The following is a 115,343-nucleotide window of genomic DNA, read 5'->3' on the forward strand; positions in this document are numbered from 1 at the left end:
AAGTACGAAACAGAAGTGGTTTTTCTTTATTGAGCGGTTATATCCAAGTACATGGGATGTGGATCAACTGCCGCTTCCGCGTTCTTTGTTTTTTCTGTACTTTCCGTTACGTCCGTTTCTCTGGTTCTGGCGGCGAATTAAAAGGTATACGGTCACGGAGAGGGGTAAAGTATGATCTCGGAATTAGGGTATTTTATGCGAAAGCTGCATCATGTCACGGGGCCCATTTTATATTGGAATCTGCTAGGGATGATCTGTATCAGTCTCATGGAAGGGATCGGGATCTACATGCTTGTTCCGATGTTGAGTCTGATCGGTATATTTGAGATGGGCTCCGCTGGGTTGAACATTCCCTGGATTGGACAAATGTTGAATCGTTTTTCTGAGAATGGCCAATTATTACTCGTATTGTTCACCTTTGTATTGATTGTCTCCGGACAGGCCTGGATGCAGCGTCTTCAGACGATCCGTAATACTCGAATCCAGCAGCAATTTGTACGAACGCTGCGCATGGAAACCTATGGTGCCATTATTATGGCGCAGTGGTCATTTTTTCTCCAAAAACGAAAATCCGATTTTAACCATATATTAACGACTGAGCTTGCACGTGTCAGCCAAGGCACAGGCATTGTACTGCAAATGACAGCCTCCCTGATCTTTACGGGCATACAGATTGGTCTGGCTTTCTGGTTGTCTGCGAAATTGACAGCACTTGTATTGGTCTGTGGATTGCTGCTCTTTATGGTCTTGAGAAAATTCGTCAAGCGAGCCAAACAGATCGGGGATCAGACTTCTGAATTCTCGCAAAGTTATTATAATGGCATAACCGAGCATTTTAACGGAATTAAGGATATTAAGAGCAACATGCTTGAGCGATCACACATGAATTGGTTCGAGCGTATGTGCAGACAGATTGAACGCAATGTCATTCAATTTAGCCAATTGAATAGTGGAACACAGCTGATTCATCGGATGTCTGCGGCGATCATTATTGCGGCATTCATTTATCTTTCTCTTCGTGTAATGACGGTGCCACCTGCAAGTCTGCTGCTCATCATCCTTATTTTTTCCCGCTTATGGCCTAGATTTACAGCGATTCAGTCCAATCTGGAGTACATCAGCTCCATGCTGCCTGCGTTCCGAGTGGTAAGAGAAATGCAAGCTCAGACGGCGAAAAGTCGTGAGATTAGTGAAGAAGTGGCTTCAGCGGGAGAGACGGGGTCTCATGTGATTCAACCCATGGTATTTCAAGAATCGATCACATGTGAGGTTGTCTGTTATCGTTATGAGGGAAGTGATACGTACTCCTTGAGGAATGTGCAGGCTTCGATTCCCGCAAGTGGCATGACCGCGATTGTGGGTAAATCTGGAGCAGGCAAGAGCACACTAATCGATCTGATTATGGGTCTTGTAAGGCCAGAGAGCGGTCGTATTCTGATTGACGGTGTTCCTCTGTCAGAAGAGCGTTTATTGAGTTGGAGAAGTTCTATCGGATATGTCTCCCAGGACCCCTTCCTGTTTCATACCAGTATTCGTGAGAATCTGCGTCTGGTGGATCCCAATGCAAGTGAAGAACAGATGTGGCAGGCTTTGCAGTTTTCCTCCTCTGCGGCTTTTGTACGGAAGCTGCCTCAGGGTCTGGATACGATTATTGGTGATCGAGGTATTCGTCTATCCGGTGGCGAACGTCAGCGATTGGTGCTTGCCCGGGCCATGCTGAGGAATCCTTCGGTATTGGTACTGGATGAAGCAACAAGTGCGCTCGATAGTGAGAATGAACAGTATATTCATGAGGCGCTGGAACGACTGAAAGGACATGTGACCATTATCGTGATTGCACACCGATTGTCTACGATTCGGACAGCGGATCGTGTCATTGTGCTCGATGAAGGTCGGGTGATTCAAGAGGGCGGGTACCAGCAGTTATCTACTGATCCGGTAGGCACGTTCAGCAAACTTCTGAATATGCAAGCGGGTGTTGTAGGACAGTAAGTAAGTTTTTCTGTATATTCGTTTATCGAAGGATAACCAGCAATTATTATGTTAAAAGGCGCGCCACTGCGGGCGCGCCTTTCATGTAAGTGGGCTAGTATAATGACAAGGATTAATGAACAAGTGCTGTATTGGAAGGGATCGGAAGCTGAAGAGTGCCGATCTGCTTCAAATGTTGTACAATCTCTTGCACGGCTTCCTCAATGGACGATTGCTCTGTATCGATGATGAATGAAGGAGATTTTGGTACATCATAGGGGGCCGAAATGCCTGTGAAATGCGGGATATCACCGTTGCGTGCTTTTTTGTAAAGACCCTTGGGATCACGCCGCTCACATTCTTGAATTGAACAGCGCACATAGATTTCAATAAAATCATCGGGTTCAAATAACTGTCTGACCATCTCCCGATCCTGTGCATCTGGAGAGATAAAGGCTGAAAGGACAAACAACCCGGCATCTACCATTAACTTGGACACTTCGCCAATACGCCGCAAATTTTCTTGACGATCCCCTGTTGTAAAACCGAGATCACGGTTCAGTCCATGACGAACATTATCCCCGTCCAGAACATAACAGCGTACGCCTTGGTCATAGAGATATTGCTCCAGGGCAAATGCAAGGGATGACTTTCCTGCACCTGATAACCCGGTAAACCAGATGGCACGACTACGGTGCCCATGTTGTTTCTCCCGGTCTTGTCTGTTGATGTTGGATGATTGCCAGGTTATATTGCGCTCTTCCTTCGACATGTGTATCCCGCCTTTTCCCTACCATGATATGTATAATATTTTAACATATTTACAAGTTTATAGCACCTTACAGATTTCTTCAAAATAAGCGTGAATCGACAAAATATCGGGTATAGATGTAGTACATACATAAGCAATATGCATATATCCAAGGAGTATTTTGCATGAAATGATGTAGAATGCTCACATCGCAGGAGGAACAAGGCCATGAACGAAAACATACAAAACATACAAGTTGGATTCAAATGCCCGGATTGCCATCAGGATGTTCGAGTGGAATTTATAGATGAACAGGTCAGCACTGTTCGTTGCAAAGGTTGTGACAGAGCATATACCTTGTTGAAGCCAACCATTGGTGATGAGATTCTTCTGGATTGGGAACAGGAGGCATTGTATCACAAGCTGAGGGCAGAACGCTCTGAACTGGATAATCACAATATGTCCGCCTTAATTATCAAAGTTATCGAGCTGCTTACATGGCGTGATCGGGGAGATGGACAGACTCGTGCCATACAGACCGTGAGGGAATGGCTTGCTTCCAGTGGCAAACCCCAGACCTTGCTTGAATTGTTCTATCAATCTCCGCCACAACCTGAAAATAAACGTTTTGATCGTTGATAATTTACATACATTAGCCGTTCCTGTGGCATATTACCTGAAGGTGTTCGTGTATGCAAACGACTAACCGAATTTTCAGGAACAGGAGCGGATGGAATGAAGCGAATGGTTCTATATATATTGGTGGCACTGTTATCCATCAGTATGGTACCGGCACAGACTGAAGCATCACCGGTTACCGGAGCATATCACTTTGGCTTCAAAAAGAGTCAAAACGGTCAGCTGCCCTCCATTGATCAGGAAGGCTTCAAATCGATCTTACAACATAACGATGCCATTTTCCTGGGGGATACAAAGCAAAAGGAATTGTATCTCACGTTTGATAACGGGTATGAGAATGGATTCACGCCTGCCATACTGGATGTTTTGCGTACCAAGAAAGTGCCAGCTGCTTTCTTTGTAACAGGTCATTATCTGAAAGATCAGCCTGAGTTGGTCAAACGCATGGCGGCTGAAGGTCATATCGTCGGTAATCATTCATGGAGTCATCCGGATATGACCCGTATCTCCAATGAAAAGCTTAAAGTGGAACTGGAGAAGGTCAAATCAGAGGTGAATCGTCTGACAGGTCAACAAGCGACCTTTTTGCGCCCACCGCGCGGAATCTTTAACAATCGCACGCTTGCGGAGAGTCATGCTCAGGGTTATGTGAATGTGTTCTGGTCTGTTGCCTACAAAGATTGGGATACCAATGTGCAACGTGGTGCACAATATGCTCATCAAGAGGTATTGAAGCAACTTCATCCAGGGGCTGTCATTTTGCTTCACTCAGTATCCAAAGATAACACGGAAGCACTCGGCTCCATTATTGATGAGGCACGCAAGCAAGGATATGTATTTAAAAGTCTGGATGATTTGCGAACCAAAAGTTATTGATTCACGTCACATAAAGAACAATGGACCCCATGTGGGTCATTCAAATGTGTAGCAAAATATGAAAGGGCATCCTGAGCGATTAAGCTCGGAATGCCCTTTTTGGCTATATCGTATATATCGTATGCCCAGTCCAAGTAGTGGATGTAACCATATACAGATCCAGAAGAAAGGAGTGGATAATACGATACGATGGTGCGTGTAATACTATAAAACAGTGTTATAGATGATTCCAATTGTTTTCGGGCCGCAGTGACTGCATATTACACACCCAGCCGTGGTTAGTTCCACCCGGGCCCCCGTCTGTTCCTGCAAAGATTTCTGCAAGTCCAACGCATCCTCTTCGGCCATGGTGTGCACAACGATCAGCAGATCTGGATCGATCTGATCCTTCTGGCTAAGTGTATTATTTAGCATTTGTTCCAGCGCTTTCTCCCGTTTACCGCGCACTTTATAGGCAGGTGCCATCTTGCCATCCGTTACCCGGATGACAGGGCGAATCTTGAGCAGGCTGCCAATCAGGTTCTGCATGCCCGAACAGCGTCCGCCTTTATGCAGATACTCCAGGGTATCGATGACAAACTCGGTGCGTACATTTGGTTTCATCGCCTCAATCAGGTGTGTAATCTGATTCAGCGTTTGCCCTTTTTCGGCTGCATATACAGCTTTCATCACCATCAGCGCAATTCCTGATGAGAGATTTTGTGAGTCAATAACCGAAATTCGACCTTCGGGGAACTCGGAACTCGCTAGTCGTGCATTTTGATAGGTAGAGGAAAGTTCAGAAGATAAGCTGATATATAGAATCTCATCCCCTTGATCTATGTAAGGTTGAAATGCCGTCATGAAATCAGCGGGGGAAGGTGCAGCCGTTTTGGGAAGACGCCCATCTTGGCTGACACGTTCATATAGCTGTTCAGGCTTGATCTCAGCACCATCTTTCAGTGATTCATCACCGAACACCACATATAAGGGGATAATGCCGATATCGTGCTGCTGGATCCATTCTGGAGCCAGATCACTTGTGCTGTCCGCAAAAATTTTGATTCGTGACATGTCAATCTCCTTTGAAAAACAATGATTTTTAGAATGAAAAAGTGATTATACTTGTGTGCAAACCCATTCATTTTAATTATAAGGAAACAAGGCGCTGATGCAAACCGTTACATCATGTTCATGCCTATCACAATAAGTGCAACGAATAACAGAATCATCATTCCATTTAATATGGTTCCGATTATGGCAAAGACTTTCTTTCGATTCTTGAGGACAAGACCAATAATTCCAAGGATGCCTCCGGCGAGGTTGAGAATCAGACCGACCAAAATGGCTAATGAAGCCAGAACCACTGCTGGATGTAAGGCTATCTCTTCTGCCTGCAACGGGGTGAGCACTCCGATGGACTCGTTTATAGCCATGGTGGCAATAAAGAATATCAGAACGTAACCCAAAATCGCAACCAATCCTATGACAAAGCTGGCGATACCAGGTCCGGAATGTTTCAGTGGTACAATCGGTTGTCTCTCATGATCTGGTGGGTATGGATCATAACTGTTGTTATTGTATGGATCTGCATGGCCAGGGTTCTGATCCGTATTGTTATAACCTGAATTATAGGAATCGCGATTATCCATAATTGTGACTTGCCTCCCTTAAACATCTTATGAGTGTTATTAACCTAATTGATGAGTAATTACTAGCTTCATCCCATTTTCTAGGAACTGAAAACCAATCTTTTTGAACTGCACTTAAAATACAACGATGACATACCTGTTTACTTTTCCATAAATATCGATAAAAATCAAGGATTTACGCTTGTTTCCTACAATTTATAGGGCGGAGATAGAATTGTTAAGTATAAACAGACATATGATCTTTGAAGCCTCGTCCCGACTGGCAAAGGAGGAGTGGATTCGCTACAATGATAGGAGTGAAGAGTAGTTGAAATAAGGGAGAGAACTTACATGCAACGAAGATGGATGATGCTTGGAGCTGTAATGACCATGCTATCGGTGGCGATCGGCGCATTTGGTGCTCATATGCTTAAGGATACGATTGGGCCGGCGGCCATCGCTACATATGAGACGGGTGTGCAATATCACATGATTCATGCATTGGGCTTGCTCATTATTGGCTTGACGGCTGGTCAGCTTGGGGCATCGACGAAACTAAAGTGGGCAGCACGTTTGTTGTTTATCGGGATTATCGTGTTCTCGGGTAGTTTGTATGTGCTTAGCATTTCTGGTATCAAGATTCTAGGAGCCATCACACCGATTGGTGGGGTAGCCTTCATTGCTGGATGGTTGTTATTGGCATTAGATGTATGGCAGCGAGGTAAGGATCGCTCCTGATCGGGCCGAAGGAATCTCGGAGAGTTCAATCCTACATGAACCATCGAACTAAAAAAGCAACTTGCGTTAGAATGTCCCGTCATTCTAACGCAAGTTGCTTTTTGTTTATTCCGATGAAGTAGGTTACAGAAACTCATCGATTTCATTGGTTCGGAACGTATACACCTGTTTTTCATCGACATGGTATATGCTCACAATACTAGTATCCCGATCAAAATTCAAAATGCGGCATGGAATGCTCTGATGTTTACCGTTCTTATTATTGACCACAATACGGGTAAGTCGATTCTCTTTAATGAGCGTGTCAATCCACGCATCAAACGAATTTCCTTCGGAAATATTGGATGTTTGAGTAGAGGTCTTTTTCTCAATAGCAGGTGTTTCTTGCTTGTTCTGTGTTTTGGCTGGAGCAGTTGAGGTAGGTGTCTGCGTAGAACCGGACGCCTTCTGTGCCGCGCTCACTTGTGATTTTTTACGTTCATTGTGAAGTGTGACGAAAGAGTCCTTCTTGGACTGGAGTGTCGCTTCAATAATTTTGCCTAGCTCTATGCCGGATTGAATCCGAAAGTCCGCAATTTGTTCCTCTTTGTTTATGAACTCCAACAGGGACTGCAGTGCCAATGCATTTGAGCGGCTCTTAATAAGTATATCGACATTAAATAAAAAGCCGATTTCCTCTTGATTGGATAAGGTTTCTTTCATTCATCCCAGCCCCGTTAAAAGATATGTCAGCTTAAAAAAACGCTTCAATCCACTATATCATTAAAAATGAATTTATCATAGTGCTAGAGAAGGGGAAATATGCCGATTTGAAATGAATCAAGACCCGGATTGCCCTTTAATTTCTCCCCATAATAGAACTAATATTCTTCTTTTTTCATCCCCTGATCATCCTGTTCACCTGCGTCAGTCGCGCGGGTCTACTCTATAATTTATTTAATCAGGACAGGAAGCAACAGGGGGAATCGGGAATGGGCAATGCATATCAGGATCGATTGAGATACGTTTATAAAATTACATCTTCCAGAATTAGAAAAGCGGATTATGATCTGCATCTTACTTATCAAGAAGCGACAGTTAATGGAGAAGTGGCATCTATAGGAAATCATCAAGTGTTTCGTTTCATAGATCGTATTCGAGGCTACATGGAAAGGGAACAGAATCTGGCTAGAATCAAGCTGGATATAGAGCAATTAAAAGTTTTGAAAACCAATGCCGAGCATAAAAGAACAATGAAGAAACGACATGAAGAACTGAAAAATCTGAAATTTGTCGATGATTACCTGCTGGTGGTCATTGAAAATAATAAAGACTACGATCGGCTGAATTCATCGAAAGCTTTCTCCATCAACGGTAAGAAATACAAGCGGCTATTGGCGACAACAGGTGGGGCCAAAAGTTCGACGGTCATCTATGTGAGTGAGGATATTCATCCGCTTTTGGAGAAAAGATTGAATAATGGCAGAGATCCCAATAAAGAACTGGTTCCTGCCAAACTGGAGGCATACAAGGCCTTGGCTTGTAGTACAAGCACGCCTGTATCACATCCTGAACGTGTGTTGGTTGTTCATGATTGTATAACCGAATTTGGAGCGGACATTATTCAGATTGATGATACCGAGACAGAGTACCCTCGCATTGAGCGCAGGAAAAATGAGTCTATTCAAATGAACATGAGTGACGGATTCGGTCTTATCTCTCCTGCACTTAGTGAACGATGGGCAACCGAACTGGGGCATGCATATATCCCGAGTGGATTTTGTATTCGCAATAGCTTCTGTAAAGGAATGGTATTTACATTTGATTATCACGAATTTGCAGATCAAGTTGCAGGCAAGTATATGGTGGACGATGCCTGGGGTAATCCTGTGGATATCCGAGAAGTAGATCTGATCCTCACAACGTCGATGCTCAAACTATGGAGCTCGTATAACAGTATTGATGATTACCTGTTATGTTGCGGTTATTATGGCTACACGTTCAGCGTTACGAAAGTTACACCCGGAGAATTAGAGGATGAGCGTCATTTAAACTATCAGTTCATTCAGTCGCTTCAATTGGATGATAACGAGATTGGTGAACTCATTCGTCCCACTATTGACTCGATTACAGATGTACTGGGCGAGGACCATCGCAAGGCACTGTTATTTCTCAAAGGAATTCATATTCATGAGAATGACTACAGAAATAGTCCGGATGATTATATTAAAGGGCTGATGGTAGACCCGCGACTTATAGATGATCCTTTTGTACGGAGCAAAATCCATACCTTAATACGCAAACGAATGAATGAAGCCAAGATCGGTGTGCTGAGAGTCAAAGGCAATTTTAGCATTATATCTGGCGATCCCTATACATTGTGTCAGAGCATTTTTGGTATGCCTTTAACTGGACTGCTGAGTTCAGGTGAGTTTTACTCCAGCTATTGGAATGAGCGTCATGTTAATAGCGTGGCTTGCTTCAGAGCTCCAATGACTTGTCATAACAATATCAAGGTACTTCGTTTCCAAAATACAGATGAAATGCAGCATTGGTATCGCTATATGAGTACGGTCACGATCTTGAATTCATGGGATACGACGACGCATTCTCTGAATGGTGCAGATATGGATAGTGATCAAGTCTTGACTACGGATAACGCAACGATTCTTGGAGCAATTCAGGAGCTTGATGCGATTGTATGTGTGCAGAAAACTTCAGCCCAAAAAATTCCGGATGAGAAGGATCTAATCCAGGCCAACAAAGACAGCTTTGGAGATCTGATCGGTTTTACAACCAATAAAATCACGTCGATGTTCGATGTATTAGCCAATTATGAGGAGCATAGTGCAGAATATCAGGAAATGATGTACCGAATTCAATGTGGTCAGCATTATCAGCAAAATGCCATTGACCAAGCCAAAGGGATTGAATGTAAAAAGATGCCGAAACACTGGTATGATATTCGCGCTGCGGTAACGGATGAGTCAGCCTTGAAAATGGTAGCGCATAAGAAGCCTTATTTTTTCATATACAATGACCCGGAGCAGAAAAAAGAATATACCACCTATGTAGAAAAAACGAGTCAGAAGTGTTTGCAGTTATTTGGCTTGACTGTTGATGAATTGTATTCGAAGAAGGAACTATCACCGAATCAGGAACAGTTCCTGGCACAGTATGAACAGAGAATGCCTGTATCCAAGGCACCTTCCGTGATGAACCGGTTATGCCTTCAAGTGGAAGACGAGTTCAACAAGTTAAAGTTGAAACAGACCGCAAGGCCATTTGATCATACGATATTGATGAGTACCAAAAAATACTCCCAAGCTCGTTATAAAGAGATTCAACGATTATATCAGATGCATAACGAAGAACTACGTAGCTATATGACCAATTTACGCAAGAGCAAGGTGAGGAAGGAAGAAAGATCAGCCCGATGGCAGTTGTTTGTTTCCCGCTTTAAGGAGCAGGCGCTGGAGATCTGTAATAATGAAGAAGATCTGTGCAATATGATTGTGGACATGTGTTATCGAAATGCCGAGAAATCGAAGCAATTTGTATGGGATGTGTCGGGAGATCAGATTATTCGCAATCTGTTGCATAGCAATGATCACATCATCCATTATCCGGTGAGAGACCCGGACGGCGATATTGAATATGCCGGGAGAACCTTTAAAATGACACAAATGCATGTGAAGGAGCAGCGCCCTTGAAAATCATTCTGAATGAACGTCATCATGCCGAGCAGGCCATTGCACATGGGATCATGGATAAGAAGCCAACCAAAACGTTGATTTGTTTAGCTAAATATGGGCTTGAGAAGGGGAAGAACGTCGAAGATACGTACACGTTATTAAATCAGTTTATGACCCGATACTACCCAGACTACAATGCTGTCCAGTGGGATACATTCCTCAATCGCATCATTAAGCAGTCGCAGAAGTATATCAAGATAAGGGAGGATGCCAACAAGAGCACCCTAATCGAGATTGATCATGTACCAGTAATGCACGAAGAACTTCAAAAGATCAAACAACTCAAAAGTAAACGACTTGAGAGATTGGCCTTTGTTTTACTGGTATATAGCAAGATCAACAATCAAATCAATAAAAATGATACGTATTGGATTAATAATCAATGGAAAGAAATCTATGGCGATACCCAAATGGCAGTAAGCAAAAAAGATCAGGGGCTATTAGTGTACAAACTTATTCAGTTAGGGTATCTCAAAGAAAGTAATAGCGTAGATTCGACTAATGTACAGGTTTTGTTCGCTGTGGAGTATGGTGAGGTCGCCTTCCAGTTAGTTCGCTTCGATGACTTTGTGTTGGAGTACTCCCGCTGGAAAGGAGAGAATATTAAAAATTGTACCGTATGCGGAAAACGGATGCTGGCAAAATCGAACCGAATGAAATACTGCAAGGAATGTAAAAAAAACGGCATTAATCCCATTAGAAAACTTCTCTAAAGCTAGACACAGCAATGCTTCGCATGGTTGTTCAAGAATTTCTTTAATGATAAGCCAGAGACAGGTTTCCTAGTTAGGGGGAGGTATCAACTTGGAAACTGTCTTACAAAGAAAGCTACATAACGCTTAGGTAGGTGAATTATGTCAAATGGGATAACTTTAGCACACGTAGAGTCTTTAATTAGAGAAGCAGTGAAACATAGTAGCCCAGGGCAGCCTGGGGAATCTGGCGAAATTGAACTTGCTATCAGGCGGGCACTGGATGCTGCTAGCGAAGCCATGCAGGCTGCCGGAAAAGCAAAAGAGGCTTATCAAACGACTCGACTTGTTTATCAGAGTCCAGTTGCTAATTTTGAGGAGCTAAGTATGCAGTACCCTTCTCCTGAAATAGGCTGGACGGTACAAACGTACAAGGATGGCAAACGATATCGTTACGATGGAAAGACATGGGTAGAGATTGATGTATTTGGTCAAAACCTTCAGGTGGTTAATTCCGATTTGGATGGGCTCATGAGTACAGCTGAACATCTGAAATTAAATGAGATTCCGTTGGAAGTACAGGATCGCGTTATGGTCTTTTGCAAAGAATCACGGGTGTACCCGGAAGTACTGGGAATTTTAGCCCCCTTTCCATTCGATGGCGAGATTGTACATGTAAAGGGCTATTGTGGGGTTTCTGGAGATACCGCAACTGAGATCAGAATTGAACATTCCAAGGATCTCATTCACTGGCAGGATGTGATGGGAAGTTCACTGAAGTTTGAGGCACTTCAACATCAAGATGATGGTAAGGCTACATTTGAGATGAAAAAAGTGGAGGCTGGAGATATTTTCAGAATCAACATCATCGAAGCAGGTTCAAATATACAACATCTTACGATTCAATTAACAATCAGAACATAAATCAAAGGAGATGGATTATAATGACACAACCGATTATTTCATGGATGGATGCTACACATAGTAATGAGATTAGTGCACCGTTCGACTACAAGGTTATTGATGCAGATAGCAAAAGTGATATTTTTATCTTCAATGTATGGAACAATAAGAACGGTGCTTCGGACGTATCTAAAATGGAAGATTGCACGATTACTACGCGAGATATGACTGGTGGTACTGGTGACACAGAGGCTCATGATGTAGAAGTGGTGAAGAATAACTGGTTCCACGTTCAGGTTGACTCCTTGGGGGAGACAGACCTGGAAGAAGAAAGTTCACGAATTGGCAAGGATTTCTCTAAACCCATCGGAACAACAGGCAAGACAACTAAAGACCATACAGGAACCGCTTATGCAACACCATTTGCACCCGGGCCGAAAGAAATCTTGGGCGTGAGTAATAATGGAAATCCTCAAGATGCGGCTGGTAACTATGTGACCCTATCCATTCAATGTGTAGTACCGCTGAATGCAAAAAGTGGCAAGCAACAATTCAAAAAACGTATCTCTTATCGATACGTGTAAAAAAGAAACAATCATGAGGACAGGCTATTGCAGCCTGTCCTTTTTATTAAAAGGAGGAAGTCCTGTGATTCTAGGTAATACACAATTTACGCGCTCACCTGTATCTCAAGCTTATGTATGGATTGCAGATTATTATGATGGTACTTATTTAAGCGAATTTGATCTGCAGACTCAACAATCAAACAGTTTTTATAATATTAACAAAGAAAAGTTGGTCTCTTTCGGATTGATCGGGCAAGGATCTCACGTGTATCACAACGTTGCCAACGGTGTTTTTCATATTAATGCGGATCGGTACTCTGTATCTTACGTATGTGAAGAGCAAGAATACCCTTTAACGGGCAGGACCTTTCTATACAATGACATCATTCAATTCAAGAATGTTTCTTCAGATGTGAATATGAGTGGGCACTCAGGCCCTGGGAGTTCGGGGGCTTTCAATAATACGATTGAATGTTTTAACTTCGGATACAAAAAAACAATGAATTTGAATGATGTGCAGATTAACTTTCAATGTATTTGTTCCCTGCCTTTGAAAGAAACGGCCTTTCTCCAAATTAAAATTACCTCCAATCAGGACCTGCCTGGGCAATTGGTTATTCGTAAAAATGGATTTGTCATAGATCAAATCGTAGCTCCTCTGAAGGCAAATCATGCAGGGATCATAAACTGGGATATTCGTTGAGTTGGATTTTGACATGAGATAGGTGGTGATATTATGGCAATTCAAGAAATTGCACTAGAGATAGATCTATCGGTTGGTGTATTTCAAGATACCATATATGAGGATCAAAAGTTGAAACTAAGAGAGTTGAGCCAAGATGCGGACGGGAATTCAATCTATCCAGCTAATGGATCTTGGGAATCCACTCCCATTCGGATTCAGGATAAGATCGCTTCGTTTAAAGGTGTAGCTGCAAGTGTAGACGTAATGGGTGGAGCATCATACAAAATCTACTGGAGCACATCTGAGGATGGTTTTGAGTGGGGGGCGTATGAGGAGATCGTAACAGATGTAATTGCTCCTAAATCTCCAGCAAAGTATGCGAAGTTGAAAATTGAGATTGCAGCTGAGAGAGAATATTCGAATTTCTACATAGACGATTTCAAGGAGAAGGGAAAATACAGTAATCCTTTTATTGAAAGTGACACGGGTTCCCTAGGCTTAAAGAAGACATATCAATTGAACATGGAACGAGCCTCGGATACTCCAACAGGGACAGTATTACGTCAGAAGGTTGAAAATACGAAATTTAAAAAAGTGGATAGAATCAGACTAAGATAAGGGGGGATTTTATGTCAGTTCCAACGACGACGGGTTATTCAGAAATTCCACTAACAGGAAATCCATTAGCCAGTATGCTTTTGAAATATTTCTGCATGCCGTCAAAGTGGATAAAGGATTACTAATAGCAGAATAGAGTTACAAATAACGCATAACATGGGATTGGTTAAATTCAAATATATTCGTTGAAGGTTCGCCACGCATTATTAGTGGAACATCAGGTGTTATTCGTTGCCCAAGTGGTGGTGTTGCATATGCCAATGCAAGTGAAAATAAAGTTTTAACTTCAACTAATACAGGGTATGGGGCGTGGCCTAGTGGGCTTTCGTCCAGTATTTGAAAATTAGGAGGTGTAGTATATGGCAACTGTAGGAGATCAGCTAAAAGAACCGGAGGTAGGATGGAGGCGCTATGATGATACACATTCAGGTCTAACATACACAGGGAACTGGTACACTGCAACCAGCACAAATTATTATAAAGGTAGTGTAAGGGTGACAACCAAAGCCACCGATAGTAACTATGTTTCATTTAGGTTTTATGGGACAAAACTTAGGCTTATTGCAGACAGCAATTCAGATAGGCACTCTGACAATACTATCACTATAGATGGCATCACCGAATCTTTTTCTGAATATGGCGCTAGTGGCAACGTTCAACAGGCTATAGTTTATGAGAAAATTGGCCTACCTCCAGCATTTCACACAGTTACGATTACAGTAGGCCGTAATCGGATCAACTTTATCGTGGACGCTGTAGATATTGATGAGACAGGATATCTGAACGGATATGTTCTATTTGCACCAGAAGCAGGGTGGAAGAGGTATGATGATAATATATCCTCATTTAAATATGTTGGAAGTTTCACTAACGGTGTTGGTGCTGGTGCATACAATGGGTACTCTAATTACACTTCAACGATAGGTGACAAAATTGTTTTTGATTTTGAAGGAACCAAATTAAGATTAATTGGAGCGCGATATACCAATCGAAGTGACTTAATCGAAATTTACGTTGATGGAAAATTACTTGGAACTCATTCTCAACTAGGATCAGAACTTGCACAAGCACTTCAGGTTGAAATTGTGGGACTACCGAAAGCAAGGCATCGAGTAGAAGTGGTGAATAAATCCAGTGGACCAACGACCACTTTTATGGCTCTTGATGCAGTAGACATTGACTCCACCGGTCGTTTGCTTCATCCAGATGAAGTGACAGAAATAAAATTTTTAAAATTGGGAACAAGAATTAGAGCGAATTATATAACTGATTCCTCTGGCACTGTAGGAAGAATAAATAATTTAGGCAAAGAGACTAATGATTTCATTCCTGTAAATGGTAGTTCTTCTCCATATGGTGATTTTTACTTCATAATGGTTAATTTTGTTAATGGGAAAATTATACTAATAGCTGACCGTAATATTCAACATAGTTTGTCATGGAATACTTTGAATACATTTGGGTTTTCTAGCGTAGAGGGGATTACCCCTCCAAGTGGATTAGTAAGCTTTGTTCCTAAAATGAACTCAAACAACGCGCCTTATGGAGTGGCATCAGCAAGTTCTGTATATGAGGATACTGACTCATACAGAGCGTGGAGAGCTTTTGACAAAACAAGCACTGGATGGCTACATACTCGTAGTAGTGTGGTGGGTGCGTGGATTAGATATGGAATGGATATACCTAAAGTTTTAAAGGGATATTCTATACAAGTTGGAATAACTGCCTCTACGGACTCACCAACTGGATGGAGGGTTGAAGGTTCAAATAACAATGGGGCAACATGGGAGATTATCGACACTAAAACAGGGCAATCATGGTCGTCTAACCAAAAGAGAATTTATACAGTTCCGAATAATAATAAGGAGTTTAAAGACCATCGTGTTATTGTTACAACTAATGGCGGAGGTGCATACGCAAGAATTTCCGAAGTGGATTTCTTTGAAGATGGCGATCCTATATTAAACGCTAAGTTGCGCTTAATGTCAGGAGGAGAGAGTTCTACTGATGAAGATAATGAGTGGGATCGATATATAGTAAATTTTCAAATAGAAGGAAACATAATTGAAGGAAGTAATGATATATGGAATTGGAATAACATATCTTCTATAACTTCATCTGCCTACTCTGTTAATCCAGCAAATAGAGTTATTCGTGGGGGTTCCCATGTTGAGGATTTTGGAGATATAGCTGCGACTAATGTCACGGCTTTATCAACAGGATTTCGTCCCATATTAGAAATTGAAATAGAAGCGACAAATAAACATCTCATTAAACATAAAGGATCGTATAAGAAGTATCAAACTGAAAGTTCAGAATGGAATACAATTTCAGCTACTTTACCATCAGAAGATACTTTTATTAATGATGGGATGGACGATTTATCAGTTCTAGATAGGAAAAAAGAAGATTTCATTCAAAATATGACTGCCAATGGATCAATAGGATCAGGAAAGCTATTCAAAGGAAGTATCGATCTGAAAAAATATTTCGAAATAACAAATATAAATGTGAAGTAGAGTAAAATGCTCTATATCTTTTTGTTTATAGAATAATGATTTAATTAGAAAGGAGAGTTTAAAGATATGCATATATCGTGGAGAGCGTTTGACAATGTTTCTTTGAGTAACAATAATTTAACTGCCACATTACCTACGCATTTACAATCTACGATAGCAACAGGTAATGGAGTGTCTTCGGGGAAATGGTATTGGGAGGTGTTGGTTCAAAGTACAGGTGCAATTGTTGGAATAACTAGTACTACAGCAAGTGGACAGATATGGAATACTGTGAATCATAGAGGTTATTTTAGCGGAGCGGCAAAGTGGGGAGGAACTTCCGGTAGTTCTTATGGAACCACTTTTAGTATAGGAGATGTCATAAGTATACTATTAGATATGGATGCTGGAATAATAGAATTTTGGAAGAATGGTGTAACACAAGGTGTAGCTTTCACTAACGTTAAATCTCTTGGAACTGTGTATCCCTTTTACGGAAACCCAACAGGAACTGGTATACCGTCAACTGCAACTGCTAGATTTGAAAGAAAAGCATTCTCTTATCAAGTTCCAGATGGATATTTACACTATGATATTAAAGATAAAATCTTTCTTTCATCTGGTTATAAAAACTATTGCCTTGAATATGTAGTTAGCAGAGAAAATGCTGTGCCAGTTATGACATCGGCTTCAAATATTAATGCAAAAGTAACTGCAAGTGCTTACAACGCTTCTGACTATCCTTGGTATGCGTTTGATGGAATTGTAAACGCCACAGCTAGACCGTTTTGGTATACAAATTCAACCTCACCAGAAGGAGGACATTGGTTACAAGTTGAATTTGAAAACCCAAAGGTAGTTTCAGGAATATCTTTAGTATCACTACTTATAACTGGGAGTTCATACTCTATCAAAGAGTTTGAATTGTATGGATCTAATGATGGTGCTGTATATGAGAAGCTATATATGAACACACAACCTAATGGAGGAACGAAGATATATTACGATTTTGAGAATACTAAAGCATATTCATCTTATCGACTAAACATTTTGAGTTCTTATCATTTAGTCACTACAGTTGGGGTAAGTGAAATGGAAATATTTCAGAAGAATAATGAGATTATGTACGTATTGGATACAAGTGATGAAATTAGCTTTAACAAGTATGGCATGAAAAGTAATAAATCATTTAATGGTGCGGTTGATAAGATCAAAGATGTGATTAAAACGAATTTTTCCTTAGATTCAGGTAAAACCTTTGAACACATAATTGATATGTTAAAACGCCGAGTAGATAAAATCACCCTCGGTTAATCTAGAACACCTCTATACGATGTGTTTTATTTATTTTTGGGAAGGAGATGCTCCATTTATGGAAATAATCCCAGTTACATTAAACCCAAACGATATGGGTTCAGGGTTCACTCTATCTAATGGTAACCTTACCATAGTCACCTCAACTGATTATCGTGCTATTCGTGCTACACACGGTAAGTCAAATGGTAAATGGTATTGGGAGGTTAAAAATGATGCTGGAGTAAAAAACGTCCATATTGGGGTTTCCAACAAATCATTCTCTTTAACAGGGAATATTGTTGCAGATAGCTCAATGTGGAGAACTTATTATGGTAACAGCGGGAACAAGTATCCAGAAAATACAGTATACAGTACAGTATGGGATGTTGGGACAGTTGTAGGTGTCGCACTTGATCTTGACAATGGAACATTAGAGTTTTTTAAGAATGGTGTTAGTATGGGCATTAGTCACACTAATGTAAAGGAATTAGGAGAAGTTTATCCTACTCTAGGCTCATTTAGTTCAAACAGTAAAACAGTGACAATTAATTTTGGTGTAAGACCCTTTGTACATAATGTTCCTTCTGGATATAAAGCGTACAACGTAGTTTACTCTAATAAATTTTTAATTTCATCAGAGGGCAAGCACTATAGCATTACAAATAAATACAAAGATAATGCTATACCTGCAATGACATCTAACACTACTCCATCAGGTGTTGTTGATGCAAGTTCGACTTACACAACATTTTATCCATGGAAAGCATTTGATAGAATTGTTGATCCAAATGGATGGGTTGCCGCTAGTGGAACTTTGGTGGGATGGTTAAGCTATGAGTTTCCTCAGGCCAAAGTGATATCTGCATATTCTATTAAAGCTGGAACAACTCCAGTCAACAGACCTCCAAAAACGTGGACATTTGAGGGATGGAATGGTACGAAATGGGTTATCCTTGACACCCGAATAAATGAGCCTAACTTTACTGTAGAAGAGTTCCGTCTTTACGGGTTTAAAAATAAAGTTGGGTTCAAGAAATATAGAATTAATGTTACTGCCAACCAAGGGGCTGGAGACTTCTTGGCGATTGGTGATTTGGGTATGTATGAAGCTGAAAGGTACATATCTTTCGTGGGAAATTCGGAAGGAAGTATTCTTGAACATGGGATGAGTAAAGGAATGATTATTGAGTTGGAGGATGAATTCAACGAAAGAAGATCATTGGTTAAAGATAGTGAAAAAATCGGTTCAGGTAAAGTTTTTATACAAAAAATCGACACTAGCAAAATGCCATTGAAGAAAGTATCGATCACTTAAGTAAGTAAAATGAAATTGTTTTATTTATATTTAGAAAGGAGATGGTATTATGGCAAAGCTTGTGAATATCGTACCTCCTATGACATCTTACACTTCACCTTCAGGAGTAGTAAGCTACAATGGTCAAAATGGTGCATACTACGCTTATAAAGCATTTGATAGAAGTCAAGGTACGTTCTACGGAACCTATCGTGTCACTAATACATGGATTTCTTACAGGTTTCCAACCTCTGTAAAATTGGCAGGGTACTCCATGTATTGCTTGGAAAATAACTCACCACCCCGATCTTGGGTTCTAGAAGCAAGTAATGATGCAGTTACATGGGACCTAATTGACACAAGAAATGATTATGTAGTCGCATCATGGGCAAGCAGTAGAAAAGTCACTTTTAATATCGCTCCCGCTAAAGCCTATCTCAACTATAGAGTTCGGGTAACAAGAAATAACACTTCTGAGGTAATCAATATTCATGAGATTGAATTCATGGATTTGGTCTATGACCGTAAGTATTTAGTTCAAGACAGCTCAACCTACAAGTATTACGCAAGCGGACAATGGCAAGTAACTTCAGGATTACCCACCGAGCAGGATTATTTAAACTTTGGAATGGACGACATCTCCATCATACCTGAATCAGCATGGGCGCAACTTCAAGGCGAAGTGGAACTATGCTACTACACCGACGACCCAACCAAAACAGAAGTATCCTTCAACATCGAAACGGAACCCTTCACCCTAGCCGAAGAATGGGAAGACAAAGAGATCAAAATCATCGAATACACCGATGACCCGAATCAAACCGAATCAACGATTACAATTGAAACTGAACCTTTTACCATCTATGACGAATTGGGTGATAGTGTGGATGTTCTATACTACACAGACGATCCCTCTAAAACGTCAGCTGAACTAAATATCACGGCTAACTACTCCCCATTGGATGAACTTGAGGGAGATTTTGACGTGGTTACGTGGACGAATGATGAAGAGGTTATTGCCGGTAATCGGGACATGATGCTAACGTATGACGCGCTACCGTTTGAGCAATTAATTGTGCAACCAGCAGACATAGCGTTATATGGAGACGTGAAAAAGGTTGTAGCTATGAAAGTAACGGAGAACATTCCGGAAGGTATATTAAGAATGGCTGCTTCGTTCGATTCGGGGCTTACATGGAAGACATACCGTTTTAACAAATGGTTCGATATGGATATCAAGGATACAACCTTATTCAAAAGAAAAGGAATGAATCTGGACACACTCAACGCGATTCCTGAAAAGGATCTAATCGGTTTAACAAGAATCGCCTATTACTTCGATAGCAGCAAGCATTATGAAAACAGCTATTTGCTTGATGAAGTGAAGATGGTCGTTGATGCACCGCGACATGCAGTGGAGTTTAGAGATATGTCACTGCAACTGTTAAACACCACAGCCACAATTGACCTGACCTTCTCTGGTAACAAACTTACAGGTGTGCTGGATGATGCAGATCAAGGCAAGGTTAAGTACCGCGTGTTGTTGAACGGTAAAACGTATTATCCGGCGGATGGCAATTTTACACGACTAGCAGCTTCTCCATTCAATATCGAACTCAATATCGACGAGAGAAATGTACATTTTGGCGTAGAGAATACGCTGAAGGTTGAATTTCAGGATTATTGGGGTGCCGTAGACTCCTGGGAAACCAAGTTTATCGGATCGTATTCAGGATTAATGTTTATGGATGAGTCTGGAGACTTTCTGTCAGATACCTTTGGCGGAATTTTGAAACAACTCGATTATGGGGTGATTATTGCCGGACAGACGACGTTAACGAAGAAAGTCAGAATCAAAAACTTGCTTGGATACGCTGTGGATCATGTATACCTGGAGATGGATAAAAAATTCGAAACGGATGGGGTTGATGTCCAATTATCCAGACAGGCCGATCCGTTTCTTCCGATCGATTATCTGACCTATGGCCTGATCCAACCGGAGGATAGCATCGATTTTTATATTCGCATCGCAACGGATATTCATGCCAAGCCGAACCCGAATGGTAATTTTGAAATGAAGGTCACAGCAGACCGTGTATAGCTCTCAATACAATGAGACAGGAAGTGAGTGGAATTAATAACGAGGAGACTCTATTAGATAGTGTTATACATATTAAAAGTCCGGAAAATCGTTTTGCAGCAAAGTATATCCTATACAATCAAGTCGATGAAGAACTGTCTTCGACCCTAATAGCTGCTACAAGAAAAGTAAGCGAGGTTGTCTCTACTGTATCCGTACGTGTCAGACGTTCACAGGAATTAACCAATTCACTATATGTGATGTACAAGTCGCAAGGAGATCTGAACGCAACCATTCAAGCGGCATCCAAAGTTGATCTTGAAGGCATGCTATACGTTCGGCCACATAACCGTGCGCACGGCAAATACGAATTATTGGAAGCACCTCGTGTGACTGTTGACCTAAAGCCTGTTGCTGATGCAACCACACGAAGTCAAACTCACCTGCAGACAATCAACTTTGGTGATACACAGCGCATGATGATCGGCAGCGACGAGATGGAACAATTCGAATCATTCATACATTTCGGTGATTTGGATACCAGAATACCTGATCTGTTATATTTGGAAAAAGCTAAATTGAGGTTGTATTATACAGGAACCCTGGCACCTGGAGCACATATTGAGCTGCATCAGCCGGATACATTGTGGCGGGAGTACGGAATTACGTATGCAAACAGACCTCATTCCATTCAGCTCTTATCGTCCAGTTATGTTATTAATACGACTGAACGTTATGTTGAGTTTGATATGATGGCTTTACTTCAGATGTGGAGAGAAGGCATGCTTTCGAATGTTGGAATGATTATTCAGTCTAGAGGTAACACGCCGATATATTTCAACACTCGCGAGTCTTCCAAACCACCTGTTTTGCAAATTAAATATATCACTTCTCAGATCTATTCCATCGGTCGAACCGAAATCAGAAGTGAAATTTTTATTTATGGTGCAGGTCGCAAAGATATAGCTTCATCGTTAGTTGTACACAGTGATATTGGGCTGGATTGGCTCAAATCTCAGTTGTACATCCACCGCTATGAGGATCACATGCATCATGATATACCTCAAGTCATCGCGGTCAGCCGTCCGGAACTGGATGCAGACCTGACTATAGCTAAACGTATAGATGCAGAACTGGATTCGAACATTTCTATTGTTGAAAGTAGAACAGAAGAGAAGGAAACATGGATTGCTGTTTCTAAACCCGAGCTTCATTCGCAGTTCATTACTGCTATACGAACAACTAAGGATACAGACGGTAATCTTGCGGTTAGAACAGGTCTGGACGACGCAAAAATTGTAGAAATCGCAGTTTCTCATCCTGACTTACCTTCAGTTATTACAGTAGATAGACAAATGTCTCTGGTCAGCACGTTAACGATATCACAGTTGTTCGATGATGGACGGGATACGAGTTTAATTGTATCCATACCTGATCTACATGCTTCATTGGATGTCTCCAATTATACAAAAGCAACTTCAACGTTGGGGGCTTTGCTAACGGTCATGTACGACGGTGATTCGACTGTCATTTCGGAGATTAAGGTTAATAAACCTGATCTGAATAGTGTTCTTCAAGTCAGAGCATTAGATCATGATGAGAGGACAGCGAGTCTTGAGATTCCTTATTTGGAAGAACAGCCTGGGCAATTATATATCTCCAGACCTGATGTACTATCGAGCATTGAGGTCAAGTATATGGATGTAATGGATGGCCACATTAGTATCAAAGAAAGAGAATACTTGGATGGTTATCTTCAGGTGCGAGAGTGGAAGGATATGCAGTCTACGGTAGATGTGAGACAGATTGTGGATGTGGCTACTGAAATGACAATTTCCAAGCCTGATCTGGCCGCTTATGTCCTACCTAGAGTTATTGCGAATGAGGAGTTAGGTTCGATCACAAGTATCCGTAAACGGGATGCCAGTGATTTAGTGACCACAGTGATTGTGAAGAGTCCAGGGAATCAAGCGTATTTTTACATTTTATAAATGAGTTAACTATCAAAGAGGGCATTGGCCCTCTTTTTTTTTGCGTTTAGGATCATGTCCAACTCTAAGCATCTGTACTTTATTATGTAACAGTCCTCTTCTCGTTATGATACAATGTGTTTATCACATATTAAGGAATGAAGACCATGCGTCAAGAGGACAGTGTATTTGAACAAATTATGAAGCAGAAGAGATTGAGGACGATCAAGTCTGGAACTGATAATCTTCAAGTAGAGCCAATACATAAAAAGAAACTAGCTCAGGAGCAATTAAGTGCATTGGATATTAAGTTCAAAAATTCGGTAGCTGAATCAGTAGACCGCAGTGTACTTCATAGACGTGTACTGGGAATTAGAAGAGAGTTAACGGAGATAAGGAAATTAAAGAATGATGAGCATACGTTTTAAGGTAGGTCCACTTTGACCAGTTAAATTAACTCGTCTTCTTAACTCGAGAAGCTGATTAGATGTTATCAAACACTCCGAGATAAACTTTTAGACACTTAAAAATGATTATTATGAGAGCTGCCTTCCGAGGTGGCTTTTTTTATATTTTAAAGAAAACATACTTTTACATCTAAGTCTGCGAGAAGAATTACCAACAAAATATTCGAAAGATAAGTACCTACATTTTCTCAAACACGGCAGGTGTCCACACGACAATCCCGAATGAGGCATACAATTATCGTGACCTGTGGAAGAGGAGGTGGATCGGGAAATTATGGTGACGATGGAGCCCATTGTAGTTGGAGAGCATGTATTGGTTGGGGTAGAAGTCAAGCTGCCCAAAACAACGTTGTTGACCATTAATACATCCAAAGGATATATCATGTGTGGAGCACTCGATGTGGGATTACTTAATGAGAAGCTCGGGGATCGCAAAATTATTGCGGCTCGGGCGGTTGGTGTGCGTACACTGGAGCAGTTATTGCATGCACCTATGGAGTCGGTGACCACAGAAGCCGAGGCCATGGGCATTACGGTTGGCATGACGGGTGTAGAGGCTTTGTTGAAAATGATTTAATCACTAACAAAAGGGCTCCCCATAAGGGAAGCCCTTCTTTAGCATCGTAATATTGGCCTGGCACATCGTAGGCACCAACGCTATACACGACACTCTCTTCTTGAATACTCTTATTAAGTTAAGCTTCTTCCTTTGCGAACAAAGCAGCCAAATTTTCCTTGAAAGGTGCGCGAACCACGCCTTTTTCCGTGATAATAGCTGTTACATATTCGTTAGGCGTTACGTCGAACGCCGGATTAAATACTTTAACACCTTGCGGTGCGGTACGTTTGCCAAACCCTTCGGTGACTTCCTCGGCTGCTCGTTCCTCAATCGGAATAAGATCTCCGGATGGAGTAGACAAGTCGATCGTCGACAATGGGCTAGCTACATAGAACGGAATGTTGTGAGCCTTGGCAAGAACGGCCACACTGTAGGTTCCGATTTTGTTAGCTACGTCACCGTTCGCTGCAACCCGGTCTGTTCCGACGATAACGGCTTGAATCCAGCCTTTGGACATCACCATGCCTGCCATATTATCACAGAGCAACGTAACGTCAATGCCGGCTTGCTGAAGCTCAAATGCAGTCAGTCGTGCACCCTGAAGTACAGGACGAGTCTCGTCTGCAAATACTTTCAAATGGATACCGCGTTCCTGTGCGAGATACATTGGAGCGGTTGCCGTACCGTATTTCGCTGTAGCCAGTCCGCCTGCATTACAGTGAGTGAGCACACCCATACCATCCTCGAACAAAGGTAGTGCATTCTCGCCGATCATGCGGCATACTTCTTCATCTTCCTTCTGGATCAACAGAGCTTCAACTTCAAGGGCATCATTGCCCTCCTCCAGGCTCAAGCCGGATTCAACAACCACATTTGCTCTTTGCATCATGCGATCCAGCGCCCAGAACAGGTTCACTGCTGTTGGACGGGAAGTCGCCAGATGAGCACAGATGGATTTTACATGATCCAGCCAGCCTTGAATGGTTGTTCCATCGTATGATTTGGCACCTAATACAACACCAAATGCAGCAGCAATACCTATCGCTGGAGCACCGCGTACTTTCATGGAGTGGATCGATTCCCATACTTCCTCGGGTGTATAGAGTTTCAGCATAAGAATGGTTTCGGGCAATAGACGCTGGTCAAGCATTTCAAGTTTGTCCTTTTTCCAGATCAGAGAGGACAGAGGCTGATATTCAGGGGTTGTCATGGGTGGTTCCTCCGTTCCTTGTGTTAAGCCTTAGTCGTAGTAACCGCTGTAGATACAATATCCAGTACTTCACCGATGGTATTCAAACGGCGATTGTTTTTGATTAACGCTTTACCAATGGTCAATGATTTACGCTGAGCACGTTCACGTTCAGTTGCATTCGGAATGGTATCTATATCCGCCACGTGAGCGAGTCCCACGATACGACGAACCATTTTGGCACCTGCGAAGCCGATCGACTCTCTGAACAATTGCTGCACATACAGCTCCTGATACCCAGGCGTTTTTGCCATCGGATCCACCAGGTCGTTAGCCCAGAGGGCACGGAAACGGGATTCGAATTCAGTCCATACATCACGAACCATATTCAGCAAAAGCGTTTCACGCTCACGTAAAGCAGTCTCATCCTGAATCCATCCTGGCAGGGATGCGTAATTTAAGAGCAGGTTTGCAAGGACTGCACCGACATCGAATCCCATGGGGCCGTAAAATGCAAATTCGGGATCGATGACTTTGGTCGATTCAGGTGTAACAAAAATACTGCCTGTATGCAGATCTCCATGAAGCAATGCCTGTCCATGTGTCAGGAATTTTTCCCGCAGCAGGGCCACTTCAAGGTGGAGCTCCCCATCCGTGCGAAGGGCGTCAGCTTCATCTTCAATGGAAGCATCATAATTATTTTTTTCAGCGATCCGGTAGGGTTCATCAAAGATCAGATCTTCCGTTATTTTGCATTGGTCCGGGTTAATGAATCTGCCCTGTTGTTCCTTCTTCAATTGCTGATCCATACCCAAGTCGGATGTGAAGAACAGCGTTCTCGCCATGAATTCCCCAATATGCTGTGCAAAAAGAGGATAGGAAACACCTTCAATCAGACCCTTGCGCATGATCACATGATCACTCAGATCTTCCATAACGGTTAATGCGAGGTCATCATCGTAATGATACACTTTCGGTACCATCCCTGGACACAGACGGTACTCTTCTTGAAGAATCTCACGTTCAATTCGGGCACGTACAAGAGAGAGTGGCCATGATTCTCCAACCACTTTCGCATAAGGAAGCGCCTGTTTGATAATGATACTTTTATCGGAGTTCTGATCCGTGATGTGGAATACCAAATTCAGATTGCCGTCGCCGATCTCGTGACAATCCAGATTTGCATCTGCCGCAAATGGACCCGGTAATGTTTTGGCCAGTTCAATTGCATCCTGGGGGGTTAAAGGGCGATATTGGGACAAAGGTGCCACCTCCATATATATGAAGAAACAGGAAAACCCACTTCTTTGCTTGGTATATGTCAGTATATCGGAAATAGCGCGGTTTTTGAACTTTTTTTTGAGACAACCCAAGTTGATCCTGATTCGAACTTCCTGTTCAAGGGTAAAAACAAATAGGCCGGACAGTTGAGAAAAACGCTGATCATGAGCCTCTCCGCTACCAAGCGGTGACACATTATTAACTCTCTGTTATGCATTGCGGGACAACCTGCTTATCACGGCATGACAGGCTAATTTTAAATAAAAGGATGGGATTAATATGGCTACAAAAAACAAAACAGATCAAGCGAAATCGGTTGAACAAGTACTTAATCGTCAGGTAGCCAACCTGAACGTATTGTATGTCAAAATTCATAACTATCACTGGTACGTTAAAGGACCTAACTTCTTCACATTGCATGTGAAATTCGAAGAGTTCTACAACGAAGTTACCGTGCAAATGGATGAAATTGCAGAGCGTATTCTTACGCTCAAAGGTAGCCCGGCGGCTACAATGAAAGAGTATCTGGAGCTTTCCTCTATCCAGGAGGCAGCTGGTGGCGAAGATGCGAATACAATGGTGCAAAACCTGATTGAGGACTTTGCTACACTTTCGAACGAATATCAGGAAGGTATTGAAGTTGCAGAAGCAGCTGAAGATCAACCGACATCCGATATGCTGACAGGCTTCAAGGCTGACCTTGAGAAACACATGTGGATGCTTCGCTCTTTCCTGGGTTAATACAAGCAAGATTTAATCTAATACAAGTATGATTCTTTCGTAAGCTTTCTGATCCCCGATCATGTTGTCAGAAACGCCCTGAGCGTCTATACTGCTGACAAGAACGATGGGGGAGGAACAGCTTATGTTAGAACCAACGATACCGGCTTTAAAAGAATGGGCCTCAGCAATCAAAGCACTGGAAACGGGTCGCCAAATTATGGTGATGCGCAAAGGTGGGATTGTAGAGGAAACCCGACATTTTGAGCTAAAAAGTCCGGCGTTTTACCTGTATCCGACTTATGAACATCAGCGTAAAGAACTGATTAAGTCCTCGGATCAATCCTTTGTTGAAGAATCATTGGCCGAATGGGTGCCCGAAGCTTCGACAATCCGCATTACTGCTTATGCCGAAGTAACGCAGGATCTGGAGATACGAGATCAGGAGATGCTGGATCGACTTCTTGACTTTCATATGTGGACAGCGGATTTTGCCGAAGACCGTTTGAAATGGAAACGGAAAGATCCGCTCCATGTATTGATTTTACGTGTGTACCTTTTGAAAGAACCGATGGAAATCCCCGTATTGCCTGAATATAATGGCTGTCGCTCATGGATTTCTATTCCGAATGGTCCGGTGCCGCGCGAAATGACGCCAGTGGTGGACGTTGCGGATTTTGACGAACAGGTACAGAAGATTAACGAGATGCTCAAATTGTAATATTATTAATGAAGGGGCTTGTCCATAATATGGATAAGTCCTTTTTTGGATTAGTGTGCAGCAGATATGATAAAAGCTTGATTTTCTGTGATTTTTCTCACTGTCCATCTCGGCAGAAGATGTTTTCTCATTTGATTCAATCTGGTATTTATTATAGAATCAGAAAGAATAATGTTTCCTTCAAGGAATATACACTCTTAGGAAATAGCTTGATTATCATTGAGAATCAGTTTAGAATTATTCTAAAGTGTTCTTGCTTTGAAGATTCGAGTACAAGAGAAATTCAGGGGAAGCCCTGTTCAGATATAATAGGCGCTTTTTCGTTTTCGACAGCAAACATCAATTTAATCAATGGAGGGAAACAATACACATGGCTACGAATTTCGTCATTGAAGGTCTGAAAGCGACGATCGAAGGTAAGGAAATCCTGAAAGGCATCAACCTGGAAATGAAAGGTGGAGAAATCCACGCAATCATGGGTCCGAACGGAACAGGTAAATCAACTTTGGCTTCTGCATTGATGGGCCATCCGAAATATGAAGTAACTGACGGTACAATTACACTTGATGGTGAAGATGTATTGGATATGGCAGTAGATGAGCGTGCACGTGCAGGTCTCTTCCTGGCTATGCAATATCCAAGTGAGATTGCTGGTGTTACTAACTCCGACTTCTTGCGTAGTGCAATTAACGCACGTCGTGGCGAAGGTAACGAGATCTCCCTGATCAAGTTCATTCGTCAAATGGAAGGTAAAATGAAAGAACTCGACATGAACCCTGAGTTCGCTCACCGTTACCTGAATGAAGGTTTCTCCGGTGGTGAGAAAAAACGTAACGAGATTCTGCAGATGATGCTGCTTGATCCGAAAATCGTAGTACTTGATGAAATTGACTCCGGTCTGGACATCGATGCTCTGAAAATCGTGGCAAACGGCGTAAATGCAATGAAGAGCGAAGATCGTGGTTTCTTGATCATCACGCACTATCAACGCCTGCTTAACTACATTACTCCTGACTATGTACACGTTATGATGCAAGGTCGTATCGTGAAATCCGGCGGACCTGAACTGGCACACCGTCTGGAAGCTGAAGGATATGACTGGGTTAAGGAAGAGCTGGGAATTACAGACGAAACTGTAGGTCAAGAAGCGTAAAGACAAAACGGAGGAGGATTAATTAATGACTACACAAACAATTCTTCCGGTTGAATCTGAAGCGCTTCGCGCCTTGTCGGAAAGCAACAATGAACCCGGCTGGTTGACCGAACAGCGACTCGAAGCTTTGAAGCTTGCGAGTGGGCTTGCGCTTCCTAAACTGGAAAAACAAAAAATCGAACGCTGGAATGTCAGCGAGTACGGAACATATAAAGCAAGTGAAGCTATTTCTTCTTTGACAGAAGTACCTGCTTCTATCAAAGATCTGGTTCAGGATCAAGCTGAAGGCAGTCTGGTTATCCAGCGCAATTCCGGTGCGGTATATTCTAAAGTGTCTGCTGAACTGGCGGCAAAAGGAGTTATCTTCACGGATCTGGCTACTGCGGTTCGCGAACACAGTGATTTGGTAAAACCATATCTGAACACAGCAGTGAAAGCAGATGAGCATTCCCTTGCTGCACTTCATGCGGCACTTTGGAACGGCGGGGTGTTCCTGTATGTTCCGAAGAATGTTGAAATTGAAGTACCACTGCAAGCAGTGCTGCTTACGGATGATGCATCTGCAACGTTTGCACCTCACGTACTCGTGGTTGCAGAAGCAAACAGCTCAGTAACTTATGTGGATAACTATGTATCCGGCGAACTGTCCGCACCTGTATTCCATAATGGTGTTGTGGAAGTATTCGCAAAATCTGGTGCTAAAGTACGCTATGCATCGGTTCATCAACTGAATGTGAATGTAACTGATGTTTCATTCCGTCGTGCAGTCTTGGAGAATGATGCTTCGATCGAGTGGATCGTTGGTGAAATGAACAATGGCGATACAGCAAGTAACACGATGACTGTGCTTAAAGGCAATGGATCAAGTTCCGACTCCAAAGTTATCGCTGTAGGTTCCGGTTCCCAGAAAATTAACTACACCACAGAAGCTCGTCACTTCGGCAAGAATACGCCAAGTCAGATGATTACACGTGCGGTTATGCGTGAAGAAGCTTCTGCAATCATCAACGGCATCACGAAGATTGAGAAAGGCGCTACCAAAGCTGATGGACAGCAGACAGAGAAAGTGTTGATGCTGAGCCCTAAAGCACGTGGAGACGCTAACCCAATCCTTCTGATTGATGAGGATGATGTAACAGCAGGTCACGCGGCTTCTGTTGGTCAAGTCAATGCCGAGCAGATTCATTACTTGATGTCGCGCGGAATTAACCGTACGGATGCCGAACGCCTGATCATCTATGGCTTCCTGGCTCCGGTGGTGGCGGATATTCCTCTGGAAGCACTGCGTACCCAATTGCAGTCCCTGATTGAGAAGAAGCTGGGACAATGAACCCGTCCATTCGCGAGCAGTTCCCGATCCTCCACCAGGAAATCAACGGACACCCGCTCGTATATTTAGATAGTGCTGCAACTTCACAAAAGCCTCGTGCTGTGATTGAAGCGGTCAAACATTATTATGAGTATGAGAACTCCAACGTGCATCGTGGTGTTCATACCCTTGGAAGCCGTGCAACGGACGCTTACGAAGGCGCACGTGAGAAGGTAGCCAAGTTTATCAATGCACGTAGTACGCAGGAGATTATCTTTACCCGCGGGACAACGACAGCCCTGAATCTGGTGGCTTCATCATACGCCCGCGCCAATTGCAAAGAAGGCGATGAAATTGTTATCACGCAAATGGAGCACCATAGTAATCTGATTCCTTGGCAGCAAGTTGCCAAGGAGACAGGTGCAACATTGAAATACATCCCGCTTCAGCCTGACGGTCATATTGAACTGGCTGATGTCGAGAAGACGATTACGAACAATACTAAAATTGTAGCAATCGCTTATGTATCCAATGTTATGGGTCTGATTCATCCTGTGAAACAAATTGCTGAAATTGCACACCGCAATGGTGCTGTCATCGTTGTTGATGGCGCACAAAGCACACCTCATATGAAGGTGGACGTGCAGGATCTGGACTGTGATTTCTATGCATTATCCGGTCATAAAATGTGCGGACCAACCGGAATCGGTGCACTCTACGGCAAAAAGGCGCTGCTGGAGTCCATGGAGCCTATTGAGTTCGGCGGTGAAATGATCGATGATGTGGGTCTATACGAATCCAACTGGAAAGAGCTTCCCTGGAAGTTCGAAGGTGGAACCCCGATTATCGCAGGTGCGGTAGGATTGGGAGCTGCCATTGATTTCCTGGAACAGATTGGTATGGATGAGATTGCACATCATGAGAGTGTGCTGGCAGCTTATGCAACAGAACGTCTGGCCGAGATCGATGGGTTAACCATCTATGGCCCAGCGAAGCGGCATGTGGGTGTTGTTACCTTTAATCTGGGGGATGTTCATCCGCATGATGTGGCAACCGTACTGGATGCGAGTGGCGTAGCCATTCGTGCCGGACACCATTGCTGTCAACCGCTAATGCGCTGGCTTGAAGTTAGCTCAACAGCTCGTGCCAGCTTCTATCTATACAATAACGAACAAGATGTAGATCGGCTTGTCAGCGCCTTAATCCAGACAAAGGAGTACTTTGGCGATGCAACTTGATGATCTGTACAGACGTGTTATAATGGACCACTACAAAAACCCGCGTAACCGCGGAACATTTGATAATGACGCTGTCACGGTGAATTTGAACAATCCAACGTGCGGCGACCGGATTTCACTGCAAATTTTGCTGAAAGACGGAATCGTTCAGGAAGCCAAATATACGGGTGAAGGCTGCTCCATCAGCATGTCCTCTGCATCAATGATGACGGAGGCCGTCAAAGGCAAAACGATGGAACAGGCACTCGATATCGCTAACCGTTTTTCCTCACTGATGAAAGGTGAAGAAGTCGATTTCGACGATTATGAAGATCTCGAAGCCCTATCCGGTGTGAACAAGTTCCCTGCACGCATCAAATGTGCCACTCTGGCCTGGAATGCATTACGCAAAGGGATTGACGAAGAGAACAAAGTACAATAACGATAGGGAGGTAGAGCAAGATGGCTAAAAAAGCACCAGAAATGGAAGAGTATAAATATGGTTTCCGCGACGAGCACAAATCCATCTTTCAAACCGGTAAAGGTCTGACTGCAGAAGTAGTTACCGAGATTTCCCGGATTAAGAACGAACCGGAATGGATGTTGGAATTCCGTCTGAAATCCTTGAAGCAATTCGAAAAGATGCCGATGCCGAAATGGGGCGGAGATCTCGACGGATTGGATTTCAACGATATTCAGTACTACGTTCGTGCTTCTGAAAAACAAGGTAAAACATGGGAAGAGGTCCCTTCTGAAATCAAGGAAACCTTTGATAAATTGGGTATCCCTGAAGCAGAGCAAAAATTCCTTGCAGGGGTATCGGCTCAGTATGAATCTGAGGTTGTATATCACAACATGCAAAAGGAATTGGAAGATCAAGGGGTAATCTTCATGGATACGGATACGGCTCTCAGAGAGCATCCGGAAATCCTGCGTGAATATTTTGCAACAGTTATTCCGCCAGCAGATAACAAATTTGCTGCATTGAACAGTGCGGTATGGTCTGGAGGAAGCTTCATCTACGTGCCTAAAGGCGTTAAATGTGAAGTGCCTCTGCAAGCCTACTTCCGGATTAACTCCGAAAATATGGGACAATTCGAGCGTACACTTATCATTGCGGACGAAGACAGCTTTGTTCACTATGTAGAGGGCTGTACAGCTCCGATCTACAGCACAAACTCACTGCACAGTGCGGTCGTTGAGATCATCTGTAAGAAAAATGCTCGTGTTCGTTACACAACAATTCAAAACTGGGCACCAAACATCTACAACCTCGTTACGAAACGTGCGGTTGCAGAAGAAAATGCAACGATGGAATGGGTCGATGGTAACATCGGTTCCAAACTGACGATGAAATATCCTGCGGTTGTACTGAAAGGTCGTGGAGCTAAAGGTTCCGTACTCTCTATCGCTGTAGCTGGTAAAAACCAGCATCAGGATGCAGGTGCGAAAATGATCCACTTGGCTCCGGATACAACATCTACGATCGTATCCAAATCCATCAGTAAACATGGTGGTAAAGTAACGTACCGTGGTTTGGCTTCCTTTGGACGTCAAGCTGAGGGCGCGAAATCCAACATCAAGTGTGATACACTTATTCTCGATAATGAGTCCACATCAGATACAATTCCTTACAATGAAATCATGAATGATAACATCATGCTGGAGCATGAAGCTACGGTATCCAAAGTGTCCGAGGATCAGCTCTTCTACCTGATGAGCCGCGGTCTGACGGATGCAGAAGCTACACAAATGATCATCATGGGCTTCATTGAGCCATTCACGAAGGAATTGCCAATGGAATACGCCGTTGAGATGAATAGATTGATCAAATTCGAAATGGAAGGCTCTATTGGTTGATCCCATTCAAAAAGGATTATTCAGCAGATCGGGACGTTCGCGTCCTGAAACCGACCTAACTTAAATCATGTAATACTAAAAAAGATCGAGGTGAATTCCTCGGTCTTTTTTTTATACTGTTCTGTTCATTTATTGTACATATTAATGATCAGATTCTAGGGCGTGTCTTCAAACTCAAGCAAGCCACACCATAATGGATGCCAAGGCCAAAAAAGACTTAAATGTACACGCTAATTTATCATAACGAGTCGCTAAACGACGATAATTCTTTACTTTATTAAAGAAGCATTCCACCAAATGGCGCTCTTTGTAGACATCCCGATCATATTTTAGGGTCATTCGGCGATTTTTCTTTCCGGGAATCACCGGTATGGCCTGTTGTTTCTTTAAAAAGGCCCGAATGGCATTTGTATCATACGCTCGGTCGGCCAGGACTTGCTTCCGGGTCAGTTTCATGCTTTTAAGGATTTCGAAACCTTGGACGGAGTCATGCGCTTCGCCTCCGGTCAAGTCGAAGCGAAGTGGATTTCCTAACGCGTCAACTACCGCATGAATTTTCGTACTTAATCCACCTCGGGAACGTCCGATCGCTTGCTTGCTTTGCCCCCTTTTGCGCCTGATCCATGCTGGTGAACTCGCACAATCGTGGCGTCAATCATCACACTTTCCTCATCAGAATCTAGGGATACATGCTTTAATACTTCATCCCAAATGCCCGCTTTCTGCCAGCGTCGAAAGCGGGTGTAAACGGATTTCCAATTGGGAAAGTGGTCCGGTAAATCACGCCAAGGGGCACCTGAACGAGCTACCCATAGCATCGCATTTAACATAATTCGATTGTCCACTGCGGGACGTCCTCCTTGTGGTTTTCGTTCAGGTGGAAACAAATCTTGAATTAGCCGCCATTGTCTCTCGCGAATTTCGTATCGTGTAATCATTTAATATAATTAACCCATCTATTACCATTTAATCGGTTTGAAGACACGCCCTAGTATAGAACGAAATATAAGGGAAAAGAATTTGACTAAAAAAGCATACTGCTATGCTTAACCCTAGTCTGAGCAGTGCTTTTTTGTAATAAAATAAGATCAATAGCACAAGCCATTTCATAGATTTAAGCATTAAATGATAGAAAAGGATGTGAGTGTATGAGCGTTAACCCTTTCGAGGGATATCGGATTACAAGTTCATTCGGCTATCGCATTCATCCCATTCATGGTGGACAAACATTTCACCGCGGAATTGATCTCGTAACAGAGCCGTGGAATGGCCCTGTCTATGCCTTTATGGAAGGCAGGGTACGTTTTGCTTCCGAAGGAGTTACAGGCTCCGGATTCGGCGGTTATGGGCTTACAGTTGCCCTTCAAGATCATCGAGGCTACTTGCATTGTTATGGTCACCTTTCTCGCATTGCCGTAACAGTTGGACAGTTGGTGAAACGAGGCCAGCTGATCGGTAATCAGGGAAGCACGGGTCAGAGTACTGGTCCGCATGTACATTATGAGATTCGTAAAACAAGTGCACCTTCTTACGGGTATACAGCCAGTGAAGATGGTGTGACGGAACCCGCTGCATATCTGGCGGCCGAATACGGAACTGCGACTCAGGAACAGGAGGCTCCGCCGATGACCGCTGAGCAGAAGAGAATATTTGAAGACATGCAGAAGACGCTGGAGATTCAAGGGGAATGGATTCAGCAACAAAAGCAACTTTCCAATATGGATTGTCCCACATGGGCGCAACAAGCTTATGATTATTATCGTCCGTTTATTATGAACGACAAAGGCAGTTATGAATTTTGGAGATTACTTGTTATCATGCACCGTAAGGAAAAAGGCGTCCAGGTTCATTCGGATTAGAATATATAGATCATTCGGAACGACAGGATTTATTTTTATGAATAGTTCGAATCCTCGGGGCAGAACCAGGCAGACAACCAATTGTGGAATGTTGCCACTTCGCCCGGTTCATTAGGTCGATAAACGTCATATGTTAGGGTATACCTGATGAAGAGGAGGCAATCACATGAGCGAAGTAGGATATGGCTGTGGAGGCAACGTAGGCGGAGTAGGTGGCGTTGGTGGATACAATATGTTCACTAACACGGGTGCAATCCTGGTACTGTTCATTCTGTTGGTTATCATCACAAAAGCATTCTGCGTGTAATCCAATATGATCGAATAGAAATACACAAAGGGAAGCCGATTAAGGCTTCCCTTTGGTCATAATCAACTTATTAAGTTTGCTATGCCTATCTAAGCTACTTTTTGGTTCTTCGTATGCATGTTTGTACAATGAACAGTTACTGTACATAGATCTCAACGATAGCAATATCTCTTTCTTTCGCTAAATCAATAAAGGCAGTAGAGGTCTGAACGAGTGGGCGGAAGTAATCTGCAGGATTATTCATCACAATTAGTCCCGTCTGACCCGTGGAGAGCAGAACCCGTTTACCGATAAAATTAGGCAACATGTGCTTGATCAGTTCCTGCGTGGCTTCACCATTTAACTGACCGAAACTGAGACTGTACAGTTCACACAGAACAGAGATTAGTTCCTGTTTGGTTTGATACACCCGATTGGTCGTCATGGCGCTGTAAACGTCCGCTACAGCCGTTATACGGGAATATGGGTGGATCTCGTCCCCTCGCAGTCCATGGGGATAACCACTTCCATCCTCGCGCTCATGATGCTGAAGAGCAACCGTTGCCAGAATTTCATCCTGCGTGGATTCTTTAATGATATCGTACCCATAGAATGTGTGTTTCTTCATTTCGTCAAATTCTTCCGTGGTCAATTTACCAGGTTTATGTAACATTTCAGAAGGAATCTTGGACTTGCCAATATCATGAAGATATCCTGCTTTGGCTACCGTTAGACATTCCTCGGGGTTATAACCCATCCAGCCGGCGATATAAAAAGCGAGCATTCCGACTTGCAATGAATGGTTATACGTATAATCGCTATCCCCGTCCAGCATAAGCAACAAGGAGACAACATCTTTCTGTTTTTCCAACTGTCCCGTTAGGGTAATCAAAATCTCATCGACTTGTGTCTCATCAATAAAACCCTTCTCCATCGCTTGTTGAAATAGAGACTCAGTACCTTTGATCGTATCGTTAAACAGATTAGTTAACAGACGGGTTTGATCGGAAGGTAAGGTTTGTGCATCAGAGTGTAGGTCGGATGTGGTATGTTCTACATCTGCGTAATCGATTCCATGTTGCAGCAGCTTGGACAGGTCATCTTCACTGAGGGTGGAACCTTTCATCAGGATGTGGAGACCCGAACTGTTGTATACATCATTTTTTAACAGGTCGCCAGGTTTGAGATCAGTAACATGCACTCTCACGTATAAACCACCTTTTCCTCGACTAATATCGACATATATCATTATAATAACAAGAAAAAAATGGGTTGACAACGACTTATTTACTATTAACCCACTCTGTCTAAAAAGGTGTAAAGGCTCATTGTTTAGTTCTCCATGGGGTTCCATGGTCCTAATTGATGACCCTTCCATTCCGATCCATCTTCCCAGATTTCCTTTTTCCAGATCGGAACGGTCTGTTTGAGTCTCTCTATGGCGTAGCGGCTTGCATCATAGCAATCGTTGCGATGAGGTGAGGATACGGCAATGACTACACTAATCTCTGCCACATCCACTTTGCCAATGCGGTGACTGATTGCACACAACACACCAGGCCATCGATCGGAGATTTCCACACCAATAGCCGCCATCTGAGAAAGGGCCATTGGCACATAGGCCTCATACTCCAGATGGACGGTGCGCTGTTCACCAGTCATTTCACGAGTCGTACCTACAAAAGTAAGAGCTGCCCCGTGATTCGGGGTAATCACTAGCGCCGTTGTTGCTTCTACAGACAAGGTGGACTCTGTAATCAGGAATAAGCCATCTTCCGTCCGATGCTCAGGAAAAGTAGATTGATGCTCATTGGATATATCCGTACCATCGCCTCCCGAGACTGGAGGTATTAAGGCAAGTTCGTCTTCTGATCTAATTATAGTATCGGCAGGAGCGTACTGTTGGTTAACGGCCAAAAAGGATGACCTTATCTGAGAAGCTGCCTCAGGGTAAGCCAGACTCAGTTTTTCTTTTATCTCGGCAGCGGTTGGAATGCCTTCAATATATTCAAACTCCAGAAGGGATGTATTTAAGCGTTCAGCAATGCCTGCAAATAGTTGAATTGTCAATTTCATGGATATGGTCCACCTCTTTTTGGTCTTTAAACCCTTTAAATATATCATAACGACGTGGAAAATGTTATGCTTATCCATTAGAAGAATGAACGTTTATTCAAGAGCAGGGGAGGCGGTGTGATGAGCACCAGGGAGAAGCAAACGTTAACGATTCTACACACCAATGACATTCATAGCCACTTTGGCTCCATGAGCACCATCGCCGCTATGATCAATGAGGAACGGGACCAAGGTGGCAACCTTCTTGTATTGGATATCGGTGATCATATGGACCGGATGGCCGTTGAAACAGAGGGAACACTGGGTACGGCTAATGTTGATGTTATTAACCTGACGGGCTACGATGCCATTACAATCGGTAACAACGAAGGACTCACGTTTACGCCAGATCAGCTCGCGCAGTCCTACGCTGGCCTTCTGTGTCCTGTGGTATGCGGTAATGTTGTGGAGCAAGACACTGGCCTTCCGCCAGTCTGGATGAAGCCTTCTCTGATTGTGGAGAAAGGTCCATTTCGCATTGGTCTGCTGGGGGCAACTGCGCCTTTCACCACGTTTTACGAACTTCTTGGGTGGGATGTTCTGGACCCTCTGGAGTCACTAAGTGCTCAAGTAGAATCGTTACGTGATGAAGTGGATGTGGTGGTTATTCTTTCACATCTGGGACTTTCCACAGATCGGAGACTGGCGGAGCAGATCACTGGAATTGATGTTATTCTCGGTGGACATACCCATCATGTTCTAGAAGAACCATTAGTCATAGGCCAGACCGTGCTGGGCGCAGCTGGGAAATTTGGACAATGGCTTGGGAAAGTGGTTCTGGAACGAACAAGCGGGGGAGAACCTCTTCAACTGGTAAGTAGCGGTTGTATGGCTGCCAAGAGTATATTACTGGATGATCAGGTCGCGCTGGCAATCGCTACGGATCGTGCGGAAGCCGAAAGGGCACTTAATCAGACGGCAGTGATAACAGACCGGGTACTGCCCATCGCGTATGACCGGGAATCGCCGCTAGCAACATTGCTTGCACAAGCTGTTCGTCATTTCACGGGGGCACAGCTATCGTTGGTGAATGCAGGTCAGCTTCTCGGAGATCTTCCACAAGGTAATATTACAAAAGGAATGTTGCATTCCCTATGTCCATCTCCTATAAATGCTTGTACAATATGCTTGAGTGGAAGTCATATTCGTGAAGCACTTGAACAGTCCTTGCTGGACGAATTTTCAGGTAAGCCTATTGTCGGCTTTGGTTTTCGTGGTCAAATTCTAGGTACGTTATGTATGGATGGAATGGAAGTTCAATACAATCCGCATGCGCCTGCCTATGAGAAGATCCAGACCATATCCATTAATGGGGAGCCTATGGACGAACAGTGTGAGTATATCGTTGGAACACTGGACATGTTTACGTTCAATGTCGGGTATCCTCCTCTGGCTCATGGAACCCGTACGCTCTATCATCTTCCCGAATTCATACGCGATCTGCTGGAAACGGAAATTAAACGACCAGGGGCTCTGGACGACAGCCTGCGAGCCCGTTGGCATCAAAGCTAAATTAAAGGACTTGCCTTCTGCTGAAGCGGCGGCTAGTGGTAATTACATCTACGGAGCGGGAGAGGATAGGCTGTGCGTTTAGTACATATAAACCTATTGCAGCCTGGCATGAAGCTGGGGAAACGAATTTATAGTGAAGAAGGCCTGGTATTACTTAGTGAGGATGTAGAGCTAACCAGTCGATTGATTGGGCGGCTCAAAGATCTCGGGGTTGGTTATGTGTATATCAAAGATGCTGCGACTGAGGATATCATCGTTCCTGATATGTTGCAGGAAGAGACCAAGAGGAAGGCATTGGTAGAGATCAAGCAGCAATTTCAGAGTATGTCAGGACTAAAAACCAAAAATCAGATTCCTCATTTCGGTAAAGCGCTTAGTGGTGTGATGAATGCCATTCTGGAAGACATCGGCAGTCAGAAGGAAGCCATGATTATGCTGATGGACATGAATTCCAGTGATTTTGACCTGTATAACCATTCTCTGAATGTATGTGTGTACACGTTGGTTCTTGGTGTCGCTTCGGGTTACACACGCCAGCAATTAATGGAGATTGGTCTGGGCGCCTTGTTGCATGATATCGGCAAGACACAGATTGCACCTGAGATCCTGCACAAACCCTCCAGATTGAGTGACGAGGAATTTAAAATCATTCAGCAGCACACTACATATGGACACCGTATTCTCAAAGATGAACCAGGCATACCGCTTCTATCTGCGCATTGTGCATTGCAGCACCATGAACGAATTGATGGTAGCGGATATCCATTTGGGTTGAAAGACAAAGAAATTCACGAATATGCCAAGTGGATTGCGCTTGCTGATTCCTATGATGCCATGACGACGAATCGGGTGTACAAGCAAGCCTTATTGCCGCATCAGGCTGTCGAGGTTTTGTACACTGGTTCAGGGACCCTGTACGAACAACGGATGCTGGAGAAGTTCAGGGATTGTGTAGCCATATACCCAGTAGGTCTTTCAGTTAAGCTCAGTACGGGAGAGGTTGGGGTAGTTGCATCCATTCATTCACGTGTTCCCCAACGTCCGCTGATCCGTGTTCTAAAAGATGCGGACGGCCAGACTTTATCTTCGCCTTACGAAATTAACCTGCTGACAGCTCTGTCTGTGATGATCACAGGTGTAGAGGGTGTGGAGGATATACCATCTGCGGCCCAAAGTGAACAGGTGCAAAGCTGAACAACTAGAAAGATGATTAGCGCTCATGTCGTAATATCGGGGCCGTTTCGTGATTCGGTCCAGAGTTGCCTGAGCGTTTTTTGTCATGTAATGGACAGGGTCTACGTATGCCGGAGCATTCAAAATTGTGCTATGATAAAAGATAACTCCAAAAAGAGAAACACAAGGTATGATGTAAATAAAACTTTTTAGGTTAATAAAAGGAATAAGGTGAAGAACAATGACCATGCTAAACTCAGGATCGGTACAACCGATGCCTTTATCGCCGACCAATGATCCGTGGGATCCGATCGGCTCTCTGCGTACATATGGACGCCATGTGCTGACCAGTGTAGAAATGACTGTGACACATTTGTGTAATATGAGGTGTGAGCATTGTGCTGTGGGAGATATGCTTACGATGCGCGAAGCACCGGCTCTACCGCTTCCTCTGATGCTGAAACGATTGGATGAAGTGGAGCATCTGCAGACGATTAGTCTGACGGGTGGCGAGCCAAGCTTTAGCCAGAAAACAGTGGATGAAATGATCATCCCACTGCTCAAATATGCCAAGGAACGTGGAATTCGTTCCCAGATTAATTCGAATTTGACATTGGATATCAGTCGGTATGAGCAGCTTTTACCGTATCTGGACGTTATGCATATCTCATTCAACTATCTGAATGCTGACGATTTCCATCAAGTCGGATTTGCAAATAGTGGCAGACCTGTAAAACGTGAAGTAGCGGTGAAGATGTATGAGAAAATGATTGAGAATTCCCGCAAACTGAGTGAAGCAGGCATGTTTATCTCTGCGGAGTCAATGATCAACTTCCGTACGCATGACAAGCTGGATGGTATTCATCAATTGATTCGTGAGATGGGCTGTGTTCGCCATGAAGTGCATCCGATGTATAACTCGAACTTTGCTTCGTCGCTGCCCGTGTTATCACTGGATCATATGAGAGCGGCGATTCATCGTTTGCTTGATGTGCGTGACAAGGATATGTGGATGCTCTTCGGGACATTGCCATTCTTCGCATGCAGTGCAGCTGAGCAGGATCGGGAATTGATTAACCGACTGTACAGCGAGCCAAATGTGACGGTACGTAACGATCCGGACGGACGCAACCGTGTGAACGTCAACATGTTTACAGGCAATGTGTATGTGACGGATTTTGCGGATATCCCGGCGTTTGGCAACATTCGTGATCGTAAGCTGGATGAGGTGTTCCATGAGTGGTCAGCGGAACATCCGCTCAATCAGACGGTTAACTGCCATTGTGATATCGCATCCTGTTGCGGGCCAAACCTGCTCGTAGCGGATATGTATTACAAAGGTGTGGATTTCAAATCCAGAAAGGCCATCACACGTTGATATTCCAGGTGTATTCCTGAAATAGATAGAAAAGGGGAGTTTCAACTTGGATATTCATACCGAGTTTCATCTTGGGCAGCTAGTATTTAATCTGGTCTGTGTCTTTTTGCTCGTATTTTTGAATGGCGTATTTGTTGCAGCAGAATTTTCGCTTGTGAAAGTAAGGCAGACACGCTTAACTCAATTACAGAGTGAAGGAAACCGTATGGCTGGTTACGCATTGAAGGTGAATAGTAAACTGGATTCCTATCTATCGGCGACTCAGTTCGGGATTACGCTGACATCGCTCGGACTTGGGTGGCTGGGAGAACCGGCCATTTCGGAATTGCTCGTTGAGCCACTCATGTTTAAACTTGGTGTAGGAGATGCAGGACTTATTTCGACCGTGTCGGTCATTATTGGTTTTTGTATCATTACATTTCTGCATATTGTTCTGGGTGAGCTCGCCCCTAAATCACTTGCGATTCAAAAAACAGACGGTGTGGCATTGTTCTTATCTGCACCTTTGCTGTTGTTCTACAAAATTTTCTTTCCGTTCATCTGGGTACTGAATGTATCGGCCAATGCATTGCTGCGTCTGGCAGGTATCGAACCTGCCAGTGAAGGAGAAGCTCACTCAGAAGATGAGCTTCGTATACTGATGAAGCAGAGTGCCAAAAGTGGGGTCATTGATAAGGATGAGATCAAACTGATGGATAACATCTTTGACTTCTCCGATATGCTGGCACGTGAAGTCATGCTGCCTCGTACGGATATGGATTGTTTGTATACCCACATGTCTTTGGAGGAAAATCTGGAGATTATTAATGCAACCAAACATTCCCGGTATCCTGTGGCAGTAGAAGACAAGGATGAGATTATAGGGTTTATCCATATCACAGACCTGCTGCTGGCTGACCCGGAGCAGCAACGTGATCTGGCTTCGCTTGTCCGTCCCATCTTGAACGTTCCCGAATCCATGGAGATTAGCCAGGTATTGCGGATGATGCAGAAGAAACATTCTCAGATGACCCTGGTCGTGGATGAGTATGGGGGCACAGCTGGATTGCTGACTGCGGAAGAGATTCTGGAAGAGATCGTTGGAGACTTGTATGACGAGTTTGAGGATGAGCGTCCGCATATGGAACGCACCGGCGATTCATTTTCCATTGATGGTCGATCGCTTATTGAAGAAGTTCATAAGTGGACTGGGGCCATCATTGAGGATGAGGAAGTAGATACGATTGGTGGATGGCTGTTTAAAGAGCTTGGAGGCAGTCCGGCCAAGGGGAAAATGCAGGAGCTTAATGGGTACGTTTTTGAAGTGGAAGAAGCCACTCGCTTACGAATCACCCGGGTTCGAGTGTATAAGCAATCTGTCCCACAAGACATGAATACGGAAGAAGATCAGTCAACACACTAAATTGACCTCTGAAGGAACGCCTTATGGTGGACTTTCAGAGGTTTTTTTGATGTGTCAGTTAAAAGGGGATTAACTTGCAGACCTGAAACATATGGATATAGAGACGGAAGCAATTGTTTTAAAGGTACGTTGAGTGCATATAAACATGCAGAAAGGAGAGTTATTCTGTGAAAGATCCACAGCTTCGAGCCTATGTCCCATTTGTGGGACCGTTTGATCCTTGTCCACCCGTAAAGATTCGAACGTATCTGGTTCCTCCGCAATTATTCATTCCATTTCAACCTATGGGCTGGCCTCAGTACAGCCCGGCAGAAGCCTTAAGAATCGGAACGTTGTGGCCTGCATTATACAGCCCTTATACACCAGCGAGATCGAAAGGGAGGAAGGTGGAGTCGGATGGAGCCTGAAGTACCCAAAGCCTGTGATGCAAGGTACTACGAGCTGTTAGAGGAGCTCCAGGCACTGGACTTTGTATTAGTTGAGCTGAATCTGTATCTGGACATCCATCCGGGTGATTTTCAGAGTATTGAACAGTACAACAAATTCAGTCAGGAGCGCATGAGAGTTGCACATGAATTTCAACAATTGTATGGACCGCTGATGAACTTTGGTCATGCATTCTCCAAATATCCTTGGGAGTGGTCTCAGACACCGTGGCCATGGCAGGTGTGAAATAATCCCCTCGGGTTTCCGTGCAAATTTGTAAAGCCGGGGACTCGGGGAACATGCCAGCAATTTCGATTTTATTCAAAAAGGAGGGCTCTGCATGTGGGTGTATGAGAAAAAATTGCAGTATCCTGTTCGGGTTAGTAAATGTGATCCTCATATGGCAAAATTGCTGGCTGAACAATATGGAGGAGCGGACGGTGAGCTGGCAGCAGCTCTGCGGTACTTGAACCAGCGGTATACCATTCCGGACAAAATAATCGGGCTGCTGAACGACATAGGCACAGAGGAATTTGCTCACCTTGAGATGATTGCCACCATGATTTACAAGTTAACAAAGGACGCGTCAGTGGAGCAACTGGAAGAAGCGGGACTTGCACCTAATTATGCTCAGCGTGATTCTGCTTTATTTTACACGAATTCCTCAGGTGTACCTTTTACTGCAGCATACATTGCTTCGAAGGGAGATCCGATCGCGGATTTGTATGAGGATATTGCAGCAGAAGAGAAAGCCCGGGCTACATATCAATGGTTAATCGATCTGACCGATGACGTGGATCTGCAGGATAGTCTGAAGTTTCTTCGGGAACGGGAAATCGTGCATTCGTTAAGGTTCCGGGAAGCCGTGGAGATTTTGAAAGACGATCGGGACACAAAGAAAATTTTCTGAATATTTAATATCGAGGCAGAAGTCTGGCAGTCCAGTAGGGCTGCTTTTTTGTATGAAAAGATAATAAAATTAAATAAATCATTTTTAAAATTAAATTACATATAATTATATAATTTACAAATATTGTTGTAAAATACACTCGCATATTATACAATGAAATTGAAGTTGAAAATTCTATTAAGGAGATGATCATTTTGAGACTTAGTAAAGTTCTTATGTTGACTGCATGTTCCTTTATTTTGACCACTTCCATTTCAAGTGGAGGCGTGTCTGCGGCAAATGTTCAACCGATTACCAGTACAAGTGTATCAGACGTAGTATCTCCTATGCTTGAAAGTAAAACTTTTTCTGTAGTGCATTATTATCCTGTAGGTTTTGGAGTACCAAAATATCTTACGGACTATAAAACGCCAGACGGTTATGTAGGCACCTTGGTGTTGGTTAGTTATCATACGGTGGATGGAATTGTTGCTGCAAGATTCGAAGGGACCGTTTACAGATAATCAGAAATGGTAGATTAAACTTCGTTTTAAGATTCCTATAACAACGCTTTTGTAAAAATTTCAAAAGTAGCAGTTCTCAAGATTGAATAATCTTGGAACTGCTACTTTCATTTAGAGCATCTTTTTCAGTTTAATAGATACTACAGTTGTATGCTGACGGTTTCTTCACCAGGGCTTACATAATTGACACTTACTTTATCGGATGGCACAGAGTGATATCCTCCGGTTTGTCCACTGCCCCAACTGCTATATATCAGATTGCTACCAGAATAGTAGCCTACAGTGATATCATGCCAGCGCACATTTTTAATCGATGAACCTGTGTTCATGTTCTCGGGTTTTTGACCGATAGTGGTCATTCGTTTTACTCTCATCCCTATACCGCTTTTATCCCAGCCACTTACCCCGCTTCTTACAATCGTTGTTGTCAATTGTTCGCCAGTCGTTGTGATTCCTGATACTGCCAACGTACATTCATTGGGATTGGTCACATAAAATTTCATATAAATGTCCTGATTTGAACGATAGCGAGTAGTACTGGGAACCATCGCTCCATTTGCTAGCGTCGTGGGGGACCAATTATCAAAGGCTGTGCTGTATTGTAAACCGGCATCGATCCCATTTCCGTTAGATCCCCAACCTCCCAGATATACATAAGGAACATCCGTTGAAACATTTCCTTTTACGTATGGGGCACCTGGGATGGTAACATAAGTACTTAACCAGTTGTATCCATTATTTGAGAAAACTCTTCGATAAGGACCGGAACCTCCGCTTGAATTAGGTACTTCGGCAGCGGGCGAAATTTGGGTATCATCTTTAATAGCAGATGCTGAAAAATCCGTGGATACTCCGGGACCAACAAGTTCTTTTCCGGATGCACTTTGATAGACATTGTTCTCAACCAGATCATATACTTCTGTCGTTTCTTTGAGTTCCATCTTGTTAGAGTAAATAGCACCATCTTCTGCGACATAGATGACATTTTCTCGATCTTCTTCGTCGAGCCGGGCCATCACGTCAGCAATCACTTCTCGCTCATTTCCTGTGATTGATGAATCGATGTTGACTTCGATCCTTTTTATAAGCTCGTTGTTCATGGTGATCGTGTCCATATTACCATCTGCGAATACAAGATTGAATGGAGTTAATAACAAAGCTAAGGATAATAATGAAGTTAGCGATTTTCTTATCTTCAAACTCAAAACTCCCTCTCTCAAATGGAATGTGTGTAGAATAATTACCAATGAATTTTGACTACGTTTAATGCAGCAACTCAGGATAATGGTAGATATAGATCGTGCTTGAACATAAACATCTCCTTTTATGGATTTTAATTACTTCTATATGATAGTTTTTATGTAATAATATGTAAGTGACTATTTTCACAGTAAAAGGTAATAAATCTCAAATGAACGTTATAGGTAAGAAAATGGAGAAACAAAAAAACCATCTCTAGTAGTGGTACCAGAGATGGTTTTATTAAATTTTGAAGTGTATACCTAGTATTCAACCACCATGGCAACATTTTGCCACCCGGCTCCAACGGTCCAGAACAACACTTTGTCACCACGCTGAATCTGCCCGGTTGTAACCGCTCGATGCAATGCAATGAACGGACTGCTGGTTGATGTATATCCGAACTCATCTCCGATATAGACAGCAATATCATCACCGATGCCAACGTTCTCGGATACTGCCCGAATGTTGCTAATGGATAGCTGGGAGAAGCAGGCGGCTCTGATCTCGTCTGGTCCAATCTCGTTGCGTGCCAGCAAGGTACGAATGGACTCTGAAGCGGCATCCACACAGATGGAATCATCAAAAGGGATAAATTTCACATGAAAGGCACCCGCATCTACACCTGTTTTGCCCAGCTTCGCCAAGCCCTCTGCAGGAAAAAGAGAATTGCCATACACACAGGTATCCGTCTGATAGATGGAATCAATGAAACCGACAGCATGTTCATCCCGCTCTATAATTACCGCCGCTGCTGCATCACCGAAATTGGCAAAGTACACGGGATCATCGGGACTGGCGTGAGGAGCTACGTAATCCGAGCCAATGATTAAAGCCCGGCGAATCCGAGGATTGCCCAGCATCTGCCGGCTAACCTGTTCGAAAGCAGCAGTCATGCCTGCACAGTTCGCGTTACTGTCGATACAGATCGTGTGAGAAGCTCCGTTAATCAGGCGATGAATCATCAGGGAATTCGTAGGAAAGATGTATTCTGGCGTTTGGCTTGCATAAGCAATCAGATCAATATCTGCACCGGTGAGTCCGGTTTTTTCCAGTAGATTACTGGCTGCCTCGAAGGCCATGCTTAGCGAATTTTCGTCATCGTTGTCAATTTTATAACGTGTATCACGACCAAGTGCCTTTAACAATCCACGAATATCTACACCTCTTGCATCAAAATGTTCAATATAAAAATCATTGTGCACCTTGGTTGTTGGGTGATAGATATCGATATCTACAATACGAATTCCGGCCATCTTCATTCTCCTCTTGAGCGGAAGGGTGAACTCACAGCTTGTCCGCCTGGTTTATTAAGTGGTAACGGTAGATATGATTTCGAGATTGTCCAGGCCAACAGACCGACCAAGTCGGGACAATTGCATTTTTAGAATCGCGTTGTTCTCGAGGGTCAACACGACTTTTTTATATCCATCTTTTTTGAACATTTGAAGGCAGCCTTCCAAAAGAGGAACAATCTCCGGAGCAGTAACATTCAACTTTTTGCAATCGATGTTCAGGTCGAACTCCTTGGTGTTAATAGGAGCGATCGTATCCTGATAGGCCGAGATGGAACGCAAACCGTCTTCTTGAGAGAAAGAACCCTCCAGTTCAATGTTTAACACCTTGTTCGGAACGTCAGTCTTAAGAATGAAATTTCCCATGCTTGATCTCTCTCCTTTAAATGAGTTAAGGCTATCCTGCTAATGGATATACAGCTCCAATTGGACCCTGCTGAAAGCTTCTAAGATGAGAGCTGATTTGAAGGATAATTTAACCATATTATAAAGGTAGGAATGTAAAAAGATCAATAAAAAAGTCGAATCATGTATAAAAATGTAGAAAAGTGAATTACTGTATTTCGTCCAAGGTAGCAAGCAAAATATTAAATGCGCTAATAATGCGCGGGGCCCCCACACATGGTGCCAGATGTAGCAATATTCCCTTGATCTGATCCACCGTCACTCCCACACTAAGAGCCATTGTGTAGTGTACTCCCAATTGTTCATACTGCCCTTGGGTAATCAATGAAGAGATAATAGCAACTTCCTTCCATTGATCCGTAATCGTGGTGCGCTGAAAAATATCTCCGTATGCCGTCCCCATAATAAATTCAGATAACTCGGGAAAATGTTCTTTGATAGGGGCAAGGGCTTTTGCACCGTACTCCCCAGAAAGTTTAGCAAAACGGTCGAGTCCCTGAGCTACATGTTCACTCATGATATGCTCCTCCTAATTCAAAGTTACGGTGCGGTGAGCCGTGGGTGGAATTTCATCCCGATCGGTCAAAAGTTCTATAACAGATACCCGATTCAACGTCTGGGCTGTGTTTAATGCAGATGAGAACTCAGCAAGGGTCTCTGCTCGAAACGCAACCGCACCTAGAGATTCGGCAAATTTGGCTGCATCCATAGGAACTTCATATACTGTGCCATCAATTCTGCCCGTTGTTTTTTCCATTCCTTTGAGTGCCATGTCCAGTTGTTTGTTATTAACAACAATGAAAATGACATTCAGATTGTTGCATACCGCGGTATTGATCTCTGTCCCCAGCATCATGAAACATCCATCTCCGGTGATACATACGATAGTCTCTTCAGGGGAGGCGGCCTTTGCGCCTATCGCCATACCAATGGCGTTACCCATGCATGCAAAGTATGCGTCAAACACAAAGCTGCCTGGTTTCTTGACTTTATATCGCTGGACCGCATGAAATCCATGGCTGCCATCATCGACAAACAGTGTATGATCGTACGGCAGCAGATCGCTCATCCCGTCCAGCACAGAAGCCAGAGACAGTTGGGGGAGATCTGGTAAAGGGATAGTGTAATCCATGGGTGGCGTAGTTCTCACAGGAGTAGGGAGGTCTTCTAGTGTACCCAGTAAATATTGCAGATTGTCCTTCAAATCACCGGTGATATGTAAGGTTTGAGCGCTCAGAATCTTGCCTACAAATGTAGGATCAGCGTCAAATTGTATGAGGTGTGCCGGGTGGTTATCAGGCTTCAGATTGCAGATGGTCATGTCACTCAGACGTGAACCAAGTACGATATAAAGGTCACTTTGGTTCAGCATGTCGTCTGCATGTGGGAAACCACCGACACCACAAGGTCCATGGTACAGGGGATGGTCCCACGCAATCGCTCCTTTTCCACCAGGAGTAGTAATAACGGGAATGTTGAACGATTCTGCCAGATGAAGCAATTCATCATGGGCTCTGGCGCGACTTACACCTTTACCAGCAATAATTAAGGGACGGTCAGATTGTTGAATGAGAGGAAGAATACGATTCAGATTAGATACACTAAGCAGAGGTTCCGGTTCGGGAATGACAATCCGGCATTGAGGTAATAGCTCGGTCTGTACGTCAAAAGGAAGGCAGAGATGAACAGGGCCTTTATTAGGGCCGAGTGCAATGGAAAGGGCATGATTCAGCAGTGTGCCGAAGTGATCACCACGCTCAACCAGTTTGCTGAAAAGTGTGGCAGGTTTGAACATCTCGGCCAGATCAGCTAAATAGGAAGAGGAGTCCTGACACTGGGGTAGCCCCAGTTCCTGAATGGATTGATGACCCGTAATAAACAGTACGGGCAAATTGTTGGCCTTTGCATGGGCTGCAGCAGTAATCAGATTGGTTCCGCCTGGACCGGATGTGGCAAAGGCAACCCCGAGTTTACCCGTCTGTAATGCATAACCGGATGCGGCAAAACCTGAGCTGGATTCATGACGGCCTGGAATGAATTCTAATCCGTAATCCACCATCTTCAGGACAGCAGGACAGATGGACTTACCAATAATACCAAAGACATGAGTAACGCCTAGATTACGCAGAGTTTCTGCCAAATAGTCCGCAACTGTTCTCACGCGGGACACCTCGCTTCATGAAATAGGTTAATAGAACCATACGCATATTCCATTTGTTGAATGCAAGTCAATGTCTAAGGTTGTAAGAGGAAATATTCATTGTTATTAGGAAGAGTATCTTTTTTTGTGGTTTTTTGTCAACTTGTTTTTATGAGTCTAAATTCCTGATTCTTAAGTTGGTAACGCTTTAAGTGTTGCTGGATAAAGTAAAATTAACTGGTTATATATCCCTGCAAGGAATTACCCAATCTATGTTTAGTTACAAATAATGTAAAAAGATGACTAACCATGATGAATTTCAGGCACAACCAGCGACTTGTAAGCTAGCGTTTTATTTCTTTTTCGTATCAACGCATCGCATTCGCAATTCTTTGCTTTCTGCTATACTGGAAAGGAATTTGGAGGGGATAAAATGGCAGTCATCAAGATGGCTCTGATTGGTCTGGGTAAAATGGGATTACATATGGTTCATCTAATCGAGAATACGAAGATGGATACCACGATTGAAATTGTTGCGGTATGTGATGCGAATGAGGAAGGTCTGGCGTCTTTTGCAGCTTCTCATCCCGAGGTTCGAACGTATACGGATTACAAGCAATTGATAAATGAACATCAGATTGACCTGTTGTATATTGCAGTTCCACCGAAATTTCATTATCCGGTTGTCATGGAAGCACTGGAGCGAAAAATTCATGTGTTCTGTGAGAAACCGCTTGCCAATAGTGTGGAAGAAGCCAAAGTGATGTTAGATGCAGCGGAGCAGGCGGGCGTTATTCATGCCATCCATTTCTCAATGCCGCATGAACCTTCCGTGCTGAAGTTGCAAGAGATGATCGAGCAGCGTACGGTAGGGGCGATTCGCAAAATAGATCTCATTCTGCAATTCCCGCAGTGGCCACGATCATGGCAACAGAATGCATGGATTACGAGCCGGGAACAGGGTGGATTTATTCTTGAAGTGGGGATTCACTGGATTCATATGATTCAAAAGGTGTTCGGAGCCATCCGGGTAGTGAGTACTCAGGTTCAATATCCTGAGAATGGAGAATGTGAACTTGAAGTGCAGGCTGCACTGGAACTGGAAGACGGGACTCGAATTCAGCTAAACGGCATGTCTCAATTTGCGGGAGAAGAACGAGTATCCATGGTGGTGTATGGTACGAAGGGCACGATTGCCTTGGAAAATTGGGAAGATTTGAAGACGGGCATGGTGGGCCAGCCACTTTCTCCAGTGGAAGTGCTGGAATCCGCGAGTGAATTGCCTGTACTTAAACATGTCATTGCCCGTATACAAGGACAACCAGCCAAGATATATGATTTTAACGATGGGTATCAGGCGCAGTTGGTACTTGAGGCGTTACGGAACACGGAAATAACGTGACAAAATTTAATATTATTTGGAATTAAGTCTAATTCAAATGTTTAATTTTTCTTCGTTTGTGGTAATCGAGATATACTACAAATGAGGTATATTATGGTAAAAGGTAAAAAACTAATAATATCTTTATGTTTATTTTTATGTGCCCCACTCAGATTTTTGCAGATCAAGACAATCGGAGTGAAAAGGAAAAACATATTGTGCAAAGTTACGGGATTTCAACTGAATTTGCTAGTGATTTAACTGACAATGATTTAGAAAAACTTCTGGCAAAGGAACCAAGAATGAAATCTAATAAAGACGAATATTTTAAACTAGTACACCTATTTAAATGAAATAGCTAAAGAAATGCAAAATAAAATTTCAATACAGAGTGTTGGGGACAGTAAAACTACAACAACATCGTGGCTAAGACTTGAAACAAATATGACTTATTACAATACTAATGGTCAGGTTTCGGTTAGATTCCAATGGCTTAAAAATGCTTATTACAATAAAGAGGATATTTTGGCCATTGGCCTTAGTAACAATGTAGCACCTCTAAATAATACAGCTAGTTTCGTTCATAAAACCGATACTTATAATCCACTGAATATGGATTGGCGTGAGTATACAGAGAATAATGCAACATTACGTTACCATCCTGGCGGCGTCACTGCTCAGTTTAATTTGTTTTCACCTGCAATGAATTACAGGGATGAAAGAGGGTATCTTAGTTTTACTGTAAAACCTAGGGAAAGTGGTAAATGGACCTTAAACTCATTTTATAATACTTTAGGATACTATAGGCACCAAGAGAAAGTTTTCTCAGTTTCGCCTAGTGTCTCTATTCCAATAGGAGGTCTTTGTCTTTAAATCAACAAGATAAGTTTTCAGAAGTGGATAGTTTCGCTCAACTACAATATAAATAATATACTTTCAAGGGAGTGAAGCAGATGGGGGCAAAAAAATGGCCTTTCTATATCATCATCCTACTCATTCTCTCAAATTTGGCTGTAACCTATATGCTCTGGAATTCGAACACTCAGTATGATCGACTTCAGGACAAAATGAATCAATCTTTCACAACGTATGCGGAGAATATTCAGGATCAATTGCGAAAAAATGCTGAACGGGGTTTGGAGGAGGAGATCTACCAGTATCAAGCGGCAGCTTCCAAATTAAATGCAGTAGCTACAGGAACAACTTATTACCATGAGCAGCCATTAATAAGTAATGTTTCTATGAATCTTGAACGATTTTTTAGAGATTACCCACGCTACCAACATAAGTTGACTGTGTCAGAGGTAGAAACTTTACAGGCGTTGTTGGCGGAGTGGATTACGAAGCCGGCAGATACAGGCACGAATAACAAGCTTAATGATTTTCTTGTTCTGCAAAATAAAAAATAACCAGTAGTCTCGTACAAATACACCCTTAGAGTTGAGTAACGTTCACTCTGAGGGTGTTTCTATGAACATCTGAGATAGAATGGAAAAGATGATTTCTGTAAATACAGAAATCATCTTTTCTTTCGACTTAACCTTACTAGAAAAGCTTACGCAAGCTTGAATCGCTTAACCAGCTGATCAAGTGCATCAGACATTTCATTCAACTGCTTGGACGTGTCAGACATCTCCTGCAGAGAAGCAAGTTGTTCCTCCGTCATTGCAGATACTTCTTCCGTGGCTGAAGCCGTGTCTTCCACAACGGCCGATACTTCATTAATGGACTTCATCACGTCCTCACTTCCGGAAGTTAACTCCTCGACAACTGCAGATACCTCCAGAACTTCACCACTGAGGTTGTGAATATGCTGAGTAATGGTTGAAAAGGCATTACCTGCATCCTCAATGGTTCGCAACCCTTCATTCACATGTAGAGTACTCTCATCAACGACCTGAGCCGTACTTTGAACACCTGCTACCACGGTTTCCAATATACTTGTAATCTCTTTCGCGGATGTTGCACTTTGATCTGCAAGATTACGGATTTCCGAGGCAACGACAGCGAAGCCACGTCCATTCTCCCCAGCACGGGCTGCTTCAATTCCGGCGTTAAGTGCAAGCAGATTCGTTTGTCTCGCAATACCCGACATGGAGTCTGCAATGTTGATCACCTGATCAGACATCATCGAAATTTCATTAATGGCTTCCTGTACAGAGAGGAAGGATTGTTCAATGGAACTCATTTTGCCTACTGCATTATCAATGCGCTGTTGCCCATCCATGGCAATGGATTCGGTACGCACAGCACGTTCTGCAACGTCACTTGCCGAGGAGGCGACACGATTAAGCCCGGTGAGGGATTGCTGCATCGCGGCTACCATGGTTTGCGTAAGAGCAACCTGTTCATCAGCCCCTTCCGCGACACGTTCCATCGCAGTGGCAACCTCTTTTCCAGCAAGATGGCTATCGGCAACCCCTTTATCCAATCGATCCGAAGCTGTACTCAGAATCATGGCATTACTCTGAACATCCAACATCATTTGCTGCAAACCAGCGAGCATTGTATTAGCTGCCTCTGCAAGTTCACGAGTTTCGTCTTTCATTGGCGTAGCGATTCTCAGTGTGAGGTCACCATTGGAAGAACCGATGTCATTCAATGCCTGCTTCACGGTACGGATGTTCTTAACAATGGCGCGTGAGAGGACCAATGCAGTGATGAACGAGATGATGGCCACAACGACAAGTGCCCCATATAGTTCCAAGTTCAGGAGTGCATTTTTTTGCTTCAGCGCTTCTGTACGGTTTTCGGTTAACGTATGTTCATTGGTTCGAAACGTATCGAGGGCAGTCCGAATCTGGTCCATGTCTCTTTTACCTGGATCATCTGCGAAGAAATCTCGAATGGCTTGCGTATTATTGGCTTGGCGAAGGGCAATCACGGGTTCTCCAGCGACTTGGACCCAGTTCTCCATATTGGTATGTATGTCTTCCAAAAGTGCAAGTTGATCCGGATTGTCCGAAATCAAAGCAGCAAGTTCGTCTCGGAGTGTAATGAGCTGCTCTTTTCCTCGGAGGTAGGGATCGAGGTAAGTGTCCTGACCGGTGATGATGTAACCACGTTGGCCTGTTTCCATATCCACCATGTTTCTTTCGAGCTCATAGGTTAGCGCGTGTACTCTCATATCGTGATCGACCAGAAAATCCAGTTCCCGTTGAAGCTGACTTGTGCTGTTCTGAATCAGCAGGATGCAACCAGCCAGTACAGCAAGCACGAGTAAATATCCTAATCCAATCTTATAAAAAATCTTGAAGGTCTTACGCTTTTTCATGTTTGTTATTCCTCTCTATGGGGTATATGTAGTTGTCGAAAAAACTGGAAATGTGATGATTATGGGTCTTTAGATTAGGTGTCTAAAGCACTATTTTTTAGTATTATACGTAAAGAAAGTTCTTTTGTATATAGTTTGTTTAACTACAATATAAGGTTTGGTTATTTGTGTATAAGGTTTGAGGGTGACGATGTTTTACAATCGTTGGTTTACACGTGCAAACGTTATGTTTATCATGGGAAGGGAACGATTCCAATTACATATACATATCCCAATCCGAAAGGAACATTGGACATGACTAAAGAGAAGGTATTGCTCAAACCGGAAGCGATGATTTTTGACATGGATGGTACGCTATTCCAGACGGAGACCCTGTTGTTGCCGGCTTACCAGCAACTATTTGATACATTGCGTGCCGAAGGGCATTTTGAAGGAGAAACTCCACCCGAGGAACGCATGCTGGGAAGCTTGGGCATGTTGCTCGAAGATATATGGAAAGTGGTTATGCCTGATGCATCGGAAGCGGCACATCGCCGTGCAGACGAACTGCTGCTCCAACTGGAAATTGAGGGGCTTGATCAAGGAAGTTCCCAATTGTATCCGGGTGTAAAAGAAACGCTGCAAGCACTGAAACAACAAGGTGTGCGTCTTTTTGTCGCAAGTAATGGGCTAGAGGACTATGTGAAGGGTGTGGCATTTGCACACGAGATTATGCCTTTTTTTGAAGGGGTATATAGTGCTGGCCAGTACAAGACTCCCTCCAAAATTAATCTGGTGCAGATCCTGCTTGAGAAACATCGTATTCAGGACGCCTGGATGGTAGGGGATCGTTCTTCTGATGTGGAGGCTGGTAAAATGAACGGTCAGGCGGTCATCGGTTGTGCCTACGCCGGTTTCGGCCGTGATGAGGAGCTTGCGGGCTCAGATGTTCTCATCTCTGATTTTACAGAATTGTTGCGCCTGTATGATGAAGCAGAATAAGCTAATCCTCAATTGAAAATGTCAGTCATCATATGAGAGCGCCCAACCCGAGCTGAATTACGGGTTGGGCGCTCTTGTATTTTTGCTACGGATCATCTCTTTTTGCGTGCTTTCTTCAATGCAGATGGTCTGTTGCTTGCAAGCCGGGTGGTTCTTATCGGTTTGGCTGGGCGACTGGGCTGATTGCGATACACCCACAAGGCGTACTCCAGCGGTTGAGTGATGGCTTTATAATAGATATCCCGCTCACCGATACGAGCGAATACTTCACGTGCCGGTTTGGGATTCACTTCAAGCAAGTAGATGCGTCCACTCCTGTCGATCGCCAAATCCAATGCCAACTCACAGAGGTCCCCATACGTATCTTCCAGAAATGAAGCAACTTCAATGCCAAACTTCTCTGCAGTTGTGTTAATCTCTGCTCGGAGGTCGTCATCATCGATCCATTGCTTCATGAGTCGGTTCATCGCGATTGCCTGACCGCCGCCATGCAGATTGGAGGTTACACTTTTTTCTGCACCCATGCGTCCGGCACATCCTGTAAGCTCCCATTGCCCTTCACCGTTCTTCTGAACGAGCATGCGGTAATCATGCACACGTCCATTCGGAAGCTGAAGCTGAATGCCTTTTTGTACAAGATACTTGTCTTTCATATTCCAGTGCTGGAGCAACGAGCCTAATCGTGATAAATGAACTTTACGTGGAGTGATGATACGACGTTTCTGATCCCGCCCCTGAACAAGCACTGTATTGGCCTCGCTACTACCGCGTTCAATGCGCAGAATACCACGTCCGCCTGTTCCATTAATAGGTTTGAGGTAGACCAGAGAAGAGACTTTGAGCATCCGATTTACATCGGACATATCCTGAAATAGAGCGGTTTCCGGCAGGTGCTCTCGAAAGTTGGACTTTTGCAACAGGGTCTGGTGGATGGTCCATTTATTGCGTAGAGGTCTGTTGAGAAAGAGCAGATGGCCATACTTTTCGCGAAAAGCAAGCAGTTGCTGAAACCTGCGGTTACGCTGTATCCGGCATCGATCGAAGATCAGGTCCGGGAATGATCGCCATTCCCTGGACCAGCCTTTTCCCTCATGATAAACCATGGCTTCAATTTGTTTGCCGCCAGGGTGCACGTCGGCTGGTGTGAACACATAGATATCGAGTCCCCGCTTGCGCCCTTCAAGAATCATTCTGCGATAGATGCTTCGTTCTTCAAGAGCGCGATGTTCATTTAAGTACAACGTCATAATGCCCAGAACAGGTGAGGACACAAGCAATCACCTTCTTTTTGCAGTATTCCTGTCGATCATCGTGTGGACTGACGGGCAAGATAAGCGCTGTAGTGAAATATACGTTCCAATGACCTCCGTCTGATCTGTGGTTCATCGAACTTCATGGGTTTGGCATTGGCTTCAAAGAACCAGAGTTCCCCCAGGTCATCAATGCCCAGATCCATGGACATTTCTCCGAGTGTGTAACCCGATCCCCGTTCTACCTGCCTTGCGATCATTAATGAAGTGGATTTCACACGTTTCATCAGGGTTGTTGTCAGTTCTTCCCCAAAAAGCTCGGTCAGCAGCTTCTCAGGGTCTTCTACGGTCCCGCCGCGTGGCACATGCGTTGTAATACTGCGGGAGCCAGCAAGTCTCGCACCTACACCGGTCACACTCCACTGCCCCTTGCTGTTCTTTTGTACCAGAACACGCAGATCGAAGGGGCGTTTACGAGAGGAGGCCAGTTCTATGCCTTGTTGCATGATATAAGGCGTATGTCCGGTTTCTTTGCGAATCCGTGCCCACAACTTGGCGAGTGTAGCTGCTTTATAGGTCATGCTTTTACGTGTGGTTTGTATTTTGAGTCGATAGGGAAGCCGTTCTTTTTCCTGAAATTTAAGCATCATGATCCCTTTGCCCGCTTTACCGCTCTCAGGCTTAAGGTATAGATAGGGATAGCTCCGCAGAACGGCACCCAGAGAAGAAGCACTTCGCATCCGACGGGTATAAGGGATAAGTTGCTGAGTTGATTTAGACTTCTTAAGCCATTCGAACAGATCCCATTTGTTGAAAAAGAACGGGTTATACAGTTCGATTCCTGATTGCATGCATTCGTCAATTTTGCGCTGAACGGAAGGTTTTCCTTCGTCTTCCCGGTTGGGAATACGATTGTACAGAACATGGGGAAGGGGGAAGGGTTGTGACACCCACTTTCCGCTTCCCTTGTTGTACGTATATCCTTTCACGGTGGGACCACCCACGTTCAGATCCCGCACAGTCACAATGTACACCACGTATCCCATGCTCTCGCCTGTCTGCAGGATATCCTGAAAATTTTGATGGTTCCCCCTGAACATACGCTGATTATCATGCATGGTCAAAACAGCAATGACAGGTTTGAAATCATCATGAAGGCTCATCAAATTTCTTCCTTCTTCCGGAACTTGCTCAAATACAGGCAGTGTTCCAGAATGTGCTCCACCGATGATTTTCCCTCCACTCGGAGTGAAGGGTGACGGAAAATGGAGCGCCCGGGTTTGGCGTTCGCTTCGAACATCCATACATGTTCCTCCTGATCAATGCCCAGATCAAAGCCAATCTCACCAATCAGATGCTGGTGCTGGGTTTCAATCGCCTGGGCCAGTGTAATAGCGACGGATTTGGCATGCTGAAGAACTTCTCCCGCACGATCGCCGAAGTTGCGACTGAGCGCCTGCTCAGGAGTCATTAGGGAGCCGCCATTCTTGATGTGTGTTGTAACACTGCCACGTCCTGCCTTTTTGGCTCCAATCCCGACAACGACCCATTGATTGTTACCGTTTTTGTGCATGTGAAAACGGAAATCAATTGGACATTCATCAATCTCAATTAGACGTATTCCCTGCTGAACAACATATCCGCGAAGCTGTTTACCATGTCTTCCCTGAAGCATGCGCATCAGGCTGTTGAAGGACCCAAACCGAAGGAGTGCATTACCGCCTTTTTTGCGATAACGAGCGAAGTAACCACGTTTGGGCGAATAAGTCAGGCGATAGATCCCGTTCCCCAGACTTCCCGCGGTGGGCTTATAATAGACGAACTGATGGCGTTCCAACATTTCCTTCATCTGTTCAACGGACGGATTCGTAATGGATTCGGGAATATAACGACCTGCCACCGGTTCATTCTCGAGCAATGTATAGATATCCGACTTGTTGAAAAAGCTCCAGTTGAAGAACGGGATTTTCCGACGAACAAATCGTTCCCGCAGTTGGTTAATGGCAGGTGAAAAATCGGAACGACGGCTTGGTAACCGATTGTAGACAACATCGGGCAGAGGTACCGTTTTACGGGTAAAGCTTCCGTTTTCATTCAGAAAAAAACCGGATACCGTCTCATTCTGCCAATTGATATCCCGGGGAGTAAAGGCATAAATATAGGATTTTCGGCTGCCTTCACGGAGTAATTGTTTGATGAAACCCGTACGGGAACCGAATGGATTAGTGCTCGTCGCAGGCCCATCAGAGAGTACGCCGATCAGCGGACCTAACTGAACCTCATCATTTTGCAAATTCCGGAGATAAATACTGCCCCGTTTGGGAACGTTCATCATATTACGGATACCTGAAGCGAGATACAGATGTTTACCTGCTTTTTTGATTGGTTTAATCGTTGCAGGTACCCGGTCACGCCCGAAGCGAAGGTTCACCGTTTTTTTGCCGGACAGATTGAGGCTCTTCATTAAAGCGTTGGATACATAAACCACTTTATCCGGTTGCTTGGTGAAATGCAGATTGCAAAAGGTCAAACTCATGATTTATCCTCCTATCCTGAAAAGATCCTTGGGCTCCATGGCAAGCAGGCACTGCGGGCCTCAGCCGCCGTGAATCGGGATGGGTTTCAGGCCAGCTTTGCTGGATGTATTCGACAATTTCATTGGACGAATGACGTCCGTGAGAACATGTTGTTGCAACAGATAACGGGCATAGGCAAGCGGCCGGGTATAAGTCAGGATATGCATGCGTCGGTCGCCCGCGTCTGCGAATGAGGTGCGGCCTGGTTTGGAGTTGACTTCAATTAGCCAGAGTTGGCCCTCTGCATCTGCTCCGAAATCAAGCCCCAATTCGGCTAACCTGCCGAAACGGCTCTCCAGCAGGGTGGGGATTAGCGTAGCAGTCTGCCGGATGTTCTTTAGCAGAGTTTCTGTACGGGTCGTTCCATATCGCTGGAGCAGATATGCATGGGCCGGATAGGCTCTGCCCCCACCGTGAAGATTGGATGTGAGTGAACCTTCGGGTCCTTCTCGTACCATACATCCGGTAAGCGTCCAGCGACCGTGCCCATTCTTTTGCATTAGTGCCCGTATGTCGAATGCTCTTCCTTGATGGCTAAGCTCCAGATAGGGCTGCACGATCATCTTGCGCTCAGCCTGTTGTAATGCCAGCCAGGAAGATACAGCCTGAGTATGGTTGAATGTAAGGAAAAAGGGTTCATTGTGTTCGTTACGCCCCTCCGCGATCCATGTGGATGGAGTTAATCCCCGAGACAGGCGAAAGGTATTTTTGCCATGAGTCCCGGATATCGGTTTGAAGAATAATCCTTTGGGCCAACGGTCCAGCCACGATTCCCAAGGAATATGCGATCCGATCCGGGTGGTGGGGGCAAGTTGTGACCGCAACTCAGAATTTCGGGACAACAGACGATGTACCTCCCATTTTCCTGGAAGAGAAGCCGACCAATAACGATGTTGACCTGAGTCCTTCGTTCGTATCTGTTCCTTAAGCTTCTGTCTGACGTTCCTTGGGAGAGGGCGAAGGCAACGATCCATAATAAGATCAACCGCAGGGACAGGTACCGAATTCCACTTCCCTTGATGATAGACATATCCCCATTGAAGAGGGAGATGGGCTGCATCAACCGATATTGGAATCACAATAATCTGAAGGGCGTATCGCACACTCCCCAAGCTGAGACGACGGCAGAAAAATTCATCCGTGAAGGGAGGTGAGCCTTCAGTTGCACGCACCAGAATGGCCATTGTTTTGATCTCAGATGATGGAAACATTTCGCTGCACCTCTCCTTTGTAGAATGACTTTTCAAAAACCCGCCAGATACGTGGAATATTCGAGCATGGCTTTGACGGATGGGCGGATCTTGCTCTCACTCAGTGGTGTATTATCATTCTTGGATGGTTTGGAGTTGACTTCGAGCAGCCATACGCGTCCAGTGGTATCAAGGGCCAGATCAATACCGAGTTCACCAAAATGAGCAGGGATGGCACTCTCAATCCCTTTGGCGATATCCAGTGCTGCGGTGTGCAATCCTGCATATGCGGAAGCTTTGGCCGATCCGGACAACTGCGTTTTGGCAACCGCCTCTTTGACGGTGCTGAGGCTTCCACCTCTTGCCAGATTGGATACATAGTGACTCCCGCCCGCAATTCGTGCAACGATGGAGGTTACACTCCATTTACCTGTACGGTTCTTTTGCACGAGCGCGCGGAAATCCACGGGCCTGCCACTGTTATCAATGAGAGTCAGCCCTTGTTGGATCTGATAACGCGTTGTTTTCATTTTCCCAGCCATACTGGCATACAGTTTATCCAGAGAAGCATACGTTTGTTTCCGGGTACCCCCAACGCCAGTCGCCAGAGTCAGGAAACTTCCGTCCGTCTGACGTGAGACCCGAATGATGCCTTTGCCCAAAGAACCGCGTACGGGCTTCAGAAATACAACCGGATGCCGGTTGCACATCGTCTTGAGCATGGTGGATGTTTTGAGCAAATGGGACTCGGGAAGAACTCGTTTAAGCGTTGAAATGGACTTGAGTGCGTCAAATACTTCATTTTTGTCCAGAAACTTTTCATTGAAGGTTTGCGTTCCGTAGAGCGATTTTACTTCTTTCATAAAATGCTGTACGCTAGGTTTGTTCTCAAGCTTGCGGGACGTTAGCCGGTTATTGACGACGTCTGCTACAGGCAGAACAGTCTTTTTCCAGCCGTCATCATACACCCAGCCTTTCATATAACCCGTTACCGCTCCAATATCCTCCGGTGTGAAAAAGGATACATAGGCGCCTTGCTTACGGCAGGCGTTCACCAGTTCTTGACAGAACATCGTGATGGAGCCAAAGGGCCGATCGGGCTGATCGGGATAATCCTGGCTAACCAGTACACTGATGTAGGGCCCAAGGCGAAGGGTACGGCTGGCTGAACGATAGGATACCCTCAGGACCGAACGTGGAACGAGACCGGTCTTGCTGGCAACTGTCTGATTGATGCGCAGTCCATCATACCTTGGAACCGGAATGACAGTGACTTCGCGACGGAAAGAGCCAAATTGCAGCTGAAGCGGCCTTCCTGAAGGGATTTTAAGCGCCTTGAGCACCCCTTCGCCCAGCATGATGACGTCGTCCTGCAGGATGCCCGAGCCGGTAACCTGAATCGTTACTTTTTTAGTGGACATCACGGATCTCCTTCCGGGCGGCAACTTGATGTCTGATCTCGAAGTTGAACGGCATCTGAACATGGCATGTGCTTCATCATATGAGGACATATAACCCTTGGTGATTGACCCATATGGATTAAATGCATTTGATTTCGAGGCAGGATATCGACGGCCTGTTTCAGACCGCCTTTGTTTGACCGCGGAGAAAAGCGTGTATTAACACGGAAGAACAAACCAATCTGAGGAGGAATAATAGTGAACATTTATGACAAAGCCAATGATTTGGCCAAAGCACTGAGAGAAAGCAGCGAGGTGGAAGAGATTACTTCCGCGATGAAGCTGATTGAAGCTGATCCGGATGCAAAAGCAATGCTGGATAATTTTCGTGATCAACAAATGGAATTGCAACAACGTATGATGAGCGGGGATATGCCAGCTCCGGATGAGATGGAGAAAATGGAGAAACTGTTTGAAGTACTGAGTCTGAATCTGAACATCCGTCGTTTGTTTGATGCGGAGCGTCGTCTCAGTGTCATTATTGAAGACGTGAACAAAATTATTGCAGACAGCCTGGGTCATCTGTACGGTGGCGCTGAAGCGTAAAAAGGTAGTTCAAAAAGTCCACTTTTGATTACGAAGGATGAACACGTACCTAAAGGTTGTCTTGTTTTTTTACCTGAACCTTTCATATTAGCCCCTTACCGTTCATAGACTAGAATATAGAGTCGATCACGAACGAAGGAGCTGTGAATGGTGAAGAGGTTGAAAAAAGCAAAACATGTAATCTATCTGCTTATCGCGTTGTCGATGCTGGTCATTGCACTGCCGCGGATTTCCTTTGCTGGAGGAATGGACTGGGTTAATATTTTTGGCATCGTATGGGTGCTATTCTCCTTATTAATCGTTGGTGCACACCTACATTTTATTCTCGGTGTAGATGAAGAGAAGAAACGTGCACTGGAAGCCGTTCGCCGGGCGAAGCTGCGGCAGTGGGAGATGAAACTGCTGGACAAGCAGGAGCGGAGCGAGTCTGTATAAGGTACAGTAGTAGATACAACATGAGAGACCGGAATCCCTTGACTCAAGGGGTCCGGTCTTTTTTGCTACATACAGGATTAGAGGATAATTAAGCGATTAAACTCAGAGGGGGAACCTTGCCTATGAGAATGAGATGGGAGTGGGGTTATTTTCCTGAAGGCGTGTTATAATAGGTACAGAATAGTACAGATGCATCTTCGGGGGTGGTACAGTTGGACGGACAGGAAGAGAACGTCACGAAGCATGAACAGTTACTTCAACATATTGAACAACTGAAGGTTGGCAGCAAAATATCAGTGCGTGGACTTGCACGGGAACTCGGTGTAAGTGAAGGGACAGCCTACCGTGCCGTAAAAGAGGCAGAGAACTTCGGACTGGTCGTGACCAAGGAACGAATTGGAACCGTTCGGATTGAGAAGAGACCTCGGGGCATGTCGGAACAGTTGACCTTTGCTGATGTTGTGACCATTGTAGAGGGCCATGTGCTGGGTGGTAACGAAGGTCTAGCCAAACCGCTGCACAAGTATGTGATAGGTGCGATGAAAGAACAGGCGATGGCGCGTTATATTGATGCTGGGAGTCTGTTAATTGTGGGTAACCGTGAGGATGCTCACTCGCTTGCCCTTGAACAGGGAGCAGGCGTGTTGATTACGGGTGGGTTTGGAACCAGCCGTGAAGTAAGAATTATGGCTGACGAGCTTGGGCTACCGATTATTTCATCCCGACATGATACATTCACGGTGGCTTCCATGATTAACCGTGCGATCTTTGACCGGCTGATTAAGAAAAAAATCATGCTTGTTGAGGATATCATTGGTCAGAAACCTCGCTTGCAGGTATTGAAAGTCACGAGCTCAGCCGCAGATTTTCATATGCTGGTCTCGGAGACGGGTGAACATCGTTTTCCAGTCGTGGATGAATGGAACCGGGTCATTGGCATTGTCAGTCTTAAGGATGTCAGTGAGCTGACCGCGGATCAAAGTATTGAGAAATGTGTCGTTCGCCGCCCGATTACGGCGTCGCTGCAAACCTCTCTTGCTTCCGCTGCGCAAATTATGACCTGGGAGGGCATCGATTTTCTGCCAATCGTGGATCGCAACCGCAAACTGATTGCATCCGTCACACGCAAGGAAGTGCTTCAGGCCATGCGGGATGCACAGAAGCAGCCACAACTGGGAGAGACGTTTGATCATCTGATCTGGAACGGGTTTGCCGAGGAACGCGGTGATCAGAATGAACTGTTATTTCACGGATTCATCATTCCTCAGATGGCAACCGATCTGGGTACGATCTCCGAAGGCGTTCTGTTGAATGTGATGACACAGGCTGGCCGGCGGGCAGCGTGGGATGTTACAGGGAACGACCATGTGGTGGATAATGTCACGACTTATTTTGTTCGACCGGTACAGATTGAGGATCAGATTCTGGTTCGACCTGTAATTCTGGAAACCAGTCGTCGAACGTGCAAAATGGACATTGTGGTTACACGTGAAGGCAGTGTGGTATGCAAAGCTGTAATGACATTGCAGTCCATTGACCACGCCTAGCACGTTGTATTGCCTCAGGTATAGACAAAGAGAGTACTCCCTCATGGAGAAGCTTTGCCGGGTTGCGTTGTAGCGCATTCTGGCTTCGCTTAATGAAGGGAAGTACTCTCTTTTTTGCAGACACAATCATAGCACTTCAACAAATCATGCAGATTGTCCGGAAGTTGTACCTGATCCGTTACTGGACCGTTGTTGAATCCGCGCATAATAACTGCGGTTACGTATTCCGGCAAATACATTATACGCACCCATAATTAGAAATAGCGCTTCCACAACCACAGATAAGGTGGAACCCGTGAAGACAAACATCAGGATCAGCGCAAGAACAACAAGCATACCACCCATCCAGATATTCATCCACGAACGGTACAGACCAGCGCTGGTAGCATACGAGCTTCTGTGTGAACGAATGCTGTTCAACGCTGCCAAAACCATGGCAACAGTAAAGATAGCGATTAGTACATATTTGAGTACATCAATGAACACAAAGACGCAGCTCCTTTTCTGGAAAGCATTTACTGCCCTTATTGTACCATGGAGAGATGCAGACAAGGGCAGTTTTTTGCTGTTACGCAGGAACATGCATGCGAATCTGTACCCAAACTTGCAGTACGCCTTCCATAACCAGCATCGTTTTGACCTGAACGGTGTATTCCTTTTCCCTGACGGAGTACACTTTCTGATTCAGCATGATTCGCGTCATTTTGCTATACTCGTCGATGTTGAATACATCTCTTCCGCGGAGCACCTCAAGTTCGTCTCCGAGCTTCTGTAACATCACTTTCAGAGAAGCCTCGTCTGGCCCCTTATCGGACTCTTCTGCACGGACCTTGATTTCCTTGATCACGGTTTGGCGTTTACTGTATTTTTTCAGCGTTTTGATATCCTCCTCATTCTGATGCAGCTGAAGCTGCAGCTCCTGATTGTTCAGCCACAACGCATTGTAACTCAGGTGAAATACCCCATTGTAGACGACGCATCCAGCGATCATTCCCAGAACAAATACAGCAGTCATTCGCATCAGCGGGCGGTAACGGGAGAATGGCGGAACTCTCATGAACGCTGTTCCTGTCTCATATTAGCTCCGGCCTCCGCCGCACACCCACTTTACCAGTTCTGTTCCCATATGTGCGCCCATAAAAGCAGAGATCAGATACAGAATTTGTTTGACCGCTGGAGACAGGTTACCATCCAGGAAATTGCTCTCGATGACACGCATGGGATCAATGGTGCCACCCACAGCAGCTGCGAGTGCCCATATCTTTATTTTCCCGGAAATATCGAGCATCGTCTGTGTTGGAGGCTGGAGAGAAATCACCGCTCCAATACCTCCGATCATCGCGCCACCCAGCACGATTCCAAACGCAATAAAGAAATCAAGAATGGCTTTGGACAAAAATGTGCTCACTGGCAACACCCCTTTCAGACCTAGCAGCACACCTCCTGTCTTCGGTCTGTCACAGGGGGAGCGGCTTGTACTTCTATTGTATGGGCGTGCCCCCGAACGTTATGATAAAATAGAATAATAAAGTCTCCTTTTAAGAGGTAGTCACGATTTTTTAAGGTGATTCCATTTTTTTATTTATTTAATTCATATATAAGAGAAAGATAGAGCGGCAAACGGATCAGAAGATCCGATGCTGTGACTATCTGCGGCGAAAGGAAGAAAAAAACATGAGTTCTTTTGTGCATTTGCACGTTCACAGCGAATACAGTTTGCTGGACGGCGCTGCGCGTATTCCGGATCTCGTGAATAAGGCTGCAGATCTCGGAATGACAACACTGGCGCTAACCGACCATGGCGTAATGTATGGTGCAATTCCTTTTTATAAAGCATGTATTGAACGGGGGATCAAGCCGATTATCGGTTGCGAGGCATACATGACAGCTGGGTCCCGCAAAGAGCGGGGAAGCCGTAAGGATCAGCCGATTCATCATTTGATTTTGCTGGTCAAAAACATGACGGGATACCGTAATCTCATGAAATTGTGCTCGATTGGACATCTCGAAGGTTTTCATTACAAACCACGTATCGATATGGAAAGTCTGGCTGCCCATCATGAGGGAATTATCTGTCTTAGCGCGTGTCTGGGGGGCGAGGTTCCTCAGCACTTATTGCATGGACGAGAGGAAGAAGCGCGGCGTGCGGCGTTGCGTTATAAAAATATTTTTGGTGAAGACTTCTATCTGGAGCTTCAGGATCATGGGCTTTCCGAGCAAAAAAGGGTGAATCCCCAGTTGATCAAACTGGCGGCTGAACTTGAGATTCCGCTTGTAGCGACGAATGATGCCCACTATCTTTCGGAAGAAGATGCGGAGCTTCAGGATGTACTGATCTGTATCGGAACGGGCAAGACCGTGGATGATGAGAATCGGCTCCGCATTGGAACGAATCAGCTCTATCTGAAAAGTGAAGAAGAGATGGCTCGTTTGTTTCCTCATGTACCGGAAGCTCTGGCGAATACCGTCCGCATTGCGGAATCCTGTGAGTTGAAGTTGGAGTTCGGAAAATCGATTTTGCCTGAATACAGACCACTTCCCGATGGACTCAGTCCTTCGGCATATCTGCGTCAATTGTGCGAAGAAGGCATGGAGGAGCGTTACGCGCAGTCCACACGCTGGACAGACGAGGAGCTTCGATCCGAACTTGAACAACGGCTGGCCTATGAACTTGGTGTGATCGACAGTATGGGGTTCTCGGATTATTTTTTGATTGTCTGGGACTTTATCGCCTATGCGCATAAACAAGGCATTGTTACTGGCCCAGGCCGGGGCTCCTCGGCAGGAAGTCTGGTAGCCTACACGTTGCACATCACGGATGTTGATCCGATGAAATACAACCTGCTCTTCGAACGTTTTTTGAATCCCGAGCGGATCTCCATGCCGGATATTGATATTGACTTCAGCGATGAACGGCGGGATGAGGTTATTGATTATGTCGCGCATAAATATGGCAAAGCCCATGTCGCCCAGATTATTACCTTTGGAACGATGGCTGCCCGTGCTGCTGTACGTGATGTGGGACGAGCACTGAATGTGCCTTATGGCGAAGTAGACAAGGCTGCGAAGTTGATTCCGGCGCAACTCGGCATTAACATCGAGCGGGCCATGGAAGCGACACCTGAGCTGAAGGCGCTGTATGAAACCAAGCCGAAAACCCGTGAACTGCTGGATATGGCGATGAAGGTCGAAGGTATGCCACGTCATGCTTCCACGCATGCAGCGGGGGTGGTCATCTCCCGTGATCCGCTGACCGATGCGGTGCCGCTTCAGGAGGGCAGTGAAGGGACCGCGTTGACCCAGTATTCCATGGAAAACCTGGAGTCAATTGGGTTGCTTAAGATGGACTTTCTCGGTCTGCGTACCCTCTCAATCATTGAGCGGTGTGTACGCTGGATTGGGGAACATGGAGAAATTCCGGACTTCCGTCTTATTCCCGATGATGATGCTTTGACCTACGAGATGCTCGGCCGTGGTGACACGATGGGCATATTCCAACTGGAATCTGCCGGTGTACGCCGTGTGCTGAAAGATTTGAAGCCAAGTAGTTTTGAAGATGTGATCTCGGTACTTGCCTTGTATCGTCCGGGTCCGATGGAGTTCATATCCAAATACATTCAGGGTAAGCATGGACAGATCGAAGTGGATTACCCGCACGTGGATCTGGAGCCTATTCTGAAAGATACGTACGGCATCATCGTGTATCAGGAGCAGATCATGCAGATTGCCTCCCGGATGGCGGGTTTCTCGCTGGGTGAAGCAGATTTGCTTCGCAGAGCGGTCTCCAAGAAGAAACGGGAAGTGCTGGATCTGGAGCGTGGTCACTTTGTACAAGGCAGTCTGAAGCAAGGGTATAGCGAAGAAGAAGCTGACCTTGTTTATGACATGATCGTTAAGTTTGCCAACTATGGCTTCCCGCGTGCTCACGCCGCAGCTTATGGTGTGCTTGCATTCCAGACGGCTTATCTAAAGGCGCATTATCCTGTGCATTTTATGGCATCCATGCTGACAGCCGTGATGGGCAGTCATCGGAAAGTGGCAGAGTACGTGGTGGAATGTCGGCGTATGGATATGGAGGTGCTTCCGCCGGATGTGAATGAGAGCGGTATTTTGTTTACGCCTGTATTTATACCATCCGGTAGCGCAGGCACCGGGGATCAGAGCATTGTATCGCAGCAGACTGCGGGAGCCGATGCAGAGAGTGACACCGGAAGCGTGGCCGAAGAACATACCACGAACGGTAACGGAAGTTCCTTCAGAGAAGAACATGTTCGTGAGCATGAGGAGCATTCGGGACAAGCTGAATATGGTGAAGCACCTTTGCCGGATGATCCGGGTCCTGGCTCCGAAGAGGACAGTGGTGGATATGAGTGGCAGGCATCGACAGCCATGCCTGAAGCAACCGACAACCAGAAGGAACCGGAATTGGTGAAGGCTACCTCAAAGGGTGCAATTCGCTTCGGTCTGGCTGCTGTGAAAAATGTCGGTACCCAAGCCATGGAAAGCATTATGATCGTAAGGCAGGAGAGACCGTTCGACAGTCTGCTCGATTTTTGTCGTCGTGTGGATCTGCGTGTATGTAACAAACGTGTGATTGAATCGCTGATCCAGGCCGGAGCTTTTGACACATTACCCGGACACCGGGCCCAATTGCTGGCGATGCTGGATGAGACCGTTGAAGCCGCGTTGAAATGGCGCAAAGAACGTGAGGATCTGCAGATTCAATTGTTCGACTTTGTGGAGACGCCAAACTGGGAGATTGAATACCCGGAAATTCCTCCTTATTCCTCTGGGCAGCAACTGGAGCTAGAGCGTGAGTTGTTAGGCTTGTATCTCTCCGGGCATCCGCTGGATGACTATGAAGATGTGCTTGAATCGAGTGGGGCTGACCGGATCATGGAGCTGACCGAGGCGGCAGACGACACAATGGCCGTCGCCGCGGGTATGGTTGTGTCTGTGAAGTCAATTACGACGAAACAGGGCAAGGCCATGGCGTTCATGGAGCTGGAAGACCAGATCGAACGCTGCGAAGTGGTTCTCTTTCCCGAGGTATGGCGGCGTAGCCAGCAGCATGTCGGGAAAGGTGAACTGCTCGTCGTGCGTGCCAAAGTGCAGCAGCAGGACGAAGGGTTCAAGCTGCTGGCTGAGGAAGTGGTGCCGTTGTCACAGGCGGCACTGGAGCAGCAGCTGCGTAGCCGTGACCGGCGCGGCAAGCCCGGCAGCGGCAGCTCTTCGCGCTCGGCGCCGTCGGCTTCGCCGCGGCGGCCAGCGGGCGCAGGAGCCGAAGCGCAGCGCAGCAGCGCAGGCGGGGATGCTTCCGCTGCTCGTAGCAGCGGGAGCCAAGGCTCGGCAGCGACGCGCAGCGATGCGGCGGGTATGGGCGCAGCCACGGCTGCGGCTTCCCGGCCTGGCGGTGCCGCTGAAGCGTCCGGCAGCCAGGCGCAGAGCCGCGAACCGCGGGCGGTGGAGCAGCGGGTGTTCGTGAAGATTGGCCCGCATGCGGAGAAGCCTGATCTTCTGGCACGTCTGAAGCAGCTGCTTCAGGAGCACCCTGGACCTGTTGCGACGGTGCTCTTCTATGAGCAGCAACAGAAGCTGCTTGCACTGAGTAATGCCTACCGAATTAAACCATCACCAGCCCTGTTCTCCGACATGGAGAAGATGCTGGGTGAAGGGACGGTCAAAATTAAATAAGCGGTTATCTCGTTAGTGATCGTTTTTATTCCAACAATATGAAACCTGTTTAGCTAAATGCTGAACAGGTTTTTTTGTGATCGTTGTATCGCGGTCCTGATTTCACCATCCGCACATTTTATGAACATTTTAACAGGTTACTGCATACACTTGAGAACACCGAAGGACCGAGTGGTCCTCGGGGTATTGATGCGGGAGGTCGAGATATGTCATATGAAATCGTAGAAGCCATGCTGGCCCGGCGCGGGGTACAGATTGATGCAATCGCCGCAATTGTATACCGTCTGCAAAAAGGGTACCACCCCGAACTGACCTTGGACGACTGTGTTACCAGCGTGAAATCCGTTCTGCAGAAACGAGAGGTGCAATATACACTTTATACAGGTATTGCTCTCGACGAACTTGCGGAGAAGCGACTCTTGCCCCAACCGTTACAAGCTATTATGGAAGCGGATGAATCCCTGTATGGAGTGGACGAGACTCTGGCCCTCGGCATTACTCATGTGTATGGTATGATTGGTTTAACCAGCTTTGGTTATCTGGATAAAGAAAAAATAGGTGTCATTCATGATTTGAATGAACATGCAACAGCCATTCATGTCTTTTTGGATGACCTGGTTGCAGGGGTGGCCGCTGCAGCTTCTGCCCGGATTGCACACAAAAATATTAAAGCCAAAAAATACCCCTCAGACCTTTAACCCCCTGTATTTCCATGCCTGCATGCCGTGATCAATCTTATGACTCATATGAAGGTCTCCAAGGGCGGCTGACGCTGCCCTGATACGTTTAGGGCTGCTTATGGAAGAAGTATCAATAAGAAGATTTCGTCAACCATATGAGTTATTTGTGGGGGACTAATGTCCCTCATGATCCCAAATTCTCCCCCAAGGTCCCGAACCCTTTCTTGCAGAAAAAAAGTGAGGTATGTTATCATTAGTCCAATATACGGGCTCTGAACATTAGCTTAGGGGGCGGACAAGGCATGTGGACGGTGATTTACATTGCGCCGACAGCAAAGGTTGCGGACAAGATTAAGACCAGGCTTTCGGAAGAAGGTTTTCTGGTACAGACCCGTCCCATCAGTTTATCCAAGCAGCAATTTGAGATTCGCGTCCCTTCTGGGGAATTGGAAGAGGTCCAGGAAGTGTTGAATTCCATTCTGCATTCCTGATTCGTTCGACATCGACGTGCCTTGGCAGAGGAAGAAGTACCATCGGTACATAAGGGACTAACCGCGTAAGCGGAGAGAGGAATCGACTTGCATGTATTGTATGCTGCTGTCCTTCCTTCTTTTTTTGTTAGGACTAGGACCGACCTGGTTGCTCCCGGAGACCCTACCTAGATAGATTCAAAACATCGGCGCAACAATCTTTCGGTTATTGCAGGTAATATCAATCGTGCTGACAGAAGCCGCTGATCCTTGCCCTGTACCGGCGGATTTTTTTGTTGTGAATGCTGGACAAGGCCCATGGCAGCGTGTGGGTCGTAAGCGGTTTACCGTAGCACGCGGATGAAGCTGTCACAAGCAGCGCACTGCAGGTTGCGGCCATCAAATCAACGGCTGGAGAGGTGTAGTTGTGTTCAAAGATATATTCCAGAAGAAACGGAAGTACGCTACCATACCTTCCGAGCGTGCACTTCCCGGCGAAGGCCAGGAAGTCCTAGAACGCCCAAAACGTGAAATACCTGAAGGGCTTATGAACAAGTGCAGCAAATGCGGCACCATTCAATATAGCAAGGAATTGGAGAAAAATCTGAAAGTATGTCCTGCCTGTGGTTACCATATGCGTCTTAACGCTATGGAGCGCATTGCTATGGTACTTGATGATCAAGGGTTTGTTGAGTTTGACGCTGATATGATATCAGTTGATCCGCTTGGCTTTCCTGGATATAGCAACAAATTGGAACAACAACGTCTGAAATCGGGCCTAAAGGAAGCGGTAATTACAGGGGAAGGTACCATTGAGGGCCTGCCTGTAGTTGTGGCTGTCATGAGCTTTGATTTCTTCACAGGCAGCATGGGTTCGGTTGTAGGGGAGAAAATTACCCGTGCCATTGAGCATGCAACAGAAAAGCGCTTGCCAATGATCATTTTCTCCACATCAGGTGGTGCCCGGATGCAGGAGAGTATTCTCAGCCTCATGCAAATGGCCAAAACAAGCGCAGCTTTATCCCGTTTGGATGAACAGGGTGGGCTGTACATTTCGGTCATCACGGACCCGACGACAGGTGGAGTCTCGGCAAGTTTTGCGAGTCTGGGCGATATTAATATTGCCGAACCTGGCGCTGTGTTTGGTTTTGCCGGCAGAATCGTTATTGAACAGACCATCCGTCAGAAGTTACCTGATGATTTCCAGACGGCTGAATTTAATATGCAGCACGGTCAGCTGGACATGGTTGTGCACCGGAAAGAACTTCGGGCCACTCTTGGCAAGCTTCTGGATATGCATAGTGAAAAAGGAGGGGTCTAAATGGCGGGTGAGTTGCCATATGAAGCGCCTCTGGTTGAGATGCGCAAAAAGATTGATGAACTCGTACAGTTTGGACAGGAAAAAGGGATCGACTTCACGGACGAGATTGCCCGCCTGGAAGAACGTTACCATAGACTTGAAGAAGAGATTTACACTGGCATAACGGCAGCACAGAAAATGCATCTGGCCCGGCACCAGCAACGCCCAACGGCGCTAGATCTGATTCAATTGATATTTACGGACTTCATTGAGCTGCACGGTGATCGCATGTTCGGAGACGATCTTGCGGTTGTTGGCGGGCTTGCCAAGTTGAATGGAAAGACAGTAACGGTAATCGGACAACAGCGGGGGAAAGATACGAAGGATAACATCGCCCGCTTTTTCGGCAGCGCTCATCCGGAAGGTTTCCGAAAAGGACTTCGTCTGATGAAACAAGCGAACAAATTTGGCCGTCCTATTATTACGTTTATTGATACTAAAGGGGCGTATCCGGGTAATACTGCAGAAGAGAGAGGTCAATCGGAAGCTATTGCTCGCAACCTGATGGAAATGGCGAAGCTTTCGGTTCCTGTTATAGTTGTGGTCATCGGCGAAGGTGGAAGCGGCGGTGCTCTCGCCATGGCTGTGGGTAATCGTGTGTTGATGCTGGAACATGCAATCTATTCTGCGATCTCTCCGAACGGGGCTGCTTCGATTCTCTGGAAGGATGCATCCAAGGCAGATCAAGCGGCTGAAGCGATGAAAATAACAGCCAAGGACCTTCTGGAGATGGAAGTTATTGAAGAGATCGTGCCTGAGCCACGCGGCGGTGCTCATCGGGATTATGAAGCGTCTGCTGCTTTCATCAGTGAAGCTTTGATCCGTCATCTCGACGAGATGAAGGGTTGGAGCGGGGATCAGCTGAAACAGGATCGGTATGAGAAATTCCGTAAAATTGGATCGGTCACGTTTGAACCTCAAGCATCCATTGAAGCTCCTCAAGAGCTTGTAGAAGTAGATGCTGCGAGTAATTTGTCGGGAAATGTTGAATAGTGTGACGAATTTCCTATACAAATGAGCAAAAGTATAGTAAATTTAATAGTTGGAAAAAGAAAAATAGATAAAGAGTAATACCTTTAAAATCGGAGGAAACCCAAAATGCGTAAAACGAAAATTGTATGTACCATTGGTCCATCCAGTGAATCTCTGGAGAACACCAAAAAATTGATTATGGCCGGTATGAATGTGGCCCGTCTGAACTTCTCCCACGGTGATTTCGATGAGCACGGCGGACGGATCATTGCGATTCGCCAAGCATGCGAAGAGTTGAACAAAACAGTAGCGATCCTGCTGGACACCAAAGGACCGGAAATTCGGACAGGTAAACTCGAAGTAGAACCGATCGAATTGGTTCAAGACGAGTACATCACTTTGACAACAGAAGAAATTCTTGGAACCAAAGAACGTCTTTCCATTACGTATACAGATCTTCCGAATGATGTTGAACCGGGATCTACAATTCTGATCGACGACGGTCTGATCGGACTGACTGTGGTGGAAGTGCAAGGCACCGAGATCAAATGCCGTATCGTTAACGGCGGATCGATCAAAAGCAAAAAAGGTGTTAACGTTCCGGGCGTTGCCATTTCTCTGCCGGGTATCACCGAAAAAGACGCTAACGATATCGTATTTGGTATTGAGCAAGGTGTTGATTTTATCGCGGCTTCTTTTGTACGTAAAGCGAGTGACGTACTTGAGATTCGTGAATTGCTTGAAAAACACAATGCTGGACATATCCAAATCATCTCCAAAATTGAAAACCAACAAGGTGTCGATAACCTCGATGAGATCCTTGAAGTATCTGACGGCCTGATGGTTGCTCGTGGAGACCTGGGTGTTGAGATTCCTGCGGAAGAAGTACCATTGGTACAAAAACGCATGATCGAAAAATGTAATGTTGCAGGTAAACCGGTAATCACAGCTACACAAATGTTGGATTCCATGCAGCGTAACCCACGTCCAACACGTGCTGAAGCGAGTGACGTGGCGAATGCGATCTTCGATGGCACGGACGCAATCATGTTGTCCGGTGAGACAGCTGCGGGTAAATACCCGGTTGAATCCGTTCTGACCATGTCCCGTATTGCTGAAAAAGCAGAATCTGCTCTGCCTTACCAAGAGCTGTATCTGAAGCAACGTGTTGCTCAACAAACAACTGTTACGGAAGCAATCAGCCAATCAGTTGCCCTTTCAGCTCAAGATTTGAACGCAAAAGCGATCATCACTTCAACTGAATCAGGACACACTGCACGCATGATTTCCAAGTATCGTCCAGAATCTCCAATCATCGCTGTAACTACGGAAGACAGAACTTCCCGTCGTTTGGCTCTGGCTTGGGGTGTAACTCCTGTCAAAGGAAGACTGGTTGATTCCACGGATGCTTTGTTCGAAAACGCAATTGAAGGCGGCGTAAAATCCGGACTGGTTAAAGAAGGAGACCTGGTTGTGATTACAGCAGGTGTACCTTTGGGTCGTTCCGGTTCTACCAACCTGATTAAAGTAAGCCAAATTCCAAACAACGCTTAATAGCGTATTGGATGGAGAAGCAACAGGAAAGAAGCAATGGGGCGTTATTGTCCCGTTGCTTTTTTTCCATCTTATTGACACTTTGCAGTGAGGTAACACGTATGAATGTTAGAACGAAGGAGGCCGATCACATGCGAGAACAGATCAATGGTAGCTGGTATGCGGCACGTCTTCGTGTACGCTATCAAGAAAGTGACCAGATGGGCGTGGTCTACCACGCGAACTATTTAAATTGGTTTGAAATCGGTCGAACTGAGATGATTCGCCAAATGGGGTATACATATCGTAAAATGGAGGAACAGGGGTTACTGCTTCCCGTAACCGGACTGGATGTGAAGTATCACAAGCCTGCCCGATATGATGATGAGATTATCATTTTCACCCGTATTGCTGCATTTAGTGGTCTGCGACTGAACTATGAGTACGACATAAGACGCATGTCTGAAGAACCTGATGAGCATATGGCGATTGGAGAACGGGTATGGTCAGCTGATGAATCACTCCCCGGAGAACGGCTGGTTACAGGTTCTACCCAGCATGTGTGGGTAAATGGAGACTGGAAGCCAGTTCGGCTGGATAAGGCAGCCTCTGAGCTATACAGCGCGCTTGAAAAGGTGTGGCTTTCGGGAAAGGGGTAATACGTCAATGCGAAAATGGATGTGGGCTTTACTCTTAATCATTCCGGTGATTGAATTATTTGGTTTTATTCTGATGAGTGACTGGATCGGAGCCGGAAAGACATTGCTTCTCATGATTCTCACGTCCTTGATTGGTATAGCAATGTTGCAGTTTGAAGGGCGAAAAGTACTTGTAGACGCCAAATCCGAGATGGAGCGTGGCAAGGTACCTGGAAGAAAAATGGTCGATGGACTTTTTATTTTTGTCGGTGGTTTCTTGCTCTTGATTCCAGGTTTTGTAACGGATCTGATCGGGTTTACACTGATATTTCCATTAACACGTCCGGTTTATCGTCTGTTCTTCCTGGGATGGCTGGAGAAAAAAATGAAAAGTGGCAAAATTACGTTTTATCGTCGTCCGAAATGAAACACCAGTTGTTTTGCATAATGGAAAAGGCTCCGCTCAGCAGATGATTTCTGTTGAACGAAGCCTTTTTCTATTTTCCCTGCGTGCTTATAAGATGATGTCTCATCGGACACGTCCGTTGATGATATACGTTCGGAGGTCACGCAATACGTTAGCCCGATTAAACGCATCGAGGATGACCAAGCTGACCGGACCGATAATCAAGCCAAGTACACCGAACAGTTTCAAACCCACGAACATGCCAACCAGCGTGGCGAGTGGGTCGAGCCCTACACTACTTGCAAGTACCTTCGGTTCAATAATCTGACGGGCGATTAGTAAGATCAGATAGATAACACTAATACCTATGCCCAGATACAGATCCCCGTTCATAAACAGGTATGCTGCCCAAGGTACCATGACCAGACCCACACCCAAGTAAGGTAGCAGATCCACCAGACCAATAAAGAGAGCGATAGTGAAGGCTGACTTTACTTGCAATATAAGCAGTCCAATCATGACGAATAGTGCTGTAATCGAGATCATGATCAATTGTGCTCTCACGTACCCAAACAAGGCCTTTTTCAGGTCAGTCCATATATCTGATATTGGCTTGCGAATGGAGGAGGGTACCCAGCCCGATACGGTGATGCTATGCCGAGTCCAACTTTTGCTGATGAAGAATGTAGACAGCAGAACAACAATTAATACCGCCCCCATATTAGGTAGGGAAGTCAGGAGGCTCAGAACCATATTGAAAAATCCGGTGACCAGATCGGTCACGGCTGTACCTACCGTTTCGGTCGTTTTGCTGATATTGCTGTTGATGGTTTCCTGGTAGTTGGGATTCTCCTTGTAAAATTCATTGATCTGCCCAATCAAACTCTGAATGGTGTCATTCTGGGTCCAGCGCACAAATGTGTCCTTGATTTCATCCACATGAAGATCAAAGCTTGTCGTAAGTGAAATGACTTCTTTTACCATGCGGGTAATCGCCGCTGATAGCACCACCGCAATGGCACCAAAATAAACGATCAATGAAAGAGTCACAGCCAGCCAGCGGGGGAACCGTGCTCGATGCTGAAGCAGTTTCACTAATGGATTCATGGCATAGGCGATGATCCAGGCAATCGCAAAAGGATACAGAAGCGGGAACAGCAAGTATATGGCAACAGCGATCAGAATGGTCGCAATGATAACCCATAAGCCGCGGAGCAGACGTTTCAGTATAATTTTATCCAAGCATCAACTCTCCTTATTTCAATTAAGCCGACCTATGTATGATCTATAAAACAGTATTAAGAATAGATGGCTATTTTAATTAATATAGAGCATTTACCACGTTTTGAAACGCCGGAAGGTTACCAGAGCTTGTTCAAGAGCTAACATTTTGAGCAAGCTCCACTGGGATTCTTTCTTTTGCCTAGAGTATGCCTTAGTATTACAGAATATAGCAATATAAAGTTCTTCATACGACAGAATTGTTTAAAAAACATTAAATGTCAACCTTGTTTTTGTAAAGGCTTTCAAAAATGCTTTATCAGTCCGATAAAGAAGTTTGATGTGCGAATGAACTCTCATCATGTTCACATAAACGACAAAATCCAGTATGATGTTATAAGTAAATACCGATTGACAGATAGGAAAACCGCATTTTGAAATATTTGTTAATTTTAAAATGAAAATGTTTACAAAAAGAGGATAGGTGCACTTTGGCACTTATATGCACTCTGGAATGGTTCCTGATTTCGCTTATTAAAGGAGAGATGTAATATGACAGCTACCAAAGGTCTGGAAGGCATCGTTGCAACAACCTCTTCGATCAGTTCTATTGTAGACGGTGTGCTCACATACCGTGGTTACGATATCGACGATTTGGCTGAACATGCCAGCTTTGAAGAAGTTGCCTATTTGTTGTGGTTTGGTAAATTGCCAACAACGGATGAACTGAAATCCCTTCGTAAAAGCCTGAGCGATTACGCGCCGATTCCGAGCGAGTTGATTGCACAAATCCAATTGTATCCGAAAAACGTCAGTACCATGGCAGCACTTCGTTCCGCTGTCTCTGCACTTGCACTGTACGACGAGCAAGCTGATGAGATGACAACAGAAGCGAATGAGAACAAAGCGGTTAAGTTGCAAGCACAGTTGCCAACGATTGTGGCAGCCATCGCCCGTATCCGTCAGGGCAAAGAACCTGTGGCTCCAAAAGAAGGCGCTTCCATCGCAGAGAACTTTTTATATATGATGACTGGTGAAGAACCATCCGAGACCGCAGTGAAAGCATTGGACCAAGCCCTTGTCCTGCATGCGGATCACGAGTTGAATGCTTCGACATTTGCAGCTCGTGTAACGGTTGCTACGCTGTCGGATATCTATTCCGGTGTAACTTCCGCCATTGGCGCACTGAAGGGACCACTGCATGGTGGTGCTAACGAAGCCGTTATGAAAATGTTGAATGAGATCGGTACGCCTGATCGTCTTGAAGCGGCAATTCAGGAAAAATTGAATAATCGTGAAAAGATCATGGGCTTTGGACATCGGGTGTACAAAAACGGTGATCCACGTGCCAAGCATCTACAGAAGATGTCCAGAGAACTTGGCGAGATGAACAATGATACGCGCCTTTATGATATGTCAGTGAAGATCGAGGAACTGGTTACAGGACAAAAAGGACTGAAGCCTAACGTAGACTTCTATTCTGCTTCTGTATATACCCAACTGGAGATCGAACAGGAATTGTTCACTCCGATCTTTGCCATCAGCCGGGTGTCTGGATGGACTGCGCATATTTTGGAACAGCTTGCGGACAATCGCATCATTCGTCCACGTGCGGAGTACACTGGCCCTACAGAACAGAAATACGTTTCTATTGAACTTCGCTAATAGCCACAAAAACAGTATAATAATATGGACGAGGTGAAGGGTTGGAAAGTAGAGGCGTTACTAGCTTAAGCTCTCAGGACCCTTCTCTCCACAAGACTAGTGGTATGATGAATACTGCATATATGAAACCTAGGAGGAATTTTAACTATGAAATTAGAAAAATTTGCTCACCCAACTGAAGGCGAAAAAATTCAAATTGATAACGGTACACTTCAAGTACCTAGCAACCCAATCATTCCATTTATCGAAGGTGACGGTACAGGCCGTGATATCTGGAAAGCTTCCAAACGTGTATTGGATGCAGCTGTTGAAAAAGCCTATGATGGCAACAAAAAAATCGCATGGTATGAAGTGTTTGCTGGACAAAAAGCATTCGATACATACGGTGAGTGGTTGCCGAATGATACATTGGAAGCCATTCGTGAGTATATCGTAGCGATCAAAGGACCATTGACTACACCAATCGGTGGCGGTATCCGTTCCCTGAACGTAGCCCTGCGTCAAGAGCTTGACCTCTACACTTGCTTGCGTCCTGTTCGTTATTTCGACGGTGTACCTTCTCCGGTTAAACGTCCTGAGCTGGTAGACATGGTTATTTTCCGTGAGAATACGGAAGATATCTATGCAGGAATCGAGTATGCTGAAGGTTCTGAAGAAGTGAAAAAAGTGATCCAGTTCCTGCAACAGGAGATGGGTGCTAACAAAATTCGTTTCCCTGAAACTTCCGGTATTGGTATCAAGCCAGTTTCTTCCGAAGGTTCAAAACGTTTGGTGCGTGCAGCAATTCAATACGCAATTGATCATAACCGTAAGAGTGTTACCTTGGTACACAAAGGTAATATCATGAAATTTACCGAAGGTGCCTTCAAAAACTGGGGATACGAAGTGGCTGAAGAAGAGTTCGCTGACAAAGTATTCACTTGGGCACAATATGACATCATCAAAGATAACGAAGGTACAGATGCAGCGAATGCAGCACAAAAAGCCGCTGAAGATGCTGGTAAAATCATCGTAAAAGATGCGATTGCCGATATCGCTCTGCAACAAGTACTGACTCGTCCAGGCGAATTCGATGTGATCGCAACCTTGAACCTGAACGGTGACTATCTGTCCGATGCACTTGCAGCGCAAGTTGGCGGAATTGGTATCGCTCCTGGAGCGAACATCAACTACGTGACAGGACATGCTATCTTCGAAGCAACTCACGGTACTGCACCTAAATACGCGGACAAAGATGTCGTGAACCCTGGTTCCGTTATTCTGTCCGGAGTAATGTTGCTTGAGCACTTGGGATGGCAAGAAGCAGCTAACCTGATCTACAAAGGTATGGAAACATCCATTAACAATAAAACAGTAACGTATGACTTTGCACGTCTGATGGATGGCGCTACTGAAGTGAAATGTTCTGAATTCGCGGATCAAATCATTAAAAACCTGTAAGGGGAGATGTGAATCTTGACTATTCAGCGCAAAAAAATCACAGTAGTCGGCGCCGGTTTTACCGGTGCCACGACCGCATTAATGCTTGCCCAAAAAGAACTCGGGGATGTTGTGCTGGTTGATATTCCTCAGCTGGAGAACCCGACGAAGGGGAAAGCACTCGATATGATGGAGGCAAGTCCTGTTCAAGGATTTGACAGTCATATCGTCGGTACTTCCAACTACGAAGATACTGCAGGTTCTGAGATTGTAATCATCACCGCTGGTATCGCCCGTAAACCGGGTATGAGCCGTGACGATCTGGTCAATACGAATGCGGGTATTGTGAAGTCCGTTTGTGAAAATGTGAAAAAATATTGCCCTGATTCCATCGTCATTATTCTAAGTAACCCGGTAGATGCGATGACTTATGCAGCTTATCAGACCCTTGGTTTTCCTAAAAACCGTGTTATTGGTCAGTCAGGTGTTCTGGATACAGCACGTTATTGTACCTTCATTGCGCAAGAGCTGAACGTATCTGTTGAAGATGTTCGTGGATTCGTTCTTGGTGGTCACGGAGACGATATGGTGCCTCTCGTTCGTTATTCGAGCGTGGGAGGCATTCCAATCGATACCCTGATTCCGGCTGACCGGATCGAATCCATCGTGCAGCGCACCCGTGTTGGCGGTGGTGAGATTGTGAATCTGCTTGGTAACGGCAGTGCGTATTACGCACCGGCGGCTTCACTTGTTCAGATGACCGAAGCGATTTTGAAGGACAAGAAACGTATCATTCCAGTCATCGCTTATCTTGAAGGTGAATATGGCTATCATGATCTGTTCCTCGGTGTACCAACCATTCTGGGTGGTAACGGCATTGAGAAAATATTCGAGCTTGACCTGACAACGGAAGAAAAAGCAGGCTTGGATAAATCTGCTGATTCGGTTCGTAACGTCATTTCAGTAGTAAACCTGTAAGTTTGAGAACTTTTTGAACAGAAGCTAAAAGAAAACCTCCGGTAACCCGGAGGTTTTCTTTTCTTTGGATAAGATCCCCAGTATAATGGGATGTGATGTATAGCACACCGAAAATGTTGAGGAGGATGAAAATTTTGACAATGATTATGTATCTGCTCCATATTATTGGAGCACTGGCGATGGGATTTTATTTGATTCTGCCATTTGTGGTCGGTAAAATCCGTACTTTGAATGCTGCAGCACAAGAGGGAGCATTTGCATCGCTACGTTCTTTGAACAAAGTCGCGCAGTATGGACTTGTAATCCAACTTCTAACAGGCGGTTACCTGATGACAAAAGGTGAGTATTCTCATGTCTGGATGGCTGTTGTTGTTGTCCTTCTCTTGGCCATTGCCGCTATTGGAGGAATTATGGGCAAACCGCTACGACTCGCTGCAGAAGGTGTGAAAAACAAGCGTGATGTAGGTCCTGAGCAAAGCAAGATCCGTATGTTCAGTACACTTCTGGCTGTATTCTTGCTTATCATGGTGTATCTGATGGTGAATAATCAGGTCATCTAAGTGCGTAGCGGACGGTTAATCCATCCTACAACGATGTATTAGTCTCCATTGCTTAAGCGTTTGCAAACGTAATTAGGACAAGCTGAATGGGATGTAAGATAGCGTTACGGGAAACAAATGAAAAATAGACAGCCACATCGGCTGTCTATTTTTCATTTGTTATTACCAAGTTGAATCAGCATTCCTTGTTTTATTTGAGTTGGTACTACAGCAGTCTTTACCATACATATCATCGTCCATGCTCCATCAGGTAAGGTCTACATGGGTTAGGTTGCACTCATAGCATATGCACACACAGCATTTCGACCATTCCGCTTGGACTCATACAGCGCAGTATCAGCATCACGTAACAAGGATTCCAGCGAATCAATGCCTCCATTGTATTGGGAGATACCAAAGCTTGAGGTCAGCGTAATAGGATTTCCCTTAACATCTAGGGGGGAATTCAACAAGGCAACTCTCAGTTGCTCTGCAAGTTCTTTGGCTTCTTGAAGAGAGGTATCCGGAAGGGAGATAACGAATTCTTCTCCTCCATAACGGGCGAACAACATCTCAGGGCTCAAATATCGATTACATACAGAGACTACATGGATAATGGCCTGATCACCTACATCATGTCCATAGGTATCATTGATGCGTTTAAAATAATCGATATCAAATAATATAAATGAAACAGGCTGCTGATTAAGACGAGCCTCGCTTAACATCTCCCGTCCTTTATGCAAAAAATGAGTGCGATTATAGATTTTGGTCAGACCATCGAAATAAGCCAGTTGTTTTAGCTGTTCTTGCAAGAAACGTTGTTCTGTTATATCAATGAGCATAATGAGGCTACCCACGATCTGTGCATCCTTGTTATACACATAAGATGTTCTGACTTGATAACAGACGGTTTCACCTGCTAACTGCCAGTACAGATCCGTTTGCAATCCTTCCTTCTCGTATTGAACGGGAAAAGTCTCACCGGCAAGAGTAAGCCATATCTCATCCAAGGGTTGTCCAATCATGGTGAGGTTAAGCTCTGGCAACATGTCACGAAGTGATCGATTATAATCTACCAGACGATTGGAACTATCCAGTACAATAACTCCTTCGCGCATGCTCTCGAAAATACTGTCTTTAGCAATCGGCACGATGGTCAGGAGACGAGAGGATAGAATGGCCCAGATATACATCGCAGATGTAATACACATGAGAACCGGCACGGGGTCCATCCCACCAGGTGTCAAGCCAAGCAAATACAGAAAAGCTGCGACCATAGGAATAATCTGTGAAGTAATCAGTGTAAGTAATTGTCGACGGTACATCTTCTTGGTGTGTTTCCATTGACCGATCAGAATGAGGCAGGCACACAACAGACATGAGAACGTGAATGCGCCGTGTACAACATACCATTGACCTACTGCGATATCCATCAGAGGTACGGGACTATCTTCTCTCAGCCATACTTTCTTATAAAAAAGATGATGAAAATCATTGGTTGCTACCATACATAGTGTAATGGAAGGGATTACAAACAATGCGGCAGTGGCCTTTTTGGATAACGTTTTTCCTGTATATTTTATCATCAACATGAGGCCAAGAGATGCGGAGAAGGGCATGCCTATATACTCCACGGTGGTCCAAAACTTCATCTGCTCGAGCGTGTTGCTGGCCAGCTCAATTGCATATCCAAACGTGTATATGGAGAGTGCTGCTGTGTAGAGGATGAATATTTTGGAGCTGGGGATCTCGGATCTTCTGAAATAGGTATATAAACACAAAAAGACATTCAGCACGGCTGAAGTGGCTACGAGTGTTATATATGAATTAATATGCGATTCCATTGTCAGGTCTCCATGTTAGATTAGGATGATTAAACCAGTAAAAATGATAGCTAAAGCATATCTGTATACTGTACATTGTACCTCAGCCCAAGCAGCATAGGAATACACTTTGTATCATGAAACAGTCTAATTTCGAATAAATTTCGAATTCTGGCAATACAGGTTTTGAAGCAAATCGATTGTTTGATATCCAAAGAGCGTGGTAAATAACGAATAGAAGGTAGGATGCTGATAGAGACAGCACGCCGAGCCTTGAGTGCTTTTCATCACAGAAGAATAATCTGGACTGTTCATGCCATCCTACAGAATGAGACTTTTTCAGAGAACGAAAGACAAGGAAGGTTACAGCTAAAGTCCGTGTCTTCTGTAATCCAAACATGTTCACATTTTGAGAGGAGAATGTTAGATGTCAACCACACCACAAAACGAAAAAACAATGCCAGCACAGCATCAGGATCAACGACCTGGAATCGAGTCGGAGATGCATCCTAGACCCGAATTTGAAAAGCCTGAATACAAGGCAGCAGGTAAACTGACGGGAAAGGTAGCGCTCATTACAGGGGGTGACAGTGGGATCGGACGGGCTGTAGCTGTTACATACGCCAAGGAAGGCGCAGATGTCGCCATTGTATATCTGAGCGAGCACGAAGATGCCAAGGAAACGAAGCGCCAAGTGGAACAAGAAGGACGCAAGTGTATCTTGATAGCTGGAGATATTGGTGATGATGCCTTTGCGAAGAAGTCGGTTCAGCAGACGGTGGATGAATTGGGTAAACTGGACATTGTCGTGAATAACGCTGCGGAACAGCACCCACAGCAGAATCTGGAGGATATTACACCAGAGCAACTGGAGCGAACATTCCGTACCAATATCTTCGGCATGTTCTATGTGACGCAGGCAGCTCTGCCACATCTGAAGAAAGGCAGTACGATTATTAACACCACATCCATCACAGCTTATCGCGGTAGCCCGACCTTGCTTGATTATTCATCTACCAAAGGAGCAATCACTTCGTTCACTCGTTCTCTGTCGATGAATGTGATTGAGAAGGGAATTCGTGTTAATGCCGTTGCACCAGGGCCGATCTGGACACCGCTCATTCCATCCACCTTTGACGAGAAAAAAGTAAGTGAGTTTGGCGCAACCCAGCCGATGAAACGTCCAGGGCAACCGGATGAACTGGCTCCCGCATATGTGTATCTGGCTTCGGATGATTCATCGTATGTGAGTGGACAGGTAATGCATGTAAATGGCGGTGAAGTGGTAAACGGGTAATGCTTTAAGTTGATTCGGAATCCGTATAGGATTGATTATATAGAGAGACGTAGCGCATTCGGCATAGCTGAGCGGTGCGTCTTTTTGATATCAGGGAATTGTGCAAGTCTAAGATGCGGTTTAGCAGCTGTTTACAAAAGTCTGCATCTGCGTTGATACATATATGATATGGTACGAATAGCTTGGCTGACTGGAAGTTCCCTAATCTGTGATATGATAGATCGAGCAAATTATACTTGGAGGGACAAGTCATATGAAAATGAGCAAACAGAATGCAGCGCATTATATATGGGGTGCACAGTGCGATGGCTGGCACCTTGTTCAAAACGATAAATTGAGCATCATTCATGAGCGAATGCCTGCAGGAACGACTGAAACACGACATGTTCATTCGGTAAGCCGTCAGTTTTTTTTCATCCTTAGTGGTGAAGCATATATGGAACTAAACGGAGAAATGTTCGTGCTAGAAACCCATGAAGGAATAGAGATTGCACCCGGAATGCCGCATCAGATGATGAATCGCAGCAACGAAGAAGTGGAGTTTCTCGTTATTTCCAATCCCGGCACCCGTGGTGACCGAATTGAACTGGATTCAATATAGAGCCAATTATTAGATGTTAATCTGATCATAAAGGAAGAGATAGATGAGACCGTTCCGAATTCGCCTTGCCATCATTATGATGGTGCTGATCGGTGTATCCGTCATTGTAGCTGGATATACAATGGGCAGAGTGTTTAAAACTACGCACATAACCGCATTGGAGCAAACCATGGTGCGGGAGATTAATTTGCTCAAAGCCACGTTTCCCTTCCATGATGCAAGTGATCCAACCTCGGAAGCCACACGAAAGTACTATTCAGATCGGGCGCTGGAACTGGATCGCCTCACGGATTCCCGGGTGACCTTCATCAATAAAGACGGCACCGTCATTGGAGATTCCGAGAGTAATCCGGCAGCGATGGATAATCACTTGAACCGGGAAGAAATTCTGGGTGCGGTTGGGGATGGATACGGGCAGTCCATACGGTACAGTGAAACACTGGGACAGGACATGCTGTATGTAGCACTACCTGTCAATTCGGATCAAAGTGACATGATTGAAATGCCCAGCGGCAAATTTGATGGCTACATCCGTCTTTCAATGAGTCTGCATGCGGTTGATCAGGGTCTTCAGCGTGGTTGGATGATTATGTTTGCTGCACTAGGACTGCTGTTCTTAATTGTCGCATTTGTCAGTTATAGGGTTGCACGCGGACTAACCTCCCCGATTGAGCATATTACAAAAGTGGCTCATCGAATCACCAAGCTGGAATACGATGCGAGAGTTGATGTAACGCGTAGAGATGAGATCGGACAGTTGGGGCTTGCGATCAACGGAATGGCAGACAGCTTGCAGTCCCAGCTGAAGACGATTCGTGACAATGAAGCCTTGCTACAGAGCGTCCTCGCGAACATGACCGGAGGCATTGTCATGATCGATGCAGGGCAATCCATTGCATTGGTTAATCGGGAAGCAGAGCGTATGCTCGGTATTCAGGCAGGAAAAGTTACGGGTAAGCCTTATACTGAATTGAAAAGACACTACGAATTAACACGTACCATTGAAGAGAGTGTTGCACTGAAAGATCGGATGCATGAAGAAGTGAGTGTGTTCAACCCGGAGGAAAAACTGATCCGGATTGATGGCGTACCGATGTCGGAAGATGATGGTAGTTATCGAGGCATGTTGTTCCTGTTGCAGGACGTGACGGCGATTCGCCGATTGGAGTCGATGCGCAGTGAGTTTGTTGCGAATGTCTCACATGAGCTTAAGACACCTGTTGCTGCGGTCAAGGGCTTTGCCGAAACGTTGCTCAGTGGCGGGGTACAGGATAAGGAGACGGAGCGTTCATTCCTGAAAATCATCTATGATGAAGGAGATCGACTTAACCGATTGATTGGGGATATTCTGGAATTATCCAAAATCGAATCCAAACGCGCGCCTTTGCAATGTTCACCTGTTCATGTACACTCTTTCTTCGAAATGGTGCTGGGCACCCTGTCCAAGGTGGCGGAGAAAAAGCAGATTCGTCTGGAAATGCATGTTCCGGAGGAACTGTACATTGAAGCGGATGAGGACAAGATGAAGCAGATCTTCATCAATCTGTTATCCAACGGAATCAACTATACCCCGGATGGCGGACGAGTGAAGTTACAGGTGACAATGGATAACGACGATGAAGTGGTCTTTGCGGTGTCGGATACTGGCATTGGCATACCGAAAAAAGATCTGCCGCGGATCTTCGAACGATTCTATCGCGTTGATAAAGGCAGATCCCGTAATTCAGGGGGCACGGGCCTTGGACTTTCCATCGTGAAACATCTGGTGGAATTGCATCATGGCAAATTGTCTGTTGAGAGTGAGCTGGGCATGGGGACAACGTTCCGTGTGATCCTTCCATTCATTCAGGATGAAGAGATCTAGACATGAAGTAGGAAAATGTAAAAAGGTTGTTTTGTTTTACACCGCGTTAACAATTTAGTGCTATGATAGAAAAAGTGTTGTGGCAACAGACAACCTATGAAGAGAGAAGGGGTATCATGGCACAGCGTTTGCTAGTTATTGAGGATGAACCTACATTATCGAGATTACTCACGTATAACCTGACACAGGAAGGTTATGACGTTACGGCAGAGGATCACGGATCTGCAGGATATGATCGGGCCTTGTCTCAGGAATTTGATCTCATTTTACTTGATCTGATGCTTCCGGGCATGAATGGTCTGGACATTCTGAATAAGTTAAGAATACAGGGTGTCAGTACACCTGTTATCATTCTGACCGCCAAGAACGGTGAAGCCGAGGTAGTACAGGGACTGAAATCGGGTGCCGATGATTATATTACCAAACCATTTGGTGTATCTGAGTTATTAGCCCGAGTGGATGCCGTATTAAGACGTTATTCCAATGGTGAAGACTTACCACAGCCTGATGACAAGGATGGTTCACGAATTATTCTGGGAGAGCTTGAGATTTATCCTCTGAAATATGAAGTGACACTGGGTGGACAATCCATCAGTCTGCGTCCGAAAGAATTCGAAGTTCTCTTATATTTGGCCAAAAAGCCGGGTGTGGTACTGACAAGGGATGATCTGATGAACGCGGTGTGGGGCTTCGATTATATCGGAGGTCAACGAACAGTGGACGTACACGTCAGCTCATTACGCAAAAAGCTGGAGCTGGACCCAGAATCGGTTCACATTGATTCCATTCGTGGTGTAGGTTATAAATTGGTTGTGAAAAGAAAAACTCCCCATCATTCAAGTTAGCAATGATCGGGGAGTTTTATTTTACATTCGTTTAACATAAAGGAGGATGTTCCTTTACGTAGAGGGAGTAGCATGGACTTATCTGGGTGATACTTTATACCTACATAATCTATCTCAAGACGGAGCTAATACGTAAAGGAGATTGCGCATTTATGCCCATGTTGCTCGAAGTGAAACCTGACCAGCCTCATGTTGTTTTACATAACGAAGAATTAACGACGCCTGAACAACAGTATCATGAAGTAACGGTGGTTGCTGAAGAACCTGTAATCCATCTGCAAGACTATTACCGCCAGGTTCCTGTCGCCGGAGTCCACACGACCTGTGGAGAAGCAGCGACGATGATGAATCAGGGTCAGGAGCACCCTTGCATTGTATTATGTGATGAGCAGATGAAACCTACTGGATTGTTAATGAGAGAGACGTTATATCGGATGTTAAACGGCCGTTTTGCCGCAGATCTATTCTACCGTAAGCCGGTCATACAAGTCGTGAACACATCACCGGTTATTGCAGATATTCATATGGAAGCGACCACAATTATCGATATCGCACTTGGACGGAATGAACAACATTTCTACGATTGTCTACTCGTTACGGATCAGGATCGACTGCTCGGTGTGCTGACGATGCGTGATGTGATGTCGCTCTCCCGCAGATTGCAACAAGCGTCTTCCGAAGAACGTGTTCGTACGGTATCGGAGAGCAGGCAGGAGATAACGAGAATTAATGAAGCAGTTACCAAGCTGGTGCATGCAGCGAATCAGACCGTTCATGAGGCCCGGGAGATCATGGCATTGTCCAAGCGGGGCGAAGAGAGTTTGAAGCATGTCGATGCTTCCTATAACCAGGTACATCAGCACATGGAGAGTCAAGGACAACATGCGGATCACATGCTGAATTCGATCAAAACAGGCTCAGGCATGGCACATTCCATTCGATCCCTGGCGGATCAGAGTGGGCTCCTTGCCCTGAATGCTTCCATCGAAGCAGCACATGCCGGTGAATATGGACGAGGTTTTCAGATTGTTGCAGGCGAGATTCGAACGTTGGCGAAACAGACCCGTGAAGTTGCAGGCAACATGTCTTCATTGCTGGAGAATATTGGTGGACTGACCCTTCAGACCGTAGAACTGGTTAAGGCAAGCGGAGCGGAGATTGATGACAGTTCGGTACATGTCACTGCAGGGGGAGCCACGTTCCGGCAACTGAACAGTGCGGTGAAAGATCTGTCCCGTATAGCAGAGGAAATTGCCGTGGAAGGCGGAAAAGCTGGAGAAGTCGCAGAGCATATTCGTACAAAGCTGGATGAGATGGTTTTGAATAATGAGTAAAATATAAGGCAATCCATAAGGCTAAGGCAGACATCAGGAATCAGATTGATCCATTACGCAGATCATGAAGGTTAAGGATGTCTTTTTACATTCCGTTAACATGAAAGTGATACGGTTTTTACAATGAGAGGGTAGGATATTAAAGATGGCCGAGCAGCGATGAACGATTACCAGCATCGGTCTCAACGTAAAGGGAGTTTTCGTGTCCCTGCAGCGAAGGAGAAGTGAACATCCATGAAGGACCTCATTCACATTGATAAACTTAATTTATACTATGATACGCATCACGCGCTTAAAAATATATCGATGGATCTGCCGGAAAAAACGGTTACTGCGTTCATCGGGCCGTCAGGTTGTGGTAAATCGACATTGCTTCGCACATTGAACCGGATGAATGACATGATTCCGGGTGTTCGTGTGGAAGGACAGGTTATGTTGAATGGCTCCGATATCTACAGTAATGAGATTGAAGTGGAGACACTGCGCAAACGGGTCGGCATGGTGTTTCAACAACCGAATCCGTTCCCCAAATCCATCTATGATAACGTCGCTTATGGACCACGCTTGCATGGGGTAACCCAGAAGGCTGAACTGGATCAGTTGGTGGAACAGAGTCTTGTCCATGCGGCACTGTGGGATGAAGTGAAGGATGTATTGAAAAAGTCGGCACTGAGTCTGTCTGGCGGACAACAGCAGCGTCTCTGTATTGCACGGGCGCTGGCTGTACAGCCTGACGTTCTGCTGATGGATGAAGCAACGTCGGCACTCGACCCGATCTCCACGTTGAAAATTGAGGAGCTGGTGAAGGAATTGCATCACAAGTACACCATCGTTATGGTTACCCACAATATGCACCAGGCGGCACGGGTATCTGGACGCACGGTATTTTTCCTGAATGGTGAAGTGGTGGAGGCAGCTGATACGGAGACGTTATTCTCCACACCGCAAGATTCCCGAACCGAGGATTATATCTCTGGAAGGTTCGGTTAAGCGAGCTGAGTTGGAATGATCCCGGCATAACCGGAGACGATGGATAAGGAGGACATGAAATCTATGATTCGCAGAAAAGAATTTGATCAGGAGCTTGAAGAGCTGCGTACCTTGCTCAAGCAAATGGGTGAACATGTAGGAGCAGCACTGGATGGGGCTATTGAGAGTTTACAAACGATGAACGCGGAGAAAGCTCAGGTCATCATCAAGAATGATGCGAATCTGAATGCCCTTGAAGACAAAATTATGGAGCTTGGCTCCAAACTGATCATTACACAACAGCCGGTGGCGAAGGATCTCAGACGTATTATCGTGGCTTTCAAAATCTCCAGTGATCTGGAGCGTATGGGAGATCTTGCTCTCGACGTGGCGAAGGTGACACTCCGGATGGATGGACAGAAGCTGATTAAACCTCTGGTGGATATCCCGCAAATGGCAGAAATCGTGAAATCCATGATTGATGAATCGATCGAATCTTTCCTGAAAGAAAACACAGATCTGGCCTACAAAATGGCTCAGACGGACGATCAGGTCGATCAACTGTACAGCCACATGATCAGTGATCTCTACACGTTAATGACAGAGCATCCGAATCAGGCTTCTCAGGCTATGCTGCTGATGATGGTCGGACGTTACATTGAACGTATTGGAGATCATGCGACCAACATTGGTGAGAGCACGGTATACCTGGTGACAGGTAAACGCCCGGATCTGAATCAATAGAAGAGTATTGCTTTGGAATTGGGGAATCAGTGCTGATTAAGTAATGCAATCATATGAATGGAAAAGGACTTTCTCTCAGGTAGGCTGTGTACAGCTGCCTGTGGAGAAGGTTCTTTTTTGCGATTAAATGAAGTGAAAAGAGGCTATTCTTTTTGATGTGACAGGTGGGTATGGTATCATGAGAATAGATGTAATTTGAAGAGGTTGACCATATAATACGCGAGGTGCTGGAATGGACAAGTTTATTCTCATAGATGGAAATAGCATTATTTACAGGGCGTTTTTTGCAATGCCGCCTCTGACCAACTCGAAAGGTCTGCATACCAATGCCGTATATGGCTTCACCACGATGCTGCTGAGACTGCTTGAAGAGCATAAACCTACACATGTGATGGTCGCATTTGATGCAGGCAAAGTTACGTTCCGACACGAAGGGTATCAGGAATACAAGGGTGGTCGGGAGAAAACACCACCAGAGTTGTCAGAGCAATTCCCATTGCTCAAAGAACTGCTGAAAGGACTTGGCATCGCTCAGTTTGAGCTGGCTGGATTTGAAGCGGATGACATCATCGGGACGTTAACCAAACGCGCAGATGAAGCGGGCAGACAGGTGCTTGTTGTATCGGGTGACAAAGATATGCTGCAGCTTGCCTCTGAACATGTACATATCGGACTGACACGTAAAGGGGTAACCGATATCGAACTGTATGACCCTGCTCAGATTAAGGAGCGTTATGGTCTGACGCCGCTGCAAATCATTGATCTCAAAGGTCTGATGGGCGATGCGTCCGATAATATTCCGGGTATTCCCGGGGTGGGAGAGAAGACAGCGTTGAAGCTGCTGCACCAGTTCGGATCGGTGGAGGATGTGCTGAATGGTACAAGTGAACTGAAAGGCAAGATGAAGGAAAAGATCGAGGCCCATGCCGAAGATGCCCGGATGAGCAAGCAACTCGCGACAATTCACCGGGAAGTTCCGCTTGAGCAGACGTGGGAGGATATGCAATTCGGCGGTTTAAAAGAAGAACAGGCTGGCCCTGCACTGGCAAAGCTGGAATTCAAATCCTTGCTCGAACGCCTGTCATTCAGTGGCAGCATCGGTTCTGAACAGGAAGCGGTCCCTGCTGCCGAGGTAGAGTCCTCCATTGCAACAGAGGACAACATAGGCGAGCTGTTCAGTTCCCTGGGTTCCATTGATGTCCTCCACGTGGAGACACATGGGGATAACCCGCACCAAGCAAAATTGATTGGACTTGCTGTAGGTTCCGCTGGAACCTATACGTTCATATCTCCCGAATTGCTTCATTCCGATGCTGCTGCTTCAGTGCGGGAATGGCTTGGTAATTCAGAACAACCAAAGCGCGGGTATGATCTTCATCGTGTAGACCTGGCTCTACATGCACATGGAATTGAATTCGCTGGCGCATCATTCGATGTACAGCTGGCTGCTTATTTGCTTGATCCAACGGAATCCAACCAGACAATTAGTGGACTCACAACCAAGTATGGTCTGCCATCACTCGTGGAGGATGACACGGTTATGGGCAAAGGGGCCAAGTATAAGGTGCCGGAAGCAGAGATCCTGGGCGATTTCCTTTGCCGGAAAGCTGCTGCTGTGGCAGCGATTATTCCTCTCCAGGAACAGGCGCTGGAGGGCGATGAGATGAACTCACTTTTCCATGAGCTGGAGATGCCGTTGTCGCGTATTCTGGCAGATATGGAGAAGCAGGGTATTAAGGCTAATACAGCCGATTTGCAGGCGCTGGGAAGCGAGTTCGAAGAGCATATCAGCAGACTTATGGCTGAGATTTACAAGTTGTCAGGGACAGAATTCAATCTGAATTCGCCGAAGCAACTGGGGGAGATTTTGTTCGACAGACTGGGCTTGCCGGTCGTGAAGAAAACAAAAACAGGCTACTCCACAGATGCTGAAGTATTGGAGAAATTAGCGCCTTATAATGATGTGGTTAAGCATATCCTGCAATATCGTCAGCTTGCCAAGCTGCAATCTACTTATGTGGAAGGACTGCTCAAAGAGATCTCCGATCGAGATGGCAAGGTGCATACGTATTATCGTCAGACCATTGCTGCAACGGGACGACTTAGCAGTCAATTCCCGAACTTGCAGAACATTCCGATTCGGATGGAAGAAGGTCGCAAAATCCGGAAGGTATTTGTTCCTTCCGAACCCGGTTGGTCCATTTTGGCAGCAGACTATTCCCAGATTGAACTGCGTGTTCTGGCACATATTTCGGACGATGAGCGCTTGAAGGAAGCATTTGTCAATGATATGGATATTCATACGAAGACTGCTTCGGATGTATTTGGCGTGAAGCCTGAGGATGTGGATGGGGATATGCGTCGTTCCGCCAAGGCAGTTAACTTTGGTATCGTATATGGAATAAGTGATTATGGCTTATCACAGAATCTGCACATTACTCGTAAAGAGGCAGCGCAGTTTATTGATCAGTATTTTGAAGTATTCCAGGGTGTGCGCCGATATATGGATGACATTGTGAAAGAAGCTCGCCAGGATGGTTACGTTAAAACGCTGCTTGAGCGACGTCGTTACCTGCCAGAGATTAATGCCAGCAACTTCAATCTGCGCTCCTTCGCAGAGCGTACGGCGATGAACACACCTATTCAGGGAACTGCGGCAGATATCATCAAGCTGGCCATGGTACAGATGGATGAAGCGCTGCGGGAACGCAAGTTGAAGAGCCGTATGTTGCTTCAGGTGCACGATGAACTTGTGTTCGAAGTGCCTGCTGATGAATTGGAGCTGATGAAAGAACTCGTGCCTTCGGTCATGGAAAAAGCATTGGAACTTTCAGTTCCGCTGAAAGCTGAAGTCAGCTTTGGGGATAACTGGTACGAAGCGAAATAATCAAGCAGCGCGCGGTTTTTCCGGTATTTTACAATCGGGCCTTCCATGTTAGAGATATAAGAAAAGGGTCCCGCTGAGCGCCATCTTCCGTTATAATATAGGGGAGGTGAGAACATCATGCCGGAATTACCGGAAGTCGAAACAGTCAGAAGAACATTGAATCAACTTATTGTGGGCAAAACGATTGATCATGTGACCGTTAGCTTGCCGCGGATTATTCAGCGGCCGGACGACATAGATGCATTTGCAATGGAACTCGCGGGACATACCGTAATTGGCGTGGAGAGACGCGGCAAGTTTTTGCGTATTTTGCTGGACGGGCTGGTGCTCGTCTCCCATCTGCGGATGGAAGGAAGGTACGGCGTGTACGAGCAGCATGAAGATGTGGAGAAGCATACACATGTAATCTTCCATTTTAATGATGGTACGGAATTGCGTTATAAGGATGTACGCCAGTTCGGTACGATGCATCTGTTTAATGCAGGTGAGGAACTGATATCGAAACCTTTGCTGAAGCTGGGATTGGAGCCGCTTGATCCGGCCTTTACGGTAACCGCATTCCGTGAGGCGGTGGGCAAGCGAACAACCAAAATTAAAGCTGTGTTGTTAAATCAGGCATATGTGGTGGGTATCGGGAATATTTATGTGGACGAGGCTCTATTTCGCGCCGGCATCCATCCTGAGACCATCGCCAAAACTCTGACCGAGGCGCAGTTAACGGTGCTTCATGAAGCGATTGTGGCTACGTTGCAAGATGCAGTGAATGCAGGGGGTTCATCCATCAAATCCTATGTGAACGGACAGGGTGAGATGGGCATGTTCCAGCATCAACTGAAAATCTATGGACGCAAATCGGAGCCTTGTGCAACATGTGGTACGTTAATTGAAAAAACGGTGGTTGGTGGCCGTGGTACGCATTTTTGTCCGAGCTGTCAGCCACTGAACTTGAACTGAATGAACGAAATGATGAAATCATAGCACCCTTGGATTCCTCCCTCCATATACTGATATGGCAGAAATAAGCGGGCGTATACCCATACTGGCATCTTCAGTTGGCACGAGTACCGCACAGAGGAGGAGTCCGGGGTGCTGCATCATTTTATTTCATTGCTGGCGCTTGCTTTGGCGCTTAGTTTAGATGGTTTTGGAGTCGGGATTACATATGGGTTACGGAGGACGAAGATTCCCCTGTTATCTATCGCTGTTATTTCGATCTGTTCGGGATTGGTTATTGCCTTGTCGATGCAAGTTGGTGTGCTGTTGTCCCATGTCGTGTCACCGGATATCGCTTCCATTGTGGGCGCCGTTATATTGATAGGTATTGGTGCATGGTCACTGTTGCAACTTATTCGAAAGCAAGGAAAAGAACAGCTGGAAACAGGCAACGGAACGGATGAGGGAACAGAAGAAACAAACGTTAATGCGATGGGAAACGTACAAGTGACGCTGCCGGATTCCAAAGGCAGGAATCAGGTGCTTGCACTGGATCTGGAGCAATCGGCTTCGGGTGGTTCTCTCGAACGAATGGTATTTACACTGGAGCTCCGTAAGCTGGGGGTCGTCATTCAGATCCTTCGCAGCCCTTCCAAGGCGGATATGGATAACTCGGGAAGTATATCTGCTCAGGAAGCGATGTGGCTGGGGATTGCCCTGTCTCTGGATGCGTTTGGAGCAGGCCTGGGAGCGGCTCTTTTGGGATTCCCCACGCTCTGGACGGCACTCATTATTGCCCTGTTTAGTGGGGCGTTTCTGTCACTCGGCATGAAGGTTGGACTACGATTCTCAGCCCTGCGCTGGATGCGAAGACTCTCTGTATTGCCGGCACTATTGTTAATGATTATGGGAATAATGAAGCTGTTATGAGGTGAAACGATGAATATAGGCTTAACCGGCGGGATCGCGACAGGCAAAAGCAGTGTTTCCGCCTATCTCGCCAGTAAGGGAGCGTTGCTCATCGATGCAGACGTTATTGCCCGGGAAGTTATGATGCCCGGGCATCCCGTGTTGGCCACCGCTGTTAAGCGGTTTGGACAAGCCATACTGAACGAAGATGGAACACTGGATCGGAAAAAGCTTGGAAGTATTGTTTTCCAACAACCAGAGGAACGAAAGGCATTGGAGGCTATCACACATCCGGCGATCCGTAAAGAGATGCGTGAACGGGCTGCTGCATATGCGTTGCAACATCCGGATAAACTTGTGGTATCTGATATTCCATTGCTCTACGAATCGGGTCTGGAAGACGGTTTTGAGGAAGTCATGGTTGTCTATGTACCGAGAGCGGTTCAACGAGATCGCTTGATGAGTCGGGATGGAATGACTGCAGCGCAGGCTGAGGCACGGATGGATGTACAGATGGATATTGAGCGCAAAAAGCAGTTGGCTGACACTGTCATCGATAACAGCGGTTTATGGACTGAGACGGAGCAGCAAATTGACTCATATCTACAGCGTAAGGGTTTGTTATGAGAATATTGCGCAAGAAACGAGTACTGCTGTTGATGTTTGTGTCCTTTGTATTGGTGCTATTTCTGAATACAAACTGGATGGCATGGTTCTATCCGATTCATTATAAGGAAGAGATTCGTGCCCAATCTCAGAGCTATGAGGTTGATCCGTTTCTGATTGCTTCCATTATCAAAGTGGAGACCAATTTCAAGACAAGCAAGGAATCCAAACGAGGTGCCATTGGACTCATGCAGCTGATGCCGGACACGGCCAACTGGATATTGGAACAAGCCAAAATTCCCGACACTTCACTGGAGGAATTGAAGCACGAGCCTGAACGAAATATTCAGTTAGGCACATGGTATCTGCGCAATCTGTCCGATCAATTTGGTGGCAATGAAGCGGTTATGATCGCTGCTTATAATGCGGGTCCAGGCAAAGTGAATAGTTGGCTCAGAGATGGTGTATGGGATGGTTCATTCGATACGGTAAAGGATATTCCATTTGGTGAGACGCGTCACTATGTACAAAGGGTCATTTATTATTATAATCAGTATGTAAAGATCTATAATACGTTCTAAGTATATAAGTAGAAGCACAGAGCAGGCCGGTTGTTCACCGGCCGCTCCATGCTCCTCTGTGTAGCGTATTACGATGCAGATATTATTGGTATTGACCTGCCAATTGCTGTTCTGCAATTGTTACCAGACGCTTCGTGATGTATCCACCGATCGAACCGTTCTCGTAAGAAGTCATGTTACCTTGGTATCCGTCTTGTGGGATGCTGATTCCGAGTTCTTGAGCAACTTCATATTTCATTTGCTCGAGTGCTGCGGAAGCTTTAGTTACCACCAGGTTGTTGGAGTTACCGTTGCTTTGTGCCATTGCTGTTCACCTCCTCGTGAGTTGGTAAAAGTATTATGTCTCGGCAATGCATTTTTCATTACAAAATCAAGACAGGGAATATGTGGTAAAAAGTAAAACGTGGGAAGTGATCTGATTTGAAGTGTCCTTATTGCGGTTATATGGGTACCAAAGTGCTTGATTCGCGTCCGGCCAACGAAGCGAAATCCATTCGCCGTCGCCGGGAGTGTGAGCAGTGTGCCCGAAGATTCACAACGTTTGAGATGATTGAAGAAACTCCATTGATTGTTATCAAGAAAGATGGCAGCCGGGAAGAGTTTAGCCGGGACAAGATTCTTCGCGGGCTTATTCGTGCCTGTGAGAAACGTCCAGTCTCCGTTGAGACGTTGGAGATGATGGTATCTGAAGTCGAGAAATCCCTGCGTAATACAGCTGATGCTGAAGTGGAGAGTCGTCAGATTGGTGAGCTATTGATGGAACAGTTGTTTCCAGTCGATGAAGTGGCGTATGTCCGTTTCGCGTCGGTATATCGTCAGTTCAAAGATATCAATATGTTCATGAAAGAACTGAAATCCCTGTTGTCCAAAGACGATCTGGAGGATTAGTGAAGTGGGAAAGGGAGAAGAGCAGTCTGGAGTTCCAGTCCATGTGTACCAGTGAAATCGGTTGTTCTTCTCCAATCACTTTGGATCTTGAAAAATTGATTGACAGCGAAAGCTGGATTTTATATGATATAGGAGTCGCCTGTGGAACGTTAGCAGTGTTGGACAAGTTATCTATTTCATATCCTGGGGCCTTAGCTCAGCTGGGAGAGCGCATCGCTGGCAGCGATGAGGTCAGGGGTTCGATCCCCCTAGGCTCCATAACGAAGAACGCCATCACATTAGTGTGATGGCGTTTTTTATGTGGTGAAATAAATCAGAACATGATTAATGAAGTAGAAGGACTTGGGGACGTATATTCTAGATACCAAAAATCGAGGGTTTAAAGTCCTGACCGGGGAGTTGTCAAAAAAATGCAGTTTGAAAACAAGAGACCCCTCCGGCTGGATATTGTCCAACCGGGAGGGGTCTCCTTAATCCTGTATACGCTTTCACTTAGCCGGATATTCGACGAACCTTACAAAGATCGTGGCTACTTCGGCGCGGGAGGCGGTGGCTTTGGGAGCAAAAAAGTTGCCCGGTTTGCCTAATACAATGCCGTTGCCTTGTAGCGCTTGAACGGCCTCCAACGCCCAGGAGCTGATCTCACTCTGATCCGTGAAGGGTTTAGAGTAGCTTTCAGGTATCTCATAGCCCTTGTAGTTCATGTAGTTGTAAAGTATCACTAGCAGCTGCTCGCGCGTTAACGGCGAATTGGGGTCAAACAGGTCTGCGTTTGTACCGTTGACTATGCCTTTTTCGGCCGCCCACTCGGCTGCCGCGGTGTACCATTGTCCGTCCGTCACGTCATTAAAGCGGGAACTCGTGTAGCTGGAGAGGTTTACGTTCTCAAGATTGGCGAGTACCTGCACGAACATTGCACGCGTCATTGCGCTGCCCGGTGAGAACATTGTGGACGTCGTGCCGTTGAAAAGATCGTATGTGTAGGCGAAATTTATATCGTTGTAGAACCAGTCTCCCATGTTGGCATCCCTGAAAGGGTTGCCCGATATCACGAGGAAGCCCAGTGGGGTGGCATCATCGAACACCAGCTCCGTACCCTCACGGATGTTCAGCGACATGCCGTTGTTTAAACCGACTCTTGCTCCGTCCGGTCCTACCACAACCGCTCCGCTGCTCCGTATCTTCGATCCACCGTGGAGATGCACCTGGTTGCCGTTTGACAGGTTCACATGCGCGTCTTTACCGCCTACTATGACTGTACCGTCGCTCGCGATCGTTGAGCCACCCGAAATGATCACTGTGCTGATGCCTCCAGGTAGTGTCACTTCGGCGCTTTTGTCTTTCGGAATGGTTACCTCACCGTTTGCGTCTATCGATGTGCCTTCGGGTACCTTAATCTTCGTCCCGCCTTTGGTCGTTATCTCGCCGCCGCCTGGCAGGGTGGTGTTGCCGTTTTTGTCTGTGATTGCGGGCTTATCCTTCGGTGTATTCACTGTGTAGGTCGACTTCGAGGTTCCGGTTCCAGGGTCTGTCCCGATGCCTGTATTGTCGGTGTTGCTTGAATTATCAACGTTGCTTGTATTACCGGTGTTGCCCGTATTGCCGCCAGAATCAGGTACAGTGGGAGTCGTCGTCTTCATCGGTGTCGCCGTAGCACTGATCTCCGCGCCGTCTCCCTTCGCGTTCATCGCGATGATGGTGAAGTTGTAGCCTTGGCCGTTTGTCAGATTGTTGAAGGTATATTTGGTCTCCGCCGCTTCCAATGCAACCGGTGTTACATTTCCATACCATACCTTGTAGCCCAATATCGCGCTGCCACCATCGTCAGCAGGAGCATTCCAGCTCAATGTGACCTGTCCGTCACCCGCTGTCGCTTTGAAGCCACTCGGTGCATCAGGCACGGACGGTTTTCTCTGTGCGAACATCCAATCAAAGACATCTGTGTAATCGTTGTTCCAAGCCGGCAAGTTAGAGGACTGCGCCGTAGGTGCTATACTCCAAGTTCCCATAGTGATCTGGTTATAAAGCACCGCCGCTTCAACTTCATGCGCTATATAATCAGCCAGAACAGGTGTGTTGGCCGGATTCGGCCTCAGATTCGGCTGATCAAATTGATTGTAGGGCCACGTGAGAGCCTCATTACTCTCAAAGCGCGAAGCCCTCGCGTTGACCATTTTTGGCATATTGTTATTGATGAAGTTATTGAGGTTCGTCTGGTAACCACCAACATTATGAGCATTTAAAAACATCCAATAGGCCAGGTTGTTGTGAGCGTCATTGTCCTTAGCGTTCGGTGAACCGCTTACCGGGGCCATAGGTGCGGCGGCAGCGAAGAAGCCAGGGTAGCTGTTAACTAAGTTGTTCGTATACTGGCCGCCCCATGAGAAGCCTGCTGCGTAAATACGGTTAGGATCTACTTCACCGCTGGCAATCAGGGCGTCTATGACCTTCTTAACATTTTCTGTTGAGGGAACAGATACGCCATTATAGGAAAGATTCAGTACATGGCTGGCGTACTTATCGGGATTTTGCTCCATCTTTTTCATTAAAGCGACGGAGCCGTTGGCGGATTTCATGGCTGCTTTTTGGTCTGTCGCAGCGTTTGTGCCGCCGCGTGACATGCCGTGGGTATATACATAGAGCGGCAATCCTTTCATCACGTTACCTCCGTCATCCTTGTGAAGGTAGAGCGAACGATTGACCGAATTGTCCGTGAATGTTGTAAATTTATCAAGGATTGGATTCACCACTTTTTCCTGTTCAAAAACCACATTGTGAAGCGAATTCCCTTCTGTCAGTACGATTTCGCCCTTTTGAACAAGGGTGTAGACCTGCCTAGTCGAGTTGCTGCTACCATCCAGCGTTGTACTCCCGCCGCTCTCTGAATAAAACTCAGACTCAACAACGATGTAACGACCGCTCGCCAGTCCGTCCTGATAATCTGGTGAATGGCTAATCGGCCCGACATAGCCGCGTACTTTTGGCTCGTCATTAGCGTATACCCTTGTGATTTTGCGTGGTCCTTCAAAGGTCACTGCTTCGCCGTTCAGGGTCGTGTTCCTAGCCGATAAGGCAAACAAGTCTGGATTAAGCGCGGAGCCTAATGCCGACTTCCCCTCGCCTAAATCAATGATAACAGCCGTTGTGTACTCGCCACTGGCGAAGTTGTCATTCCATACGATAAAAGGAAGTATCCCCGCGTCCGGATCGTTTCTGAAGGTCACATGAATGGCATGATCAGCCTCAATATTTGTAAAGGTATAAGTACTAGCAGGTAGAGTCACAGTCTCGCCATCTACCGTTACGGTATCCACAATTTTGCCGTAATCGGGGGTAAACGTAATTTCTTTGTTAGAGCCCCGATCTACTCTCAGGACATCGCCGGGTGGGTTCGATGTGATTGAGCCGCCTGGTCCCGCAGTGGCGGTAATTGATAATCTGGTGTCTATTTCATTGGCTGGGATGAGCTGCAGGCTGCCTGTAAATGAATCAGAGCTGGTGTAAGCTGCGTCTGGAACTCCAAAAGAGGAAACGACTTCATAGCGGTCACCGCCGTTTTCTGTCGAGTTATTAATATAGACCTCAAAGGTAAGCTGTCCCTCCTCAAAGGTCAAATTTCTTTTGGGTATTCTCATTTCCACGATGTATCCGGTTTCCGTGATCTGGGTCCATGCAGCTCTGCCTGGAGCGGCCTGCCCTGAAAACACACCCGTCGAGCTGACCCGCCATTGATTTGAGCCGCCGCTTCCGGTACCCACATAAAACTCCAGGCTGTCATACCGGTGATCTGCGCCAGCTCCCTGATATAGATTACTGTCATTCACATCGATGCGGGCATACAGGTAGTCATGATCCCAAAGGATTCTGGCTGTACCCATGGCATGGGGTCTGGGATCGGTGGGTACCGTGCTTTTGTTGATGTGATGCTCCATGGTTTGGCCCCAAAGTGGGTCGTTTGCCCCGAGTTCGGGAGTTCCAAAAATGGCGGTGGGTGTTTCATTCGCTTCTGCGTTCTCGATGTTGTCAGTGGCGGCAGCATAGCTGGTAGGCATTAGCGACGCTACCATGACCAAGCAACAGAGGAATGCGAGCATTCTGCTAAATCGTTTTGGCATAAATGAAAATCCTCCTTATTTTTTTGATCCGGTTCGCCCACGGCTTACCGACATCTTATTCGGACACGTTGTCAATATGACAAGCGTCCAACTATATATATTAAGTCTATCAGGAGTTAAATCCTTTAATTTACAGATAAACCATACGTATACATCCAGAACGGCAGAGATGCCGTTTTATTGCTTTGATAATCTTGTACGCATCTGTACATGTAGATTGCTTCATATGAAAGGTGTCGCAGTTTGCATTCATTTCAAATTGCAATAAAAAAATCCACCTTATGAACAAGAAACTACATTGAATTGGAAGGGTGGAAGACGTAATATGAGGAGAAATGTAAGCGCATTCATATCAGGGTGTTTTTTTAACTCCTTGAGCGAGGTGGTCTTCTTTTAAAGGTGAAATAAGGATTGTGTGCTTTTAAATATTAAACGAGGGGAAGAATGCTATGCGAAAGCGGATTTCAATCATAACGTTAGTTTTACTTTTGACCTTCAATAACTGTTTGAGTTTTGTTCTGCCATTTAACAATCAAGCTTCAGCGGACCCCGTAACACCATCGATGTTGGCACATTATCCACTGCTTGAGGATGTACAGGATACATCCGGTAATGGCAAACATGGAACGGCTGTTGGCAACATTACGTATGTCGATGGTCTTACTTTACCTGGAGGAACAGATAGTACTACGAACTACGTGCAGCTTCCTACTGGATTGTTTGATCATCAAGAAAATACAACGATTTCTGTATGGATCAAAAATAACACGGGGAGCGGGAACTACTCCGCATTATTCTACGGTACGCCAGCAGCTGAAAATAAATTACCAACGAACTATTGGCTGTTTAATCCATCGAACCCAAGTGGTGATTTCAAGTCCGTATTTACGGATCGCAATAATGTGGACCAGCCTTGGACAACTGAGATTGGAGTATCAGGCGCTTCTACCTCACAATATCAAGGTCAATGGGTTCACTATACGACGGTCATCACAGAACGCTCTATTACAGGTTACATTAACGGTGTAAGTATAGGCACGGCCGCCAAAGAGAAAACAACAGCCAGCTTTGGTACGGATTTGCAAGCATACATCGGTCGCTCCAATTATTCAGGGGATGCTACTTTTGCGGGCAGCTTTCAAGATTTGAGAATTTACGGAGAGGCACTAAATAATGAAGATATCGCGGCAGTATATGAACAATCATTTAATGAAAAGCAAGTACAACAAGGAAAAATAGAGCTAACGTTAGGTGATATATCTGCCGTGACAGAATCTCTTGAACTTCCTTCTACCAATGAGTATGGCGCATGGATATCGTGGACTTCCAGTGATGAGAGTGCGGTTAGTACAACTGGGGAAGTGACCTTACGAGAAATGGAGCAACAAGTGACGTTAACTGCAACCATTTCTTTAGGTGGAAGCCAGGCAACGAAGGAGTTCGTGGTTACCTTACTACCTAAAGGTGCTACTGTGGAGCAGATTGCCGTTAAGGAGGTTTCGCTTAATGAAGCTGCACTTCGTTTATCCATAGGGGACAGCGAGACATTAGTGGCTACAATCTCACCTTCAAATGCAACCAATAAAAGAGTCGTCTGGACATCTAGTGACTCCAGTGTAGCGCTTGTCAATTCAACGGGTAATGTTACAGCGGTTAGTGAGGGTAATGCCACAATTACGGTACAGACTGAAGATGGAGAGTTTACAGCTACATCAGCCGTTACCGTTAAGGGAAAATCACTCAAAGATGATCTTATTCTTCATTACAACATGAAAATGACCGAAGAAGTAGACGGTCAACTTGTATTAAAGGATGTTGCCAACAAGGCAGTTACATTTGATGGAATATTTAAAAATCCAAACAATGGACAGTTCATTTCAAATAGTGAAGTTGGCTTTATTTCTTTCAATGGTGGAAGCTCTACATCGAACAGTGGATATGTTGAGATTCCCAAGGGCTCCAATCGACAGGATCTATTACAAGGTCTGAATGAGATTACCGTATCTTCCATCGTAAACTGGACGAATGACGGTACGAATCGCTGGATTTTCGGTTTGGGTACAGTGTTAACGCCAGAAACGAACAAATATTTTTTCGTAACCCCGCGTCACGGTAGTGGATCAGGCAATATGATTGCTACAGGTATCTCCAAAAATGGCTGGCCGAACGAAGCCTTAGTTACAGGTGGCGCAAACTCGAACCTGATCGGTGGACAGTGGAAGCATGTAACGGTGTCCTTCTCTGAAGCTAGCAACAAGATCACATTATTCGTTGATGGAGTTAAGGTTGCTTCAGGTAATACGAAGGGACTAAAGTTGTCAGACATTATTAATCCGGATGCTACGTTTTCTGGCTTTATCGGTAAGTCCATCTTCGCGAACGATCCATACCTTCAAGGTAGCGTGGCTGATTTCCAAGTATATGATCGTGCGTTGACAGAGCAGGAAATGGGCGAGTTATATCAACAAGAAGCAGCAACTCACATCTCCAAAATACGTCAGCTTACTGTTGATGATGCAGCGAATCAACTTGACATCGGTCATTACTTAGACGGGGCAGATCAGAGTGCTGAGCAGATAACGAAAGACCTTACCTTACCGACGAGTGGTAAAAACGGCGTAAACATCACGTGGAGTTCCAGTCATCCTACGGTCATTTCTAACAGTGGTACTGTACAACGTCCTGCTGTTGAAGCAGGTAATGTTCAAGCAGAGCTTACCGCTACTTTAACGTATCAAGGCGTATCTAGAGCGGCTGTATTCCCGGTTACGATCTTGAAGCAATTCGATGATCAGCAGAAGGTTGATCTGGACGCTGAACAATTAGAGATCTACAACGCGGACAATGTTAAAGGGAACTTACGTCTTGTCACTACAGGTGAACAAGGCTCCACCATTACATGGACATCCAGCAGGCCGGCGGTCGTTAAAGGAACGGCTGAAGCGGCTGGTAACGCTACACAATTAGGCTGGGTGAGCCGTCAAACTACGGATATACCCGTTACGCTAATCGCTACGATTACGAATGGTACAGCTTCGAAAGAGCTAACGTTTAACGTTACGATTAGAAAAGCAGCTGCACCAGTACAGCCTGATGCGTACTTCTTTGCATACTTTACAGGTGAATATGAGGGCGGTGAAGAGATCTCCTTCGCTACAGCGGAAGATCCATTGTTCTGGAAAGCACTGAATAATGGAAAGTCGATCCTGCAATCGAATATGGGGGAAAAGGGACTTCGTGATCCATTCGTTATTCGGTCAGCAGAAGGCGATAAGTTCTATATGCTGGCAACCGATTTGAAAATGGGTGAAAGTACAAATTTTGATCAAGCTCAAATGACAGGCAGTCATTACATGATGGTTTGGGAGTCAGAGGATCTCGTGAACTGGAGTGAGCAGCGAATGATCAAGGTGGCGCCTAAGACAGGAGGAAATACGTGGGCGCCAGAAGCGATCTATGATCCGGTAACTGGAGATTATATTGTATTCTGGGCATCATCGATGAAAAACACAGAGACATATGGTGATTATAACGGAAGACCTGAAGGTCAGTACAATGTGATGTACTACGCGACAACACGAGATTTCTACACCTTTTCTGAGCCCAAGGTCATGATTGATGAGTCACTTCCGACCATTGATACGACGTTTATTGAGCAGAATAATATGTTGTACCGATTCACCAAATCAGAAGTAAATACGAAAGTGTATGTGGAGAAGGCCCCAACGTTCTATTATGACAAAGACGGTATTGCAGCAAATGGCCTTCAATACGACGCAGTTCCGGGTACACGTGATAACAAACTTGGCTTGATCGGAAAAAATGGCAATAACGAAGGACAAACGATTTTTAAAGATATTCATAAAGACAAATGGTATCTGTTCCTTGATTCATGGCCATATCATGTACGATATACAACAGACTTGGACAGTAGCACGCAATATATAAACAATGTGTTAAGTAGTGATCAATATGCACTTCCGCCAGGACCACGACACGGGACGGTAATTCCAATCTCACGTGCAGAGTATAATGCTTTGCAAGAGAAGTATGCATGGAAAGGTCCAGCGCCATCAACAGATCCGGTTGTACATTACTCATTCGATGCAGATACAGTGAATGGTACAACGTTGAATGACATTTCTGGTAATGGCTATCACGCAACACTCGTAGGTGGAGCAACGATTAATGAAGAGGATCGGATCGGTAAAAGTGGTGGTGCACTAGAGCTTAATGGATCAACAGGATATGTGAAGCTGCTAGATCACTTGATTCAATCCTTGAATCTGGAGAAGGCTACGTTCTCTACATGGGTTCAAATGGATAAAAATCAAGCCAATCAAAGAATATTTGATTTTGCTTCCGAAACAGGCAGACAGGTTAACCGCAACACCATGTACTTGAGTACACAAGGGGATACAGGTAGTCTGGAGTTCGCTGTCGTAACCCCTTTTACAGAGAAATTTAGCAATGACAGCACGAAACTAGGATCAGATTATAAATATGCAGTGAGAAATGCTGGACTTTTACCAACGAAGACTTGGCAGCATGTTGCCATTACAATGGATGAATTTGATGCCGTATTGTACGTGAATGGTCAAGAGGTTAAACGCAGCTCGACATTTAACGTGGAGCCGAGAATGTTACTGGAAACAACGATGAATTATATTGGTAAATCGAGAAACAGCTCTCATAGTCTATTTGATGGTAAATTGGATGATTTCCGTATCTATAATCGTGCATTATCCGTTGAAGAGATTGCAACTTTGGCTAATGAAGACGTTACTCCTCCAGTAGAGCAGCCATCTGGGGCAGAACTCATTCTCCACTACGATATGAATGATATCGATGGTGCGACAGTTGTTGACCAAACAGGAAACTTTAACGGAAAATGGATGAATCCGTCTAAAGCAGAATGGATTAGTACACAAGATGCGGGTGTACTAAGCTTTACTGGTGGCACAACTAACTCCTATGTAGAGCTGCCACAAGGAGTTCTCGATGGATTAACGGATATCACCGTTTCGTCCATTGTGAACTGGAGCGGTAAAAATGCTGCGGAGTGGTTATATGCATTAGGAAGACCAAACAGTAATACGCACTATACGTATTTCACACCACGTTATAACGCTAACGGTCTGGCTCGCTTAGGTATCGCGACAAATGCCTGGAATAATGAGTCTTCAACTTCGACCACGGGCTTAAAGAATAATGAATGGAAAGTCGTTACAACTGTTGTTTCAGGTACAGATGGTACACTAACGCTTTATATTGATGGTGTTGCTGTTGCATCAGGATCAACGAATGGTATGACGTTAGAACAAATAAAAAATATCTCAGGCAGTAGTGGAACCATTGGGAAGTCATTTTATCCGGCTGATCCATACTTCGGCGGGTTGATTGCAGACTTCCAAATCTATGATGGTGCGATGACAGCAGCAGATATTGCATCACTGAAGGCTCGTGCAGATCAGAAGATTGCTTCGATGAAGGGCATGTTTGTATCGGCTGCGAAAGAGAAATTAACCATTCATGATCTTCTTGCCTCGAATACATCCAAAGATGCGATTATAAGCAATGTAACTTTGCCAACATCAGGTGCTTATGGCACAACAATAAGCTGGACTTCGGATAAGGGGAATGTCATCTCAACTACAGGTGCCGTAACCAGACCAGCTAACGCAACGGGTGATCAAGTTATAACGTTAACAGCAGTATTTTCAGATGGTACAGAGACAGCTCTCAAAACCTTTACGTTGATGGTTAAGGCATTGCCAAGCGATGCCGCTTCTGTAGATGAAGCAAAAGCAGCGCTAGTCGTTCATAACATTGGTGATGTTAGAGGTCATCTCTCATTACCGAAATCTGGACTATATGGAACAACCATTACTTGGGCTTCTGTTCAGCCCAATGTCATTTCAGTGACGGGTGAAGTACAACGTCCGGCGTACGGTAGTGGAGATATAGACGTGAAGCTTACAGCTACGATTACATTAAATGCAGCATCCGCTACAAAGGAATTTATGGCGAAGGTGAAGGAACGGCCTGCTGATGAAAAATATGCGGGATACTTCTTCGCATATTTCACTGGAGAAGGTAGCTCAACAGGCGAGCAAGTTCACTTTGCACTAAGTAACGGTAATGATCCATTGAACTGGCGAGAATTGAATAATGGTAAACCTGTATTGACCTCTAGCTTAGGGGAGAAGGGAGTACGAGATCCATTCATTATTCGTTCACCTGAAGGTGACAAGTTCTATATGATCGCTACCGATCTGAAAATTAACGGCAATGGTGACTGGGGCAAAGCACAGACATGGGGCAGTCGTTCGATTATGGTGTGGGAATCGAATGATCTGGTCAACTGGACAGATCAACGCATGGTAGAGGTTGCACCGGAAGAAGCAGGTAATACCTGGGCACCAGAAATCATGTACGACAAGACTACAGGTGAATACATCGTATTCTGGGCTTCAAGAATGTTTGTCGATGCATCCCATACAGGCAGTGCATATCAAAAAATGATGTATAGCAAGACAAGAGATTTCTATACGTTTACTGAACCGCAAGTATATTTGGATTATGGATATTCCATCATTGACACAACGATGATTGAGCATGATGGAAAAGTGTATCGCTTTACAAAGGATGAGCAGGACAACGGAGCTGCTGCTCCATTTGGCAAGATGGTCTTCCAAGAGGTTGGTAACTCGATCTTAGATCCAGCCTTCAAGATGATTAATCAAGGTGTGGGTAACATGAAATGGGTTGAGGGTCCAACGATCTTCAAATCAAATACAGAAGAAAAATGGTATTTATTCGTAGATGAGTTTGGTGGAAGAGGTTATATTCCATTCGAGACAACCAATCTTGCATCAGGTGTCTGGACATTATCTTCTAACTACAATTTACCCGCGAGTCCGCGTCACGGAACGGTAATTCCCATTACACAACGTGAGTATGATGCACTTAGTGGGAAGAACGTACCCGTTAGTGGAATTAGCCTGGACCAAACGACGTTGTCCATCGTAGAAGGTAAATCAGGGCAATTGACAGCTACCGTATTACCAGCTAATGCAACGAAAAAAGCAGTAACATGGCGCTCCAGTAATCCAGCTGTAGCCACTGTAAGTGCGACGGGGCGAGTAACAGCGGTGGCAGCAGGAACAGCAAACATTACAGTAACTACAGAAGATGGTGGGTTTTCATCCAGCGCTACAGTAACAGTAACACCATTGGTTGATGGGACTCCAGAAGCACCAAGCAGTGGGGATGGAAATGGTGGCGGTAATATCCCTGCACCTACAGCACCACCAGCTACAGGTGGAAATGAGCCAGTGGTAATGGACAACGGCCAAATAAACATTAAGCCAGTCGCAAGTGAGAACGGTGCTTTTAACGTGAAGTTAAGTGCGGATACAGTGAAGCGTGCGCTTGATCAAACGACAAGCGGTGAGCTACAGATACGAGTTGAAGGTGATCAAAGCTGGAACGGGCTAACGATTGAGTTAGCAGTAGATGCGCGCTTAACAAGTGGATCTTCTACGGTAGATCGCATCGAGATCAATACAGGCTCTGCAGTCGTAAGCGTGGCAACCGAACTGCTCGGAACAGGAACAAGTGCGGGGAAAACGTTAGGATTGTCGATTAAGAAAATAACAGCTAATCAATTGTCAGCTAGTGCACAAGCGGGGCTAACTGGTGAGGTCGTATATGATATCGAGTTAACGATTGATGGTAAGAAGCTTACAGCGTTTGATGGCAGAGATGATCTCGTGATTGCATTGCCATACACCCTAAAAGCTGCCGAAAATCCAAACAATGTCATCGTATACGATGTGAAGGACAACGGTGAGCTAAGAGTGGTGACGAATGGTAAATACAATGCAGCGACAGGAAAAGTAGAGTTCAAGCCAACGTATCTAAGCAAGTATACGGTAGCGTATGTTGCAACGAGCTTTAAGGATGTGACCCAAGACTGGGCGAAGGATGCCATCTCAGCATTGGGAGCAAGAGGCATTGTGAAGGGTGTAGGCGACGGCGAGTTTAATCCGAAGGGTCAAGTGACAAGAGCAGAATTCATCACCATGCTGATGAATATGTTGGAGTTATCGGATGAGAGCGCAACGACAAGTTTTAGTGATGTGAAGTCAGGAGAATGGTACCATGGAAACATCGCAACTGCGCAGAAGCTGGGGATTGTGAACGGAAAACCAAATGGAAGATTTGGAGTTCATGAGAACATTACGCGAGAAGATATGGTGGTTATGGTATACAAGGCGATCCAAATGAAGCAACTAGCGTTAGCAAGTGGTGAAGCTACTGCTTTCAAGGATGAAGCAAACATCGCAAACTACGCGAAGCAAGCGGTAGAGGCAATACAGGGAGCAGGCATAATCAACGGTGTAGGTAACGATGAGTTTGCACCGAAGAAGAACGCCAGCCGCGCAGAAGCAGCAGTGATGATTTATAATGTGTTGGGTTTGATGTAGGCACGTGCTCCGTGCATTAAGGAATAACAAAGCTAAAAACGTTACCACTTCTTGTGGTAGCGTTTTTGGCGTACCATTTCGATTCCCTCATGTTCAATACCTAAAACTTGGCTACTAACACAAGGACTCTTGAGTGTAAGTGGTTTTTTTATGATTCATAGCAGTGATACTTATCCTTTTTGAAAGCGCTTTTAAATTAATGTAGACAAGAGAACATACCAGATGATATATTGTTTCTGTAAGAAACAATATTATTTTTGTTGAGAACTATATTATACGTGTCCTTGTTAAGGGCGGAAGAAATGATCTCTCGGAGCTTAAGCTTGGACACTACAAAAAGGACGGGGATATGATGACTAAAATCGAGACAACAGTTCAATCCTTTGACGGTACACAGCTTTATTTCAGCAAGGATACAGTGGAAAATGCCAAAGCCGCTGTCGTTATTGTGCACGGATTAGCGGAACATACCGGTCGCTATGATTATGTGACAGAGAAGCTGAGTCAGCGCGGGTTTAACGTATATCGATTCGATCATCGCGGTCATGCCAGATCCGAAGGACCACGTACGTTCTACAGTGATTTCCACCAGATCATAGAGGATGTCAACGTTGTGGTGGAGACTGCTTTGCAAGAAAGCGGAAATCTTCCGCTGTTTGTTATCGGACATAGTATGGGCGGCTTCGCAACATCGTCTTTTGGAACGAAATATCCAAGCAAGGTTAAAGGTATCGTGTTATCCGGAGCGCTCACTCGTTACAATACAAAAGTTGCCGGAGAACTGCCGATGGATCTGCCTACAGGCACGTATTTCCCGAATGAGCTGGGCAGCGGCGTATGTAGTGATCCCGCAGTTGTATCCGCTTACGCGAATGATCCACTAGTTGAAAAGCAAATCTCTGTAGATTTGTTTAACAGTCTGGGAAATGGCATAACATGGCTGAAGGAGAACGCTGAGCAGTTTATAGATCCCGTACTTGTTCTGCATGGGGCGAATGACGGGCTGGTCAGCGAAAAGGATTCTCGTGATTTTTACGGAGATATCGCTTCAACCGATAAAACACTCAAAATTTATGCTCATCTGATGCATGAGATATTTAATGAACCAACCCGTGATGACGTTATTGAAGAAGCAATCACATGGATTGAAAAACGGATCTGATTTCAGTAGAGTAAGAGAGAGAATCTGAATGATGAAAGGGATTATCCATGAAATTAGATTGGATGGGCGACCATCGGGAACTGATTGAAAAAATTATCAAGTACGGCAATGCGTACTCGAACACCTATAAGTTGCAGCGAAGTTATGGTACGGATATGATGTTCTCGGCTTCACAGATTCAGACGCTGGAATACATTCTGGAAGCCGAGGATAAGGAAGAGAAGATGACGGAAATGGCTGCGCGCCTGGGCGTAAGCCGCAGTACATTTTCCAAGAATGTGAAGAATCTGACCGAAAAAGGACTGCTCGAGAAATTCCATCTAAGCGGTAACCGCAAAGATATTTACGTCAAACCTTCGGCAAAAGGGCGCGAGGTATACGGCAAGTATACCGAATTTGTGCGAGAGCTTTGCTTTGATGAGATTTTCAAGTATGCCGATCAGATTTCAGATGCCGACAAACAAAACTTTATTCGCATTATGGATATGTTCGCCGATGTACTCGTCTGGTATGGTGAAAAGGAACAGGAAGCGCGTAAATTAATCAGAATTGATTCCGATTCGGGCAGCGACTAGTTTCGAGATAAAAGGGATTTTCCTCAAGGCTGTTTTGTGGCCGGAAAGGAAAATTCCTTTTTGCTTGCTCTGAAACACGAATCTTGAAATTAAGGCACTAGCCCATTCCCTCCGCGAATGTCCGTCATACAGTATAAGGTGCTCTCGTGAACTGCTGTATGACAAATGTTGAATAGGGAGATGGATAGATTGAAATCAAAAACGAAACTGACCGGACGAGTGATCTTCAGAGGTGATCCAGGATATGAGGCCGCGCGAAAAAACTGGGACCCGCATACGGACAGATTTCCTAAAGTATTTGTTTTTGCTCAGAAAACAAAAGATGTCTCCAATGCCATCCGATGGGCTCGTGAGAATGATGTGCCGATCCGGCCGCGAAGTGGCAGACACGCGCTTGAAGTGAACCTTTCACAGGTGAATGGCGGTATCGTGATTGACGTGAGTGATCTGAATTCGATCAAGCTTGATAAAAAAAATGGAACCGTCGTTGTAGGAACAGGCAACCGGGTAGGAAGAATTGCGAATACCCTCGCCAAGCAAGGATTCATCGCTCCGTTTGGTGACAGCCCTACCGTTGGAATCGGTGGGATTACGTTAGGCGGGGGAATTGGGCCTCTCCAACGTACCATAGGTCTCATCAGTGATAACCTGCTTGAAGTGGAGATGGTGGATGCCAACGGAAAAGTCATTCGGGCGAATAAAAAGCTTAATGCAGATCTCTTTTGGGCCTCACGTGGTGGGGGTGGTGGTAACTTCGGAGTGTACACCCGCTACAAGTTCAAAGTGCGCCGGGCTCCAGCGAAAGCGACAGTATTTAAAATCACCTGGCCATGGGCTCAATTCGAAAAGGTGCTCAAAGTATGGCAGCGGTGGGCTCCCTCTGTTGATACGAGATTGGGCAGCGAGTTGTCCATCGGACCGAAAAAAGGTGGTAACGTTATGATGGAGGGACTGTTCTTAGGCTCTAAAACAGAGGCCCTCCGATTATTGCAGCCAATGACTAGTGTCGGCACACCGACGAGCTCCACGGTTCGTTTGTTGCCTTACCCGGAAGTTGTGAAGTTCTTATTGCAGCCTGACCCGATTCAAACGCAAAGGTTCAGTAACCAGTTCTCCTCCGGTTTCGGAAGAAAACCATTTCCTGATAAGGCCATCAAAACGATGCGGGCATTTTTGGAGAATATAGAAGAGGGGCCAGGCGGGTTCTATTTCCTGAACTGGGGTGGAGCGGTAAGTCGCAAATCACCTCGATCAACCGCATTTTTCTGGCGGAAAGAGAAGTTCTATGTGGAATGGACCAGTACGTGGATCAAACCTTCCCATGCCGCTAAAAATATTGCACTCGCTCGTAATACTCGCAAGAAATTGCAACCATACATTGTCGGTTCCTATATCAACGTTCCAGACCAAGGAATCAAAAATTCCGGTCCAGTGTACTATGGAGCCAACTATGCCCGACTGCGGAGAGTCAAAGCCAAGTATGATCCGAAAAATGTGTTTAACAATCCGCAAAGCATCACGCCTGCTCGGAGAGTGTAATCCATATTCACTTGTTCACTGTCTAATTAATGAGTGAAGAAACACGCCTTATTGGGCGTGTTTTTGGTATGTAAAATATAAATGCCAGAACAAGGAATGAAATTAACCTGTGAACAAGCATGAACAAGCGTGAACGACAGTGGAAAGATATACGACGCACACTCAGGATATCACGACCGTGAATACTTTTTTCACCGAACAACGAAAAAACCGCCCTCGGTCATATGACCAAGAGCAGTTTCTTCACATGCCAACTAGGCATGTCAGTTGTTGGAGCAATTAAACGTTAACTTTTTCTCCAGCAAATACTTCCACGTTCATTGGTGCGGCCATAAAAGCTGCTGCTTGTTGAACAAAAGCCTGGAAATGTGAGCTTGTGTTGTGGGAAGCTGTAGCAGCTTCATCTTTCCACAGTTCAATCATCGTGTATTGTTGTTCGTGTTCTGTGCTTTTTGTCAGATCGTAGCTGATGTTACCTTCTTCTTGACGTGTAGCCGTGATCAGTTCTTTAGCTGCAGCCAGAAATGCTTGTTCTTGAGCCGCTTGAATTTGCAGATGTGCGTGAATGATAATCATAATAGTTAACCCTCCAGAGTGTGTTTGAGATTTGTTAGTGATATAAACCTATTAAAAGCAAATAATCATGACTTACAGGGAAACAGCCCCTGATATTATGCCCAAGTTGTGATGGTTTCTACTGGCAGACGATAGGAAGGATGACCTTCTTTCGCTGATTTACCAATAGAGATCAACATAACGGGTTGATAACGCTCTTTGTCCATACCGAATACTTCTGCAATTTGATCTTTCTCATAACCACCAATTGGGTTGGTGTCATAACCATGAGCACGTGCTGCAAGCATCAATTGCATGGAAGCAAGGCCAGCATCGATTAGGTTAACGTCACGAAGATCGGAAGCA

At 45.3% G+C, this 115,343-nt stretch carries 101 protein-coding genes and 1 tRNA gene (2 of these 102 cut by a window edge); 72 read left to right on the plus strand and 30 right to left on the minus strand.

From position 1 onward, the window contains the following. Together MKX40_RS09070 and MKX40_RS09075 are read left to right on the plus strand one after the other, a co-directional pair. Positions 1-175: the 3' end of a nucleotidyltransferase family protein gene (locus MKX40_RS09070; RefSeq protein WP_339240922.1), read on the plus strand. 1,022 nt of this gene lie to the left of the window's left edge; 175 of the gene's 1,197 nt are visible here — the last part of the coding sequence; its start codon lies off the left edge, out of view; it ends in the stop codon at positions 173-175. Next, entirely contained in the window at positions 172-1,992 is a 1,821-nt protein-coding gene (locus MKX40_RS09075; protein ID WP_339240923.1) for an ABC transporter ATP-binding protein, read from the plus strand. The genes MKX40_RS09070 and MKX40_RS09075 overlap by 4 nt, the downstream gene beginning before the upstream one ends. 112 nt (positions 1,993-2,104) lie before the next feature. Here the strand turns inward: MKX40_RS09075 and cysC are convergent, their stop codons facing one another. Beyond that, positions 2,105-2,743, minus strand: coding sequence for an adenylyl-sulfate kinase (cysC, locus tag MKX40_RS09080; RefSeq protein WP_339240924.1), 639 nt, complete (start codon positions 2,741-2,743; stop codon positions 2,105-2,107). A 207-nt stretch (positions 2,744-2,950) separates the two neighbouring features. On the opposite strand from cysC, the gene MKX40_RS09085 reads away from it, so the two are divergent. Continuing rightward, complete coding sequence (locus tag MKX40_RS09085) at positions 2,951-3,361, plus strand: hypothetical protein (RefSeq protein ID WP_339240925.1); 411 nt, start codon at positions 2,951-2,953, stop codon at positions 3,359-3,361. 96 nt (positions 3,362-3,457) lie between these two features. Next, positions 3,458-4,237 carry a delta-lactam-biosynthetic de-N-acetylase gene (gene pdaA / locus MKX40_RS09090; RefSeq protein ID WP_339240926.1) on the plus strand — a complete coding sequence of 260 codons (780 nt, stop codon included), beginning with the start codon at positions 3,458-3,460 and terminating at the stop codon, positions 4,235-4,237. 204 nt (positions 4,238-4,441) lie between these two features. Here pdaA and MKX40_RS09095 read toward each other — a convergent pair whose 3' ends face one another. After that, a complete protein-coding gene (locus MKX40_RS09095) occupies positions 4,442-5,290 on the minus strand; it encodes a DegV family protein (RefSeq protein WP_339240927.1) in 849 nt (282 codons plus the stop codon). Positions 5,291-5,397: 107 nt separating this feature from the next. Continuing rightward, the gene (locus MKX40_RS09100) at positions 5,398-5,868 is read right to left on the minus strand and encodes a hypothetical protein (RefSeq protein ID WP_339240928.1); all 471 of its coding nucleotides are present in this window, start codon (positions 5,866-5,868) and stop codon (positions 5,398-5,400) included. A 330-nt stretch (positions 5,869-6,198) separates the two neighbouring features. Between MKX40_RS09100 and MKX40_RS09105 the strand changes: the two genes are divergently transcribed. Then, positions 6,199-6,585, plus strand: a complete 387-nt coding sequence (locus tag MKX40_RS09105) for a DUF423 domain-containing protein (protein ID WP_091032639.1) — start codon at positions 6,199-6,201, stop codon at positions 6,583-6,585. Positions 6,586-6,708: 123 nt separating this feature from the next. Here MKX40_RS09105 and MKX40_RS09110 read toward each other — a convergent pair whose 3' ends face one another. Continuing rightward, entirely contained in the window at positions 6,709-7,287 is a 579-nt protein-coding gene (locus MKX40_RS09110; protein ID WP_339240930.1) for a hypothetical protein, read from the minus strand. Between the two features lie 269 nt (positions 7,288-7,556). Between MKX40_RS09110 and MKX40_RS09115 the strand changes: the two genes are divergently transcribed. From MKX40_RS09115 to MKX40_RS09175, 13 genes are all read left to right on the plus strand, one after another. Beyond that, on the plus strand, positions 7,557-10,277 hold the full coding sequence (locus tag MKX40_RS09115) for a hypothetical protein (RefSeq protein ID WP_339240931.1): 2,721 nt from the start codon (positions 7,557-7,559) through the stop codon (positions 10,275-10,277). Continuing rightward, positions 10,274-11,032, plus strand: coding sequence for a hypothetical protein (locus MKX40_RS09120; protein WP_339240932.1), 759 nt, complete (start codon positions 10,274-10,276; stop codon positions 11,030-11,032). Before MKX40_RS09115 ends, MKX40_RS09120 begins: the two co-directional genes overlap by 4 nt. Positions 11,033-11,173: 141 nt before the next feature. After that, positions 11,174-11,935 (plus strand): hypothetical protein, encoded by a 762-nt coding sequence (locus MKX40_RS09125; RefSeq protein ID WP_339240933.1) that lies wholly within the window; start codon positions 11,174-11,176, stop codon positions 11,933-11,935. Between the two features lie 20 nt (positions 11,936-11,955). Beyond that, complete coding sequence (locus tag MKX40_RS09130; RefSeq protein ID WP_339240935.1) at positions 11,956-12,498, plus strand: hypothetical protein; 543 nt, start codon at positions 11,956-11,958, stop codon at positions 12,496-12,498. Beyond that, positions 12,443-13,183, plus strand: a complete 741-nt coding sequence (locus tag MKX40_RS09135; RefSeq protein WP_339240937.1) for a hypothetical protein — start codon at positions 12,443-12,445, stop codon at positions 13,181-13,183. The genes MKX40_RS09130 and MKX40_RS09135 overlap by 56 nt, the downstream gene beginning before the upstream one ends. Before the next feature lie 33 nt (positions 13,184-13,216). Beyond that, complete coding sequence (locus MKX40_RS09140) at positions 13,217-13,783, plus strand: hypothetical protein (RefSeq protein ID WP_339240938.1); 567 nt, start codon at positions 13,217-13,219, stop codon at positions 13,781-13,783. A gap of 359 nt (positions 13,784-14,142) precedes the next feature. Next, positions 14,143-16,302 carry a hypothetical protein gene (locus MKX40_RS09145; RefSeq protein WP_339240939.1) on the plus strand — a complete coding sequence of 720 codons (2,160 nt, stop codon included), beginning with the start codon at positions 14,143-14,145 and terminating at the stop codon, positions 16,300-16,302. A gap of 66 nt (positions 16,303-16,368) precedes the next feature. Next, positions 16,369-17,595: an SPRY domain-containing protein gene (locus MKX40_RS09150; protein ID WP_339240941.1), complete on the plus strand. Its 1,227-nt coding sequence runs from the start codon at positions 16,369-16,371 to the stop codon at positions 17,593-17,595. A 58-nt stretch (positions 17,596-17,653) separates the two neighbouring features. Beyond that, a complete protein-coding gene (locus MKX40_RS09155) occupies positions 17,654-18,892 on the plus strand; it encodes an SPRY domain-containing protein (protein WP_339240942.1) in 1,239 nt (412 codons plus the stop codon). A gap of 49 nt (positions 18,893-18,941) precedes the next feature. After that, the gene (locus tag MKX40_RS09160; RefSeq protein ID WP_339240943.1) at positions 18,942-20,972 is read left to right on the plus strand and encodes a hypothetical protein; all 2,031 of its coding nucleotides are present in this window, start codon (positions 18,942-18,944) and stop codon (positions 20,970-20,972) included. A 23-nt stretch (positions 20,973-20,995) separates the two neighbouring features. Further along, positions 20,996-22,942: a DNRLRE domain-containing protein gene (locus MKX40_RS09165; RefSeq protein ID WP_339240944.1), complete on the plus strand. Its 1,947-nt coding sequence runs from the start codon at positions 20,996-20,998 to the stop codon at positions 22,940-22,942. A gap of 146 nt (positions 22,943-23,088) precedes the next feature. Beyond that, the gene (locus tag MKX40_RS09170) at positions 23,089-23,349 is read left to right on the plus strand and encodes a hypothetical protein (RefSeq protein ID WP_339240945.1); all 261 of its coding nucleotides are present in this window, start codon (positions 23,089-23,091) and stop codon (positions 23,347-23,349) included. A 313-nt stretch (positions 23,350-23,662) separates the two neighbouring features. Continuing rightward, on the plus strand, positions 23,663-23,965 hold the full coding sequence (locus MKX40_RS09175) for a DUF1805 domain-containing protein (RefSeq protein ID WP_017689545.1): 303 nt from the start codon (positions 23,663-23,665) through the stop codon (positions 23,963-23,965). Positions 23,966-24,083: 118 nt separating this feature from the next. On the opposite strand, the gene mtnA is transcribed toward MKX40_RS09175, so the two are convergent. Both mtnA and mtnK read right to left on the minus strand, forming a co-directional pair. Continuing rightward, the gene (gene mtnA / locus MKX40_RS09180) at positions 24,084-25,157 is read right to left on the minus strand and encodes an S-methyl-5-thioribose-1-phosphate isomerase (protein ID WP_339240946.1); all 1,074 of its coding nucleotides are present in this window, start codon (positions 25,155-25,157) and stop codon (positions 24,084-24,086) included. A gap of 23 nt (positions 25,158-25,180) precedes the next feature. Continuing rightward, complete coding sequence (gene mtnK / locus MKX40_RS09185; RefSeq protein ID WP_339240948.1) at positions 25,181-26,398, minus strand: S-methyl-5-thioribose kinase; 1,218 nt, start codon at positions 26,396-26,398, stop codon at positions 25,181-25,183. A gap of 298 nt (positions 26,399-26,696) precedes the next feature. Between mtnK and MKX40_RS09190 the strand changes: the two genes are divergently transcribed. The 7 genes from MKX40_RS09190 to sufB all read left to right on the plus strand — a co-directional run bounded on the left by MKX40_RS09190 (position 26,697) and on the right by sufB (position 33,397). Continuing rightward, positions 26,697-27,158 (plus strand): Dps family protein, encoded by a 462-nt coding sequence (locus MKX40_RS09190; protein WP_339240949.1) that lies wholly within the window; start codon positions 26,697-26,699, stop codon positions 27,156-27,158. A gap of 124 nt (positions 27,159-27,282) precedes the next feature. After that, positions 27,283-27,858 (plus strand): DUF1802 family protein, encoded by a 576-nt coding sequence (locus tag MKX40_RS09195; RefSeq protein WP_339240951.1) that lies wholly within the window; start codon positions 27,283-27,285, stop codon positions 27,856-27,858. A 370-nt stretch (positions 27,859-28,228) separates the two neighbouring features. Further along, positions 28,229-29,011: a Fe-S cluster assembly ATPase SufC gene (sufC, locus tag MKX40_RS09200; protein WP_062833524.1), complete on the plus strand. Its 783-nt coding sequence runs from the start codon at positions 28,229-28,231 to the stop codon at positions 29,009-29,011. A 25-nt stretch (positions 29,012-29,036) separates the two neighbouring features. Further along, positions 29,037-30,341, plus strand: a complete 1,305-nt coding sequence (gene sufD, locus MKX40_RS09205; RefSeq protein ID WP_339240953.1) for a Fe-S cluster assembly protein SufD — start codon at positions 29,037-29,039, stop codon at positions 30,339-30,341. Continuing rightward, positions 30,338-31,558 (plus strand): cysteine desulfurase, encoded by a 1,221-nt coding sequence (locus tag MKX40_RS09210; RefSeq protein WP_091032625.1) that lies wholly within the window; start codon positions 30,338-30,340, stop codon positions 31,556-31,558. The genes sufD and MKX40_RS09210 overlap by 4 nt, the downstream gene beginning before the upstream one ends. Continuing rightward, the gene (sufU, locus tag MKX40_RS09215; RefSeq protein WP_017689537.1) at positions 31,548-31,979 is read left to right on the plus strand and encodes a Fe-S cluster assembly sulfur transfer protein SufU; all 432 of its coding nucleotides are present in this window, start codon (positions 31,548-31,550) and stop codon (positions 31,977-31,979) included. Before MKX40_RS09210 ends, sufU begins: the two co-directional genes overlap by 11 nt. Positions 31,980-31,999: 20 nt before the next feature. Further along, positions 32,000-33,397, plus strand: coding sequence for a Fe-S cluster assembly protein SufB (gene sufB, locus MKX40_RS09220; protein WP_339240954.1), 1,398 nt, complete (start codon positions 32,000-32,002; stop codon positions 33,395-33,397). Between the two features lie 174 nt (positions 33,398-33,571). On the opposite strand, the gene MKX40_RS09225 is transcribed toward sufB, so the two are convergent. After that, the gene (locus tag MKX40_RS09225) at positions 33,572-34,018 is read right to left on the minus strand and encodes an IS5 family transposase (RefSeq protein ID WP_339242924.1); all 447 of its coding nucleotides are present in this window, start codon (positions 34,016-34,018) and stop codon (positions 33,572-33,574) included. Continuing rightward, the gene (locus MKX40_RS09230; RefSeq protein WP_339239913.1) at positions 33,961-34,335 is read right to left on the minus strand and encodes an IS5 family transposase; all 375 of its coding nucleotides are present in this window, start codon (positions 34,333-34,335) and stop codon (positions 33,961-33,963) included. Before MKX40_RS09230 ends, MKX40_RS09225 begins: the two co-directional genes overlap by 58 nt. A gap of 210 nt (positions 34,336-34,545) precedes the next feature. Between MKX40_RS09230 and MKX40_RS09235 the strand changes: the two genes are divergently transcribed. Together MKX40_RS09235 and MKX40_RS09240 are read left to right on the plus strand one after the other, a co-directional pair. Further along, positions 34,546-35,256, plus strand: a complete 711-nt coding sequence (locus tag MKX40_RS09235) for a M23 family metallopeptidase (protein WP_339240955.1) — start codon at positions 34,546-34,548, stop codon at positions 35,254-35,256. Positions 35,257-35,422: 166 nt separating this feature from the next. Beyond that, positions 35,423-35,563, plus strand: a complete 141-nt coding sequence (locus MKX40_RS09240; RefSeq protein WP_017689533.1) for a hypothetical protein — start codon at positions 35,423-35,425, stop codon at positions 35,561-35,563. 136 nt (positions 35,564-35,699) lie between these two features. On the opposite strand, the gene MKX40_RS09245 is transcribed toward MKX40_RS09240, so the two are convergent. Both MKX40_RS09245 and MKX40_RS09250 read right to left on the minus strand, forming a co-directional pair. Continuing rightward, positions 35,700-36,749 carry an HD-GYP domain-containing protein gene (locus MKX40_RS09245; protein ID WP_339240956.1) on the minus strand — a complete coding sequence of 350 codons (1,050 nt, stop codon included), beginning with the start codon at positions 36,747-36,749 and terminating at the stop codon, positions 35,700-35,702. A gap of 125 nt (positions 36,750-36,874) precedes the next feature. After that, the gene (locus MKX40_RS09250) at positions 36,875-37,618 is read right to left on the minus strand and encodes a molybdenum cofactor biosynthesis protein MoaE (protein ID WP_339240957.1); all 744 of its coding nucleotides are present in this window, start codon (positions 37,616-37,618) and stop codon (positions 36,875-36,877) included. Between the two features lie 120 nt (positions 37,619-37,738). On the opposite strand from MKX40_RS09250, the gene MKX40_RS09255 reads away from it, so the two are divergent. The 8 genes from MKX40_RS09255 to MKX40_RS09290 all read left to right on the plus strand — a co-directional run bounded on the left by MKX40_RS09255 (position 37,739) and on the right by MKX40_RS09290 (position 44,961). Continuing rightward, entirely contained in the window at positions 37,739-39,169 is a 1,431-nt protein-coding gene (locus tag MKX40_RS09255; protein ID WP_339240958.1) for a 5'-nucleotidase C-terminal domain-containing protein, read from the plus strand. Positions 39,170-39,241: 72 nt separating this feature from the next. After that, positions 39,242-40,363, plus strand: a complete 1,122-nt coding sequence (locus tag MKX40_RS09260) for an HD-GYP domain-containing protein (RefSeq protein WP_339240959.1) — start codon at positions 39,242-39,244, stop codon at positions 40,361-40,363. Positions 40,364-40,583: 220 nt separating this feature from the next. Continuing rightward, the gene (gene yfkAB, locus MKX40_RS09265) at positions 40,584-41,720 is read left to right on the plus strand and encodes a radical SAM/CxCxxxxC motif protein YfkAB (RefSeq protein WP_091014610.1); all 1,137 of its coding nucleotides are present in this window, start codon (positions 40,584-40,586) and stop codon (positions 41,718-41,720) included. Between the two features lie 46 nt (positions 41,721-41,766). Next, a complete protein-coding gene (locus MKX40_RS09270; RefSeq protein WP_339240960.1) occupies positions 41,767-43,122 on the plus strand; it encodes a hemolysin family protein in 1,356 nt (451 codons plus the stop codon). Positions 43,123-43,289: 167 nt separating this feature from the next. Then, a complete protein-coding gene (locus MKX40_RS09275) occupies positions 43,290-43,529 on the plus strand; it encodes a spore coat associated protein CotJA (RefSeq protein ID WP_091014608.1) in 240 nt (79 codons plus the stop codon). Then, the gene (locus MKX40_RS09280) at positions 43,519-43,794 is read left to right on the plus strand and encodes a spore coat protein CotJB (protein ID WP_339240962.1); all 276 of its coding nucleotides are present in this window, start codon (positions 43,519-43,521) and stop codon (positions 43,792-43,794) included. The genes MKX40_RS09275 and MKX40_RS09280 overlap by 11 nt, the downstream gene beginning before the upstream one ends. A 94-nt stretch (positions 43,795-43,888) precedes the next feature. Then, the gene (locus MKX40_RS09285; RefSeq protein WP_278295975.1) at positions 43,889-44,458 is read left to right on the plus strand and encodes a manganese catalase family protein; all 570 of its coding nucleotides are present in this window, start codon (positions 43,889-43,891) and stop codon (positions 44,456-44,458) included. Between the two features lie 194 nt (positions 44,459-44,652). After that, on the plus strand, positions 44,653-44,961 hold the full coding sequence (locus MKX40_RS09290; protein ID WP_339240964.1) for a hypothetical protein: 309 nt from the start codon (positions 44,653-44,655) through the stop codon (positions 44,959-44,961). A gap of 140 nt (positions 44,962-45,101) precedes the next feature. On the opposite strand, the gene MKX40_RS09295 is transcribed toward MKX40_RS09290, so the two are convergent. The 5 genes from MKX40_RS09295 to MKX40_RS09315 form a co-directional block, all read right to left on the minus strand. Beyond that, positions 45,102-46,160: a hypothetical protein gene (locus MKX40_RS09295; RefSeq protein ID WP_339240966.1), complete on the minus strand. Its 1,059-nt coding sequence runs from the start codon at positions 46,158-46,160 to the stop codon at positions 45,102-45,104. A gap of 303 nt (positions 46,161-46,463) precedes the next feature. After that, positions 46,464-47,456 (minus strand): 3-oxoacyl-[acyl-carrier-protein] synthase III C-terminal domain-containing protein, encoded by a 993-nt coding sequence (locus MKX40_RS09300; RefSeq protein ID WP_339240968.1) that lies wholly within the window; start codon positions 47,454-47,456, stop codon positions 46,464-46,466. Between the two features lie 54 nt (positions 47,457-47,510). After that, a complete protein-coding gene (locus MKX40_RS09305) occupies positions 47,511-47,861 on the minus strand; it encodes a hypothetical protein (protein ID WP_339240969.1) in 351 nt (116 codons plus the stop codon). Positions 47,862-48,048: 187 nt separating this feature from the next. Beyond that, complete coding sequence (locus MKX40_RS09310; RefSeq protein WP_278295971.1) at positions 48,049-48,417, minus strand: carboxymuconolactone decarboxylase family protein; 369 nt, start codon at positions 48,415-48,417, stop codon at positions 48,049-48,051. Between the two features lie 12 nt (positions 48,418-48,429). Continuing rightward, positions 48,430-50,061, minus strand: coding sequence for a thiamine pyrophosphate-binding protein (locus MKX40_RS09315; protein WP_339240970.1), 1,632 nt, complete (start codon positions 50,059-50,061; stop codon positions 48,430-48,432). Positions 50,062-50,473: 412 nt separating this feature from the next. Here MKX40_RS09315 and MKX40_RS09320 point away from each other — a divergent pair, with 412 nt between their 5' ends. The 3 genes from MKX40_RS09320 (at position 50,474) to MKX40_RS09330 (ending at position 52,830) form a co-directional block, all read left to right on the plus strand. Continuing rightward, positions 50,474-51,442: a Gfo/Idh/MocA family oxidoreductase gene (locus MKX40_RS09320; RefSeq protein ID WP_339240971.1), complete on the plus strand. Its 969-nt coding sequence runs from the start codon at positions 50,474-50,476 to the stop codon at positions 51,440-51,442. A 345-nt stretch (positions 51,443-51,787) separates the two neighbouring features. Further along, positions 51,788-52,294 carry a hypothetical protein gene (locus MKX40_RS09325; RefSeq protein ID WP_339240972.1) on the plus strand — a complete coding sequence of 169 codons (507 nt, stop codon included), beginning with the start codon at positions 51,788-51,790 and terminating at the stop codon, positions 52,292-52,294. A gap of 80 nt (positions 52,295-52,374) precedes the next feature. Continuing rightward, positions 52,375-52,830, plus strand: a complete 456-nt coding sequence (locus MKX40_RS09330; protein ID WP_339240974.1) for a hypothetical protein — start codon at positions 52,375-52,377, stop codon at positions 52,828-52,830. A gap of 146 nt (positions 52,831-52,976) precedes the next feature. Here MKX40_RS09330 and MKX40_RS09335 read toward each other — a convergent pair whose 3' ends face one another. Further along, a complete protein-coding gene (locus MKX40_RS09335; RefSeq protein ID WP_339240977.1) occupies positions 52,977-54,695 on the minus strand; it encodes a methyl-accepting chemotaxis protein in 1,719 nt (572 codons plus the stop codon). A gap of 294 nt (positions 54,696-54,989) precedes the next feature. On the opposite strand from MKX40_RS09335, the gene MKX40_RS09340 reads away from it, so the two are divergent. Continuing rightward, a complete protein-coding gene (locus MKX40_RS09340) occupies positions 54,990-55,676 on the plus strand; it encodes an HAD hydrolase-like protein (RefSeq protein WP_339240979.1) in 687 nt (228 codons plus the stop codon). A gap of 92 nt (positions 55,677-55,768) precedes the next feature. Here MKX40_RS09340 and MKX40_RS09345 read toward each other — a convergent pair whose 3' ends face one another. From MKX40_RS09345 to MKX40_RS09365, 5 genes are read right to left on the minus strand one after another with little or no spacing between them, the layout of a single operon-like run. Then, positions 55,769-56,947 (minus strand): YheC/YheD family protein, encoded by a 1,179-nt coding sequence (locus MKX40_RS09345; RefSeq protein ID WP_339240980.1) that lies wholly within the window; start codon positions 56,945-56,947, stop codon positions 55,769-55,771. 35 nt (positions 56,948-56,982) lie between these two features. After that, the gene (locus MKX40_RS09350) at positions 56,983-58,089 is read right to left on the minus strand and encodes a YheC/YheD family protein (protein ID WP_339240982.1); all 1,107 of its coding nucleotides are present in this window, start codon (positions 58,087-58,089) and stop codon (positions 56,983-56,985) included. Beyond that, a complete protein-coding gene (locus tag MKX40_RS09355) occupies positions 58,089-59,462 on the minus strand; it encodes a YheC/YheD family protein (RefSeq protein ID WP_339240983.1) in 1,374 nt (457 codons plus the stop codon). Before MKX40_RS09355 ends, MKX40_RS09350 begins: the two co-directional genes overlap by 1 nt. A 60-nt stretch (positions 59,463-59,522) precedes the next feature. Then, the gene (locus MKX40_RS09360) at positions 59,523-60,713 is read right to left on the minus strand and encodes a YheC/YheD family protein (RefSeq protein WP_339240984.1); all 1,191 of its coding nucleotides are present in this window, start codon (positions 60,711-60,713) and stop codon (positions 59,523-59,525) included. A gap of 32 nt (positions 60,714-60,745) precedes the next feature. Next, positions 60,746-62,113 carry a YheC/YheD family protein gene (locus MKX40_RS09365; protein WP_339240986.1) on the minus strand — a complete coding sequence of 456 codons (1,368 nt, stop codon included), beginning with the start codon at positions 62,111-62,113 and terminating at the stop codon, positions 60,746-60,748. 237 nt (positions 62,114-62,350) lie between these two features. Here MKX40_RS09365 and MKX40_RS09370 point away from each other — a divergent pair, with 237 nt between their 5' ends. The 3 genes from MKX40_RS09370 to MKX40_RS09380 all read left to right on the plus strand — a co-directional run bounded on the left by MKX40_RS09370 (position 62,351) and on the right by MKX40_RS09380 (position 64,680). After that, positions 62,351-62,698: a YlbF family regulator gene (locus MKX40_RS09370; protein WP_036609862.1), complete on the plus strand. Its 348-nt coding sequence runs from the start codon at positions 62,351-62,353 to the stop codon at positions 62,696-62,698. 150 nt (positions 62,699-62,848) lie between these two features. Continuing rightward, positions 62,849-63,133, plus strand: a complete 285-nt coding sequence (locus MKX40_RS09375) for a hypothetical protein (protein WP_085981456.1) — start codon at positions 62,849-62,851, stop codon at positions 63,131-63,133. A 212-nt stretch (positions 63,134-63,345) separates the two neighbouring features. After that, positions 63,346-64,680, plus strand: coding sequence for a DRTGG domain-containing protein (locus MKX40_RS09380; RefSeq protein ID WP_253433039.1), 1,335 nt, complete (start codon positions 63,346-63,348; stop codon positions 64,678-64,680). 144 nt (positions 64,681-64,824) lie between these two features. Here the strand turns inward: MKX40_RS09380 and MKX40_RS09385 are convergent, their stop codons facing one another. From MKX40_RS09385 to MKX40_RS09395, 3 genes are all read right to left on the minus strand, one after another. Further along, positions 64,825-65,166: a YtpI family protein gene (locus tag MKX40_RS09385; protein WP_339240989.1), complete on the minus strand. Its 342-nt coding sequence runs from the start codon at positions 65,164-65,166 to the stop codon at positions 64,825-64,827. An 82-nt stretch (positions 65,167-65,248) separates the two neighbouring features. After that, the gene (locus tag MKX40_RS09390; RefSeq protein ID WP_036609856.1) at positions 65,249-65,737 is read right to left on the minus strand and encodes a hypothetical protein; all 489 of its coding nucleotides are present in this window, start codon (positions 65,735-65,737) and stop codon (positions 65,249-65,251) included. A gap of 21 nt (positions 65,738-65,758) precedes the next feature. Continuing rightward, positions 65,759-66,088, minus strand: a complete 330-nt coding sequence (locus MKX40_RS09395) for a YtrH family sporulation protein (protein WP_026081169.1) — start codon at positions 66,086-66,088, stop codon at positions 65,759-65,761. 266 nt (positions 66,089-66,354) lie between these two features. Here MKX40_RS09395 and MKX40_RS09400 point away from each other — a divergent pair, with 266 nt between their 5' ends. From MKX40_RS09400 to MKX40_RS09435, 8 genes are all read left to right on the plus strand, one after another. Continuing rightward, positions 66,355-70,374: a DNA polymerase III subunit alpha gene (locus MKX40_RS09400; protein WP_339240991.1), complete on the plus strand. Its 4,020-nt coding sequence runs from the start codon at positions 66,355-66,357 to the stop codon at positions 70,372-70,374. Between the two features lie 206 nt (positions 70,375-70,580). After that, the gene (locus tag MKX40_RS09405; RefSeq protein ID WP_339240994.1) at positions 70,581-71,072 is read left to right on the plus strand and encodes a phosphatidylglycerophosphatase A; all 492 of its coding nucleotides are present in this window, start codon (positions 70,581-70,583) and stop codon (positions 71,070-71,072) included. A 284-nt stretch (positions 71,073-71,356) separates the two neighbouring features. Then, complete coding sequence (locus MKX40_RS09410) at positions 71,357-71,545, plus strand: glutamate decarboxylase (protein ID WP_339240996.1); 189 nt, start codon at positions 71,357-71,359, stop codon at positions 71,543-71,545. Between the two features lie 406 nt (positions 71,546-71,951). Beyond that, the gene (accD, locus tag MKX40_RS09415) at positions 71,952-72,845 is read left to right on the plus strand and encodes an acetyl-CoA carboxylase, carboxyltransferase subunit beta (RefSeq protein ID WP_339240998.1); all 894 of its coding nucleotides are present in this window, start codon (positions 71,952-71,954) and stop codon (positions 72,843-72,845) included. Beyond that, a complete protein-coding gene (locus MKX40_RS09420; protein WP_339241000.1) occupies positions 72,846-73,877 on the plus strand; it encodes an acetyl-CoA carboxylase carboxyltransferase subunit alpha in 1,032 nt (343 codons plus the stop codon). A gap of 105 nt (positions 73,878-73,982) precedes the next feature. Continuing rightward, positions 73,983-75,410 carry a pyruvate kinase gene (pyk, locus tag MKX40_RS09425; protein ID WP_062833547.1) on the plus strand — a complete coding sequence of 476 codons (1,428 nt, stop codon included), beginning with the start codon at positions 73,983-73,985 and terminating at the stop codon, positions 75,408-75,410. Positions 75,411-75,541: 131 nt separating this feature from the next. Beyond that, entirely contained in the window at positions 75,542-76,048 is a 507-nt protein-coding gene (locus MKX40_RS09430; protein WP_339241003.1) for a thioesterase family protein, read from the plus strand. 7 nt (positions 76,049-76,055) lie between these two features. Further along, positions 76,056-76,454, plus strand: a complete 399-nt coding sequence (locus MKX40_RS09435) for an FxsA family protein (protein ID WP_076209101.1) — start codon at positions 76,056-76,058, stop codon at positions 76,452-76,454. Between the two features lie 102 nt (positions 76,455-76,556). Here the strand turns inward: MKX40_RS09435 and ytvI are convergent, their stop codons facing one another. Further along, positions 76,557-77,675 (minus strand): sporulation integral membrane protein YtvI, encoded by a 1,119-nt coding sequence (gene ytvI, locus MKX40_RS09440; protein ID WP_339241006.1) that lies wholly within the window; start codon positions 77,673-77,675, stop codon positions 76,557-76,559. Positions 77,676-78,206: 531 nt separating this feature from the next. Between ytvI and citZ the strand changes: the two genes are divergently transcribed. The 4 genes from citZ (at position 78,207) to MKX40_RS09460 (ending at position 82,276) form a co-directional block, all read left to right on the plus strand. Further along, complete coding sequence (gene citZ, locus MKX40_RS09445) at positions 78,207-79,319, plus strand: citrate synthase (protein ID WP_339241009.1); 1,113 nt, start codon at positions 78,207-78,209, stop codon at positions 79,317-79,319. Positions 79,320-79,466: 147 nt separating this feature from the next. Further along, positions 79,467-80,759, plus strand: coding sequence for an NADP-dependent isocitrate dehydrogenase (gene icd / locus MKX40_RS09450; protein ID WP_076330335.1), 1,293 nt, complete (start codon positions 79,467-79,469; stop codon positions 80,757-80,759). Positions 80,760-80,774: 15 nt separating this feature from the next. Further along, entirely contained in the window at positions 80,775-81,716 is a 942-nt protein-coding gene (gene mdh / locus MKX40_RS09455; protein WP_150365727.1) for a malate dehydrogenase, read from the plus strand. Positions 81,717-81,850: 134 nt separating this feature from the next. After that, positions 81,851-82,276 carry a hypothetical protein gene (locus tag MKX40_RS09460; RefSeq protein ID WP_124113831.1) on the plus strand — a complete coding sequence of 142 codons (426 nt, stop codon included), beginning with the start codon at positions 81,851-81,853 and terminating at the stop codon, positions 82,274-82,276. 266 nt (positions 82,277-82,542) lie between these two features. Here MKX40_RS09460 and MKX40_RS09465 read toward each other — a convergent pair whose 3' ends face one another. Next, positions 82,543-84,102, minus strand: coding sequence for a histidine kinase N-terminal 7TM domain-containing protein (locus tag MKX40_RS09465; protein ID WP_339241012.1), 1,560 nt, complete (start codon positions 84,100-84,102; stop codon positions 82,543-82,545). A gap of 406 nt (positions 84,103-84,508) precedes the next feature. Between MKX40_RS09465 and MKX40_RS09470 the strand changes: the two genes are divergently transcribed. The 12 genes from MKX40_RS09470 to MKX40_RS09525 all read left to right on the plus strand — a co-directional run bounded on the left by MKX40_RS09470 (position 84,509) and on the right by MKX40_RS09525 (position 97,651). After that, the gene (locus MKX40_RS09470) at positions 84,509-85,378 is read left to right on the plus strand and encodes an SDR family oxidoreductase (RefSeq protein ID WP_339241014.1); all 870 of its coding nucleotides are present in this window, start codon (positions 84,509-84,511) and stop codon (positions 85,376-85,378) included. 253 nt (positions 85,379-85,631) lie between these two features. Continuing rightward, positions 85,632-85,979: a cupin domain-containing protein gene (locus MKX40_RS09475; protein WP_339241017.1), complete on the plus strand. Its 348-nt coding sequence runs from the start codon at positions 85,632-85,634 to the stop codon at positions 85,977-85,979. Positions 85,980-86,022: 43 nt separating this feature from the next. After that, entirely contained in the window at positions 86,023-87,843 is a 1,821-nt protein-coding gene (locus tag MKX40_RS09480) for an ATP-binding protein (RefSeq protein ID WP_339241019.1), read from the plus strand. Positions 87,844-87,959: 116 nt separating this feature from the next. Next, the gene (locus tag MKX40_RS09485; RefSeq protein WP_339241021.1) at positions 87,960-88,688 is read left to right on the plus strand and encodes a response regulator transcription factor; all 729 of its coding nucleotides are present in this window, start codon (positions 87,960-87,962) and stop codon (positions 88,686-88,688) included. Between the two features lie 152 nt (positions 88,689-88,840). Beyond that, complete coding sequence (locus MKX40_RS09490; protein WP_339241023.1) at positions 88,841-90,022, plus strand: methyl-accepting chemotaxis protein; 1,182 nt, start codon at positions 88,841-88,843, stop codon at positions 90,020-90,022. 234 nt (positions 90,023-90,256) lie between these two features. Next, positions 90,257-91,012 carry a phosphate ABC transporter ATP-binding protein PstB gene (gene pstB / locus MKX40_RS09495; RefSeq protein WP_339241024.1) on the plus strand — a complete coding sequence of 252 codons (756 nt, stop codon included), beginning with the start codon at positions 90,257-90,259 and terminating at the stop codon, positions 91,010-91,012. A gap of 63 nt (positions 91,013-91,075) precedes the next feature. After that, positions 91,076-91,735: a phosphate signaling complex protein PhoU gene (phoU, locus tag MKX40_RS09500; protein WP_017689478.1), complete on the plus strand. Its 660-nt coding sequence runs from the start codon at positions 91,076-91,078 to the stop codon at positions 91,733-91,735. 232 nt (positions 91,736-91,967) lie between these two features. After that, entirely contained in the window at positions 91,968-94,622 is a 2,655-nt protein-coding gene (gene polA / locus MKX40_RS09505; protein WP_339241025.1) for a DNA polymerase I, read from the plus strand. A gap of 117 nt (positions 94,623-94,739) precedes the next feature. Beyond that, positions 94,740-95,576 (plus strand): DNA-formamidopyrimidine glycosylase, encoded by an 837-nt coding sequence (gene mutM, locus MKX40_RS09510; protein WP_339241028.1) that lies wholly within the window; start codon positions 94,740-94,742, stop codon positions 95,574-95,576. A gap of 90 nt (positions 95,577-95,666) precedes the next feature. Beyond that, the gene (locus tag MKX40_RS09515; RefSeq protein WP_339242985.1) at positions 95,667-96,485 is read left to right on the plus strand and encodes an MntP/YtaF family protein; all 819 of its coding nucleotides are present in this window, start codon (positions 95,667-95,669) and stop codon (positions 96,483-96,485) included. 9 nt (positions 96,486-96,494) lie between these two features. Next, a complete protein-coding gene (coaE, locus tag MKX40_RS09520) occupies positions 96,495-97,091 on the plus strand; it encodes a dephospho-CoA kinase (RefSeq protein ID WP_339241031.1) in 597 nt (198 codons plus the stop codon). Continuing rightward, positions 97,088-97,651, plus strand: coding sequence for a lytic transglycosylase domain-containing protein (locus MKX40_RS09525; RefSeq protein ID WP_315936545.1), 564 nt, complete (start codon positions 97,088-97,090; stop codon positions 97,649-97,651). The genes coaE and MKX40_RS09525 overlap by 4 nt, the downstream gene beginning before the upstream one ends. An 82-nt stretch (positions 97,652-97,733) precedes the next feature. On the opposite strand, the gene MKX40_RS09530 is transcribed toward MKX40_RS09525, so the two are convergent. Continuing rightward, positions 97,734-97,955, minus strand: coding sequence for an alpha/beta-type small acid-soluble spore protein (locus MKX40_RS09530; protein ID WP_017689472.1), 222 nt, complete (start codon positions 97,953-97,955; stop codon positions 97,734-97,736). 116 nt (positions 97,956-98,071) lie between these two features. Between MKX40_RS09530 and nrdR the strand changes: the two genes are divergently transcribed. Both nrdR and MKX40_RS09540 read left to right on the plus strand, forming a co-directional pair. Next, on the plus strand, positions 98,072-98,539 hold the full coding sequence (nrdR, locus tag MKX40_RS09535) for a transcriptional regulator NrdR (protein ID WP_036609807.1): 468 nt from the start codon (positions 98,072-98,074) through the stop codon (positions 98,537-98,539). Between the two features lie 185 nt (positions 98,540-98,724). Then, a tRNA-Ala gene (locus MKX40_RS09540) sits at positions 98,725-98,797 on the plus strand. 230 nt (positions 98,798-99,027) lie between these two features. On the opposite strand, the gene MKX40_RS09545 is transcribed toward MKX40_RS09540, so the two are convergent. Beyond that, the gene (locus MKX40_RS09545) at positions 99,028-102,654 is read right to left on the minus strand and encodes an S-layer homology domain-containing protein (RefSeq protein ID WP_339241033.1); all 3,627 of its coding nucleotides are present in this window, start codon (positions 102,652-102,654) and stop codon (positions 99,028-99,030) included. 449 nt (positions 102,655-103,103) lie between these two features. On the opposite strand from MKX40_RS09545, the gene MKX40_RS09550 reads away from it, so the two are divergent. From MKX40_RS09550 to MKX40_RS09565, 4 genes are all read left to right on the plus strand, one after another. Further along, positions 103,104-111,146 (plus strand): immunoglobulin-like domain-containing protein, encoded by an 8,043-nt coding sequence (locus MKX40_RS09550; RefSeq protein WP_339241035.1) that lies wholly within the window; start codon positions 103,104-103,106, stop codon positions 111,144-111,146. Between the two features lie 352 nt (positions 111,147-111,498). Further along, positions 111,499-112,308: a lysophospholipase gene (locus MKX40_RS09555; RefSeq protein ID WP_339242987.1), complete on the plus strand. Its 810-nt coding sequence runs from the start codon at positions 111,499-111,501 to the stop codon at positions 112,306-112,308. A gap of 47 nt (positions 112,309-112,355) precedes the next feature. Further along, positions 112,356-112,883 carry a MarR family winged helix-turn-helix transcriptional regulator gene (locus tag MKX40_RS09560; protein ID WP_339241037.1) on the plus strand — a complete coding sequence of 176 codons (528 nt, stop codon included), beginning with the start codon at positions 112,356-112,358 and terminating at the stop codon, positions 112,881-112,883. A 180-nt stretch (positions 112,884-113,063) separates the two neighbouring features. Next, positions 113,064-114,422, plus strand: coding sequence for an FAD-binding oxidoreductase (locus tag MKX40_RS09565; protein ID WP_339241039.1), 1,359 nt, complete (start codon positions 113,064-113,066; stop codon positions 114,420-114,422). A gap of 279 nt (positions 114,423-114,701) precedes the next feature. On the opposite strand, the gene MKX40_RS09570 is transcribed toward MKX40_RS09565, so the two are convergent. Both MKX40_RS09570 and MKX40_RS09575 read right to left on the minus strand, forming a co-directional pair. Continuing rightward, the gene (locus MKX40_RS09570; RefSeq protein WP_339241040.1) at positions 114,702-114,998 is read right to left on the minus strand and encodes a putative quinol monooxygenase; all 297 of its coding nucleotides are present in this window, start codon (positions 114,996-114,998) and stop codon (positions 114,702-114,704) included. Positions 114,999-115,093: 95 nt separating this feature from the next. Beyond that, positions 115,094-115,343, minus strand: the 3' portion of a protein-coding gene (locus MKX40_RS09575) for a nitroreductase family protein (protein WP_339241043.1). The gene runs 401 nt beyond the window's last position; the window shows 250 of its 651 coding nt (coding positions 402-651); the start codon falls outside the window, past its right edge — the gene reads right to left on this strand; it ends in the stop codon at positions 115,094-115,096.

Origin of the sequence: Paenibacillus sp. FSL R5-0517 (assembly GCF_037974355.1) — a bacterium.
Taxonomy (GTDB): domain Bacteria; phylum Bacillota; class Bacilli; order Paenibacillales; family Paenibacillaceae; genus Paenibacillus.

What these genes read in the sequence shown, in the direction of transcription:
- MKX40_RS09530 (WP_017689472.1), bottom strand. Translation starts at nt 97,955, where the DNA reads ATGGCACAAAGCAACGGTAACTCCAACAACCTGGTGGTAACTAAAGCT.
- MKX40_RS09285 (WP_278295975.1), top strand. Translation starts at nt 43,889, where the DNA reads ATGTGGGTGTATGAGAAAAAATTGCAGTATCCTGTTCGGGTTAGTAAA.
- MKX40_RS09100 (WP_339240928.1), bottom strand. Translation starts at nt 5,868, where the DNA reads ATGGATAATCGCGATTCCTATAATTCAGGTTATAACAATACGGATCAG.
- MKX40_RS09470 (WP_339241014.1), top strand. Translation starts at nt 84,509, where the DNA reads ATGTCAACCACACCACAAAACGAAAAAACAATGCCAGCACAGCATCAG.
- pstB (WP_339241024.1), top strand. Translation starts at nt 90,257, where the DNA reads ATGAAGGACCTCATTCACATTGATAAACTTAATTTATACTATGATACG.
- citZ (WP_339241009.1), top strand. Translation starts at nt 78,207, where the DNA reads ATGACAGCTACCAAAGGTCTGGAAGGCATCGTTGCAACAACCTCTTCG.
- MKX40_RS09560 (WP_339241037.1), top strand. Translation starts at nt 112,356, where the DNA reads ATGAAATTAGATTGGATGGGCGACCATCGGGAACTGATTGAAAAAATT.
- MKX40_RS09240 (WP_017689533.1), top strand. Translation starts at nt 35,423, where the DNA reads ATGAGCGAAGTAGGATATGGCTGTGGAGGCAACGTAGGCGGAGTAGGT.
- MKX40_RS09130 (WP_339240935.1), top strand. Translation starts at nt 11,956, where the DNA reads ATGACACAACCGATTATTTCATGGATGGATGCTACACATAGTAATGAG.
- polA (WP_339241025.1), top strand. Translation starts at nt 91,968, where the DNA reads ATGGACAAGTTTATTCTCATAGATGGAAATAGCATTATTTACAGGGCG.
- MKX40_RS09350 (WP_339240982.1), bottom strand. Translation starts at nt 58,089, where the DNA reads ATGAGCCTTCATGATGATTTCAAACCTGTCATTGCTGTTTTGACCATG.
- MKX40_RS09115 (WP_339240931.1), top strand. Translation starts at nt 7,557, where the DNA reads ATGGGCAATGCATATCAGGATCGATTGAGATACGTTTATAAAATTACA.
- MKX40_RS09320 (WP_339240971.1), top strand. Translation starts at nt 50,474, where the DNA reads ATGGCAGTCATCAAGATGGCTCTGATTGGTCTGGGTAAAATGGGATTA.
- mutM (WP_339241028.1), top strand. Translation starts at nt 94,740, where the DNA reads ATGCCGGAATTACCGGAAGTCGAAACAGTCAGAAGAACATTGAATCAA.
- MKX40_RS09125 (WP_339240933.1), top strand. Translation starts at nt 11,174, where the DNA reads ATGTCAAATGGGATAACTTTAGCACACGTAGAGTCTTTAATTAGAGAA.
- MKX40_RS09210 (WP_091032625.1), top strand. Translation starts at nt 30,338, where the DNA reads ATGAACCCGTCCATTCGCGAGCAGTTCCCGATCCTCCACCAGGAAATC.
- MKX40_RS09140 (WP_339240938.1), top strand. Translation starts at nt 13,217, where the DNA reads ATGGCAATTCAAGAAATTGCACTAGAGATAGATCTATCGGTTGGTGTA.
- pyk (WP_062833547.1), top strand. Translation starts at nt 73,983, where the DNA reads ATGCGTAAAACGAAAATTGTATGTACCATTGGTCCATCCAGTGAATCT.
- MKX40_RS09310 (WP_278295971.1), bottom strand. Translation starts at nt 48,417, where the DNA reads ATGAGTGAACATGTAGCTCAGGGACTCGACCGTTTTGCTAAACTTTCT.
- MKX40_RS09145 (WP_339240939.1), top strand. Translation starts at nt 14,143, where the DNA reads ATGGCAACTGTAGGAGATCAGCTAAAAGAACCGGAGGTAGGATGGAGG.
- MKX40_RS09305 (WP_339240969.1), bottom strand. Translation starts at nt 47,861, where the DNA reads ATGGGAAATTTCATTCTTAAGACTGACGTTCCGAACAAGGTGTTAAAC.
- sufC (WP_062833524.1), top strand. Translation starts at nt 28,229, where the DNA reads ATGGCTACGAATTTCGTCATTGAAGGTCTGAAAGCGACGATCGAAGGT.
- MKX40_RS09405 (WP_339240994.1), top strand. Translation starts at nt 70,581, where the DNA reads ATGTCATATGAAATCGTAGAAGCCATGCTGGCCCGGCGCGGGGTACAG.
- MKX40_RS09340 (WP_339240979.1), top strand. Translation starts at nt 54,990, where the DNA reads ATGACTAAAGAGAAGGTATTGCTCAAACCGGAAGCGATGATTTTTGAC.
- MKX40_RS09155 (WP_339240942.1), top strand. Translation starts at nt 17,654, where the DNA reads ATGGAAATAATCCCAGTTACATTAAACCCAAACGATATGGGTTCAGGG.
- sufU (WP_017689537.1), top strand. Translation starts at nt 31,548, where the DNA reads ATGCAACTTGATGATCTGTACAGACGTGTTATAATGGACCACTACAAA.
- MKX40_RS09250 (WP_339240957.1), bottom strand. Translation starts at nt 37,618, where the DNA reads ATGAAATTGACAATTCAACTATTTGCAGGCATTGCTGAACGCTTAAAT.
- MKX40_RS09190 (WP_339240949.1), top strand. Translation starts at nt 26,697, where the DNA reads ATGGCTACAAAAAACAAAACAGATCAAGCGAAATCGGTTGAACAAGTA.
- MKX40_RS09175 (WP_017689545.1), top strand. Translation starts at nt 23,663, where the DNA reads ATGGTGACGATGGAGCCCATTGTAGTTGGAGAGCATGTATTGGTTGGG.
- MKX40_RS09565 (WP_339241039.1), top strand. Translation starts at nt 113,064, where the DNA reads ATGGATAGATTGAAATCAAAAACGAAACTGACCGGACGAGTGATCTTC.
- MKX40_RS09465 (WP_339241012.1), bottom strand. Translation starts at nt 84,102, where the DNA reads ATGGAATCGCATATTAATTCATATATAACACTCGTAGCCACTTCAGCC.
- sufD (WP_339240953.1), top strand. Translation starts at nt 29,037, where the DNA reads ATGACTACACAAACAATTCTTCCGGTTGAATCTGAAGCGCTTCGCGCC.
- MKX40_RS09330 (WP_339240974.1), top strand. Translation starts at nt 52,375, where the DNA reads ATGGGGGCAAAAAAATGGCCTTTCTATATCATCATCCTACTCATTCTC.
- coaE (WP_339241031.1), top strand. Translation starts at nt 96,495, where the DNA reads ATGAATATAGGCTTAACCGGCGGGATCGCGACAGGCAAAAGCAGTGTT.
- mtnA (WP_339240946.1), bottom strand. Translation starts at nt 25,157, where the DNA reads ATGACAACCCCTGAATATCAGCCTCTGTCCTCTCTGATCTGGAAAAAG.
- MKX40_RS09085 (WP_339240925.1), top strand. Translation starts at nt 2,951, where the DNA reads ATGAACGAAAACATACAAAACATACAAGTTGGATTCAAATGCCCGGAT.
- icd (WP_076330335.1), top strand. Translation starts at nt 79,467, where the DNA reads ATGAAATTAGAAAAATTTGCTCACCCAACTGAAGGCGAAAAAATTCAA.
- MKX40_RS09355 (WP_339240983.1), bottom strand. Translation starts at nt 59,462, where the DNA reads ATGAGTTTGACCTTTTGCAATCTGCATTTCACCAAGCAACCGGATAAA.
- MKX40_RS09135 (WP_339240937.1), top strand. Translation starts at nt 12,443, where the DNA reads ATGCAAAAAGTGGCAAGCAACAATTCAAAAAACGTATCTCTTATCGAT.
- MKX40_RS09490 (WP_339241023.1), top strand. Translation starts at nt 88,841, where the DNA reads ATGCCCATGTTGCTCGAAGTGAAACCTGACCAGCCTCATGTTGTTTTA.
- MKX40_RS09280 (WP_339240962.1), top strand. Translation starts at nt 43,519, where the DNA reads ATGGAGCCTGAAGTACCCAAAGCCTGTGATGCAAGGTACTACGAGCTG.
- MKX40_RS09420 (WP_339241000.1), top strand. Translation starts at nt 72,846, where the DNA reads ATGGCGGGTGAGTTGCCATATGAAGCGCCTCTGGTTGAGATGCGCAAA.
- MKX40_RS09195 (WP_339240951.1), top strand. Translation starts at nt 27,283, where the DNA reads ATGTTAGAACCAACGATACCGGCTTTAAAAGAATGGGCCTCAGCAATC.
- MKX40_RS09105 (WP_091032639.1), top strand. Translation starts at nt 6,199, where the DNA reads ATGCAACGAAGATGGATGATGCTTGGAGCTGTAATGACCATGCTATCG.
- MKX40_RS09480 (WP_339241019.1), top strand. Translation starts at nt 86,023, where the DNA reads ATGAGACCGTTCCGAATTCGCCTTGCCATCATTATGATGGTGCTGATC.
- MKX40_RS09095 (WP_339240927.1), bottom strand. Translation starts at nt 5,290, where the DNA reads ATGTCACGAATCAAAATTTTTGCGGACAGCACAAGTGATCTGGCTCCA.
- MKX40_RS09365 (WP_339240986.1), bottom strand. Translation starts at nt 62,113, where the DNA reads ATGTCCACTAAAAAAGTAACGATTCAGGTTACCGGCTCGGGCATCCTG.
- MKX40_RS09235 (WP_339240955.1), top strand. Translation starts at nt 34,546, where the DNA reads ATGAGCGTTAACCCTTTCGAGGGATATCGGATTACAAGTTCATTCGGC.
- MKX40_RS09335 (WP_339240977.1), bottom strand. Translation starts at nt 54,695, where the DNA reads ATGAAAAAGCGTAAGACCTTCAAGATTTTTTATAAGATTGGATTAGGA.
- MKX40_RS09555 (WP_339242987.1), top strand. Translation starts at nt 111,499, where the DNA reads ATGACTAAAATCGAGACAACAGTTCAATCCTTTGACGGTACACAGCTT.
- MKX40_RS09075 (WP_339240923.1), top strand. Translation starts at nt 172, where the DNA reads ATGATCTCGGAATTAGGGTATTTTATGCGAAAGCTGCATCATGTCACG.
- MKX40_RS09390 (WP_036609856.1), bottom strand. Translation starts at nt 65,737, where the DNA reads ATGAGAGTTCCGCCATTCTCCCGTTACCGCCCGCTGATGCGAATGACT.
- MKX40_RS09110 (WP_339240930.1), bottom strand. Translation starts at nt 7,287, where the DNA reads ATGAAAGAAACCTTATCCAATCAAGAGGAAATCGGCTTTTTATTTAAT.
- MKX40_RS09230 (WP_339239913.1), bottom strand. Translation starts at nt 34,335, where the DNA reads ATGATTACACGATACGAAATTCGCGAGAGACAATGGCGGCTAATTCAA.
- MKX40_RS09300 (WP_339240968.1), bottom strand. Translation starts at nt 47,456, where the DNA reads ATGGCCGGAATTCGTATTGTAGATATCGATATCTATCACCCAACAACC.
- MKX40_RS09545 (WP_339241033.1), bottom strand. Translation starts at nt 102,654, where the DNA reads ATGCCAAAACGATTTAGCAGAATGCTCGCATTCCTCTGTTGCTTGGTC.
- MKX40_RS09485 (WP_339241021.1), top strand. Translation starts at nt 87,960, where the DNA reads ATGGCACAGCGTTTGCTAGTTATTGAGGATGAACCTACATTATCGAGA.
- MKX40_RS09150 (WP_339240941.1), top strand. Translation starts at nt 16,369, where the DNA reads ATGCATATATCGTGGAGAGCGTTTGACAATGTTTCTTTGAGTAACAAT.
- MKX40_RS09360 (WP_339240984.1), bottom strand. Translation starts at nt 60,713, where the DNA reads ATGTTTCCATCATCTGAGATCAAAACAATGGCCATTCTGGTGCGTGCA.
- yfkAB (WP_091014610.1), top strand. Translation starts at nt 40,584, where the DNA reads ATGACCATGCTAAACTCAGGATCGGTACAACCGATGCCTTTATCGCCG.
- MKX40_RS09525 (WP_315936545.1), top strand. Translation starts at nt 97,088, where the DNA reads ATGAGAATATTGCGCAAGAAACGAGTACTGCTGTTGATGTTTGTGTCC.
- MKX40_RS09475 (WP_339241017.1), top strand. Translation starts at nt 85,632, where the DNA reads ATGAAAATGAGCAAACAGAATGCAGCGCATTATATATGGGGTGCACAG.
- MKX40_RS09170 (WP_339240945.1), top strand. Translation starts at nt 23,089, where the DNA reads ATGCGTCAAGAGGACAGTGTATTTGAACAAATTATGAAGCAGAAGAGA.
- MKX40_RS09255 (WP_339240958.1), top strand. Translation starts at nt 37,739, where the DNA reads ATGAGCACCAGGGAGAAGCAAACGTTAACGATTCTACACACCAATGAC.
- MKX40_RS09410 (WP_339240996.1), top strand. Translation starts at nt 71,357, where the DNA reads ATGTGGACGGTGATTTACATTGCGCCGACAGCAAAGGTTGCGGACAAG.
- MKX40_RS09325 (WP_339240972.1), top strand. Translation starts at nt 51,788, where the DNA reads ATGCAAAATAAAATTTCAATACAGAGTGTTGGGGACAGTAAAACTACA.
- sufB (WP_339240954.1), top strand. Translation starts at nt 32,000, where the DNA reads ATGGCTAAAAAAGCACCAGAAATGGAAGAGTATAAATATGGTTTCCGC.
- MKX40_RS09435 (WP_076209101.1), top strand. Translation starts at nt 76,056, where the DNA reads ATGCGAAAATGGATGTGGGCTTTACTCTTAATCATTCCGGTGATTGAA.
- pdaA (WP_339240926.1), top strand. Translation starts at nt 3,458, where the DNA reads ATGAAGCGAATGGTTCTATATATATTGGTGGCACTGTTATCCATCAGT.
- MKX40_RS09550 (WP_339241035.1), top strand. Translation starts at nt 103,104, where the DNA reads ATGCGAAAGCGGATTTCAATCATAACGTTAGTTTTACTTTTGACCTTC.
- MKX40_RS09400 (WP_339240991.1), top strand. Translation starts at nt 66,355, where the DNA reads ATGAGTTCTTTTGTGCATTTGCACGTTCACAGCGAATACAGTTTGCTG.
- MKX40_RS09570 (WP_339241040.1), bottom strand. Translation starts at nt 114,998, where the DNA reads ATGATTATCATTCACGCACATCTGCAAATTCAAGCGGCTCAAGAACAA.
- cysC (WP_339240924.1), bottom strand. Translation starts at nt 2,743, where the DNA reads ATGTCGAAGGAAGAGCGCAATATAACCTGGCAATCATCCAACATCAAC.
- phoU (WP_017689478.1), top strand. Translation starts at nt 91,076, where the DNA reads ATGATTCGCAGAAAAGAATTTGATCAGGAGCTTGAAGAGCTGCGTACC.
- MKX40_RS09430 (WP_339241003.1), top strand. Translation starts at nt 75,542, where the DNA reads ATGCGAGAACAGATCAATGGTAGCTGGTATGCGGCACGTCTTCGTGTA.
- MKX40_RS09160 (WP_339240943.1), top strand. Translation starts at nt 18,942, where the DNA reads ATGGCAAAGCTTGTGAATATCGTACCTCCTATGACATCTTACACTTCA.